This window comes from Verrucomicrobium sp. GAS474, from assembly GCF_900105685.1.
Lineage (GTDB): Bacteria > Verrucomicrobiota > Verrucomicrobiia > Methylacidiphilales > GAS474 > GAS474.
The window spans coordinates 2,973,737-3,089,079 of sequence record NZ_LT629781.1 but is presented as its reverse complement, the minus strand read 5'-3'; the positions used below and the strand labels follow the sequence as shown (position 1 = coordinate 3,089,079).

Genomic DNA, 115,343 nt, shown 5'->3' with positions numbered 1-115,343 from the left:
GCCGATCCCGAGGAGCTGAGCGCCGACCCGCTCCTCCTCGTCCGCGTCTTCCTCATCGCCCAGCAGCACGACGCCGAGATCGGGCCGCGCCTCGCCCTCCGCATCCGCCGCCGCCTCCGCCACATCGACCGCATCTTCCGCTACCGGAAGGAGGTCCGGGAGATCCTCCTCGCCATCTTCCGCAGCAAGGGGAAGGTCGGCCGGATCGTCCGCCGGATGCACGAGCTCGGCGTCCTCGGGCGGCTCTTCCCCGAATTCGCCCCGCTCACCTGCCTCGTCCAGCACGAGTTCTTCCACCGCTACACCGCCGACGAGCACACCCTCGTCTGCCTCGAGATGCTCGACCGCATCCTCGACGCGAAGGAGGCCCCGTTCAACCGCTACACGGCCCTCCTCCAGAAGATCGACAAGCCCCACGTCCTCTACCTCGCGATGCTCCTCCACGACACGGGGAAATCGGCCAACAGCCGCCATCACAGCGACGAGAGCGCCGTCAACGCGGTGAAGGTCGCCCGGCGGTTCAAGTTCTCCCCGCAGGACCTCGCCACCCTCGTCTTCCTCGTCGACCACCACCTCACGATGGCCGAGACGGCGCGGAAGAAGAATCCCGACGACGAGGAGACGATCATCTACTTCGCCCGGATCGTCGAGAGCCAGGAACGGCTCGACCTCCTCATGCTCCTCACCTTCGCCGACAGCGAGGGGACCGGCTCCTCGAAGCAGTGGTCGGACTGGAAGGAGCTCCTCCTCTGGCAGATGTACCGGAAGACGACCTCGGTCCTCGCCGGGGAAGGGGAGTTCCAGGCCGCCGCCCGGAAGACCCTCGACGAGCTGAAGGGGAAGGTCCTCGCCCTCGTCGGGAAGGACATCGATCCGGGCGAGGTCGACGCCCATTTCTCGAAGCTGCCGCCCCGCTACTTCCGCTCCATCCCGGACGAGATCATCGCCGATCACATCGGCTACATCCACGAGTTCCTCTGCCGCCAGATCTTCGGCGGGGAATCGGGCCTCGCCCCGTTCATCGAGTGGAGGGACTTCCCGCAGGAGGGCTACTCCGAGGTTGTCTTCATCTCGTGGGATCGGGAGCGGATCTTCTCGAAGATCACCGGGGCCGTCGCCGCCATCGGCTGCTCGATCCTCAGCGCCGACATCTACACCCGCGACGACAATATCGTCATCGACACCTTCCGCTTCTGCACGCCCCGCTACGAGGCGGTGACCGACGAGCGCGACAAGAAGAAGTTCTCCGAGATCCTCGAGCGCGCCCTCGGCGAGGACGATTTCGACTGCGAGAAATTCTTCGACCGCAAGGCGCGGCGCTCCTTCCAGGGCCTCGACGCGGAGAGCTTCCCCCACCGGCTCGCCTTCAACCTGAAGGAACATCCCGAGTACACCGTCCTCGATCTCCAGACGCCCGATCGTCCCGGACTGCTCTACGACGTCTCGGAATGCCTGAACGACTTCGGCGTCGACATCGCGTATGCCCGCATCACCACCGAAGGCGGCGCGGCGCTCGACACCTTCTATCTCACCGACGGCGTTGGAAAGAAATTGGAAGACAGTTCGATCCTCGAGGGAATCGCTGCTTGCATTCGCAAGAAAATAGCGTAACCATTGGTACCGAACCATCAGGGGGGGATTAATTTGGTTTAGTCGAAAAACTAGACGACAATGATCTCACATTTCACTTCTTCCACCAGCGGCTTAGTAACTCTTCGAGACATCGCCAAGCGGCTCAACGTTTCCCACGCCACGGTCTCCCTGGCCCTGAGAGACCATCCCCGGATCTCCGCGAAGCGACGGGAGGAAGTTCAGAAAATCGCCAAGGAGATGGGCTATCGCCCCGATCCGATGCTCGCGGCCCTGGCCGAATACCGGCACCAGAAGTCGCCCGTCCCCGTCGTTTCCGGCATGGCATGGATCACCCGCTGGAACCGCGCCGAGCGGACCAGCCTCCTCGCCCGTTCCGAGATCCGCGCCTACTGGAAGGGTGCGTTCGCCGAGGCCGAGGCCCAGGGCTACCGCCTCGAGGAAGTCGCCTGGGACGAGACCTGTTCCCCCGCCCGGATGGAGCAGATCCTCGCCACGCGGGGCATCCAGGCGATCCTCCTGCCGCCGCACGAGCGGGAGCATGATTGGGCGGGCTTCGACTGGAACCACTTCTCCGCCGTCTGCGTCGGCCAGGGCTTCGCCCTTCCGCTCCACAAGATCGACGCGAACTACATCCACGACGGCATCCTCGCCATGGAATCGATCCGGGCGCGGGGTTACAAGCGGGTCGGCTTCGTCGGCCAGTGGCGGACGCAGCAGACGGGGCACGATCGCCCGGCCACCGGCTACACCTCCCAGCTGGCCTACCTGAATTACTCCGGCACGATGCTGGCGCAGGGAGAGATGAGTCCCGAATCGGTCATGCCTCCCTTCTGGATTTCCGAGGGGGCCGCGCCCGCCGAGGTGCAGGAACGCTTCGTCGATTGGCTCCGGGCGAACCGGCCCGACGCGATCCTCTCCGCCGCTCCCGGCATCCGGGACATGCTTCGCCTCGTCGGCCTCGAAGCGCCCCGCGACATCGGCCTGGCGGCGATGAACGTCAACGACGGGACCTCCGACGCCGGGATTTGCCCCCAGATGGAGACGATCGGGCAGGTGGCGGTCCGGACGCTGATCTCCCTGGTCCGGCTGCGGAAGAAGGGCTTCCCCCCCTACGGCATCACCTCGGTGATCGAGGGCAAGTGGGTCGACGGGGAATCGCTCCCGCCGAAGAATTAGCCCGGCCCCAAAGCAAAAAACCCCGTCCTCAGGACGGGGTTTTTTGTGGGCGGGACCGGTTTACGATTCCGACGATTCGGCTCCGGCGTCCGATTTCTTCGGCGTCACCGCGCGGCGGACGAAGCCCGCCTTGCCCGCGCCGACCGGCTTCTTGCCCTTGGTCGCGCCGGGGGGCTTCGGGGCCTTCGGCCCGCGGGGCTCGAACTCGAAGCTGACCTTGCTCTCGTCGGGCTTGATGACGAGGTAGGCGGAGAAGGGGCGCTTCGTCCGCTGGGACATGAAGCCGGGAAGGAGGTCGGACTTCTTCTGGTTGAGGATCTTCTCCGCCTGCTCGCGGGTGATGTCCTTGCCGAGGATTTTCTTCCCGATCCGGAACTTGCAGGTCGGCGGGTCGATGAGGCCGTGCTCGCAGATGAAGGAGAGGGTTCCCTCGAAGACCCGGGCGCCGTCGACGGGGCAGGGGCCGACGGGGATGGCGGTCTCGACGTCGACGGCCTCGGTTCCGGCGGTAGCGGCGGAGTCCTCGAAGACGAATTCGACCTTGTTCTCGGCGTTGAACTTCAGCGCGGCGACGAAGGGACGGCCCATCTTCGAGCGGAAGCCCTGGAGCGGCCCGATGAATTTCTTCTCGATCAGCTCGGCGGCCTCGTGGGGCTCGAGCATCCGGCCGGCGATGTACTTGGAGAGCTTGAACGAGCCGTCGGGCGTCTGGTAGTAGCGCATCGTCTCGACCATCGCCTCGCCGTTCGGCCCCTTGCCCGCGTAGGGCTTCGCGTGGGTCTCGGTCTCCTCGAAGCCCTTCGCCTTGTCGACGATCTTCGTGGTGAGGTCGACGATCTCCTTCATGAAGTCGTCCCGCTTGATCGCGCCCTGCTCCATCTGCTGGAGCTTGAACTCCCACTCGCCGGTCATCTCGGGCGAGGTGAGGACGGGCATGCCGGTGGCGCGCAGCATTTCGATGAGAGCGAAGGCCTTCGGCATCGCCAGGAGGTCCCGCGCCTCGCGCTGGAGGTATTTCTCGGCGAGGAGCCCCTCGATGATCGAGGCGCGCGTGGCCGGGGTGCCGAGGCCCTTCTTGCCCATCGCCTCGCGGAGATGCTCGTCCTCGACGAGCTTGCCCGCGCCTTCCATCGCGGAGAGGAGGGTCGCTTCGGTGAAGTGGGCGGGAGGCTTGGTGTCGAAGGCGCGGACCTCGACGACCTCGGTCTTCACCGTTTCGCCGGCCTCGACGGGCGCGATCTGGCTGTCGTCGTCAGCGGTATTCGGCTGCCGCCCATAGATGGAGAGCCAGCCGGGGACGACGAGGACCTTGTTCTCGGTCTTGAAGGCTTCCCCTTCGACGCGGGTGATCCGGGTCAGGGTCTCGAACTGGGCGGGAGGGAAGAAGACGGCGATGAAGCGTTTGGCCACCAGTTCGTAGACCTTGAACTCGAAGTCGTCGAGCTTGTCGGGCGAGGTGCCGGTGGGGATGATCGCGAAGTGGTCGGAGATCTTCGTGTTGTCGAAGACCTTCTTCGTCGGCTTCACCCATCCTTCCTTCAGGGCCTGCCTGGCGAAGGGGGCGAGGGAGGGGGAATCCATCCCCTTGAGCGTCGCCTGGACGTTGGAGAGGTAATCCTCGGGCAGGTGCCGGGAATCGGTACGGGGGTAGGTGAGGACCTTGTGCTTCTCGTAGAGCGCCTGGGCGATCTGGAGGGTCCGCTTTGCCGAGAGGCCGAAGCGGCCGTTGGCCTCGCGCTGGAGGGTGGTGAGGTCGAAGAGGCCGGGCGAGGCCTGGGAACTCGGCTTCCGCTCCTCGGTGACGACGCCGGGCTTCCCCTCGCACTTGGCGTGGATCGCCTCGGCCTTCGCCTGGTCCCAGACGCGCTCGGGGCGGGCTCCCTCGTCCTCTTCCTTGTCCGATTTCTTGAAGTTCTCGTCGAACCAGCGGCCGTCGTAGGTCCCGGCCTTCGCGCCGAAGGCGGCATGGATTTCCCAGTAGGCGCGGGACTTGAAGTCGCGGATCTTCAGGTCGCGCTCGACGATGAGGGCGAGGGTCGGCGTCTGGACGCGCCCGACCGTCGTCAGGATGAAGCCGCCGTCCTTCGAGTTCAGGGCGGTGAGGGCGCGGGTGCCGTTGATGCCGATGAGCCAGTCGCTCTCCGAGCGGGAGACGGCGGCCTGGGCGAGGGGGTCGAGGTCCTTGCCGGGGCGGAGCTTCTCGAAGCCCTGCCGGATGGCGTCCTGGGTCATCGACTGGAGCCAGAGGCGCTGCGTCGGCTTCTTCGATTTGCAGTGCTGGATGATGTAGCGGAAGATCAGTTCGCCTTCCCGCCCGGCGTCGCAGGCGTTGACGAGGTGGTCGACGTCGGGGCGGGCGAGGAGCTTCTTCAGGACGACGAGGCGGCTCTTGCTCTTCTCGATCGGCTTGAGGTCGAAATGGTCGGGGAGGATCGGGAGGCTCTCGAACTTCCAGCTGCGGTGCTTCTTCTGGATGTCGACGGGGAGGCAGAGCTCGAGGAGATGGCCGACGGCGGAGGAGATCACCCACTCGTCGTTCTCGAGGTATTCGTCTTTTTTAGTGAACTTGCCGAGGGCTTTGGCGATGTCGTTGGCGACGCTCGGTTTCTCCGCGATGATCAGACCTTTGCCCATTTATTAATTATGTGAAGTAACTACTTAACCTGTGCGTACGAAGAGCTTGCCCGGGAGTTGCCGGACCAACCGCTTCATTTCAAGGCGGAGCAACGTAGAAGAGACTTTCCCCGATGGCAAACCGCTTTTTGCAATCAGGGTGTCGATGGGGACTTCCTCGGTCCCCAAGGTCTCGAAGAGGAGGGCCTCCTCCGGCGTCAGATCGGCCGGGGCGGGGCGGGAGGAGCCGAGGGCGGTCATCTCCTTCGGCGGGAAGAGGAATTCCATCTCCCCGAGGATGTCGTTCACGTCCTCGACGAGGCGGGCCCCCTCTTTCAAAAGCTGGTGGCACCCCTTCGAGTGGGGGGTATCGATCCGGCCCGGGACGGCGAAGACCTGGCGGCCCTGTTCGAGGGCCTGCTTGGCCGTGATCAAGGCCCCGCTGCCGAGCCCCGCCTCGACGACGAGGACCCCGAAACTGAGGCCGCTGACGATCCGGTTCCGCATCGGGAAATTTTGCTTCTCGGGCTTCGTGCCGAGGGGAAATTCGGAAATCAGGCATCCCGTTTCGGCGATTTTCTCGGCCAGGGAGGCATTTTCAGCCGGGTAAATATGGTCGACGCCGGTGCCGAGGACGGCCCAGGTCGGCCCCTTCGCCGCCAAGGCCCCCATGTGGGCGGCGGTGTCGATTCCCCGGGCGAGGCCGGAGATGACCGGGACCCCGGCATAGGCGATCTGGTAGCCGAGCTTCTTCGCCGTCTCCAAGCCGTAATGGCTGGTGACGCGGGACCCGACGAGGGCGACCCCCTGCTTCCACGTTTCGGGAAGCGTCCCCCGGACGTAGAGGATGAGGGGGGGATCGTAGATCTCCTTCAGGGCCTCGGGATAGCGGTCGTCGTCGGCATGGAGGAGGGTGACGCCGAGGGCCTCGGCCTTCTCGATCTCCGCGGCGGCGGCCCCGCCGTCGGCCCCGTTGCGGATGGAGCGGGCCGACTCCGGGCCGATCCCCTCGACCTGCTGGAGGTCCCGCTCGGTGGCGGTGAAGATGGCCGGGGCGTCGCCGAAGCGTTCCCGCAGGCGCCGTGCTCGAACCGGGCCGATGTGGGGAAGAAGGGAGAGAGTGAGGGTGGCTTCGAGGGGCGTCACGGCGGAAGGGGCGGGAGCTTAGAACTGGCCCGGCGGGGTGGCGATGAGGGAGAGGAGCGCCTCGACGTCGTCGAGGCTGACGTGGTCGGTCACGACAGTCTGGCCGATGGCGGGAAGGAGGATCCAGCGGTTGACGCCGCCCTCGGCCTTCTTGTCGAGTTTCATCGCGCTCAGGATCTTCGTCCGGGTAAGGGGGTCGGAAACCTGCGGGGCGTGGAGGGGGAGGCCCGAGGCGGCGAGGGTCGCCTCGATCTCCCGGACGTCGGCGAGGGGGAGGCCGAGTTTCTTGTGGGAGAGATGGGCGGCGGCCCGGATGCCGATCGAGATCGCCTCCCCGTGGAGGAAGACGCCGTAACCCGCCGCGTTCTCGATGGCATGGCCGAGGGTGTGGCCGAAGTTCAGGGTGGCGCGGAGGCCGGTGGTCTCGAACTCGTCCTTCGAGACGACCTCGGCCTTGATCTCGACCGAGCGGCGGATGATCGGGCCGAAATCCTCGGGCATGCCGTGCCGCAGGGAGCGGAAGAAGGGGGCGTCGGCGATGAGGCCGTACTTGATCACCTCGGCCATCCCGGCGGAGCGTTCCCGGGGGGTGAGGGTGGCGAGGGTCTCGGTGTCGATGACGACGAGGCGGGGCTGGTGGAAGGCACCGACGAGGTTCTTTCCCTCGGGAAGGTTGACCCCGGTCTTGCCGCCGACGCTGCTGTCGACCATCGCCAGGAGGGAGGTCGGGGCCTGGACGAAGGGGACGCCCCGCAGGTAGGAGGCGGCGAGGAACCCGGCCAGATCGCCGATGACGCCGCCGCCGAGGGCGAGGACGGTGTCCTTCCGCCCCAGGCCGCTCCGGGCGAGGAAGGAGAGGAGGGGGCCGAGGCGGGCGAGGTCCTTCGACGCCTCTCCCGGCGGGACGGTGATCGAGTAGGCCTCGCGTCCCGAGGAGCGGATCGAGGCGAGGACGGCCTCGCCGTAGAGGGAATGGACCGATTCGTCGGAGATCAGGGCGACCTTCGGCCCCGCCTTGATCTCGTTGAGCTGGCAGCCGATCATGGTGAGGCCCTTCGGGGCGATGCGGACGACGTAGGAACGGGGGCCGAGGGCGACGGGGATTTCGAGGGGGGCGGGCATGAGGGGAGGTTTTAGAATCCGCGCCGGGGGCCTTGGCGTCAAGTCAGGATGGAAAAAGGGCTTGCCGCTCTCCTTCGCAAAACCTAACCATAATGGTTTTCCAACCACCCCCTCTTTTATGGCCGAATCCCCCATCGACGTCTCTTACGTGGCCCACCTGGCCCGCCTCCAACTGAGCCCCGAGGAAACGGCCCTCTTCCAGAAGCAGCTGGGCGACATCCTTTCCCACGTCGCCGAGCTCCAGAAGGCCGATGTCTCCGGCGTCGTCCAGACCGCCGACGCGCCCGACTTCCGCAACAACCTCCGCGCCGACGTCGAGAAGCCGAGCTTCACCGCCGCCGAGGCCCTCTCCAACGCCCCCCAGAGCGCGAACGACCTCTTCGTCGTCCCCCGGATGGTCGACTAACCCCTTTTCCCCTTTTTCCCATGAGTCTTGTTTACGACGACATCGTTTCCCTCCGCAAAAAGCTCGCCTCGAAGGAGGTCTCCCCCGTCGAGGTGACGGAGGCCCTCCTCGAGCGAATCAGCCAGGTCGACCCGAAGCTGAACGCCTACAACTACCTCAACCCCGAGGCGGCCCTCGCCCAGGCGAAGGCGGCCGATATCACGAAGCCCCTCGGCGGCGTCCCGATCGCGATCAAGGACGTCATCAACGTGAAGGGCGATCCCAACACCTGCGCCTCGAAGATCCTCCAGGGCTACATCGCCCCCTACGACGCCACCGTCATCGCGAAGCTCCGCGAGGCCGGTGCGATCCTCCTCGGGCGGACGAACATGGACGAATTCGCCATGGGCTCTTCGACCGAGAACTCGGCCTGGGGCGTCACCCGCAATCCGTGGGACCTCGACCGCATTCCCGGCGGCAGTAGCGGCGGCTCCGCCGCGGTCGTCGGCGGCCACGAGGCTTTCGCCTCCCTCGGCTCCGACACCGGCGGCTCGATCCGGCAGCCCGCCGCCCTCTGCGGCTGTGTCGGCCTGAAGCCGACCTACGGGCGTGTCTCCCGCTTCGGCCTCACCGCCTTCGCCTCGAGCCTCGACCAGATCGGGCCGTTCACGAAGACCGTCGCCGACTCGGCCCTCCTCCTCAACGTCCTCTCCGGCCACGACGGCAACGACAACACCAGCGCCCGCTGCGAGGTCCCCGACTACACGAAGGCCCTGACCGGCGAGGTGAAGGGGCTCCGCATCGGCGTCCCGAAGGAATACTTCGTCCCCGGCACCGATCCCGAGATCGAGAAGTCGGTCCGCGCCGCCATCGCCCATCTCCAGGCCCAGGGGGCCGAGTTGGTCGAGGTCTCCCTTCCCCATACGGAATACGCCATCGCCGTCTATTACATCATCGCGACCGCCGAGGCCTCGGCGAACCTCGCCCGCTTCGACGGCGTCCGCTATGGCCGCCGCACGAAGGATGCCAAGGACGTCATCGAGCTTTACGGGAAGACCCGCGCCGAGGGCTTCGGCCCCGAGGTGAAGCGCCGGATCATCCTCGGCACCTACGTCCTTAGCTCCGGCTACTACGACGCCTACTACAACCGGGCGCAGAAGGTTCGGCAACTCCTCCGCCAGGACTTCGAGGCCGCCTTCACGAAGTGCGACGTGATCCTCACGCCGACCTCGCCGACCGCCGCCTTCAAGATCGGCGAGAAGGTCGCCGACCCGCTCCAGATGTACCTCGCCGACATCTTCACCATCGCCGTCAACCTCGCCGGGATCTCGGGCATTTCCCTCCCGTGCGGGTTCACCGCCTCGGGCCTTCCCATCGGCCTCCAGATGATCGGGCCGGCTTGGGGCGAGGAAACGCTCTTCCGCACCGCCGACGCCTACGAGCGTTCGACCGACTGGCACAGCCGCCGTCCCAATCTCTAATTCTCGAACCGGGAACTTTCCATGGAATACGAAGCCGTCATCGGACTTGAAGTCCACGTCCAGCTCAACACGCAGACCAAGATGTTCTGCGGGTGCAAGAATGAGTACGGGGCCGCGCAAAACACCCATCTCTGCCCCGTCTGCCTCGGCCTCCCCGGCGCGCTGCCGGTGCCGAACCAGACCGCCGTCGAGAAGACGATCCTCACCGGCCTCATGCTCGGGTGCAACATCGCCCCGCGCTGCAAGTTCGACCGGAAGAATTACTTCTACGCCGACATGCCGAAGAACTACCAGATCTCACAGTACGACGAGCCCCTCTGCCTCGGCGGCGGGGTGCGGCTGAACACGCTCGCCTTCCCGAAGGACGTGCAGAAGGAGCCCCAGGCCCTCGCCGGGAAGGTGATCAACCTCACCCGCATCCACCTGGAAGAGGACGTCGCGAAGTCGGCCCACTACGAGACGCAGAGCGGTGTCGACTTCAACCGCGCCGGGACCCCCCTCATGGAGATCGTGAGCGAGGCCGACCTCCGCACTCCCGAGGAGGCCTTCGCCTATCTCACCGCCCTGAAGCAGATCCTGATCTACGGCGGCGTCAGCGACGCCGACATGGAGAAGGGCCAGCTCCGCTGCGACGTCAACGTCTCGGTCCGCCCCGTCGGCCAGAAGGAATTCGGCACGAAGGTCGAGGTGAAGAACGTCAATTCGATCAGCGCCGTCCGCCGGGCCCTCATCTACGAGATCGAGCGCCAGATCGAGAACGCGAAGACCGGCGTCCCCCAGAAGCAGGAAACCCGCCGCTGGGACGACCCGAAGGGGCAGACCACGCCGATGCGCTCGAAGGAGCAGGCCCACGACTACCGCTACTTCCCCGATCCCGATATCCTCCCGCTCCGCACCGACATCGGCTCCCCGAGCCTCCTCGCCACGGCCCAGGCCGCGATGCCCGAGCTGCCCGAGGCGAAGAAGGCCCGCCTGGCCACGACCTACGGCCTCTCCGACTACCACGCCAGCGTCCTCGCCGCCGAGGTCACCCTCAGCCTCTTCTACGAGAAGGCCGCCGGGCTGGCGAAGAGTGAAAAGGGCAAGGGCGTCGTCGCCAACTACCTGATCAACGAGTACCTCGCCGTCGCGAACGCCGAGGACGAAATCCCCGTCCCCGCCGAGTACTTCGCCGAGCTGGCGAACCTCTTCGAGGACGGCAAGATCAACAACCGGCAGGCGAAGGAGGTCTTCGGCTTCATGCTCGCGGAGAAGAAGGCCCCCGCGGTCATCGTGACCGAGAAGGGCTTCGAGCAGGTGAGCGACACCGGCGCGCTCGAGAAATTCTGCGACGAGGCGATCGCCGGGAATCCCCGCGGCGTCGCCGACTACAAGAGCGGCAAGCTCACCGCCGTCAACGCCCTCAAGGGGTACGTAATGAAGGCGACAAAGGGACAGGCCAACCCGAAGGTGATTGACGAGATTCTCGTAAGGAAGCTGTCGGAGCTGCCGTAGCCATCGCGGGGGCCGGTTCCTCCCGCCGGCCCTCCCTCGCCGCCTGCGGGCCTCCCGCAGCGGGGGCGAGGTCGAGGAGCTTGCGGATCGTCGCCGCCATGAGGCGGGGAGGGACCGGCTTCTGGAGGAAGTTGAAGCCCTCCTTCAGCGCCATTTCCGGGGTCAGCAGGTCCATGTCGTAGCCGCTGGTGAAGATCGTCTTCAGGCCGGGGATGCGGGCGGTCATGAGTCCGGCCAGATCCTTCCCGTTGATCCCCCCGGGCATGATCATGTCGGTGAGGAGGAGGTCGATTCGGGGATGCATGCTGTCGTAGAGGGAGATCGCCTCCGCCCCCGATCCCGCCTCGACGATCTGGTAGCCGAGGTGGCTCAGGAAGGCCCGCAGCGGGGCACGGACGGCCACATCGTCCTCGACGAGGAAGATCGTCTCGCGTCCTCCCGCCTCGTGCTTCGCTCCTCCCTCCAGCCCGACGAGCGGACGGGCGGCCTCCCGGCAGAGGGGGAAATAGATGCGGAAGGTCGTCCCTTCGCCCACGATGCTGGAGACCTCGATCCAGCCGTGGTGCTGCTTCACGATCCCGTGGACCGTCGCCAGCCCGAGGCCGGTCCCCTTGCCCATTTCCTTCGTCGTGAAGAACGGCTCGAAGACCCGGGAGCAGACCTCCTCGGACATGCCGCAACCGGTGTCGACCGCTTCGAGGCAGATGTAGGAACCGGGAGTCCGGTCGGGCCCCTCGGAGGCGCTGTCGGGACCGAAGGTGACCTGCCGGGTGGAGAAGGTGATCTTTCCCCCGTCCGGCATGGCGTCCCGGGAGTTGATCGCCAGGTTCAGGAGGATCTGCTCGATCATCCCCGAATCGGCGTGGAGGAAGGCCGGTTCGGGGGAGAGGGCGAGGAGGAGGCGGACATCCTCGCCCAGGCTGCGGGCGAGCATCTTCCCCATGTCGGCGATCAGGACGTTGAGGTCGAGGTCCCGGCGCTGCATGACCTGCTTCCGGCTGAAGAGGAGGAGCTGTCGGGTGAGGCTGGCGGCCCGCTGGGTGGCGAGGGAGATCTCGTTGAGGGAGTCGGCATGTTCGTCGGAATCTCCCTTTTCGAGGATCCACAGATGGCCCTGGATGGTGGCCAGGATGTTGTTGAAGTCGTGGGCGACGCCTCCGGCGAGCTTGCCGATCGCCTCCATCTTCTGCATCTGCCGGAGCTGCATTTCCATCTCGAGCCGCTCCGTCTGGTCGGAGGAGGCCCCGACGATGCGGAGGGCCTTCCCCGAGGCGTCGCGCTCGATCAGGCCGTGGGAGAGGACCCAGCGGTGGTGGCCTTCCCGGTCCCGGAGGCGGTATTCGATGCGGATGCGGTTGCGGCTGGAGGCGAGGCACTCGTGGAGGTGGTCGAAAAAGCGGCTGCGATCCTCGGGATGGATCCGGGCCTCCCACTGGGCGCGGGTGCTGACCTCGTCGGGCAGGTAGCCGAAGATCTCCTTCCAGCGGGGGGAGACGTAGAGGGTGTCGTCGGCGATGTTCCATTCCCAGATGCCGTCCTGGGTGGCGGTGAGGGCCGAGTTGAGGCGGGCCTCGCTCTCGCGGATGCGGCGCTGTGCCTCGGCGAGGTCGCGCTGGCGGTCGAGGGTGACGAAGGTCCGGGCGACGACGCGGGGGAGGAGGTCGATCAGGGTCCCGTTCTTGATGAGGTAGTCCTGCGCGCCCTGGCGCATCATCTCGACGATCTTCTTCCCGTCCTCGCAGCCCGAGACGACGATGAAGGGGGTCTGCCGCGCCTCGGCGCGGAGGCGGCGGGTGACCTCGGCGCCGTCGATGTCGGGGAGGCCCATGTCGAGGAGGATGAGGTCGGCCTCGTTCTCCTTGAGCCAAGCGAGGGCCTCGTTGCCCGAGGCGGCGGTGAAGACCTTGTAGCCGCCCTCGCGCAGGGTGTCGGAGACGAGGAGGCGGAAGCCCGGCTCGTCGTCGACGGTGAGGATGACGCGGGCGCGGTCGATCCGGGTGGGGGACGGCGCGCCGGGGGCGATCGTCGAAAGGATGGAGGTCGTGGGGATCATGTCGGTCAGGGTTGGGGCGAGGGGATTTGGATCACTCCGATGAAGAGGCCGAGGCAGCGGATCGCGGCGATGAATTTCTCGTAGTTCAGCGGCTTGCGGAGGTAGGCGCTGCAGCCGAGGCCGTAGCACTTCTCCACCTCCCGGGAGTCGTCGGTCGTGGTCAGCATGATGACGGGGAGGCTGCGGAGCTCGGGATCGCCCTTCACCTGGCGCAACACCTCGATCCCGTCGATCTTCGGCATCCGGATGTCGAGGAGGAGGAGATAGCTCTTGTCGGGATCGCGGTTCGCCCGGGGATCGGCATGGCGGCGATAGAGGAAATCGAGGGCTTCCTGGCCGTTGCGCAGGTGGAGCATCGGATTGGCGAGGCCCGATTCCTCCAGGTTCTGCCGGATCAGGATGGCGTGGCCGTCGTCGTCCTCGACGATGAGGATGACGGGGAGGGGGGTGGAATGGGCGGGGCTCATGCGACGGAGGGTTCCGGTTTTTCGACGGGCACCGCGGGGAGCGAGATGTAGAAGGTCGTCCCCTGGGCGACGGCGCTTTCGACCCAGATCTTGCCGTCCTGCCGCTCGAGCATCCGCTGGGCGATGGTCAGGCCGAGGCCCTCGCCGCCGACGCTCTCGGGGTTGAGGCGGTGGAAGATCTCGAAGACCTTCGCCTGGTGCTCGGGCGCGATGCCGATGCCGTTGTCGGAGATCCAGTAGAGCACCCGGCCTTCCTCCTCCTCCCTCTTCCCCCCGACGACGATCCGCATGGGGCGGTCGGGGGAGCGGTATTTCAGGGCGTTGTCGATGAGGTTCGCGATCACCTGCCCGGTATGGGGCCGGTCCCCGAGGCAGGGGGGGAGGGTGATGAGGTCGATCCGGGCCCCCATCTCGTCGACCTGGAACTTCATCGCCGCGACGATCTCGGCGACCATCACGTTCATGTCGAGGGGCTCGACCTGGATCGTCGCCCGGCCCAGGCGGGAATAGCGGAGGATGCCGGAGAGGAGGATGTCGATCTTGTTGGCGCTGGCGTTGATGAAATGGAGGGCCTGGGGGATGACGCTCTCGGCGGAACGCTGGACGACCTCGGCCGGGATCTGCCCGTCCCGGGCGGCGTAGATGCTCTGCCGGATGGTATCGCACGACCGTTCCAGCTGCTTGCCGAAGCCCTGGATGTTGACAAGGGGGGAGCGGAGGTCGTGGGAGATCGTGTAGACGATCATCTCCAGCTCCTTGTTCCGGTCGGTCAGATCCTGGGCGACCTGGATCAGCTTTTTCTCGTTCGCCTTCCGCTCGGTGATGTCGGTGCGGATGGCGACGTACTGGGTCGGCTTCCCCGCCTCGTTCATGCGGGGGAAGACGGTGGTGTCGACCCAATAGAGGCTGCCGTCCTTGGCCCGGTTCAGCACTTCGCCGCGCCAGACCTTCCCCCGGGCGATGGTCTTCCAGAGGTCGGTGAAGAACGACTTCGGATGATGTCCCGAATTGATGATCCGGTGGTCCTGGCCGATGAGCTCCTCGCGGGAGTATTTGGAAAGGGCGCAGAACTGGTCGTTGACCTTCGTGATCTTCCCCGTGGCGTCGGTGACGGCGACGATCGAGTGCTCGTCGAGGGCCGCCTGGATGTCCCGGAGCTCCCCGAGGACCGAGATGAGCTGGCCTTCGTTCGCCTTCCGCTGGGTGATGTCGGTGCGGATGGCGACGTACTGGGTCGGCTTTCCCTCGGCGTTGAGGCGGGGGAAGATCGTGGTGTCGACCCAATAGAGGCTCCCGTCCTTGGCCCGGTTCAGGACCTCGCCGTGCCAGATATGGCCCCGGGCGATGGTCTTCCAGAGGTCGGTGAAGAACGACTTCGGATGATGCCCGGAATTGATGATCCGGTGGTCCTGGCCGATGAGTTCCTCGCGGGAGTATTTGGAAAGGGCGCAGAACCGGTCGTTAACCCTCGTGATCTTTCCGGTGGCGTCGGTGATGGCGACGATCGAGTGCTCGTCGAGGGCCGCCTGGATGTCCCGGAGTTCCCCGAGGACGGCGATCAACTGATCTTCGGGACGATCCTCGCGCAAGACCGTGCCGGTACCGACGGCGGACGAAGGGGGGAGCGAGGGGGAGGGCATGCGGCGGCGTCCGTTTTTTCGGTTCTGCCCAGCCTGCCATAATGGTGTGCTCTTTTCTGTCCTGTTTTGGGGTAAAGCACTGTCCTCGTTTATCCTACAAGAAAAGATCGATTTAGGTTGGAAGAGGGAAAAGGAGGCATGCTAAAAAAGAACTCCTTGGAACGGCTCCGTCACTTTTGGCCGACTTTTTAACGGTTTTAAGTAATCGCTTGGCATGATTGCTATTTTTAGGTAACTAAGTAGACTCGTTTTACGACTTTCACGACTTCTCCCATCGCTCAACCGCTGTGCTTCCCAAAGACGATTACATTCTCGAACTTCTGATCCGCGAGGGGGTGATTTCCTCCTTCGACGCCGATGAGGCGAAAGGCTCCTCCGGGGGCAAAGGCAAGGGAGCGGTCGATTACCTGATTCAATCGGGCAAAATCAACGAGGGGAGCGTCGTCCAGGCGATGGCCAACGACGCCGGCCTCGAATTCCAGGAAGAGATCAATTCGGTCTCCCCGAAGGCGATTTCCCTGTTGCCTCGCGCCGAAGCGGCTCGCTACGGCGTCGTCCCGATCTCCTTTGACGGCACCGTCCTCCGCCTCGGGACGAGCGATCCCTACGACTACGATTCGGTCGACGCCCTCCAGCAAAAGCTGGGGATCGAAATCACCAGCGTCGCCGTCCCGAAGTCCCAGATCGACGCGGCGATCCGCGAGTATTACGGCGACGCCCCCGTCGCCCGGCCCGGCGGCGAAGGCGGCGCGCCGGTCGAGGGTGCCGCCAGCGACGGCGACGCCCCGATCATCCGGATGGTGAACGACCTCATCATCGGTGCCTGCTCCCTCCGGGCGAGCGACATCCACCTCGAGCCCCTCGAAAAACGGTTCCGCGTCCGCTACCGGATCGACGGCGTCCTCCAGGAAATGCCCGATGCCCCGAAGAAGCTCCAGGGCTCGATCATCAGCCGCCTGAAGATCATGTCGAAGATGAGCATTGCCGAGAAGCGGCTCCCCCAGGACGGGCGCATCCAGATCATCCAGCAGAACGGCAAGCAGGTCGACCTCCGCGTCTCGACCGTCCCCACCGTCCACGGGGAGGGGGTCGTCATGCGTATTCTCGACAAGTCGAGCCTCAGCCTCGGCCTGCCCGAACTCGGCTTCCTCAGCGACGACCAGACCGTCATGGAGCGCCTCCTCGGCGTCTCCGACGGCATCGTCCTCGTCACCGGCCCGACCGGTTCCGGCAAGACGACGACGCTCTACGGCTGCCTCAACTTCCTGAACAAGCCCGACCGGAAGATCATCACCGTCGAGGACCCGGTCGAATACCAGCTCTCCGGCATCAACCAGGTCCCCGTCAACGAGGACGTCGGGATGACCTTCTCCGCCGCCCTCCGCGCGATGCTCCGCCAGGCCCCGAACATCGTCATGGTCGGTGAAATCCGCGACGCCGAGACCGCGGGCATCGCCATCAACGCGTCGCTCACCGGCCACCTCGTCTTCAGCACGCTCCACACGAACGACGCGCCGAGCGCCGTCAGCCGTCTGATCGACATCGGGATCAAGCCCTTCCTCGTCGCCTCCTCCCTGCGCGGCGTCCTCGCCCAGCGCCTCGTCCGGAAGATCTGCTCCAAGTGCAAGGTCCCCCATCCGCCGACCGAGGCCGAGGTCCGGGCGCTGAACCTCACCCCCAGCCAGATCGAATCGGCCTCCTTCTCCCGCGGCGCGGGCTGCGACAACTGCCGCGGCACCGGCTTCAAGGGCCGGTGCGGCATCTTCGAGATCTTCCAGATCGACGACGAGATCCGCAGCATGATCAACGACCGCCAGCCCCCCGGCATCCTCCGCGCCCGCGCGCGCGCCCTGGGCATGCGGACGATGCGCGAGGACGGCATCCGCAAGGTCCTCGTCGGCATGACGACCCCCGACGAGGTCATCACCACCACGATGGGGGACAAGTAAGATGGATCCGCTCAGCTACGTTTCCCTCCTGGAGCATCACGGCTACGTCGATGAGACCCAGAAGCAGATGGTCCTCGACGAGCAACAGACCCACGGGAAGGAAGTCCTCGATGTCGTCGAGGACCTCGGCATCCTCTCGAAGGCCGACCAGTACAACATCATCGCCTCCGACCTCGGCACCTCGGTCGTCGACCTCGCCGCGTGCCAGTTCACCCCCGACCTCCTGGAGCGGATCACCCCCCAGGCCGCCCGCCTCCACGGCGCGCTCCCCGTCTACTACGGGGAGGGCGTCCTCTACGTCGCCCTCGTCAACCCGATCGACTCCCAGATCGTCGAGAACCTCCGCTTCGCCGTCGGCGGGGAGATGCAGGTCCTCGTCGCCCCGATCGCCGAGGTCCAGGAAAAGATCGACCAATACTACGGCGCGCAGAACGCCGAGCTCGACGACCTCCTCTCGGAGCTCTCCGGCGTCGACCTCCCGGGCGAGGGGAACGGCGAGAAGCTCGCCCTCGAAGGAGCGGCCGCCGGGCCGATCATCAAGTTCGTCAACACCGTCCTGGCGCAGGCCATCAAGGCGCGGGCGAGCGACATCCATTTCGAGCCCTTCGAGTACGACTTCAAGATCCGCTACCGCGTCGACGGCGCCCTCTACGAGATGTCGCCGCCGCCGAAGAGCCTCGCCATCCCGATCACCTCCCGCATCAAGGTCATGGCGAACCTGAACATCGCCGAGCGCCGCGTCCCGCAGGACGGCCGCATCCAGTCGGTGATCGGCGGGAAGCCGGTCGACCTCCGCGTCTCCTGCCTCCCGACCCAGTTCGGCGAGAGCGTCGTGCTCCGCGTCCTCGACCGCTCCGCGGTGAACCTCGACCTCGAGGCGCTGAACCTGCCGCCCTACATCTACACCTACATCTGCGAGGCGATCGAGAAGCCGAACGGCATCTTCATCGTCACCGGCCCCACCGGCTCGGGCAAGACGACGACGCTCTATTCCTGCCTCCGCCGCATCAACAGCATCGAGACGAAGATCCTGACGGTCGAGGATCCCGTCGAATACGAGATGGAAGGGGTCATGCAGGTTCCGGCCAACGAGGGGATCGGCCTCAACTTCGCCCGCGTCCTCCGCGCCTTCCTCCGCCAGGACCCCGACAAGATCATGGTCGGTGAAACCCGCGACCTCGAGACGGCCCAGATCGCGATCCAGGCCTCCCTCACGGGTCACTTGGTGCTGACGACGCTCCACACGAACGACGCCCCGGGCGCCGTCACCCGTCTCATCGACATGGGCGTGGAGCCCTTCCTCATCGCCTCGGCCCTCGAAGGGGTGCTGGCGCAGCGGCTCGTCCGGAAGATCTGCAAGAATTGCCGGACGCCCTACGAGCCTTCCGAGACTGTCCTCGCGCAGTTCGGGCTCTCGGCGCACGAGGTCGGGGACAAGAATTTCTATTACGGGGCCGGGTGCGATCAATGCAATCAAACCGGGTATAAGGGACGCAAAGGTATTTACGAGCTCCTGGACATCAGCGAGCCGATTCGCGATCTCATCAATCAACGGGCCCCGTCCGTCGTCATCCGGCAGAAGGCGATCGAATTGGGCATGGTGACGCTCCGTTCCGACGGGTTGCGCAACATCTTTGATGGGGAAACCACAATCGAAGAGGTCCTGAAGTATACCTAGGAAGAACCCGTTCTTGTTTTACGGAACGGTTTTACCTAAATCTAAAATCCATCCCCCCTTAATATCATATGCCCACGTTCTCCTATATCGCCGTCGATGGCTCGGGACAGCAAATCACCGGGCAGGTCGACGCCAAGGACCAGGCCGCCGCCGCCGCGCAGATCAAGCAACAGGGTTACTTCCCCACCCGCATTTCCCAGGGCGGGGGAGGGGGGGCGGCCGCCGCGCCGGTCAAGCAGGCGAAGAAAAAGACCGGCGGCACCGTCAAGTCGAAGGTCCTCACTGTCTTCACCCGCCAGCTCGCGACCCTTATCAGCGCCGGCCTCCCGCTCCTTCGCGCCCTCCGGACGCTCGGGAAGCAGGAGCGCAATCCGGTCCTGAAGGCGACGATCGAGGCCCTCGCCGAATCGGTCGAATCGGGCGGCACTTTCTCCGAGGCCCTCGCGCTCCATCCGAACATCTTCACCAAGCTCTATGTGAACATGGTGAAAGCCGGTGAAATGGGCGGCGTCCTCGACGTCGTCCTCGCGCGGTTGTCCGAGTTCCAGGAAAAGTCCGAGCGGATCAAGGGCAAGATCACCTCGGCGATGGCCTACCCCGTCGTCGTCCTCTTCATCGCCTTCGGCATCCTGATCTTCCTGATGGCCTTCATCGTCCCGAAGTTCCAGGCGATCTTCAAGGACATGCTCAACGGCGCGGCCCTTCCCTGGCTCACCCAGATGGTCATCGACCTCAGCGACATGCTGGTGCAGCACTTCATCGTCATCTTCGGCTTCCTCGCGGTCGTCGTCGTCTCGATCAAGGTCTTCATGAGCACCGCCTACGGCATGCGGCTGACCGACAAGGTGAAGCTCCGGCTCCCCCTCCTCGGCGACCTCATCACGAAGACGGCGATCTCTCGCTTCACCCGGACCCTCGGCACCCTCGTGAGCAGCGGCGTCTCGATCCTCGCGGCGCTCAACATCACGAAGGAGACGGCGGGCAACCAGATCGTCTCGGACGCCATCGGCAAGATTCACGACAGCGTCAAGGAGGGCGAGACCGTCGTCGGCCCCCTCGAGGCCTCGGGCATCTTCCCCCCCATCGTCGTCAGCATGGTCCAGGTCGGCGAAGAAGTCGGCCGCCTCCCCGAGATGCTCGTCCGCGTCGCCGACGTCTATGACGAAGAGGTCGATGTCGCCGTCGGCGGCCTCACCAGCCTCCTTGAGCCGCTCATGATCGTCGGCCTCGCCTTCGTCGTCGGCACCATCGTCATCGCCCTCTTCCTCCCGCTCATCAGCATCATCCAGAACCTCGGCAACCAGACGGGTTGATTCGGGAACGCGTTTCCCTTAGCCTCCGGTCATGGCCGAAAAAGCGAACGCCAAAGCCAAGCCTGCCCCCAAAGGCGGCAAGGCATCGGGAGGCAAGGGAAAGAAAGGCGGGAAGAATCTCTTCTCGTGGTTCCTCCTCGCCGTCCTGGCGGGAGGATTGGCCTGGGTCGTCTGGCCCTTCTTCAGCCCCCTTCCCAACGCGGTCCCGGCACCGAAGCAGGCGGCGCAGCAGACCACCCAGCAGCTCCGCCAGATCGCGGGCCAGAACCCCGACGCCGAGGTCTTTAATCCCGAAGGGAAAGAACTCGGTGCCGACGCGGTAAAAAAAAAGTAGAGACCCCGGCGGCCTCGGCCCCTCCTCCTCCGCCTGCTCCTGTTCCGGCTCCTCCGATCCCGCCCGCCCCGCCGGTCGCACCGAAGCCTAAGGCCTCGGTGCCCGCCGTCGTTCCAGCCCAGGCTCCTGTTCCCCCTCCGGCTCCCGCCCCGATCAAGGCGGAACCCGCCGCCCCCGTTTCTCCGCCCACTCCGTCGGCGGCGACCACGATCGATGGGCCGTCACCCTCGACGGACAGCAGCGTTTCCGTTTCCGCTCCCTCTGCGGCACCGATTCCCGTGCCCGCGGTGGTCCCGCCGCTCCTCGATTTCCAGGTCGCCCTGGAACGGCACCGCTTTTCCTGCGGCTTCATCGACGGCACCGACGGGGATCGCTCCACCAAAGCCCTCCGCGCCTATCAGGAGAGCCGGGGCCTGCCGGTGACCGGCGTGGCCGATGCGGCGACGTGGCAGGCCCTGCAAGGGGAGGGGGCTTCCACGCCGCTCACCACCTACACCGTCACGCCCGAGGACGTCGCCGCCGTCGTCCCGGTGCCGCACGGGTGGAAGGAAAAGGCCGCCGCGCCGACAATGGGATACACCGCCATCTGGGACCTCCTGGGGGAGAAGTTCCACGCGAAACGCTCCTTCCTCATCGCGCTGAATCCCGGGCAGCCCTCCCCCCAGGCGGGGGCGGTCCTGCGCGTTCCGGCCCTCCGTCCCTTCGCCCCGACTCCTTCCGCCGCGAAGGTCCGCATCCGGCTCGCCGAGCGGAGCATCGATGTCCTCGACACCACGGGAAAAGTCGTCGCCCATTTCCCATGTTCCATCGCGAAGGACAAGGAGAAGCGGCCCTCGGGCTCCCTCGCCGTCAAAGTCATCGCCGTTCATCCGAACTACACCTTCGATCCGAAGCTCTTTGCCGATGCGGCCAAGGCCGAGGGGATCACGGGACGCCTCATCATCCCGCCCGGCCCGCGCAACCCCGTCGGGGCCGTCTGGATCGGCCTCAGCCTCCCCACCTACGGCATCCACGGCACGCCCGAGCCGGAGAACGTCTCCCGGACGCAATCGCACGGCTGCTTCCGCCTGGCGAACTGGAACGCCGAGGCCTTGGCGAAGATGGTCAGGATCGGTACGCCGATTGATGTGGAACCCTAAGGCCGCGTCGTCTCGGCCAGCACTCGGACGCCTGATTCCTCCCAAGCGGACAGGGGAACTAGCGGACCCTTTCTACCGAGACAACGGCCTGATGCGGTACGGCTAGAGCAGTTCACGTCTATCAGACGGGGAGGTTCAGGAGGGGCAAAATGCCGTCGCGGTAGCGACACTCGTTTTTCCGGGGAGACTAACTGGCATGGCCGGGAGGCAAGCCCCTCTTGCGTCTTAGAACACGTGCGGATCGCCTTCAGCTGTATAGGATCTCTGCCCGGTCCCGAAGGAGCATTCACTGCCCCCCGCCCTCCCTGCTACGCCCGATATTCCCGGTTCGGATCGGTGCCGAAGGCGTCGCGGATATGCCGTATCTCCGGCGGCTGCGCCGGGGAAAGAAGGACTTCGACGATGTCGAAGCGATACAGAATCACCGCGCTCCGGTTTTTCCCCCGGTGAAGCTCCCGAAGATAGAGCTGGGCGGCGCGGACGAGACGGGCCCGCTTCATCCGGTCGACCGCCTCGGAGGGCTGGCCGTGGAGGACGTCGCGGCGGGCCTTCACCTCGACGAAGGCGAGGGTATCGCCGTCGCGGCAGACGAGGTCGATCTCGTTCTTCTCGATCTTGAGGTTGCGGAGCAGGATCTTGAGACCGCTCCGTTTCAGCGAACGGGCGGCGACCCGTTCCCCGTAGATCCCGATGGCGCGGGAATCGCGTTCCTCAAAGAAGAAGGCCGGGGTCGGCTTCCGATCCGACGGGGGCAAAAGAGCGGCGATGAAGCGGCGTAGGGCCATGGCGTCTCAGGGCGGCGAGGTGCTGGGCGGTACCGTAGCCCTTGTGGATCTCGAAGCCATACTCGGGATGGGTCGCCGCCCAGGCGATCATCGTGGCGTCCCGGGCCTCTTTGGCAAGGATCGAGGCGGCGGAGATCGAGGGGACCTTGGAATCCCCCTTGATGATCGCCTTGCCCGGGATGTTGACGGGAGGGCAGTCCCGGCCATCGATGAGGAGGTAGTGGGGGAGGGGGGAAAGGGCCTCGACGGCGCGGCGCATGGCCAGCAGGGTGGCGCGGAGGATGTTGTGGGTGTCGATCTCCTCCGGTGTCGCCTCGGCGAGGGCGAAGCGGACGCCGGGATGGGCGCGGAGGGCGGCGGCGACCTCGGCCCGGTGGGGGGCGGAGAGCTTCTTCGAGTCGTCGAGGAGGGGATGGTCGAACCCCTCGTCGGGAAGGATCACGGCGGCGGCGACCACGGGGCCGGCGAGGGGGCCCCGTCCCGCCTCGTCGATCCCGGCGACGAGGGCATAGCCCCGGCGGCGGAGGGCGATCTCGAATTGAAAACGCAACGAAAAGCGGCACTCCCCAGGCGTTTCGGAAGGGAGATCCGAGGGATCTCCCAGCAAATCGGCCTGGCGGAGTGCCGCCTTGTCTTTCGCTTTGCCTTTGGAAACGGCTTTGGGTTTGAGGCCCATAACCCGGTTCCAGTCGGCGGAGCGAACTACGAACTAGAGCGCGAGGGCGTTCTTGCCCTTGCGGGTGCGGAGGAAGTGGAGCTTGGCGCGGCGCACGGTGGCGGAACGCTTCACTTCGACTTTCTCGACGCGGGGCGAGTGGAGGGGGAAGACGCGCTCGACGCCTTCGCCGTAGCTGATCTTGCGGACGGTGAACATGGCGTTGAGGCCACGGCCCTTGCGGGCGATGACGGTACCCTCGAAGATCTGGGTCCGCTCCTTTTCGCCTTCCTTGACGCGGGTATGGACCTTCACGTCGTCACCGATGGTGAACTCGCTGGGGGCCGCCTTGAACTGCTCGCTTTCGATTTTTTCGATTAACTTCGACATATCTTTTCTCTCTACGTTTTTGCCTGTTTCAGGTCAGGTCGAACCCGCGCGGTTTTGCGCACTGCACAATCTTGTCTCCACGCGGCTATCTTCGCGTGGTCGCCGGAGAGCAATATCTCCGGCACTTTCCAACCCCTGAACTCGGGAGGCCGAGTATACTGGGGTCCTTCCAAAAATCCATCAGAGAACGAATCGCTCCCGGCCGATTCTCCGTTGCCGAGGACTCCCGGCAGGAGGCGGACGACGGCGTCGATGACGACCATGGCGGCAACGGTCCCGTTGGTCAGGACGTAATCGCCGATGCTCACTTCCTCGTCGACCAGATGCTCGATGATCCTTTCGTCGAGCCCTTCGTAGTGGCCCGAGATCAGGATCAGCCGTTCCTGGTTGCTCCACTCCTGCGCGACGGCCTGCCTGAAGACCTTCCCGCCGGGGGACATCAGCACCACCTTGCCGGGCCGGGGATCCTTGGAGCGGACATCCTCGACGGCGGCAAAGAGGGGCTCGCACTTCAGGACCATGCCGGGACCGCCCCCGTAGGGACGGTCGTCGACGATCCGGTGCTTGTCGGTCGCATAGTCGCGGAGCTGGTGGAGATGAACCTCAACCAATCCGGCCTGCTGCGCCCGGCCCAAGATCGTCTCCTGCAAGGCTCCTTCGAGCATGCCGGGAAACAGGGTGATGACATCGATCCTCACCGTGCTTCGCTCTCTTTCTCTAAACTGACAAAGAACAAATTCTAAAATCGTTCCGAAGAGGGTTTGACCCGCTCTTTCGGACCTCGATCAGGCCGCGCTGTTCTCGAACAGCTGGACCGTGACCCGCGTATCGCTCCGGGAACCTGCCGCGTTCAGCACTCCCCGGATCGCGTTGATCGTCTTGCCGTTCCGTCCGATCACCCGTCCGATGTCCTCGGGGTGGACCGAAATCTGGAACGTCGTATGGCCCGTTTCCTCGATCTGGCGCAGGTCGACATCGTCGGGATGACGGATGAGACGCTGGAGAACCAATTCAAGGAAGTAACGCATTGTTCGGGCCTTTCTTCTCTGGACGATCCGCGGCGTTCGCTTGGAACGCTTGAAATAACTTAAGCAGCGGCGGCGGCGGCCTTCTTCGTCTTCTTCAGAAGGCTGGCGACGGTCTCGCTGGGCTGGGCGCCGTTCTTGATCCAGAACTCGACGCGGTCGACCTTGAGGGTCGAGACGTTGGTCTTCTTGGTGGGATCATAGGTGCCGACCTGTTCGATGAACTTGCCGTCACGGGGGCTCTGCTTGTCGGCGACGACGATCCGGTAATAGGGCCGGTTCGTGGTACCTTCACGACGCATCCGAATGGAAACTGCCATAATCTTTCTCTGTCCTTTTTCTTCTGACTGACTTTTTCTCTCTTCTAGCCCCGCTTTCCCATCATGCGGGAAAGCATTTTCTCCGGGCCGCCGCCTTTCCCTCGGGAAAAACGGCTCATCATTTTCTTCATCTCCTCGAAGCGATGGACGACGTCGTTCAACTCCGTCACGCTCGTCCCGCTTCCGCGGGCGATGCGTTGCCTGCGCTTCGCATTGAGTATGTCCGGTTTGCGACGCTCCTGGGGAGTCATGGAAAGCACCATTGCCTCCACGCGCCTCATTCGCTTTTCGTCAAAGCCGGAACTGGCCACCTTAGGCATCCCGGGGATCATGCCAAGCAAATTCTCCATGGGGCCCAGTTTTCGCATGAACCGCATCTGATCGATGAAGTCCTGGAGGTCGAAGGAGTTTTTACGTAATTTCTCCTCCATCTTGACCATCGAGTCGGCATCGAAGGCTTCCTGGGCCTTTTCGACGAGGCCGACGATGTCGCCCATGCCGAGGATGCGGCCGACGAGCCGTTCGGGGTCGAAAACCTCGAAGGCGTCCGGTTTTTCGCCGACGCCGAGGAATTTCACCGGGATTCCGGCGGTCCGCTGCATCGAGAGGGCGGCACCGCCCCGGGCATCGCCGTCGAACTTGCTGAGGACGATGCCGGTCAGGGGGACGTGCTCCTTGAAGGCCTGGGCGATCTTCACGGCGCTCTGGCCGGTGGCGGAGTCGGCGACGAGGAGGGTTTCCTGGGGCTCGATGATGGCGGAGACTTCCTTCAGCTCGGCCAGGAGGGCCTCGTCGAGGTCGAGGCGGCCCGCGGCGTCGAAGATGAGGACGGCGATCCGTTCCTTCTCGGCTTCGGCCCGGGCCCGGCGGGCGAGGTCGGCGGGGGTCTTCTCCTCCGGCCAGAACCAGACGGGGATGTCGATGCTCTTGCCGAGGGTCTGGAGCTGCTGGACGGCGGCGGGCCGGGTGATGTCCCCGGCGACGAGGGCGATGCGGTGTTCCTTCACCCGCTTGCGGAAATGAAGGGCGAGCTTCGCGGCCGTGGTGGTCTTGCCCGCGCCGTTGAGGCCGGTGAGGAGGATGCGGAGGGGGCGGGCGGAGGAGAGCTCCGGGTTCCCCTCGGAGAAGAGGCGGAGCATCTCATCGTGGAAGATTTTGACGAATTGCTGGCCGGGCTGGATGCTTTTCAGGACTTCCTCGCCCAGGCACTTCTTCTTGACCTCGTCGCAGAGGTCCTTCGCGATCTGGTAGTTGACGTCGGCGGCGAGGAGGGCGAGGCGGACCTCGCGGACGGCGTCGGCGACGTTGCTCTCGGAGAGCTTGCCGTAACCGCGCAGGTTCTTGACGACCGATTCGACCTTTTCCTGGAGAAATTCGAGCATGGGAAGGGAAAAGGATGGCACAACCGCTCCCTCGAGGGAAAGCGAAAGGAATGGACGGGGAAATGGAGCACGATCTATAACCTACCCGTGCTCCAGCGTGTGATTGAAAGACCCGATCACCAGAGAAACTTTTATCTCGACGCTCTCCGGGGCGTGGCGGTCCTGATCGTCGTCTTCTCCCACGCCAGCAACGAGCATCACGACATCGTCCCCGGGCTCCATCTCCAAGGGGTGGGCAAGATGGGGGTCTGGCTTTTCTTTGTCCTGAGCGCGTTCCTCCTGACGCGGCGGCTGGTGGAGGAATTCGACGCCGGGAAGGCCCCGGTGGGGACGATCCTGGTCCGTTACGGGATCCATCGGCTCTGCCGCATCTTCCCTCTCTATCTCCTGGTGGTCTTCGGACATGCGCTTTGGCTGGGACGGGGCGGGGAGGGGATGTGGTATTTCTTTTGGCGGAATGCCTTGCTGCTGGAGGGGCACCGGGAGTTCTGGGTCATCCCGGTCGAGGTGAAATATTACGCGGTGATGCCGCTGTTCTGCCTCCTCCACGTCTTCCTCTGGCGGCGGCGCTTCGTCCCGGCGTTGGCGGTGCTGGGAGGGATCGCCCTGGGCTGTTCGTGGCATTGGGCCCTCGACGCGGGGAACAAGAACACCCTCCTGCTCTGGCCTTATTTCGCGATCTTCGCCGTTGGATCGCTGCTGGCGGTCATGCCGCCGAAGCTCTTCCGTTTCTGGGGTTCGCGGGGGATGACGGCGGGGGCGCTGATCCTCCTCCTCGTTCCGCTCTTCTGCATCCTCGGCCATTCGACGACGGTGACGATGCCCCGGCTCTATGTGTGGAGCCCGCTCTTGGCGGTGCTGTGGTCGTCGGTGCTGGCCTTCGGCCTGACCCATGGGCGGAACCTGCCGATGCCGGTGCTGAGCGGGCTCGCGGCGGGAACCCTGCGGGGGGTGGGGCGGATCAGCTTCAGCATCTACCTGCTTCATTATCCGATCCTGAAGACCCTGCTGGCCCACCCCGTCCTCCCGGGCGGATTACAGGGGATTGCCTCCCTGGTTCTCGTCCTTTTTGCCGCCTATTTTAGCTGGAGATTCGTCGAGGAACCTTGTATCCTTTTTGGAAAGCAGTGGGGGGAAAGAGTAGGACACAAGGGTATATATGCTAGCTTCAATCGATCTGCCGCTGAATGAGCGCGGCCTGCGGGATCTCTGCGATCTCCGCACCATTCGCAACGAGGAGGAATGCGCCAAGGCCAAGGCCGTGCTGGCCCGCCTGGCTGCCGCCGACCGGCCCGATTCCCCGCTGAACTGCGCCCAATCCGACTACTACGAGGCCCTGGCCACGTTGGTCTGGATGTGGGAGCAGTCCGACGGGGCCTCGGTCCGCTGGCCCCGTCAATAGCCCTATCTAGTAGGTGTCGACGAGGGAGCCGACTTCGAGGGCCTTCGCGAGGACGGCTTCCGAAACCGGCTTCTCCGTCCGGACGATCACGGTGCGGGCATCGCCGGGGAAGAGGTCGAAGAAATTGTCCTCGGCCCGGTAGGCGACCTTGCGGAAGTGGAAGAGGACCGCGTGCTGGTAGACCGGCGAGGTCAGCTTCAATTCCCACCGCAACGGATCGAGCTGCTTCAGTTCCGTCCCGATCTTCCCCTGCGGCAGCGGCAGGTTGCGGGGCGCGGTCAGGAAGACCGTCTGCCGGGAGATCTCGCCCGAGGCCGCCTGGAGGACGACGCGGAGGTAGAGGAAACGCGCGCCGTATTGCGCCATTTCCTTCGTGAAATCGAGCTTCAGTTCCCGGACCGATTTGACGCAGGCGAGCTTCACCGCCTTGCTCCCCTTGCGCAGCGTTCCCTTTGCGAGGTGCTCCAGCGACCAGCTGAGCGTCCCCGTCGTCGGCTTCGCGCCGTCGTAGACGGAGTAGAGGTCGACCCGGCCGATGGTGCTCGTCACGGTGTTGCACTTGCCGATGATCTCGTCGCCCGGGACGTGGGCGCTCACGAGGAGGGGGGCGAAGAAGCGTTTCGCCTCGTAGTGGAGGGCCTTCCAGGTGCCGCCGAACTCGATGCTGCTCCAGGAGGCGACGGGCCAGTTGTCGTTCAGCTGCCAATAGAGCGCCCCCATGGTGCGGGGCATCGAGCGGCGGAAGTGCTCGACGCCGACCTTCATGCAGTAGGCCTGGTTCAGCTGGGAGAGGTAGGCGAGGGAGGCGTAGTCCTTCGGGAAGCGGTAGAGCCGGGAGACGTAGTCGAGGATGATCTGGTTCCCCGCGCCGTTCTTCTGGTGGTTCTCCATCTCGGGGCCGAAGGCGTTGAAATCCTTCGGATCGCAGAAGGTCGCCGCGACCTCGGGCGAGCAATAGGACTGCATGCCGAACTCGGAGCAGAAGCGGAAGTTTTTCTCCTCGTACCGCTTCACCGGCTTCCGCTCGTGCCAGACTTCCCAGAAGTGGCAATCGCCGGCGCGTTCGTTGTTGTGGCCCTTCTCGTAACCCTCGGGGTTGTGGGGGGAACAGGGCCAATAGGGGGTCGTGCCGTCGCGGCGTGCCACCGCGTCGGGAAGGATCCTGTAGAAGACATCCTCGTAGGCTTTCTTCCGCTTCGGCGTCTTCACGATCTCGTTCGGCATCTGCTCGATCTCGTTGTTGCCGCACCAGAGGGCGAGGGAGGCGTGATGGGAGAGGCGGCGCACCTGGTGGTCGGCCTCGAGGCGGACCTGTTCGAGGAAGGCCTTGTCCCCGGGATACTGGGCGCAGGCGAACATGAAGTCCTGCCAGACCAGGAGGCCCTTCTCGTCGCAGAGGTCGTAGAACTCGGTCTTCTCGTAGACGTTCCCGCCCCAGACGCGGATCATGTTCATGTTCGCCTCGACGGCCGAGGTGAGGAGGTCGTCATAGAGGTCGCGCCCGCACTCGGTGATGAAGGCGTGGGCGGGGACCCAGTTCGCCCCCTTGGCGAAGATCACCCGGCCGTTGACGACGAACTGGAAGCTCTCGCCGAACCGGTCCTTGTGGCGGTCGAGGACGATGGTGCGGAGGCCGATCCGTTTCGTCCACGTGTCGAGGACGGTTCCCTGCGCGTCGCGGAGTTCAAGGGCGACGGTGTAGAGGGGCTGGGCTCCGAGGCCGTTCGGCCACCAGAGGGCCGGTTTCGCGATCGTCGCCTTGTTTCCCTTCACCTCGGCGACGACCTTGCCGTCGAGCGAGACGGTTCCGGTGATCTTCGTTCCCTTCCCCTTTCCGGAGAGGACGGGATCGAAGGCGAGCTCGACCCGGTCCTGCTTTTTCGCGTGCTTCTGGACGACGCGGACCGATTCGATCCGCTTCTCGCTCCAGGCCTCGATCCGGATTGGCATCCAGATGCCCGAGGTGGCGAAACGGGGGCCCCAATCCCAACCGAAGGAACAGGCCTGCTTCCGGATGCGGGAACTGCCGCCGATCGGATCGTTCCACTCGACGAGGTCGGCGACCTTCTCCTTGTTCGCGGCCATCCGGGCGCGGATGTATTTCATCGGGCTGGTGAACCGGATCTCGAGGAGGTTCTCTCCCGGGCGGGCCGTCTTCGCGATGTCGAGGCGATGGGCGACGAACATGTTCTCCGAGGCGCCGATCTTTTTTCCGTTCAACTTTAACTCGGCGATGGTGTCGAGCCCCTCGGCGACCAGCTCGACGTGTTCCTCGCGGAGGAGGGCGGGGGCGATTTCGACGGTGCAGCGGTAGGTCCAATCCTGCTCCTCGATCCACTGGAGGTCCTGTTCATTCCGTCCCCAGAACGGCTCGGCGATCAGCTTATGGCGGAGGAGATCGGTGTGGACGCAACCGGGAACGACGGCTTCGATCCACTGCTTGGAAGCCGGTTCGAGCAATTGCCATTTGGACGTCAGGGCGAGGGAATAAGGCATGGTTGGCGAAGGTAAAAGCGTTGGAGGGTGGTTTATCGATTAAGAAAAAATCGTATTCCATTCATTAATCCCCTTTTAAATTAATCTTCAATCCTATCTAATATAGAAAAAGTGGGAATCGTTGCCAAAAAGTCGGAAGAGTGGAAGGAGGACGTTGCTTACCCCCGTTCTTTGGTCCGGGTCGGCCATTATCACCAACCCGCGGGGTGCGAGCCGCTCTTCGAGACGATCCGTTTCGGGCGGGAATTGATCGAGCTCGTCACCGGAGGGCGGGGTTGGGTTTCGGTCGAAGGGAAGTGGGTCGAGGTCACGGCGGGGGCGTTGATCTGGCAGGTCGAGGGGGACCAGACGATTGCCCGGAGCGACTGGGACAATCCCTACCGCTGCCTCGCCGTCGAGATTGCGACGCCCTACCTGCGGGGCCTCCGCCGCGCCCCCCGGGTCGCTTGGTGGCACGACGTCGAGGAGGTCAACCGCTTCACCGACGAGGTGGTCCGTTGGTCGGTCGACGACCGGGTCGACCGGACCGGGCTGCTGGCTTACATTTACGGGAGGCTCCTTTTCCAGTCCCGGCTCTCGGCGAGGACGCAGGTGCGGGAGGAGGACGCCCTGCCGGAGCCGCTGCGCCAGGCGCTCTCCCTCCTGGAGTCGGGAGAGGAGGGGAAGGCCCTCCGCCTCGGCGAGGTGGCCCGCCGCGTCGGCTGGTCGCTTCCCTACCTTCACGAGGTCTTCCGGACCCGCCTGAACACGACGCCCCACGAGATATCCCTCCGCAGCCGGATGCAGCGGGCGCGGGAGCGGCTGGCGGCGACCGACCAGCCGATCAAGCGGATCGCCGCCGATTGCGGCTTCGGCAGCGCCGCCGCCTTCTGCTACGCCTTCAAGGAGCGGGTCGGCGTCACCCCGCTCAGCTACCGCCGGACGGCGACCTCGACGCGGCGGGGCTGAGAGCGCGGGAGAAGCGGCTCCCTTTCCCCTCCTATTTATCCTTCGCGACGACGACGCTGATCACCTCGTAGATGATGACGGTCGTGAAGGTGACCATCAGCCAGATGAGGACGGCCTCGATGGGGAGGCCGTACCAGCCGTCGATGAAGAGGCCGACCATCTGCTGCCGCTGGTAGCCCCACCACTGGTAGGGGGCGGCGAGGCTCGCCTCCCACAGGAGGCTGACGAGGAGGATGAAGAGGAGGGTGAAGCTGAAGGCCTGCCAGTTGATCCGGGGCTTCGCGACGGGATAGAAGAGGCCGCTCGGGACGATGGCGGCGACGATGATGAAGGTGATGTAGCCGGGGAAGCTGTGGTAGCCGCTGTGGGTCTGGTAATAAAGGTCGGCGGCGACGATGGCGAGGAGGCCCCAGATGATCGAGACCCAGTGGAGATGGGTCGGCTTGAGGAGGTTCCTCGGCTGGAGCTGCACCTTGGCGGCGGCCTTGGAGAGGTGCTTGCTCCGGGCGGCGTAGGCGGAGAGCCACGATTCATTGGCCCAGACATAGATCAGGAGGACGGCGATGATGCCGACGAGGTAGAAGGCGAACTCCTCGATGGGGAGCGCCCCGGTCACCCACTTCCACGTATAGAGATCGAAGCCGGGGAGGTAGATCCCGAGGACGGCCTGGGTGTTGTTGAAGGTGAAGAAGATCTCCCCGAAGAGGAGATCGAGGAGGAAGCCGAGCGGGGTGATGATCCCGACGGTGATGTAGAAGGCCTTCCGGGGGAAGGAGCGCGCGGGGTTGGCGTGGAGCCAGATGAGGATGAAGAGCGTCGGGACGATGAAGAGGAGAAGGCTCCAGGTGTAGCCGAGGGGGGAGGGATCGAGGTTCGGCGGGACCATGGCATTCGCCACCCGGACGGTCTTCAGCGTGAAGTAGGAGGGGATGAGGAGGGCGGCGAGGACGGCGAAGACGACGGAGGCGCGCTTCGCTTTCTCGATGGCTTTGGCTTTCAGGTTCTGGAGGAGGGTGGGGGGCATCGAGGAGGAAATTCCCATGGGAGATACTTGGTGTCCAGAAGGAATACGTGCTCCATTTTCGGATCGATTCCCGGGCGGGAAAAAAGCGTCTCGCTCCCCGGTGGGAATTATGCGATGTGAAGGGACAACATCCTATGGAACGCAATGTGACAGTGGCGGTGCGCCTGATCGGTCTTTTCCTGGCCCTGGCCGGTTTCGCGCTGGGGGCGGGGAACCTCCTCCAGGCCCTCGGCGAAATCGACGCGATCTATATCGATCTCTTTTTCCGCGCCCGGCTGGTGCCGCCGACGGTTCTGTTCTTCACCGGCGCGGCGGTGATCTTCCTGAGCCGGAACCTTGCACGCTGGCTGCTTCATGGGCTTTCGCGGGAATAACGTTCCCGTTTTCCCGGTCCTTCTGGGCCGTGGTCTTGGGGCGCTGTTCCTCGCCTTGCTTTCTCTCCTTCCGGTCGAGGCGGAGCCCGCTTCCTCTCCCGGCACGCTGGCCGAGCTGGAGGCGGCGGAGCCCGGCCTGATCGCCACGGTGCTGGGAGAGGTCGATCTCTCCCGCCCCGGGCTGGAGGCGGTCAAGGAACATCGCCTCCACGGGGAGACCGTCGCCGCCGGGGAGGCGCTCCTCGCCTACTATGCCGGGGCGGGGGTGAAACGGTTTCCGTGGCTGGGCGCGGAACGTTTCCAGGCCGAAACGGAGGGTCAGCGGGAAGAAGCCGAGGCGGCGCTCCACGGGACCTTCACCCTTCAGGGGGTGACGGGGACGCAGCAGCGGACCGCCTCGGGCGGGATCGATTGGAATCATTACGGCCCGAGGAAGGACCCCGAGTGGGCCTGGATGTTGAACCGGCAGGCGTGGTTCCTCGATTACCTCGCCAGCTGGTCGATCACCCATGACGGGCGCTACGTCCGGGCCTTCGACGCGCAGGTGACCGACTGGATCGTCGCCCATCCCTCCGCCCCCTCGGGGAACAGCCATGATTCCCCCGCCTGGCGCTCGCTCGAGATCGGGCGGCGGCTCCTGGAAACGTGGCCCGCCGCCTTCTACGGTTTTGCCGGAAGCGCCGATTTCCGTCCCGCCACCCGGATGCGGATGTTGGCCAGCATCGCCCTGCAGGCCGATTCGTGCCTCCTTCATCCGACGCCGCGCGGGAATCATCTGAATACCGAGTGCCTCGGCCTGGCGGCGGCGGCGGCCTACTGGCCCGAGTTCCGGGACGCCCCGGCGTGGCTCGACGCCTCGGTCGCGCGGCTGCGGCGGGAGTATGCCAACCGGGTCTATCCCGACGGGGCGCAGATGGAACTTTCCGATCACTACCAGATCGACGTGGCGACGGCCTACCAGAAGGTCGCCACCTTCCTGACCCTGGCGGGCCACCCGGCGGCGACGGAGTTCGAGGACGATGCGGAGAAGCTTTGGTCCTATATCCGTCTCACGATGAAGCCGGACGGGAACGGCTCGCTGAACAACGACGGCGACGCCGAATCGAATTGGTCCCAGATCGGGACGTTGAAGGAATGGACGGCGGCCCGCGGCGTCGAGGTCGCGGGGGGGATCGGGAAAGTCGCGCGGGACCCGCAGGGCCTCGAGTCGGTCTACTTCCCGTGGTCCGGTCTGGCGATCGTGCGGGGAAGCGCCTCGCGGGGGAGGGAGGCCGATTGGTTTTTCTTCGACACCGGCCCCCTCGGCACGGCGCACGAGCACCAGGACACGCTCCATCTCTCCGTCTATTCGGGCGGGCGCGATCTCCTCGTCGACGCGGGGCGCTACACGTACAAGCCGGGGCGGTGGCGGCGTTACTTCACCGGGCAGCGCGGGCATAACGTCGTTCTCTTCGATGCCGACGCGGGCGGCAGCGCCGAGATCGAGGACCCGCCCCGCCGGGCGCGGCAGGCGGCGGCGACGACCTACCTCCATCGTCCGGATTACGACTTCGTCTCCGGCATGGCGACGCTCCGGCTCAATGCGGGCTCGGCGACCGGCTACGGCCTCCCCGACCGGGCGCGCCATCGCCGCTCCCTTCTCTACGTCCGGGACGCCTACGCGGTGGTCCTCGACGAGGTCTTCATGGACGGGGCCCACCGGATCACGGTGCCGTGGCATTTCGATCCCAAATGCACGAGGGTGTCAGTGAACGGGAACGAGATCGAAACGGCCAATGTGGCCGACCGCGATCGGGATCTCGGCGCGGGCAATCTCCGCATTGTCCCGATCCCCCTGCCGGGCGTGATCGCGTGGAGGCCTCCCCGCATCGTCATGGGAGAGAGCAAGCCTCTCGTCCAGGGCTGGTGGAGCCCGTCCTATAACGTGAAGCTCCCGGCGCCCGTCGCGCTCTACGAATCGGCCTCGCCCGATGTGGCAACCCCCGCCGCGCCGAAGTGCTTTGCCTGGCTCCTGGTGCCGGGGGAGGGGACGCCGCCCGATTATCGGGTGGTGAAGGCGGAGAAAAAAGAGGGGAAGTGGCTCCTGACCGTCCGTCGTCCCGACGGCGGGGAAGACAACCTCGCCTTGCGGCCCGGGGGAGGCACTCCCTCGGTTTCCCTTGCTCCCTAGCTTAGGAAAAGAAGAACTTCCATTTCGTCTCGGGAGGGACGAAGGGGGAGGGCTTCTGGTCCTGTCCCCGGTCGGTCGCCTTTGGGAAGGTGAGGAGGAGATCCTGCCGGGCACGGGTGACGGCGACGTAGAAGAGGCGGCGTTCCTCCTCGATGTCGCCACTGTCGAGGGAGCGGGGATGGGGGATCTGGCACGAGCCGCTCCCGATGAGGCAGACGCCGTCCCACTCCAGCCCCTTCGAGGAATGGATCGTCGAGAGGACGACGGCGTCGTCGGGATGGAAATCGTTCGTCGAGCGGCTCAGGGCGAAGCCGTCGAGGAAGTCGACGAGAGAGGTGTTTGCCAGCGCCTCGCCTTCGGTCGAGGTGACGAGGGCGTGGAGCGTGCCGAGCCGCTCTTCGCCGTCCTTCGGGTAGTTGTGGAGGATGAGGGGCTTGATCCGGTCCTCGAGAATGCGGGCCTTGGAGGGGAGCTCCTTCACCGATTGGATCTCCTCGATCCAGAGGGGGAGTTCCTTCGCCGGTTCGGGCCAGTAGTCGGCGCCGAAGAGGCTGCCCTGATGCTCCGAGATGACCTTCGCCGCCGTCCCCTCGCCGATGCCGGGGAACTGCATCAGGGCGCGGAGGAGGGCGATCTTGTCCTGGAGGTTGTGGGAGACGCGGAGGAAGGAGATGAAGTCCTTCACCTCGGCGGCGTCGGCGATGGTCTGGCCGCCGTATTTCTTGTAGCGGATCCGGTTCGCGTTCAGGGCGACCTCGAGCTCGCTGAGCGCCTTCGAGGAGCGGGCCAGGACGGCGTTCTCGCACGGCTTCGCCCCCGCCTTGATCCGGGCCTGCATCCATTGGATGACGCCGTTGGCCTCGGCCCCGGTGCCGCCGTAGCAGTGGTAGTCGATCGCGGCCTCGAGGGTCCGGGCGCTCTGGAGGACGAGGGCGGAGGGGGTTCCGGCGACGACGGCGTTGGCGAGGTCGAGAATCCCCTGGCCGCTCCGGTAATTGCTTTCGAGGCGGTAGGTGACGGTGTCGCTCCGCTTCGTGGCGAACTGGCGGATGAGGGAGACGTCGGAGCCCCGGAAGCTGTAGATCGACTGGTTGGCGTCGCCGACGACGAGGAGGGTCTTCGGGTTCAGCGCGTCGAGGAGGGCCTGGTTCAGCTGGTTGTTGTCCTGCATCTCGTCGACGAGGACGTAGTGCCACCGTTCCCGCAGCTTTGCGGCGTAGGCGGGATCCTTCCGCATCCGCTCGAGCCAGAGGACGAGGAGATCGTCGTAGTCGACGACGTTCGCGGCCCGCTTCAGCTCCTCGTAGGTGCGGACGACCTTCGCCATCTTCTTCGCGTGCTTGCCGAAGTTCTCGTCGAGCGTCTCCGACATCGGGCGTCCCGTGTTCCGGGAGAAGGAGAGCATCTGCTGGAGGCGGTTCGGGACGAAGAGGGCGTGCTTCCCTTCGATGCCGCACTGCTTCAGCGCCGACTTCCAGATCGATTGGCACTCCGACTCGTCGAGGGTGGAGAAGGTGTTGTTGGAAAGGCCGAAGGCCTCCCCCTCGCTCCGCAGCAGGATGCTGGCGACGGCGTGGTAGGTGCCGACGGTGATCTTGTCCCCGGAGCCGAATTTCGGGACGTGGGAGATGAGGCTCTCGATCCGCTTGGCCATCTCGTTGGCCGCCTTGCGGGTGAAGGTGATCATCAGGATCTGGCTCCGCCGGGAACCGCCCTTGATCAGGTCGGCGACCCAATGGACGCTCGTCGCCGTCTTCCCGGTCCCGGCCCCGGCCAGCACGAGGATCCGCTCGCCGCGGGCGGCGACGACGGCTTGCTGGGAGGGGTTCAGTTTCACGGGAAGGGAGGAAGGGGCCTGAATGAAATGCGGCAAGGCCCGCCGGGACGGGGGCCTTGCCGCAGGATCGGTCCGAAAGATGGGGGGAGGACTAGGCGACCGCCTCGGCTTCGGCGTTGGCGTCCTTGGGGGCTCCGGCCTTCATCGCCTTGACGAAGTTGCCTCCCATTTCCCAGATCGGGCCGGGGAATTTCTTCATCCCGTCGAGGACGTCGTCGAGGGCGGTGACGAACCGGGTGATCTCCTTCTCCCCGACGACGAGGGCGGGGAGGATCTTGATCATGTCGGTGTTGTTCGCGGCGACCTGGGAGAGGATCCGGTGTTTGCTCAGCAGCGGGGTGACGATGAGCTGCGGGAAGAGGCTGCTGTCGAGGGCGTGGATCGCCTTCCATCCGGCGCGGACGGCGAGGATCTTCGGCGAGAAGCCGGAGGGCTCGGCGAACTCGACGGCGCACATGAGGCCCTTGACGCGGACGTCCTTGATGACCTCGTGCTTCGCCTTGAGGGCATTGAGCTGGCGCTCGAGGGCGAAGCCCTGCTGGGCGGCATTCTCGACGAGGCCCTCGTCCTCGAGGACGGTGAGGGCGGCGAGGCCGCAGGCGCAGGCGAGGTTGTTCCGGCCGAAGGTCGTCGAGTGGACGATGCAGCGGTCGAGGCGGGAATAGGTCTTCTGGTAGATCGAGCGCCGGGTGATGATCGCCCCGGCGGGGACGTAGCCGCCGCTCAGCGCCTTGGCGAGGGTGACGATGTCGGGCTCGAGGCCCCAATGCTCGAAGGCGAACCACTTGCCCGTCCGGCCGAGGCCGGTCTGGACTTCGTCGCAGATGAAGAGGGTGCCGTACTTCCGGCAGAGTTCCTGGGCGCGGCGGTAGGTGTCGTCCTTGTAGTAGAAGACGCCCTTGCCCTGGACGAGCTCGACCATGAGGGCGGCGACGTCGCCCTTCTTCAGCTCGTATTCGAGGACGCCGAGGTCGTCGAGGGTGATCGAGGAGACGCCGCCGACGAGCGGGCCGAAGCCTTCGTGGAAGTAGGGGTTCCCGGTGGCGGAGAGGGAGCCGTGCGTCAGGCCGTGGAAGGAGTTCTTCAGCGAGAGGATGCGGGGGCGGCCGGTCCCGGCCTTGGCGAACTTCATCGCTCCCTCGACGGCCTCGGTGCCGCTGTTGCAGAGGAAGACCGAGTCGAGGTGGGGCGCCCCCTGCTTGGCGAGCCGCTTCACGAGGGCCTCGGCGAGGAGGCCGCTCAGGAGGGCCGAGTCCATCTGGACCATGTTCGGGAGGTCGAGGTCGAGGATGTCCCGGATCGCCTTGTTCACCACGGGATGATTCCGGCCGACGTTGAAGGTGCCGAAGCCGGAAAGGAAGTCGAGGTAGTCGTTCCCCTCCTTGTCATAGAGGTAGGCCCCCGAGGCGCGGGTGTAGACTTTGTCGTACCCGATCATGCGCTGGACCTTCACCAGCGTCTTGTTGAGGTATTTGTCGTGGAGATCGTAATTTTCGCCGAGGCGGGCCGCGACGATTTCCTTCAGGTCGATGGGCATATGAATTGGAAATGGGGAACCCTCATTCAAGCAGGTTCCGCCCCGCTGTCGAGTCCCGCCGGGGGAGGGCTTTTTGCCTCCTTGCCCCTACTTTTTCTCGAGCGTGGCCGAGGAACCGAGGGCCGTCTCGAAACCGCCCCTGTTGAGCCAGCCTTTGGCCGCGGCGTCGTCCTTCAGGTAGGCGTCCCAGAAGGCGGTGCTTCCCTGGCAGACGAGGTCCTGGAAGAGGACGTCGTGCTCGCGCGGATTCGCGAGGCGGCCGGAGAAGACCATATGGTCCCCTCCCTGGAAGATGACGAGGTAGGTGCCGGGCCCCCGGGATTGGTCGTAGGGAATCCGCCGGTCCTTCACGGGCGAATGCTGGATGGCGATCTCGTCGAAGGTGCCGGTGAAGTGGAGGGCGGGGAGGGTGATCGAATCGAACCGGGTTCCGGGGACGTTCGGGACGCTCATGGCGACGACGGCCTTCACGCGGGGATCGGAGAGTCCGGAGAGGCGGGGGACGGCGAAGGTCGCCCCGGCGATGGCCATCGTGGTGTAGGCCCCGAAGGAGTGACCGGCGACGCCGATGCGGGCGAGGTCGAGGCGGTTTCGCCACGGGCCGTCGGTCTGGTTCAGGGCGGTGAGCCGGTCGAGGGCGAAGGAAATGTCCTTGGGGCGGTTGACGAAGTTGTCGACGTTCGAGATCGATTCCTGGAGCGCGGCGGCCGAGTGGATGACGGCGCTATCGGAGCCGAGGTGCTGGACGTGGACCGAGACGTACCCGTGGGCGGCCCAATACTTGCCGAGGTAGGAATAACCCTCCCGCGAGCCGCCGAGGCCGTGGGAGAAGACGATCACGGGGAAGGGGGGCGTCCCCGAGGCGGGAGAGTAGATGCGGACAGGGACGTCGCGGTTCCGGGCGTCGTCGTGCCAGGTCAGGTCGGTGACCGGGGCGATGCCGGAGGCGGGGGACTCGGCGAAGACCGAGGCGATGGCCCAGATGCCGAGGAGGAAAAAGGCGAGGATCCAGAGCGGGCGGGAGAGGGGAGGAAAACGTCGCACGTTCCAGCCTGACGCGGGAACGGCGACCGAGGTCACGAAAAAGAGCGAGGGAGGGCCCGGCTTAGGCCGGGGAGACCAGGCCCGCCTTGATCGCATACCGGGTGAGGCCGACGGCGTCCCGGATGTTCAGCTTGTTCATGATGTTCGCCCGGTGGTTTTCGACCGTGCGGGCGCTGACGTTGAGCTGGGAGGCGATTTCCTTCGAGCTGAGGCCCTGGGCGACGAGCTGGATGATCTCCCGTTCCCGCGTCGTGAGGTGGGGACGGTCGTGGGTCGGGTTCAGCAGGTGCTCGCGGAGGACCTCGGTGATCCGGGGGCCGAAGAAGCTCTTCCCCTCGGCGACCTCGCGGAGGGCCTCGCTGAAGATGTCGAGCGGGGCGCTCTTCTCGACGAAGCCGTGGGCGCCGCAGGCGAGCATTTCCTTGAGGAGGGCGGGATCGTCGTGGGCCGAGATGGCGAGGACGCGGAGGGCGGGCATCTTCGGCAGGATCTGGCGGAGCACCTCGGCGCCGGGGATCTTCGGGAGGATGACGTCGAGGACCAGCATGTCGGGCTGGAGTTCGAGGCTCTTCTGGATCGCCTCCTCGCCGTTGCTCGCCTCGCCGATCACGGTGAAGTGGTCGAGCGGCTTGAGGACCGCGACGATCAGCTGGCGCAGCATGGTCTGGTCGTCGACGACCAGGACCCGCGTCTTTTTTGAGTCCTTCGCGTCTTTAACGTCTTTGGAATCCTTTAAATCCTTGCCGCTGCTTCCTTGCTTGGTGGACATGTGTGAGGGGGGAGAACTAGGGAACTGTATTGATCTGTCGTCGCGAACTTACGAAAACGTGTGGAAACTACCTAAGATACCTAGGAAGATTTAATAGATGTTTTTAATCGTGAATGAGTTAAAATGCAATGACGTTTCACTGAGTCTAAGAAAAGAAAAAGATCCGATTTCCTCCTTCTCCGGCTCTTTTCCTTTTTTCCTGTTTTAATGTAACCATGGCAAGCCCGATTCCCGTTTCCCCGGATACCACGCTGCTGCCGGAAAAGGCATTGGAAGGGTTTTCCCATCTCCGCATCGAAATCCGTGAGGAAATCAGCCGGGTCCGGGAATCGTTCCGCACCCGGGTTATCGGGTTAAGCAGCCGGGTGTCGGCCGGGCTGCCGATGGCGATGCCGGTCGATTTCGCCTGGGGCCGCTCGATCATGCGGGCTGTGCTGGAGGAGGTGCTGGAGCACGGGGAGGGGTGCGGGCTGGAGATCGGCCTCGACGCCCAGAAGGCCTTCCCGGGCGACGGCGATACCTTCGAGCTTTCCCTCTGCCTGTTCGGCGACGCCGCGCGGCGCTCGGAGATCGAGGGGGTGCTGGCCTCCCGCTTCCGGGGGAAAAAGGGGCAGGGCAACCCGAACGGAAATCAGACGCTCGAGTTTCTCCGCGAGGAGGGGATGTGCGGCTGGCGGATTTCGTTCCCCTCCTCCCTGCCGACCGAGTCGTTGCCCGCCGAGCCCTATCATGGCACGGGCGACGAGGAGTTCGCGAAGGAATACCCCCACGACGTCCTCGTCGTCGACGACAGCGCAGTAGGCCGCCGCCTGACCGTGCAGATCCTGAAGAACCTCGGCTACGACCCGGCCCAGGCCCACAACGGCAAGGACGCCCTCCGGCAGGCGCGGGAGCGGAAGTTCTCCGTGATCTTCATGGACCTCCGGATGCCCGACATGGACGGCGTCGAGACGATGCGGGAGATCTTCGCCACGCGGCCGAAAGACACCCGCCCCGCCGTCGTCGCGCTCACGGCCGAGATTTCCGATGTGGAGCGGAACCATTGCATCGACGCGGGGATGTCCGATTTCCTCACGAAGCCGTGCCGCCCCGTCGAGCTGGCCCAGTCGATCCGCACCCTCTCGCAGCGCCCGCTCCGGGCGGTGCCGGGGGCGGCGCAGAAGCCGATGACGCCGTGGCGGGAAGCCCCGGTGGCCGACGAGACGACGTTGCGGACCCTCTGGGAGATGCCGGGCGGCCGCCTCTCGACGCTGCTGGAGGATCTCTTCGAGGCGCTGCAGCGGGAGATGTCCGATTCCCTCGACAAGGTCCGCGAGGCCTCCCGGACGGCGAACGAGATGACCCTCCGGCACGAGATCCATCAGCTGACGGGGAACTTCGACGTCATGGGCGCCCGCCTCCTCGCCCTCCTCTGCCGGGCGATCGGCGATTGCACCAAGGCCGGGCAGCACGACGAGGCGAAGGAGCTGATCGCCGCGATCCCCGTCCATTTCGAGGACTTCCGCGTCGCCGTCGAGGCCTTTATCGCGCAGGTCCGGAAGGAATCGTAGCGGGCTGGGGAGGCCGGACTTCGTCCGAGGGCGCGCCGGGGACGTGCCTCTCCCACCGGGCGAAGAGGATGTAGGCGCAGGGGATGACGAGCAGGGAGAACGCCGTCGAGACCGCGACCCCCCCGATGACGACGATGGCGAGCGGGATCCGCACCTCGGCCCCCGGCCCGAGGCCGAGCGCGGCGGGGAAGGCGGCGGCGATCGTCGCCGCCGAGGTCATCAGGATCGGACGGAGCCGGATCGGCGCCCCCGTGAGGACGGCCTCGTGGAGGGCCAGCCCGTATTCCTGGCGCTGCTTGTTGAAGAACTCGACGAGGAGGATCGAGTTCTTCTTGGCGATCCCCATCAGGAGGAGGATGCCGATGCCGCTGTAGATGTTGAAGGAATTGTGGCTGAGATAGAGGGAGAGGAACGCCCCGGTGAAGGTGAAGGGGAGGGCGAGGAAGACGGTGATCGGGTGGACGAAGCTGTTGAACTGGACGGCCAGGATCATGTAGGCGACGAGGAGGCCGAGGCAGAGCATCCCGGGCAGGGCGCCGAGCGATTCCTTCTGCGTCTGGGAGGCCCCCGTCGGATAGGCGCTGTAGCCGTCGGGGAGGATTTCCCGGCAGATCTTCAGGGCGTCGTTGATCGCCTTGTCCTGGGCGGTGCTCGGCGTGTTGTTTGCGTAGAGGGTGATGGCCCGCTGGCGGTTGTTCCGGGTGATGGTGAGGCTCGTCTTTTCCTCCTTGGCCGTCGTGACCTCGCTGAGGGGGATCAGTTCCCCGTTGTCGGTCCGGATCTGGAGGTTCTTCAGGTCGGACGGGGCCTTGAGCTGTTCGGGGAGGAACTTCAGCCGGATGTCGTAGCGGCGGTCGCCGTTGGTGAAGTAGCCCTGCCGGATGCTGGCCGCGGCGGCGTTCACGGTCTGGGAGATCGCCTGGACGCTCACGCCCCGCCGGGCCGCCGCCTCGCGGTCGGGGTAGATGCGGTATTCGCGGGCTCCCTCGATGTAGTCGGTATCCATGTCGGAGAACTCCTTCGTCGCCTCCATCCGCTTGATGATCTCCTCCGATTTGTCCCGCATGACCGTGTATTCCGGCCCCTGGATGCTGATTTCGATGTTCGTCCCCCGGCGGCTGCTGAAGGCCCCCTGCGCGACGTCGATGATCTGGATCCGCATCCCCTTCATCGTCTTGAACTTGTCGCGCCACCGCTCGACGATCGCCTGCTGCTTGTCCCGCTTCTTCCGGTCGACGAGTGTGATGAAGATCTGGGTGGTCGAGACGTCGTTGGCCCCGCCGATGTTCGACGAGGTGTGGAGGACCTCCGGCTGGGCGTTGAGGAAGTCCTCGAGCTGGGCGACGGAGCGGGCGGTGTATTCGAGCGAGGCGTCGGGCCGGCCCCGGACGCGCATCAGGACGGTGCCGGAGTCCTGCGGCGGGGACATCTCCTTCTTCAGCTGCGGGAAGATGAAGAGGGAGAGGGCGAAGAGGCCGAGGGAGATGAGGACGACCTTCCACGGATGCCGGAGGCACCATTCGAGGGTCTTCCGGTAATGCCCGGCGAGGCGGGAGAAGAGCGCGTCGACGCGCCGCGTGAAGGCGTTCTCCGCCTCCTTCTTCCGCATGAAGCGGGAGCACCGCATCGGGGTGAGGGTGATCGACTCCAGGAGGGAGAGGAGGACCGCGCAGGAGATCGTGATGCCGAGCTGGAAGAAGAAGGTGCCGATCGGCCCGCTCACGAAGAGGGCGGGGAGGAAGATGGCGACGACGGAGAGGCTGGCGGCGACGGCGGCGAAGGTGATCTCCCGCGCCCCGTCGAGGGAGGCCTGGCGGCGGGTCTTCCCCATGTCGTAGTGGCGGGAGATGTTCTCCAGCACCATGATGGCGTCGTCGACGACGATGCCGACGGCGAGGGAGAGGCCGAGGAGGGTGAAGAAATTGAGGGTGAAATGGAAGGCGTAGAGGCAGAGGAAGGTGCCGATGATCGACGTGGGGATCGAGATGAGGACGTTGAGGGTCGACGTCCACGAGCCGAGGAAGGCCCAGCAGACGAGGCCGGTGACGATGGCGGAGAGGACGAGGGTCATCTCGGTCTCGTGGATCGAGTCCCGGGTGAACTTCGTGGTGTCGAAGTTCACGACGATGCTCATCCCGGGAGGCAGGGTCGGGTTGATCTTGTCGACGAGGGCCTTGACCTGGTCGGCGACCTCGACTTCGTTGTAGCCGCGGAGTTTCTGGACCCCGAGGCCGAGGCTGATCTTGCCGTTGGAGCGGGAGAAGTTGCGGAGGTCGGCCAGGCCGTCCTCGATGTAGGCGACGTCCCGGAGGTGGATCTGGGAGTCGGTGATCTGGGCCCCGGCGCGGTTGCCGAGGAGGAGGTCGCCGATCTCCTTGGCCGAGTCGGCCTCGCCCATCATGCGGAGGTTCGATTCCTTCTTCGGGTCCTCCAGGTAGCCGGCGGCGGTCTCCTGGTAGTCGTTCTGGAGGGCGTTGCGGACGTCGACGACGGTCAGCTCGTATTTGCGGAGCTTCTCGTTGTCGATCCAGACGCGCATCGTCCGGCTCGACCACCCGCCGAGGATGATGTTTCCGACGCCGGGGACGACGGAGAATTTGTCGGTGAGGTGGAGGTCGGCGTACTCGATGAGGTCGTGGAAGGTGCCGTTCGAGGTGAGGCCGAGCCAGATGATCGGATTGGCATCCTGGTTCATCTTGTAGATCGTCGGCGGATCGACGTCGGTCGGCAGGGTGACGGAGCGGATCTTCGCGTTCACCTCCTGGAGGGCGGCATCGATGTTGCGGTCGAGGTTGAACTCGATCTTGATGCGGCCGGAGCCCTGGTAGCAGGTCGATTCGAGGCTTTTCACCCCCTGGACTTCCATGATCGCCTGCTCGAGGGGGTCGATGGCCCCGGTCTCGATGACCTGCGGGGAGGCCCCGGCCCACGAGACGCTGACGGTGACGATGGGGGCGGTGATGTCGGGCAGGAGGCTGACGCCGAGGCGGGAGAACCCGATGCTCCCGAAGACGACGCACGCGGCGAAGATCATCCAGGCGAAGACCGGACGGCGGATGGAGAGATCGGAGAGGGTCATGGCCAGACTCGAACCGGAGCTATTGCGAGAGCGATCGGATGTCTACTCGACGTCCTTGTCCTTCCCCTCCAGCGACGCCATGAGGCTGTAGGCGCAGGGGACGACGAAGAGGGTGAGGGAAGTCGAGACGATGACGCCGCCGATGACGGTGACGGCGAGCGGGATCCGGCTCTCGGCGCCCGGCCCGATGGCGAGGGCGGGGGGGAGGGCGGCGGCGAGGGTAGCCAGGGAGGTCATGAGGATCGGGCGGAGACGGACCGGCCCCGCCTCGAGGATCGCCTCGCGCAGGGGAAGGCCCTCGACGAAGCGTTTCCGGTTCGAGAACTCGACGAGGAGGATCGAGTTCTTCTTCACGATGCCCATGAGGAGGACGAGGCCGATCATGCTGTACATGTTCAGGGACTGGCCGGTGACGTAGAGGGCGATGAAGGCCCCGCTGAGGCTGAAGGGAAGGGCGAGGAGGACGGCGAGGGGGTGGATGAAGCTGTTGAACTGGGCCGCGAGGATCATGTAGGCGACGATGATGCCGAGCCACAAGGCGAAGGTGAGGCTGGAGAAGGTTTCCTGGAAGGTCTCGGCCCCGCCGCCGAAGAAGAGGCGGTAGTTTTTCCCGTCTTTGGGAAGCTTCGCGATCTCCTCCCAGGCGACGCGCTGGGCCGTCTGCATGGCGCGGGACTGGGAGGTCTTGTCGGTGACGTTCGCGTAGATCGTGACGGAACGTTCCCGCATCTCGCGGGTGAGGGTCTGGTAAGTGCGGACATCTTCGAGGCGGACGACCCGGGTGATCGGGATCAGCTCGTTGCCGGAGGTGCGGACCTGGAGCTTCAGGAGGTCGTCGGAGTTCGCCCGCTGGGTCCCCTCCAGCCGGAGGCGGACGTCGTAGCGGCGGTCGCCGTTGGTGAACTGGCCCTGGGCCACCCCGCCGATGGCGGCGGAGACGGTGTTCACGATGGTGGCGACGGTGACGCCGCTCTTGGCCGCCTCCTGGCGGTCCGGATAAAGGCGGATCTCGTTCATCCCGTTGCGGAGGTCGGTGTTGAAGTCGGCCATCTCGCCCGAGGCCTGCAGGCGGGCGATGATCGAGTTCGAGAGCGATTCGAGGACGGCGTAGTCGTCGCCCCGGATGTTCATCTCGATGGGGAAGCCCCGGCCGGAGGTGAAGCTGCGGGAGGCGAGGTCCTGCGGCACCGCCTTGAGGTCGGTGATAGTGCCGAGTTCCTGGCGGAGCTTGTTCATGACCTCGAACTGGCCGAGGGATCGGCTTCCCTTCGGGACGAGGGTGACGTAGATCGTCGCCACGTTGATCTGGTTCTCCGAGAGGTCGCCCTCGTTCGCCCCGCCGGTGAGGCTGAAGCCGCCCACGACGGCGAAGTAGTGGGCGATCTCGGCATGGGATTCGAGGATCTTCTCGGCCTCGGTGAGCTTCTGCGAGGTGTATTCGATCGAGGAGCCGATCGGGGTCTCGACGTGGATGAGGAAGGCCGACTGGTCCTGCGGGGGGGTGAATTCCTTCCGCAGGAGATAGGCCGGGATCAGCGAGAGGAGGAGGACGCCGACCGAGGCCGCGATGACGAGCCAGCGGCGGTCGAGGGCGAGGCCGAGGTATTTCCGGTAGGTCACGGCGGAGCGGTGGAAGAGGTCGTCGACGTAGCGGACCATCCGGCTGGTGCTCTTCCCGACGGTGAGGAAGCGGGAGCACCGCATCGGGGTGATCGTGATCGCCTCGATGAGGGAGAGGAGGACGGCGGCGGAGATGGTGACGCCGAACTGGAAGAAGAACTTCCCGATGATCCCCGACATGAAGGCGACGGGAAGGAAGATGGCGCTGACGGCGGCCGTGGCGGCGACGGCGGCAAAGGTGATCTCCCGCGCCCCGTCCCGCGAGGCGGTGACGCGGTCCTTCCCCTGCTCGGCATGGCGGACGATGTTCTCCAGCACCATGATCGAGTCGTCGACGATGATGCCGATGGCGAGGGAGAGGCCGAGGAGGGTGAAGAAGTTCAGCGTGAAGCCGAGGAAGTAGATGACGACGAAGGTCCCCATCACCGAGGTCGGGATCGAGAGGAGGACGTTGAGCGTCGAGGTCCACGAGCCGAGGAAGAGGTAGCAGACGAGGCCGGTGACGAGGCCCGAGAGGACGAGGGTGAAGAGGGTCTCGTGGATGGCGTCCCGGATGAAGTGGGTGGTGTCGAAGACCGGCTCGATGTGGATGTCCGAGGGGAGGCCGGGGGCGATCTCGACGAGGCGGGCCTTCACGGCGTCGCCGACGGCGACGGCGTTCGCCCCGCGCTGCTTCTTGATGGCGATGGCGAGGCTCTCCTTGCCCTTGGCGAGGCCCAGGTGGCGGATGTCGTCGAGGCCGTCCTCGACCCGGGCGACGTCCCGGATGCGGAGGTCGGAGTTGTAGATCGTCTCGCCGCCCCGGGCGCGGATGCGGATCGCGCCGACCTCGTCGGCGGTCATCCCTTCGCCCATCATCCGGATGTTCATCTGCCGCCGGTTGTTCTCGAGGTAGCCGGCGGCGGTCTCCAGGTGCTCGTTCGTCAGCGCGGTCTGGACGTCGAGGATGGTGAGCTCGTAGGCCTTCAGCTTCTCGTTGTCGACCCAGAGGCGGAGGTTGCGGGCGTCGTAGCCGCCGAGGACGACCTGGCCGACGCCGGGAAGGGTCTTGAACTTGTCGGCCAGCGTCTCCTCGATGTAGGCGGTGAGGGCGTGGAGGCTCCGGTCGGGGCCGCCCGAGACGGCGAGGATCACGATCGGCTCGTCCTCGGGATTGGTCTTGTCGATCGTCGCCTGCTGCGCGCCGATGGGGAGGCGGACCGAGCTGATCTTCGACTGGACCTCGGTCAGCGCCGAGTCGATGTTCCGGCTCAGGTCGAATTCGAGGGTGATCGAGGCCTGCCCCAGCTGGATGTTCGACGACATGGTCCGGATCCCCTCGGTCGAGATGAGGGTCGACTCGAGCGGGTCGACGATGGCGGTCTCCATGACCGTCGGCGCGGCGCCGGTCCAGGCGACGTTGACGGTGAGGACGGGGAAGTCGACGTCAGGCTGTTCGCTGATGCCGAGGCGGCTGAGGCCGATGGCCCCGAACACGATGAGCCCCGCCATGAGCATCCAGGCAAAGACGGGGCGGCGGATGGAGAGATCGGATAAAGTCATTCAGGAGGACAATAGCTAAGAGAGGAAAGGAATTTGGCAGTCTGACGCCCAAATCCAATCGAAAGTTCCTGAAAAGTGATTTCGGGGCGATCCCCGGGAGGGTTACTCTGGGAGAATCCGGATTTCCTCGACCTCGACGAGCCGGGGAGTCTTCCCTCCCCGGGCGAATGCGGCCCGTCCGCGAACTTCGATCCGCTTTTTGGCGGCCTCCTCGCACCGGGTATCGAGGGCGGGAGGATAGGCGCAGCGGACGACTCGCTTTGCATCGGAAAAGCCTTCGACCTCTCGAAGCTCGAAGCGACGGAGCTCGTAATCGATCTGGAGGAGGCGGCCGGTGAAGAGGGTGGGGGAGGAGGGGACCTCGCCCTGGAGCGGACGGCTGAGGAGCTCCCCGGCCTTCTGCCATGCGGCGCGGTCGATGAGGACGGGCGCGGGCGACGAGGCCGACTCGAAGAGCCGCCCGCGCAGTTCGATCGCCTCGATTCCTTTGTCGCGATGGGGGAAGAGCTTCCGCAGGGCGCCGAGGGCCGCGTCGCGGACCAGGGGATCGGCGATCCCTTGAGCCAGGGTGAGATTGGCGTCGGCCTCCCCCTGGGCGGTGAGGCTGCGGGCGGCGAAGCCGAGATGGCCGAAGGTCTCGGTCCAGACCTCGCCCGCCTCGCCCTCCGGGGAGGTGAAGCCGACGCAGAGGCCGGGGAGACAGCAGCCGACCTGGAGATCGAGCTCATCCTGGCTCTCTTCGCTCTCGTCCTCGGTTGCGGCCCGGGACGGAAACTCGCCCGGATCGGCCTGGGCGACCGACCGGGCGAGGCCGCCGATCTGGGTGCGGAGAGTGCCAAAGAGGCGGGACATCTGTCCCAGCCCGGCCCGTTCCCGGACCGTCGCCAAGCCCCGGTAGCCGAGGAAGAAGTCGGCCCCCTCGGCGGCGAGGGCGTAGGGAAGTTGATTGAGATAGAGATCGTCGAGGAGGGCGTAATGGCCCCGGAAGAGCCCGACGGCCGCCTCGGGAGAGAGGGCCGCGCCGTTGTCCCCGCCCTGGGCGGCGTAATTCTGGAGCGCCCCGATCTCCGAGTGGATCGAGCGGGCCTTGCGAAGGAGGGTCTCCGACCAGCGGTCGGCATCGGGAATCCCGCTCACAGGAGGACCCTCAGGTACCCCTTGCGGGAGTGGGGCGGGAGGCTCCGCTCCTGCGCGAAGCCGTAGTCGGGGATCTGGAAGGCGTGGTGGAAGTTCTCTCCCAGGGGGCGATGGGGGGCGAAGAGGATCAGGTTCACGCCGTAGCGGGACTTGAAGTCGATGACGAGGAGGTCGGAGGGGTAGCGGCGCGACTCGGGGAGCTCGATCCCGACGTCGATCGTCTCGGGCCAGGTCTCGGCGCTGATGAAGCGGCCGTCGAGGTAGACGTGGCGGAACGACGTGGCGACCCGGAGGTATTCGGCAAAACGGACGAAACCGGACCAAAGCTCCTGCCGCACCGCGCCTTCGCAAAAAAGGCCCTCCACCTCCTCGACGTGACACTCGTGGCATCCTTCGGGAAGGAGTCCTTGGTCAAGCGAGGGGAGCGGCATAGGGAACAAACGTTAGCAAAGCGGATCGAAACAAAAGGAAGAAAATAAACAAAAAGGCCGACTTGGTCGGATGCCCAAGACGGCCTTCTTGAAATCGGGGAAAAATCGGAGCGAAAGTTACCCGTGTGATTTATTCTACCGATTGGCGGGTTTTTGGGTCCGTTCCTGACGGAGGCGGACTTCCTCGACGATGAGCGGGGTCATCGGCTCGCCGGAGTCGATCATTTCGAGAATGCCCTCAACACATTGACGAACAATCACATCAGCATCACGCTGAAGGTAGGAGGCGAGGGCGTCGACCCGCTTTTGAAGGTCGCGGGGGAGGTTCTTCTTTTCGTCGAGCGATTTGCGGAGCAGTCCGACAATCGCCTTGGAACGATCTTGATAGGAGCCCTGTTCGACCAGCGTGCGGATGCCGTCATCGACATCTCCGGGACACCAGAATCCTGCTTTTTCTTTCTTCATCAGTTAAGGAACTAAAGGTTCACGTGGGAGGTTTTAAAAGTCAAATAATATGAATCCACATGGATTGTATTGGATCGACTCTTTGTTTAACTAATAGTCTAGTTTCTCATAAAAGCAATTTTTTCCTCGAAAGAGGGAAGCATACCGATACAGTCGCCCTTCCCTCTCCTTTGCCGGCGTGGCGAAATGGCAGACGCGACAGACTCAAAATCTGTTTTACGCAAGTAAGTGTCGGTTCGAGTCCGACCGCCGGCACCATTTTCGGGGGATTTTTCCCTGTTCCCCCGAGCCTTCCTTCCCGTTTCCGGCCCTGCTTCCCCCCCTTTTTTAATCCGTCAGACGGCGATTCCGTTTCCGTTCCGTGCGGCTTCGGATCCCTTTTTCGGGAGCCGGAGGGTGAAGGTCGAGCCGCCTCCGGGGGTGCTCACGAAGGTGAGGGTGCCCCCCATTTTTTCGGTCATCCGCTTCGCGATGGAGAGGCCGAGCCCGGTCGACGATTCGCCGCTGGTCGGCCGGGCGGAGAGGCGGGTGTATTTCTGGAAGAGCCGCGCCTGGTCTTCCCGGCTGATGCCGGGGCCGGAATCGCAGACTTCGGTCAGGCACCACTCGTCTTCCTCCCGGACGCGGATGCGGATCGGCGACGCCTCCTTCGGGGAGTACTTCACGGCGTTGGAGATGAGGTTGTCGAGGATGTGATGGGCGGCCTGCGGGTCGGTGTGGACGCGGGCGGGCAGGAGGGGGATTTCCCGGATCAGTTCGAGGTTCTTTCTCCGTGCGCTCAGGGCGTGGCAATCGACGGCGCGGTTCGCGATCTCGCGGAGGTCGGCCTCCTCCAGGCGGAAGTCGGCATGGCCCGACTCGATCGAGTGGGTGTTCAGCAGGTTGGTGATGAGGTTCATCATCTGCTTCGAGGAAACGAGGATCTGGCCGCACCATTCCCGGGCGATCTCGGGGTGGGTCTCGATCTCTTCCAGGATGATCTCGGTGTAGCCGGTGATGGTGGTGAGGGGACTCTTCAGGTCGTGGGTGACGATGCTGAGGAATTCGTCCTTTTCCCTGTTGAGGCGGATGAGCTGGCTGTGGGCGGCATGGAGGGCGGCGAGAGCCTGCTGCATCTCGGCGACGGCCTTCCGGCGGCGCATCTCGAAGAGGATGCCGACGAGGGAGAAGAGAAGGATCCCGCTGAGGTAGAGGGAACCGCTGGCCCTTTCGATCCAGGCGAGCTGGAGGGGCGGGAGCTGGGGATGGAGGAGGGCGAAGAGGCCGAAGAGGAGGAGGCCGAGGCCGCAGCAGGCGCTCCAGAGATCGGCGACCCAGTCGGGGCAGAGGAGGAGGAGATAGAGGGGGATGCTGGCGAGGCAGGGGACGAGGGCGGTGCTGTGGGTGCCGCCGTTCAGCGAGACGGCAAAGAGGCAGGCGGCGGTAAGCTGCCCGGAGAGAAGCTGGGAGGGACGTTCCCTCGAACCCCCGAGGCGGAGCATGAAGGGGAGGGAGAGGGCGACGCTGAGGGAGACGGCGAGATGGAGGAGGCTGTTGGCGTTGAGGCTTTGGAGGGTGTGGGTCGGGGAGGGGAGATCGGAGGGATGCGGGAGGTCGAGCAGGGTGAGGCCGAGGATCAGGGTGAGGACGATGAGGGCCCAAAGGCGGGCCGCCCATTTTCCGAGGAGCAGGGAGGCGAAGGCCGGAGTGGTGACGAGCCAGGCGATCGAGGCGCTGTGGATGCCGCCCATGTGGAGGGCGGTGAGGACGGAGACGGCGACCTGGAGGCCGCACAGGAAGTGGACGGGGACGCGCAGGTTGCCGCTCCACCATTGGAGGCTCAGGGTGCCGATCGAGGCGAAGAGGACGAAGACGATGCTTTGGACGGCCTGGACGGGGTACCCGTAATGAAGGGAGAAGAAGACGAAGGGAAGGGCGAAGAGCGTGTTGCTGAAGCTGAAGACGACGAGGGTTCGGGCCTGGATGTACAGTTCGGGGTTCTGCCGCAGGCGGGGAGGGATGAGGCGGTCGAGAAAAGAGGTCACGGAACGAGTGGAAAACAGTTGACCTTATTGGTTATACGGAAAAGCACTTTTCGATCCACTTTAAGCGCGTTGGCGCACAATTTTTCGATTGGCTACACGCTTTTACCGATTGGAAAGGGGACGGCGGAAAAACGCCCTAGGGCAGGCGATGGACCTGCTCGCACGCCTGCTCGTAGACGAGGCCCGCGTGTTGGGAGGAGGTGGCGCAGAGGGAGAGGTCGTTGACCAAGCCGTTGCGGAGGCTGTAGACCCAGCCGTGGACGGAGAGGTCGGCCCGCCGCTCCCAGGCTTCCTGGACGATGGTGGTCTGGCAGACGTTGCGGACCTGCTCGATGACGTTGAGCTCGCAGAGGCGGTCCTGCTGCCAGTCGAGGTCGTCCCGTTTTTGGAGGAAGGAGGCGTGCTTTTCCTCGACGTCGTGGACGTGGCGCAGCCAGTTGTCGCTCAGGCCGAGGCGGGTCTTCTGGAGGGCGAAGCGGATGCCGCCGCAGCCGTAGTGGCCGACGACGATGATGTGCTTCACCTTCAGGATTTCGACGGCGAACTGGATGACGGAGAGGCAGTTCAGGTCGGTATGGACGACGATGTTCGCCACGTTGCGGTGGACGAAGATTTCCCCGGGCAGCAGGCCGACGATCTCGTTTGCCGGGACGCGGCTGTCGGCGCAGCCGATCCAGAGGTACTCGGGATTCTGTTGCTTGGAGAGCTTCGTGAAGAACTCGGGGTCTCCACTCCGGATGCGGTCGGACCAGTCGCGGTTATTCTGGAGGAGGTTGGAGAGGGGGCCCATGGGAATGGCCAGTTTTATATGCGCTTATTCCTGCTTGTCAACGGAGGGATGCGCTCCGGCCCCCTCGGTGGCGTGGAGCCAGAGGCCGACGGCGGTGAGGGCGGCGGCGGCGAGGAAGTGGGAGGTGACGGGGTCGTGAAGGAAGAGGAAGGCGCCGAGGGCGCCGAAGAAAGGGGCGACGCTGAACCAGGCGGCCATCCGGGCGGCCCCGAGGATCTGCATGGAAAGGATCATCTGGGCGAGGCAGAGGCCGAAGCTGATGTTCCCGAGGAGGAGGGCGAGCAGGGTGATCGGCAGGGGCGGGAGCCGATGCCCGAGCGGGAGGAGAACGGCCAGGAGGAGTCCCCCGGAGAGAAAGCCCTTCCAGGCGGCGAGGCGGACGGCCCCGCAATGGGCGATCTTCCGGGTGCAGTTGTTGTCGATCCCCCAGCCGAGGGTCGAGAGGGCGACGGCGAGGCATCCGAGCGAGAGGTGGAAGCCCGAGGTTCCGTGCCCTCCCTGGAAGGAAAGGGCGGCGGCCCCGGCGACGACGAAGACGATGCCGAGGAGGACCCGCCCGTTCCAGGCCTCGCGGAAGAAGATCCAGGCGAGGAGGGCGGTGAAGGCGCTTTCGAGGCTCAGGAGGAGGGAGCTTTCCGAGGCCGTGCTGTGGGCGAGGCCCCACATGAGGCAGGCCGGGGCGGCGATCCCGCCGCAGAGGCTGCCGAAGAAGAACCAGAGCCATTCCCGGCCCCGCAGGGAAGGAGAAGGGGGCGCGGCAGGGGTGGAGGGAGGGGAGCGGCGGAGAATAAGGAAAAGTCCGAGGCCGAGGCCCGCTCCGAGGTAGAGAAGGCCGGCGAGGACGAGGGGATCGCTGTCGGGCCGGTCGAGGAGGGGCTTCGAGAGGGGCGCGCCGCAGCCGAAGAGGAAGGCGGCGAAGAGGGCGTGAAAGACCCCGATGCGGTAGCGGGCAGGTGAGGACATGGGGAGAGGACGGAAAGGGATCAAACGAAAAGGCGGCCGGATCGAGATCCGGCCGCCTTGGAAGGAGTCGTCCCCCGAGCTTAGATCGTGGCGCAGGCGACGCGATAGGCGTTGCGCCAGGCCCGGATGCAGAGGCGGAGGTTCTTGGCGGCGGCTTCCTCCTCGCGGCGGAGGGTGGCAAGGAGGCCTTCGCTCTCGTGGGCGACGGCGGTCTTCGCGGCGGCCTTCAGGGCGTTGTTGCGGGCCTCGCGATGGGTTTCCCAGGCCTCGGCGGCGTGGGCGAGGTGCTGGCGGGCGGTCTCGAGGAGCTGGGCGGCGGCACCGGAGAGGGTGATCTCCTGCTTGCCGAGGCGGGCTTCGAGGGCGCGCTCCTTCTGGGCGATCTGGGCGAGGAGGATCTTTTCCTTCGGCACGCGGCGGAGGTCCCAGGTCAGGCCGACCTTGTTGAGGAGCCAGATCGACCACTTGGTCGGGTCCCACTGCCACTTGCGGATGCCGTTGCGGTAGTCGTGCTGGAACTCGTGGTGATAGTTATGGTAGCCCTCGCCGAAGGTGAGGATCGCCATGATCCAGCTGTCCCGGGCGCTGGTGCGGCTGGAATAGGGCTGCTTCCCGAGGACGTGGCAGAGGGAGTTGATGAAGAAGGTGACGTGGTGGACGCAGACGATGCGGAGGAAGCCGACGATGAAGAGGCAGCCGAGGAAGCCGTCCCACCGGCTGACGAACCAGCCGACGGTGCAGGGGATGACGAAGGTGACGACGGCGGCGATGAGCTGGACGTAGCGGTGCTGCCACATGACGAGCTTGTCCTTGCGGAGGTCGGCGACGTTGTCGAGGGGGCGCTCCGGGGTGTACCGGAGGAAGAGCCAGCCCATGTGGGCGAAGAAGAAGCCGCGGGAGATCGAGTAGGGGTCCTCGTCCTCGTGGTCGGTATGCTTGTGGTGGCGGCGGTGCTCGGAGGACCAGAGGAGGGCCGAGTTCTCGAAGGAGGCGGCCCCGAAGATGAGGACGAGGAGGCGGACGGGCCAGGAAGCCTTGAAGGCGGTGTGGGAGAAGAGACGGTGGTAGCCGAAGGTGATGCTCATGCAGCAGGCCGAGAACATGAACAGGAAGGCGAGGAAGAGGGGGGTGCTCCACCCGTAGGTGTAGAGGTAGTAGGGGGTGCCGATGGCGGCACTGAGGAAGGTGATGCTGAGGAAAAGGGTCGTGGTCCAGTTGACGACGTGGGGTTTTTTAAGTCCGAACATAGTAGGATGAAGGAAGAAGGCTAAGTTTGTCCGTTGGAAAGACAAGGTTTATGATGAGACGACACTTTAGCTCATTCAGGGTCTCTTGTCATCTGGGCTTATTTACTCATTTATCGTAACCACGATGAGGGCGATCGAGTTATGACACGCACCGAGGAGCGCCCTGAACGGGTGGGATTGTGGTACGATTTACCAGGGTAAATATAAGTGGGGGCCAACGGCCATCCCTTACCTGGGGGGGACACGAACTATTCTAGAAGGTCCCGAAGCGTCGCCAGCAGGGTTTCCGCGGTGTAAGGTTTGGAGAGGAAGTGTTCCACTCCCGCTCCGGCGGCCTTCGCCGTGTTGCCGTTGGCATTCAGGCCGCTAGCGGCGATGATCTTGACGGCGGGATTGATCTTCATCATCGCGTGGATGAGGGCAGGTCCGTCCATCACGGGCATCATCATGTCGGTGAGGACGACCGCGATTTGTTTGGAATGCTGGGCATAGAGCGCGATCGCGGCGGCTCCGTCCTCCGCCGTCAAAACATGGTATCCGAAGGCGGTCAGCGTCTCCGCCGTGATTTCGCGGATCGAGGCTTCGTCGTCGACGACGAGGATGGTCTCCCCCTCGCCGCGCGGCAACTCGACCTCGGCAATGGCGTTGGCTGCCTCGACGGAGACCGCTTCCGCGGGCAGGTAGACTTTGAACGTGGTTCCCTTTCCCGGCTCGCTGTAGACATTGAGGAATCCCCGATGGCCCTTGACGATGGCCATGACGGTCGAGAGGCCGAGGCCGGTTCCCTTCCCGATCTCCTTCGTGGTGAAGAAAGGGTCGAAGATCTTGTCGATGATCTCCTGCGGGATGCCGGTGCCCGTGTCACTCACGCCGATGACGACATAGGGTCCGGGCTTGGCCAGGGGGTGGAGCGCCAGGTATTGGGAGTCCAGATGGTGATTCTCCACCGCGATCGACAAAACCCCTCCGTTGGGCATCGCATCGCGGGCATTCACGGAGAAATTCAGCAGCACCTGGTGCAGCTGGGTGGGGTCGCCCACGATCAGCCAGACATCGGCGGGGACGAACAGCCGGAGCTTCACGTTCTTCGGGAAGGTGTCTTTGACGATGTACTCGATATCCCGCAGGATATGCCCGATCTGCACTTTGATCTGGCGGCCCTCGACGCCCCGGGCAAAGGAGAGGACCTGCCGCACCATCTCCGCACCCCGCCGCGCGCTGGCGCCGATCGTCTCGAGCATTTGCAGCGCCTTGGGGTTGTCGACCGTCATCTTCAGGACTCCGATCGACATCATGATCGGAGAGAGGACGTTGTTGAGGTCGTGCGCGATCCCGCCCGCCAAGGTGCCGATGCTTTCCATCCGCTGCGCGCGCATGAACTGATCTTCGATCTTCTTCCGCTCGGTGACATCGGTATTGATCGCCAACACCGACTTGGGATTCCCCTCCTTGTCCCGCAATAGGGACCAGCTCGCCTCGATCGTCAGGCATTTGCCTTCCTTCGTGTACTGCGTCATTTCACCGGACCACTCGCCCCGCCCGATAACAAGGGCCGTGGCGTCCTCGAACGCGGCGGAATCCCTGTAGAGCAGCTCGGTGATTTTTTTCCCCATCGCCTCCTGCCGGGACCATCCATACATCCGTTCCGCCCCGTGATTCCAGAAAAGAACCTCTCCCTCCAGACTGCGGACCAAAATGGCGTCCCGGGCCTTGTCGATCAGGGCGGCCTGGTCGGCGATCTGCTCCCCCGCCCGCTTGAGATCTTCGATTGCGCGGTTTTGCTCCGTTACGTCGCGCAGGATTTTGGAGGCTCCGATGACCTTTCCCTGGTCGCTTATGATCGGGGAGATCGTCGCCGAAACCTGAAAGCGTTCGCCGTTCTTCCGGAGGCGGAGGGTCTCGAAGTGGGGGATCCGCTCTCCTTTCGCCAGCCGGGCGATGATCTCCTTTTCCTCCTCGATGCATTCCAGCGGAAAGAGAATTCCCACATGGCGGCCGACGATCTCCGCTGCCTTGTAACCGAACATCCGTTCGGCGCCCGGGTTCCAATCGGTGATGATTCCATCGAGCGTCTTGCCGATGATCGCGTCGTCCGTTGATTCAATGATGGCCTTAAGCCGGCTTTGGCTCTCCAGCCACGCGTCCGAAGAGGATGAGGAAGGTGGGAGTTTCATTGTAACTTATGCGGCAGTGTGCCCCCATCCTCCCCCTGATGATGAGCGGACGCCCCCCCCTACTGATGACGAATGGTCACATTTTTTCTCCTTTTCTGTCCATGAATTCATCTACTCATGACTCATGACATAAAAAGGCCGCCTCCGTTTCCTCAGTAGTAAGTAGTTTCAGGCGGTGACACTGGGGTAAAAACTGGCTACATTTGAATCAGAGACTCTTTCCCCACCCGGCAAAGTCTCCATGCCTCCCGCCTATTCCGAAAAGCCGCGCCTCCTCTTCGTCGACGACGAGCCCATGCTCCTGCAGGGCATCCGCCGGATGCTTCATCCCATGAGGGAGAAGTGGTACATCGATTTTTGCGAGAGCGGCCCCCAGGCCCTCGAAAAAGTAACCGCGGAAAAGAGCGCGTACGATGTCGTCATCAGCGACATGCGGATGCCCATCATGAACGGGGCCGAGGTTCTCTCCCGCATCGCCGCCCTTCATCCCGGCACCATCCGCCTCATTCTTTCCGGCCACGCCGATCGCCAGATGATCATGCAGTCGGTCGGCATTGCCCATCGCTATCTCTCGAAGCCGTGCGACGGGCGGAAATTGACGGCCACCCTCGAACAGGCTCTCGGTCTCCGGGCCATGTTACGGGACGAGGAACTGCGCCGTTCCGTTTCGGGGACGATCTCACTCCCCAGCCGTCCCGATCTTTACGTGCGCCTCCTTTCTGTCATCCAGCAGGCCGAATCCTCGATCGACGACGTCGAGGAAATCGTCTCCCACGATCCGGCGATGGCGGGGAAGGTATTGAAGCTCGTCAATTCCGCCTTCTTCGGCAATCGCGGCACCGCACATAATCTGAACGAGGCGATTTCCTATGTCGGCCTCGATGTGCTCCGCTCGCTCGCCCTGACCCTCGGCCTGTTTGAAGAGCTCAAGGGGGGCTTTGGTGCGTTGACCCTCTCTTCCATGGAGGCGCTGTGGAGCCACTCCTTCGATGTTGCCGCCGCCGCCCGGAGCATTGCCGTGGCCGAGGGGGCCGAGAAGAGCATCGTCGAGGAGTCGTTCATCGGGGGGCTACTCCATGATGTCGGAAAGCTCTTCGTCGGCTCACCGACGTTGCCCCCGCTTTCCCTTCAGCCCGGAGAGACTCCCGTCGACGCCGAGAGGCGGATCTACGGGGGAACCCACGGCGAGGCCGGCGGCTATCTCTTCGCCCTCTGGGGGCTCCCCTCGGGCGTCGTCGAGGCCGTTGCCTTCCATCACGAGCCCGAACGGGGCCTTCCCGCTTCCGAGAAGGATCCCGGCTTCACCGCCCTAACCGCAGTTCATGCGGCCGACGCCCTCCTTCATCGGAAGCAACATGATGCGGTCGCCCCTTTTTTCCTTCATCCCAACGGGGCTTACCTGGCCCGGCTGGGACTTTCCGAGCGTCTCCCGGCCTGGGAAGCCGTGATTTGACGCCTTATCTCCCTTTATGAGCAACCGCCGCGTTCTATTCGTCGACGACGATCCTGGAATCCTCGACGCCCATCGTCGCAACTACCGGAAGAAATTCGAAATCGGCATCGCGCTCGGGCCGCAGGAAGCCCTCCCGATGCTGACCGGGGAGGAGCCCTATGCCGTGATTGTCTCGGACATGCGGATGCCCGGCATGTCGGGCGTCGAATTCCTCGAAAAGGCGAGGGAAACGGCGCCGGAAACCGTCCGCATGATGCTGACGGGAAACATCGACCAAAACACGGCGACCGACGCCATCAATCGCGGCAGCGTCTACCGATTCCTGACGAAGCCCTGTCTGCCTGAAACCCTCGAGCTTTCCATCGAGGACGCCCTCCGCCAATATGCGCTGATCACGGCCGAGAAGCAGCTCCTGGAGCGCACCCTGGCCGGAAGCATCAAGGTCCTCGTCGATATCCTCTCCCTCGTCGAGCCGCAATCCTTCGGTGTCGCCCAGCGCCTGCGCGACTATGTCCGCATCTTCCTCAAAACCCATCGTGTCGTCGATGGGTGGGCGCTCGAAATCGCCGCCCTCCTCAGCCACCTCGGCTGCGTGACCGTCCCGGCCTCCGTTTCCGAAAAGGCCCGCAAGGGCGGCGCGCTGAATCAGGCCGAGAAGGACATGCTTTCCCGTGTTCCCGGCATCGGCCACGATCTCCTGACCAATGTGCCCCGCCTTGAAGGGGTTGCTGAAATCGTCCGCTATCAACGCAAGAACTACGACGGCACCGGCATCCCCGCCGATTCCCTGGCGGGGGAAGCCATCCCCTACGGCTCGCGGCTGCTTCGCGTCCTCTCCGAGGTCGTCGCCAGCGAAGCGCGCGGGATCAGCCGCCTTGAGGCCTTCATGGCCTTGCGCAAGGAACCCGACAAATTCGACCCCCGCATCGTCCTCGCGGTCCAGGAGGCGCTGGGGGAGGGGTTCGGCGGCCCCCTCCCGGGCAGTGCTGCTCCGACCGGCGGCGTCACGCGGCGCGAGATGCGCCTCGCCCAGCTTCAGGTAGGCCAGAAGCTCGTCTCCAACATCATGACGCCCGACGGTCTGATCGTTGTGTCTGCCGGTAGCGAGGTCACCCCCGTTCTCCTGGAACGCATCGGGAATTTTTCCCGCATCCAACGCCTGATCGAGCCGGTGACCGTCGAAGAATAAGGCCGCACTCCACGCCTCCCCATGATCTCGCGTTGGCTCCAGATCGGTTCACTGAAGGTTCGCATTCTGCTTCTCATCGCGGTCGCCATCGTGACCCCTCTTTTCGCCCTGGGCACGTGGCTGTATTGGGACATCGACGCCTCCCAGGAAAAGGCCGTGAGCATCGTCCTCGAAACGGCGGCCAAAAGCATCGCTTCCCAGATCGAATCGTGGAACGAGGGACCCAACGTCGAGGTCGAGTCCTTTCAGCTCGGCCAGAGGGGCTTCCTTTGCGTTCTCGCTCCCGACGGGCATATCGTTTCGGCTCCCGAGGCTGTCCTCAAAAATGATGCCCAATTCAGCTGGTTGGCACGCACAACGCCCCAGGGCATCGGCCATGTCGTCGATCACAACGGGCAGGAATGGCTGACTTACGGAACCGTCCTGAAAAGCGGGCTCCGTATTCTGGCGCTGCAAGACGAGGAGGAGGAAGACGCCGCGGTCCATATTTTCCGCAAGAACACCATTCTCATGCTCTGCTTGGCCGCGGGGCTGACTTTGCCCTTCGCGTCGCTTTTCCTCAGTTCGGTCCTTCGCCCGATCAAACAGCTTCAGGAGGCCGCTGAAGCCCTGCGCAAAGGGGACTGGAGCATCCGGGTCCAAGCGGAAAAAGGAGCGGAGCTCGCCGCCCTCGCCCATTCCTTCAATCAAATGGCCGAACAACTCGGCAACCAATACGTCCGGATCGAGGAGGAGGTGGCCAAGAGGACGGAACAGCTCGTGCAGGAGAACGCCGAACGGCGCCTGGCCGAGCGATCGCTGCGGGCCAAGCAGGAGGAACTGCAGGCGATGAACGACGCCTCACCCCTCGGCATCTTCGTCACCGGGCGCGACGGGCTCTGTCTCTACTCCAATCAGGTCCTCCAGGATATCTACGGGACGCCCCAGCTCTTCGGCTCGGGCCTGTTCGAGCCGATCCACGAGGAAGACAAGGCGCGGGTCCTCGCCCTCTTTAAAAGCGGCCATGAAAACGGCCAGCCCCTCAAGAGCATCCACCGCCTCCGCCGCCGCAAGCGCATTCTCTGGCTGCGCATGCGGCTGGCTCCTTTGGGTGCGGGAGATCAATTCACCGGCTATGTCGGTACCGTCGAGGATATCTCCGAGCAAAAACTCCTGGAACACCGCCTTTTGGCCCGCAACCAGATGATGGACACCCTCGCCAGTTCCAGTCACCTGGAGGAAGCCGCGCCGGCCATCGCCCAGGCCCTCGCCGACGCCACCGAGTGGGACTTGGCCACGTTCTGGGTCGTTGACCTGGCGGAGAACAGGCTCAAGCAGGTTGGCGCGGCGCAACGCAAGACGCTCGACCTCGGCGGGTTGATCCAGGCCGGGGCGGAAAAGGGCCTCGAAAAGGGGCAGGGCCTTCCCGGGCGCGTCTGGAAAGAAGGTCAGCCCCTCTGGATCGGAGATGCCGACAAGGATCTTTCCGATCCGCGCCTCGCCTTTTCCCCGCCCTTGCGCACCGCCTTGGCCCTTCCCATCTTTTTCGACGAAGCCGTTGCCGGTGTCGTCGAGGTCCGTTTCCGCGATCCCATCCTTTCCGACAGCAGCCTGATCGAAGACCTTTGCGGATGGGCGGACACCCTCGGCCAGTTCCTGGCCCGCAGCCAGGCGGAAAAAGAGAAGGGCGACATGGAGATCCAGCTCCGTCACGCGCAAAAAATGGAATCGATCGGGCAGCTTGCCGCAGGCATCGCCCACGAAATCAACACGCCCACGCAATTCGTCGGCGACAATAACCGCTTCCTCCAGGGAGCCTTTTCCGACATCGCCGGACTCCTGCATCGTTACGACCTCCTCTTGACCGGCGTGAAGGCAGGGTGCGGCACGGAGGAGCTTTCCCGCCTCGTCCACGATGCCGAAGAGACGGCGGAAGCCGCCGACATCGCCTACCTCGAGGAGGAAGTCCCCAAGGCGATCCTCCAGTCACTCGACGGCTTGGAGCGGGTGACGAAAATCGTTCGGGCCATGAAAGACTTTTCCCATCCGGGTTCCGAAGACCGGGTCCCCGTCAATCTCAACCAGGCCATCGAAAGCACCGTCACCGTCGCGCGGAACGAATGGAAATACGTCGCCGATCTTGCGACCGAACTCGATCCCGATCTGCCTCCCGTTCCCTGCCGTATCGGGGAAATCAACCAAGTCGTCCTCAACCTTCTCGTCAACGCGGCCCACGCCATTGGGGACATCCTCGACGAACTCTCCGGCGGCAAGGGGATGATCACGGTCTCCACCAAAACATCGGCCGACAGGGAATGGGCCGAAGTCCGCATCTCCGACACCGGGGGCGGCATCCCCGAAGCGATCCGGGGGAAAATCTTCGACCCTTTCTTTACGACCAAACAGGTCGGAAAGGGAACGGGTCAGGGCCTTGCCATCGCCCACTCCGTTATCGTCGACAAGCATGGCGGCACCATCGCCTTCGAGAGCGAAATCGGGAAGGGGACCACGTTCTTGATTCGCCTCCCCTTGCACTGGGAGCGGTCCGAGTCGAGCCGCCCAAAATGACCGCGAGCCTTCCAGCCCGCGCTTAAGGCAAGCGGTTATGCCAGATATGGATTGTCCCGGCGCTCGTCACCGATCGTCGTCTCGGGGCCGTGGCCGGGATAGACGACGACCGCGTCGGGGAGGGGGAGGAGGTGGTTCTTGATGCCGTTCAGCAGATCGCTTTGAGAGCCTCCCGGGAAATCCCACCGGCCGACCGCTCCCGCGAAGAGGATGTCGCCGCCGAAGATCCGCGCCTCGGTCGGTTCGTAGAACGCAATGCTGCCGGGAGAGTGGCCGGGGATGTGGAAGAGGGTGAAATCCCGTCCGCCGACCTTCCACGGAACGGTCCCCTGCGGGGGGAGTTCCAGGTCGGTCAAGGTCTTCACGAGGGGAAAGCGCTCCCGGATGCCGAAGCGGGTGAGGTAATCGATGTTCTCGACCAGGGGTCGGTCGGCGGGGTGGAGGTAGACGGGGCAGCCGTGATCGGCCTCGATCCGGCCCGCGTCCCAGACGTGGTCGAAGTGGCCGTGGGTGAGGACGAGGGCTTCGATCTTCCATCCCTGCCGCTTCGCCTCGGCGGCGAGGCCCTCGGGGGCGTCGAAGGCGATCCAGGAACCCTTTTCCGCGCCCGGAATAAGGAAGGCGTTGGTCGAGAGGGCTCCCCCGGTGTAGGGGATCAGCGAAGGGGTCTGGCTCATGAAAGGGAGGTGGGCGGGATCTTGGCGAGGTTCGAGGGGAGGCGGCTGATGGCGATCATCTCCGCGTAGGTGCTGGCCGCGTTGTCGTCGTATTCGACCCCGGCGGGGGTCCGCTCCGCGTTGAAGAGGCCGAAACGGGGGGCGTAGGTCCCCCACTCGTAGTTGTCGACGAGGGACCAGTGGAGGTAGCCGATCAGGGGATGCCCCTCCCGGCGCAGCTGGTTCACCATGCCGACGTGGCGGCGGATGTAGTCGCTCCGCAGGAGGTTGTCCCGGCGGCCGACCTTCGGCTGGGGATGGCCTTCGATAGGCGGGGCCTGGCGGGTCGCCATCCCGTTCTCGGCGATCATGATGGGGAGGTTGAAGGGGCGGAGGGTCTTCACGTAGAAGGCGAGGCCCTCGGGGAGGAGGTGCCAGTCCCACCACTTGCTGGTGATGCTGTTGAGGAGGTGCTCGTGGGGGCGGCGGTGCTGGAGGGAGACGTCGTCGGCCCAATGGGGGGTGCGGAGGAAGTGGGCGATGAAGGGATCGTAGTAGTCGATGGCGAGGTAATCGATCGGCGGGTCGCCGGGGAAGGCGGCGGCATCGTCGTAGAGGGTCTCGATGAGGGGTTCCCAGACGCTGTGGATCGAGCCGGCCCAGGCGAGGAAGTGGTGGAATTTCTTGAGACCCTGGCCGATGAAGTTCCGCAGCGGGGGCTGGATCGGAAGGCGGGCTTCGGAGAAGGAGCGGTCGAAGGCCCGGGCTTCCTTCCAGAGGTGGGGGAAGATCTCGTTCTTCGGGACCCCGCGGGAGGGGGCGAACATGAGGTGGACCCACGCCTGGTCGGTCCAGAAGAGATCGGTGCAGTAGTTGTTGAAGGTGACGAGCGGGGCGGCGGCCCGGGGGGCGAGCTCGGCATAGAGCCGCTTGATCAGCCGTCGGGCCTTGATGTGGGCCTCCAGCATGTGGGCCAGGGCGCTGTAGGCGGGATGGAGGCCCCAGCTCGGGCCGCTGGGGAAGAGGCCGAAGAGGTAGTGGCAGACCGAGAGCATGTTCGGCTCGTTGATCGTGATGAGGTAGCGGGGCGGGGCGACCTGGTGCCGATCGATCAGGACGGGGAGGAGGTGCCGGACGACGGTCTCGACGTAGGCGAGGTAGAAGTCGACGGTGCGGCGGTTGAGCCAGGCGTCTTCGCCGAGCCAGGCCGGATGGGTGAAGTGGTGGAGGGTGACGACGGGCTCCAGGCCGTTCTTCCGGGCCGAGGCGAGGATCTCGGCGTAGCGGTCGAGGGCGGCGGTGTCGAACGGCGGGGGGGTGACCTTCCCGAGCTTGCGGAAGGGGACGGGCGTCTCGGGAAGCTCCTTCAGGGGCTGGATGCGGGGCCACGAAAGGCTGAGTCGGAAGGCGTTCAGCCCCAGATCCTTGCAGAGGGCGAAATCTCCCTCGGCTTTTTCCCAGAAGCGGGCGGCGGGGCCGATGGTCTCGACTTTCCCGTCCCGCTCGGCCCAGGCCCAGTTGTTCTGGGGCTCGCTTTCCCCGTTGATGCCCCCCTCGTGCTGGTCGGAGGAAGTGGCGACTCCCCAGAGAAAGGGAGAGGAGGGGAGGGGAGCGCTCATGATCGTTATGACGGTAATGCGTAATTATTCCGTAATTGAGGTTTGTCAATCGCCGTCGTCGGGATTAAGAAGGACACCCTATGAAGATTTTCATCGATACCGGCGACACCACCGAAATCAAGGAGGCCAATGACTGGGGCCTCATTGATGGTGTGACCACCAATCCGTCCCTCGCCGCGAAGGCCGGGAAGAACTTCAAACAGCTCATCACCGAGATCACCCAGATCGTCGACGGCCCGATCAGCGCCGAAGTCGTCAGCCTCACCGCCGACGAGATGTACAAGGAAGGCAAGGAACTCGCCTCCTGGCACAAGAACATCGTCGTCAAGGTCCCCCTCATCCCCGAGGGCCTCAAGGCCGTGAAACGCTTCACCGCCGAGGGCATCAAGACGAACGTCACCCTCTGCTTCAACGCGAACCAGGCCCTCCTCGCCGCCAAGGCCGGGGCGAGCTACATCAGCCCCTTCGTCGGCCGCCTCGACGACATCAGCCAGGACGGCCTCCAGCTGATCCGCGACATCCGCCTCATCTATGACAACTACGGCTTCGACACCGAGATCCTGACGGCCTCGGCCCGCGGGCCGTATCACTTCATGGAAGCGGCCAAGATCGGCAGCGATGTCATCACGGCGCCCTTCTCCGTCATCAAGCAGGTGATCAAGCACCCGCTCACCGACAGCGGCCTGAAGCAGTTCCTCGAAGATTGGAAGAAGGTCGCGAACCTCTAAGGGTTCGGCTTCTCCGCCTCGAAATGAACAGGGGGAATCCTCCATCGTCCGCCGCTCCCTCGGGACGGCGGCGTCGGGGGGTTCCCCCTTCTGCTGCCGGGGAGGGGAAGCCCCCGGAGCGTCGGCGCGGGCCTCATCCCGGCGGCAAGGGAAAGGGCGGACGCCGCCATCGCGGGCCGCTGCGGGTCGCCGCCGGCATCATCCGGGACCGGGACCGGATCCTCATCACCCAGCGCAAGGCCGAGGACAGCCTCGGCGGCTTCTGGGAGTTCCCCGGCGGGAAGCTGGAGCAGGGCGAGGGCTATCCCGCCGCGCTGAAGCGGGAACTGATGGAGGAGATCGGCGTCGAGGTCGTCGTCGGCGGCCTCTTTGCGACGATCCGGCACAAGTATCCCGGCGGCGAAGTGAAGCTCTGTTTCCTCGAGGCCCGGATCGTCCGGGGCGAGGTCCAGGCCATCGACGTCGCGGCCTGGAAATGGGTCCTCCCCTCCGAACTGGGGAACTTTCGCTTTCCTCCCGCCGACGAGCCGCTAATAAAGAAACTCCAGTCGGCGCCTCCGAAGTCGCAGCAGACTGGTCCCATTTGAAGTAAGATAGAGAAGAGAGATTGAGATGAAGCAATACAAGGTCGGTGTGGTCGGTGCCACGGGTGCCGTCGGTCATGAAGTGGTCAAGCTGTTGGAGAGCCGGAAGTTTCCCGTCGGGGAACTCCGCCTCTTCGCCTCGGCGCGTTCGGTCGGCAAGACGATGACGTTCCAGGGGAAGGAAGTGCCGCTGCTGGCCCTTTCCCAGGAAGCCTTCGCCGGGCTCGATTACGTCATCTTCAGCGCCGGGGCCTCCCGGTCGAAGGAATTCGCCCCCGCCGCGGTGAAGGCCGGGGCCATCGTGATCGACAACTCGTCGGCCTACCGCATGGCCGCCGACGTCCCCCTCGTCGTCCCGGAGATCAATCCCGGCGACCTCAAGGTCCACCAGGGCATCATCGCCAACCCGAACTGCACGGCCGCCATCCTCGGCACGGCGCTCTGGCCCCTTCACCGGAAGGCCGGGATCAAGCGGATCATCGTCTCCACCTACCAGTCGGCGAGCGGAGCCGGGGCGCAGGCGATGGCCGAGCTCGAAGCCCAGGTGAAGCAGTACGTGGCCAGGGAACCGATCACGAAGAGCGTCTTCCCCCACCAGATCGCCTTCAACGTTTTCTCGCACAACACGGCCATCGGCGCCGACGGCTCGAACGAGGAGGAGACCAAGGTCCGCGAGGAGCTGCGGAAGATGTTTCATCTCCCTGCGCTTCCCCTCGTCATCACCTGCGTCCGCGTCCCCGTCCTCCGGGCCCACTCGGAAGCCGTCGTGATCGAGACGGAGAAGCCGCTCTCGCCCGAGGAGGCGCGGGAGATCCTTTCCCAGGCTCCCGGCGTCACCGTCGTCGACGACCGCGAGGCGAATTACTTCCCGATGCCCCTCGAGGCGAGCGGCAAGCTCGACATCCTTGTCGGCCGCATCCGCGAAGACCAGTCGAACCCCGGCGGCCACGGCCTCGCCCTCTTCGTGAGCGGCGACCAGCTGCTGAAGGGCGCGGCGTGGAATGCGGTGCAGATTGCGGAGTGTTTGATCGGGTAGGGGCGTTGTCCTGCGGGGGGGCCCTTCGGGGCTGGCGGGGTCGACCCTGTACAGCTGGATGCGATCCGCTTTATAGCCCAAGAGGGGCTTTGCCCCTCCTCGCACCTCCCCTTCTGAGGGCCTGAACTAGGCGGACGCGCTTGGACGGCGCCTCGTCTCCTCACTGGATTAAGATCGGATGGTTCCGGTGCGCCCGAGGGTATGGGTTGCGGGGCGAGACGGGACCAAGACGCTCAGGCTCCTACTGGGAGAGGGATTCTTTATTGGGCTACAATGTCGAACGTGAGGAAATATCAGTTGCATGAAAGGCATTGTTTTTCTTCCGTTTTTCCTCAAGTCTTTTCCCTATCTATGGCCCCTGATTCGATCCTCGGCTATCTGCGCTCGCTCCACGCCAAATATGCGCCGCTGTTCGAGGGGGAAGTCGCCACCTATATTCCCGAGTTGGGCAAGGCCAATCCGGAGTGGTTCGGTATCTGCCTGGTGACGGCGACGGGCGCGGTCTACGAGGTCGGGGACACGGGGCAGGCGTTCACGATCCAATCGATCGTGAAACCGTTCCTCTACGGGAAGGCGCTGGAGGAATGCGGCATCGAGGGGGTCCTCGCGAAGGTCGGCGTCGAGGCGACGGGCGATGCCTTCAACTCGATCAGCCTCGAGCCGACGACGGGCCGCCCGCGCAATCCGATGATCAACGCCGGGGCGATCGCCACGTGCGGGCTCATTCCCGGCGAGGCGAAACTCGAACGCCTTCTCGCCACCTTCTCCCATTATGCCGGACGGCCCCTCCTCTACAACGAGGCGGTCTATCGTTCCGAGAGCATGACCGGCCATCGCAACCGGGCCATCGCCCACATGTTGCGCGGCTTCGACCGCCTCGGCGATGACCTCGAATCGGTCCTCGAACTCTATTTCCAGATCTGCTCCACCTCGGTGACCTGCCGCGACCTCGGCGTGATGGCGGCGACGCTCGCGAACAACGGCGTCAATCCGCTGACCGGGGAGCGGGCCTTGGCGGCGGAATACGTGCCGAACGTCCTCAGCGTGATGGCCTCGTGCGGGATGTACAACTCGGCGGGCGAGTGGATCTACCGCGTCGGCCTCCCGGCGAAGAGCGGCGTCGGCGGCGGCATCATCGCGGTACTGCCGGGGCAGCTCGGCGTCGGCGTCTTTTCCCCCCGCCTCGATCCCCACGGGAACAGCGTCCGGGGCGTCCGCCTCTGCGAGGAGCTTTCCCGGGAGCTGCAGCTCCACCTCTTTTCCCCGCCGATCAACGACGCCTCGGTCGTCCGCTCGATCCTCAGCGGGGCCGACTTCCACTCGACCCGGATCGGCCTGGCGCAGGAGGTCCGCCTCCTCGACAAGGAAGGGGGCCGGATCAAGCTCTTCCAGCTCCAGGGCAACCTCACCTTCACCTCGGCCGAGGTCGTCGCGCGGACGCTGCACACCCATCTCGACAAGGGGGAGAAGCGCTTCTTCATCCTCGACTGCCGCCGGGTGACGGGGGTCAACCGGAGCGCCTGCGGCATCCTGCGGGAGACGATCAAGGCCTCCCTCGCGGCGGGCGTCGGCGTCGTCCTCTCCCATGCGAAGTCGGTGCCGTTGCTGATCGAGTCGTTCGTCGATCATCCCGACGGCTCCCCGGGGGAATGCTTCGACATCGTCGCCGATACCGATGCCGCGCTGGAGTGGTGCGAGAATCATCTCCTGCGGGACTTCCGCCAGAAGGAGGCCTCCCGCGCCTCGGACCCCTCGGCCCCGCGCCGGTACTATTCCCTCTTCCTCGGCCTGACCGAGGAGGAGCTGGGGACGATGGAGAGCCTCCTCGAACAGCGGACGGCTTCGGCGGGCGAGGTCCTGATCCGGGCGGGCGATCTTTCGCGGGAGATCTATTTCCTCTCCCGGGGAAGCCTCAGCATTCTCCTCCCCCTCTCGGGAACGCCCGACGCGACGCCCCGCCGGATCGCGACGGTCAGCCCGGGCTCGGCCTTCGGCGAAATGGCGATGACGGGGAGCGCCGTCCGTTCGGCCACGGTCGTCGCCGACACCGAATGTGTCTTCGACATCCTCTCGCTGCGGAAGCTCGACGAGCTCACCCGGACCTCCCCCTCGATCCGCATCAAGCTCCTCCACAACCTCTCCCTTCAGCTCGCCGCCAAGGTCCGCCACACGAACCGGCAGCTGGAGGCGCTCGAGGAATTGTCGGCTTGATCCACTCCCGCGCCGGACTCGTCTCCTTGGCGAATTAGTGCTGCCCTCGCGGCACCGATCCTGCTACCACGATGGCATGACGGCTCCTGCTTCCGCTTCCCTTTCCACCCCCTATCGGATCGGCATCTTGACGAGCGGAGGGGATTGCCCCGGATTGAACGCCGTGATCCGCGGCACCGTCTGCGCGGCGGAGACGCGGGGCTGGGAAGTCCTCGGCTTCAGCGACGGGTACGAAGGGCTCCTTTCCCCGGTCCGTTACCGTCCCCTGACGGTCGACAACACGCACGGCATCACCGCGCTCGGCGGGACGATCCTGGGGACGACGAACAAGGGCCGCTTCGTCGCGAAGGTCGGCCTCGGGGACAAGGCGTTGATCCCGAAGGAGATCATCAGCGAGGCGCGGGAGACGATCGAGGGCCTCGGCATCAGCGCCCTCGTCTGCCTCGGCGGCGACGGCTCCCTGACGACGGCGGAACAGCTTTTCGAGAACGGCATCCCGACGATCGGCGTGCCGAAGACGATCGACAACGACATCTCGGCGACGGCGATGACTTTCGGCTTCGACTCGGCGGTCGAGTGCGTCACCGAGGCCCTCGACCGGCTCCACACCACGGCCCGCAGCCACAAGCGGGTGATGATCCTCGAGGTGATGGGGCGGCACGCCGGGTGGATCGCCCTCCACGGCGGCATCGCGGGCGGGGCCGACATGATCCTCATCCCGGAGATTCCCTTCTCCTACGAGAAGATCTGCCGGGAGATCGTCCACCGGGTCGGCAACGGCCATGAGACGACGATGATCGTCGTCGCCGAAGGGGCGATGCCGAAGGAGGGGACGGTCTCCGCGAAGGGCGGCCACAAGGGCGAGGTCCGGCTCGGCGGCATCGGCCAGCAGGTCTGCGACGAGATCGAGCGGCGGACCGGTCGCGAGACGCGGACGATGGTCCTCGGCCACCTCCAGCGCGGCGGCGCCCCGACGACCCTCGACCGGATCCTCGGCACCCGCTTCGGCGTCGGCGCTGTGAAGCTGATCGAGGAGAAGAAATTCGGACACATGGTCAGCTACATCAACGACCAGATCGGCTCGGTCTCGATTCCCGAGGCCGTCGGCCAGCTGAAGACGGTCCCCCCCGGCGGCCAGATGGTCGACGCGGCCCGCTCGATCGGGATCACCTTCGGGGACTAGGTCATTAACACGATCTAAGGCCTTTTTTCAGTCGGTTTCGCCAAGCGGCGCGTAGGTATTTCAACCCACGCGCCGCTTTTTTCTTTCGGTCGCCGGAGAACGGGCTTTAGGCTTTCGATGTCTGCTTGGGGGGTAATGATAATAACATGAACATTTTGTTCTCTTTCTCTCCATGAGCTCACACAAGAAGCCCCTCACTCTGTCGCGCCGCTTTTTGATTTTGGCCGTCATCAGCATCCTCGGTTACGTATTGATGGCCGGGCTGGCCCTTTCCTTCCTGCGCAAGACGCTGCTCGAGGAACGGGTGATGAAGGAAAAGAACCTCGTCGAGATGGCGATGGGGATCGTGAAGGAGCAAGGGGATCGCGCGGCACGCGGGGAGTGCGACGTGGCGACGGCCCAGAAGACAACGATCGCGACGCTGCGGACGCTCCGTTATAATACGAACGATTATTTCTTCGTTTTTAGCACCGAGGGTGTCTCCCTCCTGAATGCGATGAACCCCAAGCTGGAAGGGACGAACCGGGTCGATGTCAAGGATCCCGACGGCGTCTACATCTTCCGGGAACTGCTCGCGAACGCGAAGACGGGCGGGACCAGCTTCTATCGCAATCCCCGGGGCGATGGCCAAGCGCCGGTTCGGAAGATCAGCCTCACGGCGCTCTATGAGCCATGGAACTGGGTCGTTGGCACCGGGGTCTACATCGACGACATCGACGTGCAGTTCCGCGCGACGATGCTTTGGTTTGCCGCCTGGATGGCCCCCGTCTTCCTCATCCTGATCTGGGGGACGTCCTACTTCATCCGCACGACGGGCCACCACCTGGGGACGATCGTGCGGGGGCTGACGCGGAGTTCCGACCAGGTTTCGGCGATTTCCCAGGAGATCTCGTCGGCGAGCCAATCGGTCGCCGAGAGCGCGAGCGGCGCCGCCGCCTCGCTGGAGGAGACGAGCGCCTCGGTCGAGGAACTCAACAGCATGACGAAGCGCAACACCGAGAGCGCCGTCCAGGCGAAGGCCCTTTCGAGCGAGGCCTGCGGGGCGGCCGAGGGAGGGGTCCGGCGGACCCAGACGATGAGCGTCGAGATGGCCTCCATGCGCGAGGCGAGCCAGGAGATGCGCCGGGCGATGGAAGGGGTGAAGAGCTCCAGCGGCGACGTCAGCAAGATCATCAAGACGATCGACGAGATCGCCTTCCAGACCAATATCCTGGCGCTGAACGCCGCCGTCGAGGCGGCCCGGGCCGGCGAGGCGGGGGCGGGGTTCTCCATCGTCGCCGACGAGGTGCGGAACCTCGCGCAGCGGGCGACGCAGGCGGCCCGGGAAACCTCGGCGATGATCGACGCCTCGGTGGAGCAGAGCCTTCAGGCCGTCGCGATCAACGAGCGGGTCACCGCCCAGATCGAGACCTTGGCGACCCAGTCCGACGGTGTCCGTTCGAGCCTCGATGCCATTGCGGGGAAGACCCGGGAGGTCGACGTCCTGGTCAGCGCCATCGCCGTCGCCTCGAAGGAGCAGAGCGAGGGATTGGAGCAGATCACCCGCGCCGTTTCCCAACTCGACCAGATCACGCAGGGGAACGCCGCCGGGGCCGAGGAGACGGCCGCCGCGACGCAGGAGCTTTACCGCGAGGCCGACGGCCTGCGCCAGGAGATCGGCTCCATCGTCCTCCTGACGGGCGGCGAGATGGCGAAGAAGGTTGACGGGGGGGCGGGGGAGGGCCGAGATTGGCCCTCATGCCCGACATCGTCTCCCTCCTCCAACAAGGCCAAAGCCACGCGGCAATCTTCGCCCTCACGGCGATTGCCCTCGGGTTCCTTCACGGGCTAGAGCCGGGCCACTCGAAGACGATGATGGCGGCGTTCATCGTCGCCGTCCGGGGAACCGTGGGCCAGGCCGTCCTGCTGGGTGTCTCGACGGCTTTCTCCCATTCCCTCGTCGTCTGGATCGTGGCGATGGCGGGGCTGTCGTTCGGGAGCCGCTGGAGCGCGGAGGGGACCGAACCGTGGTTTCAAATGTTCTCGGGACTGACCGTCCTCGCCCTCGCCTTCTGGATGTTCCGCTCCCTGCGCCGGGCCCGGCCTTCGGCGGACGATCACGACCATCATGACCACCACGGGCACAGCCATAGCCACAGCCACGGTCATTCCCCCGCCGAGGAAGCGGGCCTCGACGACCATGCCCGGGCCCATGCCGAGGAGATCAAGAGAAAATTCGGCAGCGGGAGTGCCACGACGGGGCAGATCATCCTCTTCGGCCTGACCGGCGGGTTGGTTCCCTGCCCGGCCTCGATCACGGTGCTGATGGTCTGCCTGCAGCTGAAGAAGGTGGCCCTCGGCGTCTGGCTGGTGCTCTGTTTCAGCGCGGGATTGGCGCTGACGATGGTTCTCTCCGGCGTGGTCGCGGCATTGAGCCTCCGCCACCTCTCGACGCGGTGGAGCGGCTTCGGCGTGTGGGCCGAGAGAGCGCCGTGGGTCTCGTTTATCCTGGTCTCGTGCCTCGGCCTGTTCTTCTTCTGGCAGGGGTTACGGCACTTGATCTAGGCGAAGGAGCTCTGCGCTCTTTGGAAGCGTCGCTCCTCCCAAGCGGATAGGGGAACTAGCGGACGAACCCTTCCCGCCTTTACTTCTTGTCGAACGCCGCGTCAAACGCGCGATCCGAGACGGGGAAATCGAGGCGGCGGACGTTGGCGGCCGATTCGGTCGCGCCGTGTTCGCGGTCCATGCCGCTGTCTTCCCACTCGACGGAGAGGGGGCCGCGATAGCCGGCGCGGTTGAGCGCCCGGATGACGGCCTCGAAGTCGACCCGGCCCCGGCCGACGGAGCGGAAGTCCCAGAAGCGGCGGCGGTCGCCGAAGCTTGTGTGGCCGCCGAAGACGCCCGCTTCGGTCAGCTTTTCCGACCACCAGACGTCCTTCATGTGGACGTGGAAGATCCGGTCGGCGAATTTCTCGATGAAGGCGACGTAGTCGACGCCCTGATAGGCGAGGTGGCTGGGGTCGAAGTTGAAGCCGAAGGCGGGATGGTGGTTGATGGCGGCGAGGGCGCGCTCGGTCGAGGCGATGTCGAAGGCGATCTCGGTGGGGTGGACTTCGAGGGCGAAGCGGATGCCGAGCTTCTGGTAGGCGTCGAGGATCGGCGTCCAGCGGCGGGCGAAGTCGGCGAAGCCGTTCTCGATCCAGGCGTCGGGGACGGGGGGGAAGGAGTAGAGGAGGTGCCAGATGGCGCTGCCGGTGAAGCCGTTGACGACGGTGACGCCGAGCTTGGCGGCGGCCTTGGCCGTCTCGATCATCTCGTGGGCGGCCCGCTGGCGGACGCCCTCGGGATCGCCGTCGCCCCAGACGTGGGCGGGAAGGATCGACTGGTGGCGGGCGTCGATCTGGTCGCAGACGGCCTGGCCGACGAGGTGGTTGGAGATCGCGTAGACGTGGAGGCCGTGCTTCTCGAGCTGGGCCTTCTTTTTCGCGCCGTAATCGGGATCGGTGACGGCGCGGGAGACGTCGAAGTGGTCGCCCCAGCAGGCGAGTTCGAGGCCGTCGTAGCCGAAGTGCTTCGCCTTTTCGGCGAGGGTGTCGAGGGGGAGGTCGGCCCATTGGCCGGTGAAGAGGGTGACGGGGCGGGGCATAAGTAAGGGAAGGTCGATGTTAGCGGGGGAGGGAGACCCATTTGTCGGCGCTGCGGGAGCTGGCGACGACGGTTTCGATGAAGGCCATGCCTCGGACGGCGTCGGCGATGCCGGGGACGTCGAGGGCGTGCTCGGAGGGGGTGGTCCCTTCCTTGCGGGCGCGGACGAGGGCGGCGAAATTCCGGTAGAGGTTGGCGAAGGCCTCGAGGAAGGCCTCGGGATGGCCCATGGGGAGGCGGGTGGCGGCCTTGGCGGCGGCCCCGAGGCAGCCGTCCCCCGCGCGGACGAGTGCGCGGGGTTGGTCGGGCCGGCGGAGGACGAGGGTGTTCGGCTCCTCCTGGCGCCAGGCAAGGCTCCCCTTCGTGCCGTAGACGCGGATGTTGAGGCCGTTTTCCTCGCCGATCGAGATCTGGCTGCAATGGAGGAGGCCCTTCGCCCGGACGCCGTTCTTCTCCTCGAAGCGGAGGAGGACGTTGGCGTCGTCGTCGAGGGCGCGGCCTTCGACGAAGGTCGAGAGGTCGGCGCAGAGCGATTCGATCCGGAGGCCGGTGACGTATTCGGCGAGGTTCTCCGCATGGGTGCCGATGTCGCCGACGCAGCAGCTGATCCCGGCGCGCTTCGGGTCGGTCCGCCAGTCGGCCTGCTTCTGGCCCGAGTCCTCGAGCCGCTGGGCGAGCCAGCCCTGGGGGTATTCGACGACGACCTTGCGGATCGCGCCGAGCTTCCCGGAGCGGACGAGGTCCCGCGCTTCCTTCACCAGCGGGTAGCCGGTGTAGTTGTGGGTGAGGCCGTAGAGGAGGCCGGTCTTCTCGACGATCCTGGCCAGTTCCTTCGCCTCGGCGAGGTCGAGGGTGGCGGGCTTGTCGGAGAGGACGTGGAAGCCGCTTTCGAGGGCGGCCTTCGCGATGGGGAAATGGAGGAAGTTCGGCGTGACGATGGCGACGAACTCGATCCGCTTCTCGGCGGGAAGCTTCGCCTCGGCGGCGAACATCTCCGCGTAGGAGCCGTAGCAGCGGTCCTCGGGGAGGAAGAGTTCCTTCCCGCTCGCCTTCGAGCGGGCGCTGTCGGAGCTGAAGGCCCCGGCCACCAGCTCGATCTGGCCGTCGAGGTTCGCCGCCATGCGGTGGACCGCGCCGATGAAGGCACCCTGTCCGCCGCCCACCATACCCATCCGGATCTTCATGCCTGGAAAATTAAGCGTCGAGTTCGCCGAGGGCAAGACCGACGGGGAGGGCCTTCGGCTTCGGGACGGTGGTCTGGAAGGTGTAATGCTTCCCCTGTTCCGAGGCGATCGGGACGGCGAGCATCGCCTCGAGGACGTGGAGGGCGAGTTCCCCGCTGGCGCGGTGGGGGCGATTGTTCCGGATCGCCGTCGCCATGTCGGCGAGGCCGATGCTGCGGCAGACCTGGTCGCTGTGGGTGAGGGGGATCTGGGTCCACTCCTTCTCGCCCTCGAGCTTCACCTCGACGATGCCGCCGAAGGTGTTGGGATCGGGGATGCGGACGGTCCCCTTGGTGCCGTAGACCTCGATGATCGGGTTCTGGTGGCCCCAGACGTCGAAGGAGATGTTCAGGTTGGCGATGGGACCGGAGACGAAGTCGAAGGCCCCGGCGTAGTGGGTCGGGACCTCGACCTTGATCTTCTGCCCGGCCTTGGCGCCGCTCCCGATGGTCCGTTCCGCGAAGGAGCTGCGGGAGGAGCCGGTGGCGCGCCTGATGGGGCCGAGAAGGTTGACGAGGGCGGTGAGGTAATAGGGACCCATGTCGAGCATGGGGCCGCCGCCGTACTGGTAGAAGAACTCGGGATCGGGATGCCACGACTCGGGGCCGTGCCCGAGCATGTTCGCGACGGCGGCGACGGGCTCGCCGATGGTGCCGTCGTCGATGATCTTCCGGGCGGTCTGGACGCCGCCGCCGAGGAAGGTGTCGGGGGCGCAGCCGACGCGGAGGCCTTTCTTTTTGGCGAGTTCGATGACTTCGATCCCCTCGGCGAGGTCGAGGGCGAAGGGCTTCTCGGTGTAGGCGTGCTTGCCAGCCTCGAGGATCGCCTTGTTGACCGAGGCGTGGACCTTCGGGACGGTGAGGTTGACGACGAGCTCGATGGAGGGATCGGCGAGGAGGCTCTCGACGGTGTGGGCGGTGACGCCGAATTCGTCGGCCTTCGCCTTGGCGCGGGCGGGGTCGAGGTCGGCGACGCCGACGACCTGGAGGATTGGGAAGACCTGGGCGCCCTTGAGATAGGCGTTGCTGATGTTGCCGCAGCCGATGATGCCGACTTTGAAGGGGGTGCTCATGTTGCTTGGGGTGATTGGAGGGAAGGATGGATTAGACGGCCTTGGCCCGCATCGAGGCGACGCAGCGGGTGAGGGCGGGGACGGGGTTCTCGACGTCGGCCTCGTATTCGACGACGGCCATGCCGTCGAAGCCGCTTTCCTTCAGGGCGGCGGTGAAGGCGGGGAGGTCGAGGGTGCCTTCGCCGACGACGACGTCCCTCCACTGGCCGTTCTTCTCGAAGACGAAGTCCTTGAAGTGGATACCGTAGATGCGGCCGGAGAATTTCTTCACCCATTCAACGGGCTGGCCGAGCCACGGCCCGATCTGCATGGCCCAGGCGGTGTCGATGCAGAGGCCGATCTCGGGGCCGCCGATGGAGAGGAGGTATTCGAGGACGTCGGGCGAGCCGCCGAACATGTATCCGCCGTGGCAGTGGATGCCGACGCGGATGCCGAACTCGCGGGACCAGGCGCGGACCTTCGGGATCGCCTTCAGGTAGGAATCGATCTTGAAGTGGGCGGAGATGTGCTTCGCGCCGAGCTTCGCGGCCGACTCGAACCAGGCGCGCTCGATGTCGTTCCCCTCGAAGGTCTGGACGCCGATGGAGAGGATCGAGATGCCGGCGGCGCGGTAGGGCTGGAGGGCCTCGTCCATGGTCTCGGGCTTGGCGAAGTCGGCATAGACGCCGCAGAGCTCGATGCTGTCGACGCCGATCTCGCGGACTTTCTGCGCCACCTCGGCATTGGTCTTGAAGTGACGGAAGCACCAGCTTTGGACGCCGAAGGGAATCGATTGGCTCATGGGAGGGGGGAGAGGAAAGGTTGGGAAGTTGTTTTAAACTTGGATCGAATGAAGTCTTAAGCAGATGAATTCGATTTCCAATTCAATAGAATTGTCTAAAACTATGATCTGTTGTGAAAACGTCGGACCCCCGCCCCATTCAGTTCGACCGGCTGAAACTGCTCGGCCTTTCCCATTACCATCAATCGCCGGGCGTCCATCCGGTGCCGAAGATGATCCCGCCCGGACATGAATTGATCGAGTTGATGACCGGGGGCAAGGGGTGGGTGCGGGAGGGGGAGGAGTGGCGCGAGGTCGTGCCGGGCGATCTGATCTGGCACAAGCCGGGGGACGACAGCATCGGCCGGAGCGAGTGGGAGAATCCCTACCGCTGCCTCGCGATCGCGCTGCAGAGTGACCGGCCCGAGGGGCTCGGGATTCCCCGGTTCTCCCGCTGGCCCGAGGTGGAGGAGCGGAATGCCTTTGTCTCCGAGACGGTGAAGGCGTTCTACAATCCGGCGTTCGACCGCCACTTGCTCCTCCATTATGCGGTGAGCCGCCTTTTGTTCTCGGTCTACCGCTTCAGCCGCCAGCAGGAGCAGGCGAAGCTGCCGGAGCCGATCCGGGAGGCGTTGAAATGGATCGACCGGAATTATGCCGAGCCGTGTTCGGTCGAGGCGCTGGCGAAGCGGGTCGGCTGGTCGGCGGCCCATCTCCATCATGCCTTCCGCCTCCACCTGGGGCAGAGCCCGCACAAGGCCCTGATGGCGCGGCGGATCCGGGCGGCGCAGGAGCAGCTGGCCTCGACGCGGCATCCGATCAAGCGGGTGGCAGTGGAATGCGGCTTCGCCGACGCCTCGGCGCTGATCCACGCGTTCCGGGGGAGCCAGGGGATGACGCCGACGGCGTACCGGCGGCAGCAGATCGGGCCGCTCTCTCGCTAGAGCAACCCTGCTTCGGCGGAATCAAACGGCGATCTCGATGCCGAGGGCGGTGCTGTAGATGGAGCAGGTGCCGACGGGGAGGCCGAGGTCGGCGAGGGTGAGGCGGTAGGCCTGGAGCTGGTCGGCATAGCGTTGGCGGAAGTGGTCGGGACCGCGAACGCCCTTTTCATGGCTTTCGTTCCCGGGGAGGGCGGGACCGGCTTGGTCGGTCTTCCAATCGAGAATGTGCCAGAGCCCAGCCTCGTCCCGCCAGGCGAGGTCGAGGATGCCGTCCTCGACCGTGGCCACGCTTCCTCCTTCGCCCGGGACGAGGCGGGAGTAGGGTGTCTCCTGGAGGAGCCCGCCGGCGGCGGCGACGGCGGCGAGGCGGGCGGGGAGGGGGGAGGCGCGGAAGAGGGCCAATTCCCGCTCGCCCCGCTCGCGGAGGGGCGAGGTGGACGGGAGCTCGGGTAGTTCGGCCAGGATGGCCTGACAATAGGCGTCGATTTTCCGGGTATCGGCGTTAGCGATCCACGGCCAGCGGTGGACGATGTCGTGCCACCAGAGGCCGTAACGGATGGCCTCGCTTCCCTCCTCGTCCTGCCCCGCCCAGGGGCGGCGGGGGAGGAGGGACGACTTCATCGTGGGGATCGGGAGGGGGAGGTCGGGTGTTTCCCCGTCGGGATCGGGAGGGAGGGGGACCTCGTCGTGCTGGCTTGGCGTTTTCTTGCCGCGCAGGGCGGGGAGGCGGAGCGGCGCGGCAGGGGCGGCGGGCCACGGATCGATCCGCGGCGCGGGGAGGGCGGCTTCGGCTTCGGTCGGGAAGGGGGAGGTGAACGTTTCGGCCAGGGCCTCGGCGCTGAGATCGAGGGGATTGGCCTCGGGATCGGGATAGCTCCGGCCCCGGATGGCCTCGTAGCCGGAGCGGGGCTGCTTCCTTGTCTTCCCTTCCTTCCAGAGGGCCTCGTCATCGATCCAGAGGAGGGTGTAGCGGGCGCGGGTGGCGGCGACGTAAAGGAGGCGCTCCCGTTCGAGGGTCTCCTCGGCGTCGTCCCGGGCGTCGAGCTCCCGGGCGCGAGTCATCTTCATCGTCGGGGAGTAGGCGATCCCCATGTCGTCGGGCGATTCGACGCCGGGGGGGCAGAGGAGCTTCGGATAATCGGTCTGGCCGCCCTCGACGGTGCCGCGGCCCATGAAGGGGATGATGACGGCGTTCCACTGGAGGCCCTTGGCCTTCTTCATCGTCATGAGCTCGATGCGCGGTTCGGAGGCGGCGGCCCCTTCCCAGACGGGGGCGTTCCGGTCGAGGCCGCGGAGGAGTTCCCGGTGGAAGTCGCGGAGGTCGCGTTCTTCGCCCTGCGCGGCGTGGGCGGCGAGGAGGAGGGAATCGAGGCCCCGGAGGCGGTTCGCCTTTTCTTCCTCGCCGCCGGGGAGGCGGAGGAGGCGCTGGCGGAGCTCGGTCCGCTCGACCCACAGGGCGACGGCCTCGGCGAGGGGAAGGTCGACGGCGGCCTCGCGGCAGCGGGAGAGGGAATCGAGGAGGGGGCCGATGGGATCGATGGAGTCGAAGAGGGAAGGGGTCCCGTTTTCCCGGCCTCGGAGGGTGAAGGGATTTTTCTTTTTCTCCTTCTCGCCGGGAGTGTCGTGGCGGTAGGCGAAGAGGAGGTCGTCGTCGATGCCGTAGAGCTCCCGGAGGACGCCGACGATCTCGAAGGCGTTGGTCGGTTCCAGGTGGATCGTGAGGAGGGCGGTGAGCCAGAGGTATTCGGGCCGCTCGGCGCGGGGGCGGTCGGTGTGGAGGCGGACGGGGAGCCCTTCTTCGAGGAGGGCCTGGCGGCATTGGGCGAGCCATTTCCGGGCGGGACAGAGGAGGGCGACCTCGCCCCAGTGGGGCGCGCCGAGGGCCCGGGGGCCGCATTCCTTCAGGCGGCGGGCGAGCCAGCGGGCTTCCCATTCGGTTTTCTCGTCGGCATTGCCGAGCGGGATGGAGGAGTCGGAATCAGGCAGGGGGACGCGCCAGCGGAGGGTGGCGCCGGGAAGATCGTTCCGGGCCGGGACGAGGGGGACGAAGTGGGTCTGGCCGTCCCGCCCGTCGAGGACGTGGGGGAAGCGGTCGTTGACGAAGGCGGTGACGCCGGGACGGCAGCGGTAGGTTTCGGCGAAGGTCAGTTCCGCGCCGCCGGGGGAGGCGACGAGGGCCTCGTGGTAACGGAGGTAGAGGGCGTGGGTGGCGCGATCGCGGTAGATGGCCTGCTGGGCGTCGCCGACCATGATGAAGCGGCCCGGGATCGGCGCGGCGGCGGCATCGCGATCGCTATGGCTATCGGGTTTGCCCGGCCACGCGAAGGGGGCGCTGCCGGGGGGGCGGCTGAGTTCGACGAGGATCTCGAACTGGAGGGGGTCGGTGTCCTGGGCCTCGTCGAGGAGGAGGTGGTAGCCCTCGCCGAGGAGGAGGGTGCGGAGGGAAGGTTCCTCGAAGAGGCGGCGGGCGAGGACGATCTGGTCGCTGAAGAAGAGGCGGCCCGTGCGGAGGCGGAATTCCTGGAAGGCGGCGGCCTCGCGGACGGCGGCGAGGAGGGCGCCGTCGAGGAGGGCGTCGAGCCAGGGGGCGAGAGCCTCGGGCCACCGGTCCTTGAGCTCGGTGCCGCCCTTGTTGTCGTACTTCGGGACGGCGACGAAGCCGTTTCCCTTCTCCCACGACGCGGCGAGGGCCCGCCAGTGGCGCTGCCACCGCTCGATGTTCGCCTGGGTGTCGGCCCGCTTGTGGGTGAGGTCGTCGAGGGCGGCGGGATCGAGGCGGAGGCGGGCGAGGCGGGCGGCGGTGGCGGCTTCCCGTTCGAGGAATGCCGGGGCGGCGATGAAGCGCCCCCAGTCGACGCTCTTTTCCCCGAGGTGTTTCGCGAGGGCGGTGACCTGCCGGGCGGGGACGAGGCGGTGGACGGTCTCGCGCCAAGCGGGAGCGGTCTCCCCGTCCTGGCCCTGGCGGCTCTTCTCGAAATCCCGGAGGAGCCGGGGATCGTCGTGGGCCTCGGCGGTGATCTCGGCACCGTAGCCGATCCAGAGGCCGTATTCGCGGACGAGCTTCAGGCAGAAGGCGTGGATGGTGCCGATGAAGAGCTGGGAGAGGCCGTGGCGGACGAGGGGGGAATGGGCGGCGGCCCCGCCCTGCTTCAGGAGATCGCCCCGGAGGCGGACGCGCATCTCGTCGGCGGCGCGGTGGGTGTAGGTGACGACGACGAGCTTCGCCAGCCGCTCCGGGTGCCGCTCGGCGATGCGGGCGATCCGGGCGACGAGGGAGGTGGTCTTGCCGGTCCCCGCGGCGGCGCGGACGGAGAAGTTCGCGTCGAGTTCTTCCAGGAACCGGTCCCGGTCGTTCATGAAGGGGGAGAGGCTTCCGATCTCCCTAGGAGGGGATCAGGAGCATCTTGTGGAGCTCGGTGAGCTTCGGCGAGATCTCGTCGATGAAGGCCTCGATGTCCCGGCGGTAGTCGTTGTCGGGCTCGGTGGCGATGAGGTCCTTCTGGCTCGCCATGTAGGCCTCCCATTTCTCCAGGTGTTCCCGGAGGACGAGGCGGCGGTCCCCGACGGGGCGCTCGTCGCGGACTTCTTTCTCGAAGTCGGAGAACATCGTCTGGTAGGTCTTGTGGGTTTCGAGGAGCTGGTCCCACTCGGCGAGGCAGGCCTCGATCTTGCCGTAGTCGAGGTCCTCGAAGCGTTCCTTGTAGTTCGTCATCGCCTCGTTGAAGGTGACGCGGACCGACTCGAACTGCTTGGTCTCGATGAGGTGGATCGCCTCGTTGATCCGTTCCCGGTGGAAGGCGTAGGCCTTCTTCAGGTGGGAATGCTCGCGCCGGGCTTCCTCGATGTGGAAGAGGAGGGGCTCGTAGAGGGGGCCCATGCGGTGGGCGAGGTGGAGGAAGTTCTGGGCGGTCTCCAGGGGGAAGACGAGGCGCTCCGGGAGGCACTCCAGCACCTCGACGAGGATCGGGTCGAGGACGCCGTTGTAGTCGATGCCGAGGGCGACGAGCTTCTCGCGGATGCCGAAGACGACGGCGTTGAGCTCGGTCTCCCGCTCGCGGATCTTCGCCATGTAGCGATCGAGGCGGCCGGGGGTGCCGTCGGCCTGGGCGGGGATCTCGTCCCAGGCGATGGTGGTGTCGAGGGGCTTCAGCTTCTCGATGGTGGGGAGGAGCTCGGCGAGGCGGTGGATCTTCCGGATCGCCTCGACCCAGGAGAGGGCCATCCGCAGGGGGGTGAGGGTCCGCTCCCAGGCGGGGCCGTGCTTCGAGGCCATCTTCACCAGCTCGGTGGCGTTGATGCGGCTGAGGAGGCCCTCGTTGTCCCAGAGGCTGACGAGGAGGAGGGCGAACTGGCGGGGCTTGGTCTCGCCGTCCCAGTCGGCCTCGGGGAAGAGGGGCTGGAGCTCGGTCATCTGCCTGCCGAAGATCTCCTCCATGGCGCGGAGCTTGTCGATCTGCTCGGCGACGAAGGCGTCCTCGTAGCAGCGGGCGTCGAGCTTCCCGGGCGAGGTGGGGCTGGCGAACTCGAGCTTCGGGTAGATCCGCTTTTCCTCGATGAGGAAGAGGGCGTTCTCGGCCGTCACGGTCATGAAGGCCTCGCGGAGGGCGCCGATGGAGAAGAGGGCGGCGTTGAGGTCGCAGACGAATTTCCGGGCGACGACGATCGGGTCGTACGTGTCCTTCTTCTTCGCCGACATCTTCCCGAGGACCCGGTCGTAGGTCGAGTGGATCTCGTGGGCGACGTTGATGACGAAGGCGTCGTTGAGCTGGTCCCAACGCTGCTCGAGGATCATCAGGCTGAGGCCGAGGATGATGGTGCAGCGTTCGTCGGGATCGTTCGTCGCGTCGACGGCCTGGAGGGGGGCGACGAGGTCGTGGACGAGGGCGGCGAGGCGGGCCGAGGGGTTGTCCCCGGCGGGAGCGTTCGAGGAGACGAGGCCGTCGACGGGGGCGGTGCCGTCGGAGGGGAGCTCGGCGAAGCGGGTGGCGACGGGGACGATGTCGGGATCGACGGTGGCGATCCACTTCCGGTAGAGGTCGAGGGGTCTCCGGCCCGGGGTGGTGAAGAAGCCGTGGAGGGGCGTTCCCTCGGTGCTCTTGGCCAGGTCGGCCCAGGTCTTCTCCAGGGTCTCCGCCATCAGGGGCGAATCGGTGACCGGGATGACCGACTGGGATTGGGAGGCCTCTAGGAAAATCCTGGCGTTCTTACGGATGAGGGGATCGATGCGGAACGCCATGGCTGGTATCGGAAAGGCTCTTAGGAAATCGCTCCGAACTCAATTCTATTTTAGTCCCAAGTTCTACTTACGCCGCCCTGAGTCTTACCTCGTGGCGGCCTTCGGGGAGAGCGATTGGGCGTGGGCCGAGCGGGCGGGGATCTCCTCGGCCCCGGAGAGGATGCCCTCGGCGCGGCGGCGGGCGGCGCGGAGCTTCGGGTAGCGGACCTCGCGGTAGCCGGTCGCCTGCTCCGGGAGGCGGAGGACGGCGAGCCAGCGGCGGTAGGAGACCTCGTCGGAGGCGTCGAACCGGGTGACGAGGTCGAGGAACCAGGCGCGGAAGGCCTTTTCCTCCGAATGCCACGAGGGGAGGAGGCGGCGGAGGAACTTGCCCCGGCGCATGAGCTGGAGCATCCACTGGCGGGACTTCAGGTGGAAGCGGATCTTCTTCCCGAAGACGAGGAACTCGGGCCGGTTCAGGTGGCCGTAGACGACGTGGTCCCCGAGCTCCGGATGGACGTTGTAACGCTCGAGGTCCCGCTGCTTCTTCTCCTCGCCGGAGAGGAGCTGGGCGACGAAGACCTCGTCCTTGATGACCATGGCCCGGTGAAGGTTCCAGAGGGCGGCGTGGGTCGCGGCGTAGCCGTAGCCGGGGCCGCCCTTGTCCTTGCGGTGGAGGGCGAGGAGGCGGTCGAGGTAGTCGGAGGCGAAGTCGGCGTCCTCGAAGAGGATGAGGTCGGCGAGGCGGGTGGCCAGGCGGGACTGGTTCGGCGTGTCGAGCGCGATGGCGTCGAAGCCCCGGCGGACGAGCTGCCGGTAGGCGTCGGCCTGCTTCTTCCCCTCGGCCCGGAGGATGATCCCGGCTTTCGCCTCGACGGTCTGGACCGGGGTGAGGGTGGCGGCGGTGGCGGTCGCCCCGCCCGATTTCTCCGCGTCGAGGACGAGCTTCCGGCCGACCTTGAAGGCGAGGTAGTTGTCGGCGGCGGCGGAGCCGACGGTCTCCCGGATGCCCCACTCGACGCTGGCGAGGGAGAGGGGGAGGAGGCCGCGCTGGAAGGCGACGCCGAGCATCATGATGTTCGCGTAGATCTTCGTGCCGAAGATCCGCTGGGAATGGTCGGAGATGTCGCAGCTGAAGTAGTCGTCCCCGCGCGTGTGGCGGCGTATCGAGGTCTCCAGGGTCTCGACGCAGTAGTCGTCCTTGCCGAGGAGGCCGGTGATGGTCGGCGTCTTCGCGGTGTTGATGACGGCGGCGGTGTGGGAGACGCTGCCGATCCGCTGGTTCCCCTTCGGGTCGAGGCTCCGGGCGGCCTCGAGGGGGTCGATGCCGAGGATGAGGTCGGCCTTGCCGTAGGGGATGACGGAGGAGGTGTGGTTCGTCCCCGGGCGGAGGAAGGTGACCTGGGAGTAGACGCCGCCGTTGCGGATGGCGAGGCCGTTCTTGTCGCAGAAAAGGGTCTGGTAGCCTTCCCGGTGGGCGGCGCGGACGAGGGTGGCGGTGGCGCTGGCGATGCCCATGCCGCCGACGCCGGCGAGGTAGACGTGCCACTGGCTGTCGAAGGCGGGGACGAGGGGCTCGGGGAGGTCCTCGTCGCGGATCTGGGGGAGGCGGGAGGGGGGCTTCTGGCTGCGGTAGATCGTGATCTCCTCGAAGGAGGGGCAGGCGTGGATCTTCGTGCAGGCCATGTCGCCGACGCACCAGGAGAGGTCGGTCTGGATCTTGCGGCCGAAGTCGGTCTCGGTGAAGCCGAGGCCGGGGCAGCCCGTCGCCATCGTGCACTCGAGGCATGACTCGCAGACGTCGGCGCTGACGTTGATGAAGGTCTTCTCCTTCACGTAGCCGCGCTTCTTAGCCTCGGCCCGTTCCTCGCGGTTCTTCCGGCGGTGGAAGGTGATGCCGCATTCCTTGTCGGCGATGAGGACCTTCACGCCGTCCTTGAGGATCGTCTCCTCCAGGAGGGCGCGGTACTGGTTCCGGTAGGCGGGGTTGACGCGGAGGACGTCGACCTTCGGGGAGTCGGTGATCGCGTTGACGATCTTGTCGATGTTCTGGGTGAACGTCTCGTTCCCCATGATGTCGTTGTCCATCCCCGGGGTCGGCTGGTGGCCGGTCATCGCCGTCGTCCGGTTGTCGAGGATGATGTAGGTGATGTCCTGGTTGTTCTTGATCGAGTTCGAGATCGCGAGCTGGCCGCTGTGGAAGAACGTCGAGTCCCCCATGAAGACGACCTGCTTGTTCTTGATGAACGGGTCGATCCCCATGCCGGTGGCGCCGCCGAGGCCCATGCCGCTGTAGTTGTGCATGAGGTCCTTCGTCGGCTCGAACATCAGCATCGTGTAGCAGCCGGTGTCCCCGTGGAAGAGGAGGTCGACCGATTCCCGCCGGTGCTGCTTCTGCATGTAGGCGGGGTCGCGGAAATCTTTCTTCACCTCCATCAGGACGGTGGCCGAATCGCGGTGGGGGCAGCCGGCGCAGAAGGTGGGCGTCCGGGGGACGAGGTCGATCTGGTAGCTGGCGGTGAGGTTGATGAGGGCGACCTCGGCGGCGATCCGCTCCTCGTCGACGGGGAGGCCGCCGATCTTCAGCAGCAGGGGGGCGAGCGTCTCGATGACGATCGAGGGGTTGAGGCCGCGCGCCTCGGGGAAGCCGGGAAGGCCCTGGGGGAACTTTTTCCCGTAGAGGGGGAGGGCGGGGACCCCCTTCGTGATGGAAGCCTGGGAAAGGATGAGGGCGATCTGCTCCTCGATGAAGCCCCGCCGTTCCTCGACGACGACGAGGCGCTCGACCTTCTCGGCGAAGCCGGTGATGAGGGCGGGATCGAGGGGGTAGGTGACGCCGAGCTTCAGGACCGGGACGGCGTCGGTGAGGCCGAGCTCGCGCAGGGCGTGGTCGAGGTAGTTCGCGGCCATCGCCGAGGTGACGAAGCCGAGGGGGAATTTGCCCGATTCCTTCGCGCGGGGCGGGAGGAAGGTCCGGTTCACCCGGTGGCGGGCGGCGCTTTCCCAGAGGCGGGCGTAGCGGTCGGGGAAGTTCTGCTCCCGGCGCCAGGTGCGGGGGGGGAGGAGGACCATCTTCTCGAGGTCGATCGCGGCGGTGTCGAGCTCGACCTGGTTCTGCGTGTTGACCTTCGGAAAGTGATTCCGCCGTACGGTGACGGAGCCGCCGCCGTCGGCCTGGTTCGTGGTGACGATGTAGGCGATGTAGAGCTCGGACTCGCGGGAGAGCTTGAAGGCGAGGTCGATCCAGTCCTTGAGCTCCTGGGTCGTAGCCGGTTCGAGGACCGGCATGTGCATGTGCTTCGCGAGGTAGCGGGAGTCGGCGGGGACCTGGGTCGAGTCGCTCCAGGGGTCCTCCCCGCAGATGACGACGGCGCCGCCCTCGGGATGGGCCCCGGCGAGGTTGCCGAGGGCGAGGGCGTCCGAGGCGACGTGGACGCCGACGCTCTTCATGGCGATGATGCCCCGGAGGCCGAGCATCTGGGAGCCGTTGAGCATGGCGGCGGAAAGGGCCTCGTTGTTGGCGATCATCGCCGCGATGCCGTATTTCCGGGGGATTTCCTGGATCGACTCGATGCAGTCGAAGAATCCGGCGACGGGGGAGCCGGGGTAGCCGGTCCAGAGATGGGTGCCGCCATCGGTCTCCAGGCACCCTTTCACGAGCAATTCGTTGCCGGTGTAGACTTCGGTGCCTTCTTCTTTGAGAAAACGGGGATCAACCTTCATGAGATAGCGATAAGAACAGGGGTGGAAGGGACTAGGAGAGCCTAGCCTAGGAGCGGGGGGGGTCAAGTCCCGCCTCGGAGGCAGGGGAAAGAGCCGAAGGGGCTAGGCTACCCGGAGATGGAATTCGCCGAGGAAGGCCGATCCATTCCCTTCTTCACTCTCAACCGTTAACGTTCCGCCCATCAGTGCCGTTAATTTCTGGCAGATGCTGAGGCCGAGGCCGACGCCGCCGTAGCGGCGGGGGGTCGAGGCCTCGGCCTGGGTGTAGGGCTTGAAGATCCGTTCCTGCTGCTCCGGGGTGAGGCCGAGGCCGGTGTCCTTCACGGCGAAGCGGACGGTGAGGGCGCCGTCCTCGGCGGGCGGGGCGGCGGAGAGGACGATTTCGATGCCGCCCTGGTCGGTGAACTTAACGGCGTTCGAGATGAGGTTGAGGAAGATCTGCCGGATCCGGGTCGGATCGCCGAGGAGGGGGGAAGGGAGAGTGCCTTCGATGCGGATGGTCCCGGTCAACCCCTTGCTGGCGATCTGCTTCCGGTGGAGGTCGAGGCTCTCCTGGGCGAGGGTGGCGAGGTCGATGGGGATCGCCTCCAGGACGATGCCGTTCGCCTCGATCCGGGCGAAGTCGAGAAGCTCGTTCGCCAGGGAGAGGAGCTGGTTCGAGGAGAGCTGGATGAGGCCGACGTATTCCTGGACGCCGGGCTCGAAGGCGGTCTTCGAGAGGAGGTTGCTGAAGCCGATGATGGCGTTGAGGGGGGTGCGGATCTCGTGGCTCATCACGGCGAGGAACTGGCTCTTGAACCGGGCCGACTCGAGGGCCGCGTCCCGGGCCTCGCTGAGCTGGGCCTGGAGGGCGCGGATCCGCTGCTGGCCGACGATGGTGGAGGTGACGTCGCGGATGAGAATGGAAAGGCAGCCGCTCTGGTTCTCGAGCGGCATGATCAGGGTCTCCTGCTGCATGTAGGGGAAGCCGCTGACGTGGACGGAGGGGAGGGGGATCGGGAGGAAGTAGTGGTGGAAGACCTGGGAGAGGACCTGGGGCTGGTGGGTCGACCGGGCCTTTTCGAGCGCCTCGCCGATCTGGGGGCGGTCGGGATAGACCTCGGTCAGGGTGCGGCCGAGGACCGAGGAGGAGGAGTGGCCGGTCGAGGTCTCGAGCCAGGCGTTCCAATACTGGATCCGGTTTTCCTCGTCGACGTGGAGGAAGCCCCACGGGAAGACCGACGGAAAGGGGATCGAGGCGAGGTTCACGCCGCTCCCCGGAGGATGACTTCGAGCTGGCCGGAGAGGGCGTTCACGCAGTTGTCTTCCAGGAGGAGGAGGAAGTAGCTCTGGATGTTGGAATCGTTGATCGAGAGGGTGGAGCGGAGGACGAGGAGCTCCGTGCAGGTCGGGGAGACGAGGTCGGTGATGAGCTCGCCGACGGCGTTGCCGCCGCAGAGGTCGAGCTTCGGGATGTCGTAGGAGATCGTCGCCTTGAAGTGGTTCGCCAGGGTGCCGACGATGCTTCCGATCATGATGTTGCCGAGCTCGATGATGGCGGCCTGGTCGGTCTCGTCGAAGGCGTCGCCGCTCTCGTCGGTCTTCTCCAGGAGGAGCTGGGCGATCCGGCCCGCCCCGGCCTTGCTCAGGACGACGACGGCCTGGCCGTGGAGGCCCCCCTTGATCGCCTGGCTGACGCGGAGGGTGGTCCCGGTCTCGAGGGCGAGGCGGACCTCGCGGTTCTGGACCGAGAAGACCTCCATCGAGGGGGCCGAGATCTTCACCTCCCGGCTGGCCAGGGCTGACATCGCGGCGGCGGCCCGGCCGAGGCCCATGGTGGCGAGCTCGATGAAGAGGTCGTTGAGGTCGGCGTTGAGGTTCAATTCGGCCATGGGGGATGGGGCGGGGTTGGACCCTCGGGAGAGGGCTAGGCTTTCAGCGCCTGGGCGAGCGGGGCCGACTTGTCCTTGGTGAAGGGCTTTTCGATGAAGGAGGCGTTGAGGGCGGCGCACCGCTCCCGGGTCGAGGACTGGACGTCGGAGGTGATGGCGATGATCTTCGTCGTGGCGCTCATGGCCCGGACCCGCTCGATGACCTCGAGGCCCTGGATCTTCGGCATGACGATGTCGACGGTCATGGCGTCGGGCTGCTCCTCGGGGAACCGGGCGAGGGCTTCCTCGCCGTCGCCGAAGGGGAGGAGGAGGGCGTCGGGAACGATTTCCTTCAGGACGCTCATGATCGCCTTCCGGGAAAAGGAGGAATCGTCGATGACAAAGATTTTCATGGGAAAGGAGAGTAAAAGGAAGGAGCCGAGACCAGGGCTGACCGGCCCGCCGACCGGGAAAAAGAAACCAACGATTGCCCTGATGGTCAAGGCTCTTTGCAGGAAACAAAGGTTTGCCTGGTGTGCCGCATCGGCTTGAGAAAGAGGGGGAGGAGGATAAAAAGGAGATGGAAGGGGGTGGAAACGACCCCTTGTATAATTGCCGGAGTCGCTCTTACATAGAACCCCTCATGTCCACCCGTACCGACGGCCGCGCTCCCGGGGAGCTCCGGCCCTACAGCTTCACTCCCGACTTCGCCCGGAACGCCACCGGCTCCGTCCTCGCCACCTGCGGGCGGACGCAGGTCATCTGCGCCGCGACGATCCAGGAGGAGGTCCCCCGCTGGATGAAGGTCCAGGGGGTCACCGGCGGATGGATCACGGCGGAATACTCGATGCTCCCCTATTCGACCCTCGACCGGAAGGCCCGCGACATCTCGAAGGGCCGCCTCGACGGGCGGAGCGTCGAGATCCAGCGCCTGATCGGCCGCTCCATGCGGGCGATCATCGACCTCGACCAGCTCGGCGCCCGGACGCTGACGATCGATTGCGACGTCCTCCGCGCCGACGGCGGCACCCGGACGACGGCGATCACCGGGGCCTACGTCGCCGTCGCGCGGGCGATCCGCCGCCTCCAGGCCGAGGGGACGCTCCCGGCGAAGGCGACGCCGATCAAGACCCAGGTCGCCGCCGTCAGCGCGGGCGTCGTCTTCGACAAGATCCTCGTCGACCTCGATTATGAGGAGGATCGGACCGCCGCCGTCGACGCCAACATCGTGATGACCTCCGAGGGGAAGTTCGTCGAGGTCCAGGCCGCCGGGGAGGAGAACGTCTTCTCCCAGGACGAATTGCAGGGGCTGCTCGGCGGGGCCAAGGAGGCCCTGGCGAAGCTCTTTGAACTCCAGCGGGAAGCCGTTCTTTACTAAACTCGCATGCCTTTTTCCGTTTCCAACATCGATGGGGAGAGCCGCATCGCCGCCACGGGGCCGGCGCTGCTCCTCGTCCACAGCTGGTCCGAGATCGATCCGAAGAGCTTCCCCGTCGTCGGCGGGCGGGTCGTCCGGGTCTGGCCCGGCCTCGGCACGCCCACGCTCGAGGAGGCGCAGGAGTTGCTCCAGGCGGGCCATCTCCTCGCGATCCGCGCCGACAGCCGCGCCGAGTTCGGCCCCGGTCTCGGCGCGCTGAACCCCCTCGTCGTCGCCCTCGTGGCGGGGCGGAAGGGGAAGGCGTTCCCGATCTTCCCCGCCGTCGCCGATCCCGAGACGCGGAGCCTCCACCTGGGGCCGGTCTTCGATTCGTGGGGCCTCGATCCCGATCTCCTCCGCCTCGCGCTCTACGACCTCGGCGTCGAGGTCTTCCGCCGCCGTCCCTCGCTCGCCCACCACATGGGGTATGCCACGCTCCTCGGCCTGAAGAAGCAGTGGTTCAAGCCGGTCTTCATCGACGGCTTCCAGGACGGACGCGTCCTGAACGGCGGCACCCTCTTCGCCGTCGCCTGGGAGTTCTCCCGGTGGATCCGGAAGCATGTCCCTGAAAAGCGGGTCGGCGTCGTCCTCCCTCCCGGCCTCGGCTCGGCCGTCACCAACGTTGCCTGCCTGATCGCCGACAAGACGCCGGTGAACCTCAATTTCACGGCCGGACGGGCGGCCAACGAGGCGGCCCTCTCCAAGGCGGGGATCGGGACGATCCTCAGCGTCGACGTCATGCGCTCCAAGGCGAAGGACTTCCCCTGGCCCGAGGCCCCGCGCCAGGGCGGGGATGGCGGAACGATCGACATCCGCGACCTCCTCGGCGGCCTGCCGAAATGGCGGATCGGCCTGCGGCAGCTCATCGGCACGATCGTGCCCGCGCCGCTCCTCCGCCTCATCGCCGGGATCCCGGGCGAGGGCGGCGACGCCGAGGCGGCCCTCCTCTTCACCAGCGGCTCCTCCGGGGAGCCGAAGGGCGTCATCCTGACCCACCGGAACATCCTCGGGAACACGGCGCAGACCGACGCCGTCCTCGACCGCGTTCCGATCCGGAATCTCCTGGCGTGTCTCCCGATCTTCCACAGCTTCGGCTGCACCGTCACCTTCTGGTGGCCGATCCTCGGCGGCCCGCAGGGCGTCACGAACGTCAGCCCGACGGAGACGGCGAAGCTCGTCGAGCTGATCGAGAAGTACGAGATCGGCCTCCTCCTGAACACGCCGACCTTCCTCCGCGCCTTCCTCCGCAAGGCGACGCCCCAGGCCCTCGCCTCGCTGAAGATGGTCGTCACCGGGGCCGAGAAGCTCCCGCCCGAGCTCCGCGCCGAGTTCGAGGCGAAGTTCGGCGTCCCGGTCTGCGAAGGCTACGGCATGACCGAGGCGACCCCCGTCGTCGCCGTGAACCTCGTCGATTTCCGCAAGCAGCCGACCGACGACGGCTACGAGGAGCCGCGCCGCCACGGCAGCGTCGGCCGCCTCATCCCCGGGATGAGCATCCGCATCCGCCATCCCGAGACCGGCGTCGACCAGCCCCTCGGCGAGACCGGGATGATCTGGCTGCGCGGCGTGAACATCTTCCCCGGCTACCTCAACGATCCCCACCGGACCGCCCAGGTCCTGCGCCGGGGCTGGTACCAGACGGGCGACCTCGGCCGCCTCGACGCCGACGGCTTCCTCTTCATCGAGGGGCGGCTCTCCCGCTTCTCGAAGCTCGGCGGGGAGATGGTCCCCCACGGGACCATCGAGGAGAAGATCGTCGTCCTCTTCCCCGAACTCTTCTCCGAAGAGGCGGTCGAAGCCGGGAAAGTCCCCGTCATCCTCGGTGTCGAGGACAAGGAACACCGCGAGGAGCTGGTCCTCCTCACGCCGCTCCCCATCGAGCGGAGCCTCCTCCAATCCCGCCTCAGCGGCGCCGGGCTGCCGAATTTGTGGATTCCGCGCCGGATCGTGACGGTGGCCGAGATTCCCCGCCTCGGTACCGGCAAGGTCGATCTGAAGGGGTGCCTCGAGTTCACCCAAGCCGCGTCGTGACGCGGGTCTGCTGACGGGGTTTATTCCTCGCCCGTGAAAGGGATCGCCGTCTTGGTGGCGCGCGTCGCCTGGATTGTTCCGGGCGGGCGGCCGTTCAGATGGCGTTTTGCCGCCGGGGCGTCGGGCGGAAGCGGGCGGCTGTGGATGGTGCGGGAGGTGGCCGCCGGGGCGGAAGCGTTCCGGGCGTCGGTTCCCTCCACCAATTGATTCAGCCGGACGACGATCTGCCGCATCTCTCCCGATTGGCCGCTGAGTTCCTCCGCCGCACTCGCCGATTCCTCGGCGGCGGCGGCGTTTTCCTGCGTCACCTTGTCCATCTGCCCGACGGCCTGATTGATCTGCCCGATCCCGTTGTTCTGCTCCCGCGAGGCCATGGTGATTTCGGCAACGAGGGAATCGACCCGCGCGGTTTTTTCGACGATGGCCGAGAGGGTTTCCCGGACGGCGTCCGATTTCCGTCCGATCTCCTCGATCTGATTCTCGACCTTCCGGCTTGCCTCGACGCCCCGATTGCTTTGGGTGGTGGAGGTCTCGATGAGCCGGGCGGTCTCTTTGGCGGCCTTGGCGCTCCGCTGGGCGAGGGAGCGGACTTCCTCGGCGACGACGGCGAAGCCGGCGCCCGAGGCTCCGGCCCGGGCGGCCTCGACGGCTGCGTTCAAGGCGAGGATGTTCGTCTGGAAGGCGATCTCGTCAATCGTCTTCAGGATCTTGGCGACATCGTTGCTCGAATCCTTGATCCCGGCGATGGCGTCGCTCATCTCCTGGACGGCCTGGGAGATCGATGCGGTGGCGGCGGCCATCTCGTCGGTCCTTCCGGCACCGGTCTCGGCGGCGGCGCGGGCATCGGAAGAGACGCGTTTTGCCTGTTCGGCGTTCTCGGTGTTCTTCCGCGTCATGCTCCCGATTTCCTCCAGGCTGGAGCTGGTTTCCTCGAGGCTCGCCGCCTGCTCGCTCGCCCCCATCGCGAGGGTCTGCCCCGCCGAGGCGACCTGGCCGGATGCGGAGGCGATCTGGGCTGATCCGGCCTCGAGATCTTCGGTGACGCGGCGGATGGGGACGGTGATCGAACGGGTGATGAGAATCCCGAGAGCGAGGCAGAGGCCGGTGCCGCCGAGGCTCATTGCCAGGGCCAGAGCGGTGACGAGGCGGCTGTCCCGTCCGGCGTCCTCCTTTTCCTGCGAAGCCACATCCATCTGGATCTGGCAGAGCTTTTCGAGGTTATCGATCACGGGCGCTGTACTGAGGTACATCTTGCCGACGGTGTACTTCTGCATCGCGTCATAGTGTTCCGGAGTCGGCTCCTTCCAATACAGGTGCTGAAGGGTGTTCAACTCGCTCTCGTTCTGAAGGAAAGCGGCCCACTGGGGTACGAAGATGTTCCACAATTTTTCTTCGTCCGCAGTTTGGGGTAACGGTTCGTAGATGTCTTTCCCCTGCTGGCCGCGAACTCTCGCCTTTTCGATGGTGGCGAACATCTTGTCGACCTTGTCGGCCTCCATATGGGAGTCGAGCATGGCCCGATTGCCGAAGCGGACGTCGAGCAGTCCCTCGTACATCATGTCGAGTCCCTGAAGGCTGGGCAATCGCACGACGCCTACTTCGGTTAGATGGCTGTTGATCCGGAAGATTCCGAAAAGGCCCAGCCCGCCGACGCTGAGGGTGATGAGCGAGGCAACGGCAAAGGCAGAGATAAGCTTTGTGGCGAGGGGCCAGGTTTTTGTCGGCGAAGTTCGCGTGATCATGTATTAATTGTAATCACGATTATTGATGCGTGGTTGATGAAATGAAGGCTGGCAGATCGATGAATTAAATTCATTAAAAGTCAATCACCTATGAATAGGTAGAAATACTGAAAGGCAGCCAAAGGAGATCCAAAGACGCCAAAATAGCGTTGAAATTTCAGGAAACGCCGAGGGCCAAGAGCACCTTCGCCCGGCTGGCCGGGACGCGGTGGCCGTGCAACTCCACCGCCCGTCGCAATGCGCTGGGAATGTCAGCCTCCGAAGGGAGCCCGCTCAGCTCCAGCAGCTTCGCCTCGTAGCGGGTCACCAACCTCGCCGAGGGGAGATGGGTTTCGAGATACCGGAGGGCCTGCTCGAAGATGTCGAAGAGGGGGGCGATCTCGGTTCCCGGCTCGGAAAGGGCGGCCAGCAGGTCGGCGAAGTAGGTGGCGCAGAGGAGGACGTTCCAATCGCGCCGCAATGCCAGGAAGGGATGGAGGAGCCGGGCCTCCCGCAGCGCGCCGATCTCCCCCTTTTCCGAGGGGCGGTAGCGGATCTCGCAGAGGTAGAAGAGATCGGGCAGGAGGCCGCCCGAGGGTTTCGGCCCGGAGACGCCCTTCGCCATCGTCTTGATGACCCCCATCTCGACGGTCGCCCAGGTCACCAGGAGGCTGGTGTTGGAAAACGGCATCTTCCCGACGACGATGCCGTGGACCGTCCTCTCCGGTTTCATCGGGCTTTCTTTTCCCGCTTCACCGTCGCGGCGAAGACCCGCTCCTGCTCGGCGTGCATGAGGGTCCGCTTTTTCGGCGTGAGGTCGCTCCAGCCCTGGATGTGGAGGAGGCCGTGGATGCCGTAGAGGAGGAGTTCCTCCTCCATCGTCCGGCCGTGGTCTTTTCCCTGCGCCTCGGCGACGAGGGGGCAGATGAGGATCTCGCCGTGGTCGAAGGTGATGACGTCGGTCGGCGTCGGGTCGTCGAGGAATTCCCCGTGGATGCGGCCGATCTCGGCGGCGGAGACGAGGCTGATCTCGATGCGCGGGGGGAGGGGCGTCAGCTTCGGGCCGGAGGGGAGGAACTCAATGGAGGTTTGAATCCGACGTGCGAGGGCCTTCGTTCCCCCCGCCACCGTGCGCTCTTTTTGAAGATTGAAGAGTTCCACCTTGGGACTGCGGCGGGTGCTGTTGCTGGAGCGGCTCATGTTTGGGATAGCTGATGCGGCTGTGCATCATGGTTTTCAAGGTGAAGACGAACGATTCCGAGGCCTGCCGGATTTCCTTCAGGCTGAGGCCCGAGTCGTCGAGCTGCCCCTCGGCGACGCGGCGGGCGACGAGGTCCTGGACCATGTCCTCGATCCGCTGGGGGGTCGGCTTCTCGAGCGAGCGGGAGGCTCCCTCGATGACGTCGGCCATCATGAGGATGCCGGTCTCCTTGCTCTGCGGGATCGGGCCGGGATAGAGGAAGTTCTCCTCGGGGACGTCGGGGACGTCCTCCTCGCGGAGGTTCATGATCTCGCTCCCGGTCTTGGCGTCCTGGGCCATCTGGAGGGCGCGGCGGTAGAAGTAATAGATCTGCGAGGTGCCGTGGTGCTCCTGGATGGCGTGGATGATCGGCTTCTTCAGCCGGTTCTTCACGGCGAGGTCGACCCCCTCCTTCACGTGGGAGATGATGATGAGGGAACTCATCGTCGGGGAGAGGTTGTCGTGGGGGTTCTCCCCGGCCCCGGCGTTCTCGACGAAGTATTCGGGTTTCTTCAGCTTTCCGATGTCGTGGAAGTAGGCCATGACGCGGCAGAGGGTGCCGTTGGCCCCGATCGATTGGGCGGCGGCCTCGGCGAGGTTCGCGACCATGAGGCTGTGATGGTAGGTCCCGGGGGCCTCCATCGTGAGCTGCCGCAGGAGGGGGTGGTTCAGGTCGGCGAGCTCGATGAGGGAGATGCTGGTGTTGATCTCGAAGACGGTCTCGAGGATCGGGAGGATCGAGCTGACGAAGAGCGCCGTCCCGACGCCGATGCAGATGCCGGCGATCGCCTCCATCAGGAAGAGGCCGGGGACGCTCCGGCTCAGGAGGCCGAAGGCGATGGCGCAGACGAGCCCCGCGACGCCGACGGCGATGCCCGCGCGGATGAGGTCGTTCCGCCGCCGGACGTTCCGGGAGAAGAAGACGGCGGTGAAGCCGATGATGAGGCTGATGATGAGGTGGGGGAACGCCGCGACCGGGGAGCTGGCCATGACGAGGAGGGACTCCATGACGCCGGAGATGATGACGGTGTAGAGCCCCGCGTTCGAGCCGAGGAGGACGGTGATGAGGAGGGGGGCGAAGGCCGTCGGCACCCAGAAGACGAGGTCGGGGAGGGCGACCTGCTCCAGCTGGAGGGAGGTGAAGAGGAAGAGGCGGTTCAGCACCAGGTTCGCCCCGATCGAGCCGAAGAGGAGGATCAGCTTCGAGTTGCTCCGCCACACCTCGTAGAGGCTGAGGTAGAGGAGCATGATCGAGCTGACGAAGAAGATCCCGACGAGGAGGTAGATCGGCGGGGGGAGGGGATCGGCCCGGTAGGTCCCGCACAGGAAGGTGAACCCGGCGTAGCCGATGCAGATGGCGACGCGGACGAAGGGATTCGCCTCGAGGAAGGTGCGCCATTCGCCGCCGTGGGTCTTGCGTTGGCGGTCGATCGCCATGCCCTTGCTCACCAGTCGCTTTCGTTGGAACCAGCCGATCATATGTTTCGTCCGTTGTCTGACGGCCTTACAGGCCCATGCTCGTCATCTGGTGCCCGCGGTGGTGGCGGTAGGCGGTGATGATCCGCTGGACGAGGTCGTGCCGCACGACGTCGCTCTCGTCGAACTCGCAGAAGTCGACGCCGGGGGTGTTCCGCAGCGCCTGCCGCGCCTCGATGAGGCCCGACTTGCGGGTCTTCGGAAGATCGATCTGGGTCGGATCGCCGGTGACGATGCACTTCGAGCCAGGCCCGAGGCGGGTGAGGAACATGAACATCTGCTCGGTGCTCGTGTTCTGGGATTCGTCGAGGATGATGAAGCTCTGGCTCAGCGTCCGCCCGCGCATGTAGGCGAGGGGGGCGATCTCGATGCTTCCCTTCTCCGTGTAACGCTGGATCTCGACCGGCTCCAGCATCTCGTTCAGCGCGTCGTAGAGGGGACGGAGGAAGGGGAGGATCTTCTCGTTGAGGTCGCCCGGGAGGAAGCCGAGGGCTTCCCCGGCCTCGACGGCGGGGCGGGTGAGGACGATCCGCTTCACCTCCTCGCGACGGAGGGCGGCGACGGCGCAGGCGATGGCGAGGTAGGTCTTCCCGGTCCCGGCGGGACCGATGCCGAAGACGAGGTCCTTCGTCCGGATGGCGTCGAGGTAGGCCTTCTGGGAAGGGGTCTTCGGGATGACGGCGGGCTTCTTCGGGGAGACCTCGACGCGGGCTGCGTGGAGATCGGCGAGGGCGACGGAACGTTTCTCCTCGGTCGCCTCGAGGGCGAAGAGGAACTCCTTCTTGCGGATCACGAGGCCTCCTTCCTGGGCCTTCTGCAATTGGGCGAGGACCTTCTTCGCCCGGGCGACCCCTTCCTTCGGCCCCTCCAGGCGGATCCAGCCGTCGCGGGTCGTCGCCTTCAGGTGGTAGCGTTCGGCGAGGAGGTCGAGGTGGCTTTCGCTTCCCCCGATCAGGGAAAGGACGGCGCGGGCATTGTCAAACTCAAGGGTTTCCGAAACGGGGGCATTGCTGCCGCGAGGGGTGGCCATTGCAAAAGAGGTTAAATGAGTAAAAAAATCTCGCAACAGGGAAAAGGAAAACCTATCAGCTTCAGGAGACTTGTTGATTTGTTAAATTGCTAAATGAGCCGGTCTCCCGCCGGGGGCCCCGGTCGCTTTTTTCATGAACATCCTTTTTGCCGCCAGCGAGCTCTCCCCCTTTGCGAAAAGCGGCGGCCTCGGCGACGTCCTCGGCGCGTTGCCCCCGGTCCTGAAGGGGGAGGGGCATTCGGTCTCCGCGGTCCTCCCCCTCTACCGGGGCCTGCGGGAGAGAATCCCCGGCATCCGCGCCACCGATCTCTTTCTCCAGATCCCGATGGGGACCACGGTGAAGGAAGGTCGCGTCTGGGAGGCCGAGGCCCCGGGCGGCGTCCGCCTCTTCCTCATCGAGCAGGAGGAATACTTCAACCGCGCCCAATATTACGGGGAGAACAACGCCGACTACGTCGACAACGCCGCCCGCTTCTTCTTCTTCAGCAAGGCCGTCGTCGAGATGGCCCGCTACCTCGATCCCGCGCCCGAGATCATCCACGTCCACGACTGGCAGACCGGCCTCGTCCCCGCCGTCGTGAAGGCGCGGGGGCTCCCCTTCAAGACCGTCTTCACCATCCACAACCTCGCCTACCAGGGGAGCTTCTGGGGGATCGACTTCCCGCTCACGAATCTTCCCGATTCCTTCTTCACCGCCGAGGGGGTCGAGTTCTACGGCTATGTGAATTGCATGAAGGCGGGCATCGTCCTCGCCGACCAGGTCACCACCGTCAGTCCCCGCTACGCGCTCGAGATCCAGACCGAGATCTACGGGTGCTGGCTCGACCGCGTCCTCCAGGAGCAGAAGCACAAGCTCACCGGCATCCTCAACGGCGTCGACTACGCCACGTGGAATCCGAAGACCGATCCGCTCCTCCCCGCGAACTACGGCCCCGCCGCGCTCGGCGGCAAGGGGGCCTGCCGCAAGGCCCTCCTGGAAAGCTTCCACCTGAAGGACGACGGCGCCCCGATCTTCGCCGCCATCACCCGGCTGGCCCACCAGAAAGGGATCCACCTCATCCAGGAGATCATCGAGGGACTCCTCTGGCAGGACATCCGCCTCGTCCTCCTCGGCTCCGGCGATCCGGCGGCCGAAAGCTATTTCTCCAGCCTCGCCGCCCGCTATCCGGGGAAAGTCGGCGTCTGGATCGGCTTCAACGAGGAGCTCTCCCACCGCGTCACCGCCGGGGCCGACTTCTTCCTCATGCCCTCGCTTTACGAGCCGTGCGGCCTCACCCAGATGTACAGCCTCCGCTACGGCACCCTCCCGATCGTCCACGAGACGGGCGGCCTCGCCGACTCGGTGAAGGATTACCGGCCCGACCTCAGCGCGGCGACGAAGGACGGCACCGGCTTCCGCTTCTCCCCGTGCAGCGGCCAGCCCTTCTGGGATGCCTGCCAACGGGCCATGGCGCTCTACCGGAACAAGGTCGAGCTGAACCGCGTCCGCAAGCTCGGCATGAAGGAAGACTTCAGCTGGACGCAGAGCGCGAAGGGCTACGAGACGGTCTACCGCCGCGCTTTGGCGAGTTAGGGATGGGACGGAATCGGGGCGCGTTTTTTACGCGCATTTCCCCATTTTCCCTATTGCACAGAAACTCGAAATCAGCATAATTTCCCTCCCTCCTCCCGAAGGAGGGCTATGACCCCATAGTGTAACGGTTAGCACTCCACCCTTTCACGGTGGCGGCACGGGTTCGAAACCCGTTGGGGTCACTTTTTTCGGCTTTCCTCGGCTTTCTTCGGCGCCCCGTTTTCAAGAGGCCGAGTGTTTCTCTCTTTCCCTGGCGATGCCCCCCCTTTCGCATTTCGGGCGAAAGGAGTAGAATATTCCATGGCCGCCAAATTCAAAGAATTGGTCTTCACCGACTCCGTTCACCGGAAGCAACGGGAGTATTACGGGGTGGAACAAAACGCCCTCGGAGCCCTCGAACGGGACGAGCTGACCGACGACGAAAAAAGCTTCATCGAATCGCGGGACAGTTTCTACATGGCGACGGTGGGCGAAACGGGGTGGCCCTACATCCAGCACCGGGGCGGGAAGGTCGGCTTCCTCCAGGTCGTGGGGCCGAATCTCCTGGTCTTCGCCGACTTCCGGGGCAATCGACAGATGGTTTCGACGGGCAATCTGGCGACCGGGGACAGGGTGGCACTCTTTCTCATCGATTACCCGCGCCGGACTCGCTTGAAGATCCTGGGCCATGCCAAGGTGGAGAAGATCGAGGCGTTTCCCGAGCTCGCCTCGCGGCTGGCCGAAGGGGAGACGGCGGGGACGGTGGAACGCCTCTTCATCATCGAGGTTGTCGCCTTCGATTGGAATTGCCCCCAGCATATCACCCCCCGCTTCACGGCGGAGGAGGTAAAAGAGGCTCTTCTTCCGCTTCAACGGCGGATTGCCGAACTGGAGCGCGAATTGGAAAAAGCTCGGGCAAATCCGAGTTGAAGGGAGGAAAACCCGGCCTCCGCTTCCGTCATTTCGGTTTTGAGGCAGTGCCGCCCGTGAGGGCCGTTTTTTTGGGCCTTTATGGAGGCTTGGGGAAGGAATCTCGTTGAAACCGAGGTCGTTTCGCGGTTCACTAACCCCTCAGTTTTTAATCATGAAGTCTCTCAAGATCGGTTTGGCCGGGGTCGGAACAGTCGGGCAGGGGGTCTGGCGCCATCTGCGCGGGCAGGCCGATCTCCTGGCGAGCCGCTGTGGGCGGCCGCTGGAGATTGTCCGCGTTTCCTCGCGCAACGCGGCGAAGGCCGAAAGCGTCGGCATTCCCGCCTCCCTCGTCACCTCGCGCTGGGAAGACCTGATCGCCGCCCCCGAGATCGACGTGATCGTCGAGCTGATCGGCGGGACCGACGATGCCTTCCGCCTCGTGAAGGGCGCGTTGGAGGCGGGGAAGCACGTCGTCACGGCGAACAAGGCCCTCCTCGCCGCGCGGGGCGGGGAGCTTTTCCGCCTCGCGCAGGAAAAGAAACGTTGCCTCCTCTACGAGGCGAGCGTCGCCGGCGGGATCCCCCTTCTCCAGGCCCTCCGGGAAGGGCTCGCCGCGAACCGCATCCTTTCGCTCCACGGCATTGTGAACGGCACCTGCAATTACATCCTCACCCGGATGGAAGCGGAGGGGAAGGAGTACGCGGAGATCCTCGCCGAGGCGAAGAAGCTCGGCTACGCCGAGGCCGACGAGAGCCTCGACGTCGAAGGCTGGGACGCGGCCCACAAGACCCTCGTCCTCGCCGCGATCGCCTACGGCTTCTGGCCGAAGATGGCCTCCCTCACGGTGCGGGGCATCGCGGGCCTCGACCGGCAGGACATCGCCTTCGCCCGGACCCTCGGCTACGGGATCAAACTCCTCGCCATCGTGAAGACCGTCCCCTCGGGCCGGATCGAGATCTCGGTCCAGCCGACGATGGTCCCTTCCTCCCACGTCCTCGCCTCGGTGAAGGGGGTCTTCAACGCGGTCCTCGTCCGCGGCGACGTGGTCGGCGACACCCTCTACTACGGACGCGGCGCGGGCGGCGACCCGACGGCCAGCGCCGTCCTCAGCGACCTCGCTGCCCTGGCCCGCGAGGGCGGGAACGCGGCGGACAACCTCGCCTTCGGCTCGTGCGGCCTCTGGAACGAAGCGACCCCTCCCGGCATCGCCACGGCGGAGGAAATCACCGCCCGCTATTACCTCCGCCTGGCCGTGAAGGACAGCCCCGGCGTCCTCGCCCGGATCGCCACCGTCCTCGGGAAGCGGAACATCGGCATCTCCTCCGTCATCCAGCCCGAGTCGTCCTCCGACCAGGGCGCCAGCGGCCATGTCCCCCTCATCCTGATGATCCACGACGCGAACGTCGGGAACTTCGAGGCGGCCCGCGCCGAGCTGGAGGGCCTCGACATCGTCCAGGCTCCCGCGGTCAGTTTCCGCGTCGAAGATTTCACCTAATCCCCTTTTTGTCATGAGCAGCCATTCCGCCAAACATCCCCGCTGGCCGGGCATCATCGAAGCCTACCGCAGCCGCCTTCCCGTCACGCCCGAAACCCGCGTCGTGACCCTCCTGGAGGGGAATACCCCCCTCATCAAGGCGGAACGGATCCCCGGCGAGATCGGGGCCGACATCGAGCTCTACATCAAGTACGAGGCGATGAATCCGACCTCCTCCTTCAAGGACCGGGGGATGACGATGGCGATGACCGAGGCGGCGAACCGGGGCGGCGTCGAGGCCGTCATCTGCGCCAGCACGGGGAACACCTCGGCGGCGGCGGCGGCCTACGCCTCGCGGGCGAAGCTGAAGTCGGTCGTCATCCTGCCGAACGGGAAGATCGCCCTCGGGAAGCTGGCCCAGGCGATGATGTACGGGGCCACCGTCGTGGCCATCGAGGGGAACTTCGACGACGCCCTGCGGATCGTCCGGGAACTCGGCGCGCGCCCGGAGTTCGCCGTCGTCAACTCGATCAACCCCGTCCGCATCGAGGGGCAGAAGACCGCCGCCTTCGAGGTCTGCGACATCCTCGGCGAGGCCCCCGATTTCCACTTCCTCCCCGTCGGCAACGCCGGGAACATCACCGCCTATTGGAAGGGCTACCGGGAATACCACCGGGACGGCCTCTCGAAGAAGCTTCCCCGGATGTTCGGCTGGCAGGCCGCCGGATCGGCCCCGATCGTCGAGGACCGGATCATCGAGAACCCGAACACCGTCGCCACCGCGATCCGCATCGGCAATCCCGCCAGCTGGATCGGGGCGAAGGAGGCCGTGGCCCAGTCGAACGGCCGGATCGACATCGTCACCGACGAGGAGATCCTCGACGCCTACCGGATGCTCGCCCGCCTGGAGGGCCTCTTCGTCGAGCCCGCCAGCGCCGCGCCGATCGCCGGGTTGATCAAGGCCCACAAGGCCGGTCTGATCCCTGCCGGCAGCCGGATCGTGGCGACGACGACCGGCCACGGCTTGAAGGACCCCGATACCGCCGTCAACTCGGGCATCGCCCGTCCGGTCGTCGTCCCGTCGTCGACCGAGGCCGTTCTCCGGCTGTTGGGGCTTTAAGGGTTCGGAGTCGCTCTCTGAATCGGAACCCCTGTTTCCTTGTTTAGCCCTCTTTTTAGGCCTGTTGCACGATAGATAGTAAAGATTACTTAAATCTTTATCTTTGAATTGCAATTGGTCTAAATACTGCTTTCTAGTACAACTAACATGGATCGGGCAGCCAAGGCACTTCAGGCGGTACTTGCAGCCGTGCAACGCCGGGAGGAGACCCAGAGGGTGATCGAAATTACTCTGGAACAGGCGTGCCAGCTCGTCGGGGCGGTCCACGGCTCCTTCATCCAGGTCGACCATCGCAACGGCTTCCTCGACATCACCTCGACCTACGGCGAAGACTGGACCGAGGACAAGAAGAACTGCCACCTCGGAATCGGCTACGGCATCACCGGGACCGTCGCCGCGACGGGGAAACCCTACTTCTGCGCCGACACGACGCAGGACCCGACCTACGTCTCCCTTTTTTCCTATGTGAAGTCGGAGATGGCCGTCCCCGTGAAGGTGCGGGGGGAAGTCTGGGGCGTGATCAACATGGACGGCTTCGAGCCGAACGCCTTCAGCGAGTCCGACCTCACCACCGTCTCCCTTTTCGCCGACCTAGTCGCCTTCGCCTTCTCGCTGGAGGAGGAGTACGACGAGCGGAAGCGCCTCCTCGAGGAAGCGATGGAAGGGCAGAAGCTCGAGGCCGTCGTGAAGGTGATCGCGGGCATCGCCCATGAGATCAACAACCCGCTGACGACCGTCCTCGGCCAGGCCTCGATCCTCGAGATGACGCCCGACCAGCCCCCGGCTGCCTCCTCCCTCCGGGCGATCTCGTCGGAAACCCGCCGCGCCGCCCGCATCCTCCGCTCCCTCCTCCACTTCGCCCGCCGCGAGGTCTCGGCGAAGCAGGTGGTCAACGTCGCCTCGATCGTCCGGGAGCTCTTCAGCCTCCGGGAATACCAGCTTCGCGTCCACAATATCGAGCTGACCTTCCGGGACGCCCAGCCGCCCGCCGCCGTCGAGGCCAATCCCGACCAGGTCCTCCAGGTGTTGATGAACCTCGTCAACAACGCCGAGCGGGCGATCCCGCCCGAACGGAAGGACGGCAAGATCGCGATCCTCGCGGAGCGTGCCGGACGGTTCCTCCTCATCCGCGTCGCCGACAACGGGGAGGGGATTCCCGAGGAGAACTCCGAGAAGGTCTTCCGTCCCTTCTTCACGACGAAGGAAAAGGCGGGGAGCGTCGGCCTCGGCCTGCCCGTCGCCCAGACCCTCATGGAAGCCCATGGCGGGAAGCTCTATCTCAGCACGTCGAGCGCCGCCGGATCGTGCTTCGTCCTCGAATTCCCCGCCGCCCTCCCGGCGATCCCCGAGGGCGATGTCGACGGCGACGGCGAGATCGGCGCGGGCAGCGCCGCCTCGATCCCCGCGCCGACTCCCTCGAAAACGGCCCGCAATCTGAAGCCCGGCTCGGTCGGGCGCGTCCTCGTCGTCGACGACGAGCCCGCGATCCTCGAATTCCTCGAGCGGTTCCTCACGATGCAGAAGGTCGAGGTCGTGACCGGGGGGAACGGGATTGAAGGACTGGAACGGCTGGCGGCCGACGGCGACTTCGACGTCGTCCTCTCCGACATCAAGATGCCCCGTTGCAACGGGATCGATTTCTACAGCCAGGCCTGCGTCGATTTCCCTTCCTACAAGGGACGGTTCCTGTTCATGAGCGGCGACTTCATCTCCGCCACGATCCACGAATTCCACCAGAAGACCGGCTGCCACATCCTCGAGAAGCCGTTCAAGATCGGGAAGCTGAAGGAGTTGATCTTCTCCTTCTTCAATAACGCGGCCCCGCCGCCGCCGCCCTCGCCGACGGCGTAGGGGAGCGCCCCTAGGGCGGCCCTACTCCGGCAACGTAATCGCCCGCTGGCGCAGCCAGTGATCGGCCAGCACCAGCCGCGTCATCGCCTCGACGATCGGCACGGCGCGGGGGAGGACGCACGGGTCATGCCGTCCCCGGGCCTTCAGCGTTGCGGCTTCGCCGGTCGTCGAGACCGTTTCCTGGGCGCGGCTGAGCGTCGCGGTCGGCTTGAAGGCGATCCGCATGACGATTTCCTCGCCGTTGCTGATCCCGCCCTGGATGCCGCCGCTGTGGTTGGTCCGCGTGCGGACGCGGCCCGCCTCGGTGTAGAAGGGGTCGTTGTGCTCGGAGCCCTTCATCAGGGCCGCGCCGAAGCCGGAGCCGATCTCGAAGCCTTTCGTTGCCGGGAGGCTCATCATCGCCCGGGCCAGCTCGGCCTCCAGGCGGTCGAAGACCGGCTCGCCGAGGCCGGGAGGAAGACCACGGACGACGCAGGTGACGATGCCGCCGAGGGAGTCGCCGTCCTTGCGCGCCTCCTCGATCTTGGAGATGGCCCGTTCCGCCCCTTCGGCCGTCGGCCAGCGGACGATATTGCCCTCGACGTCGTCGTACCGGACGGCGAGGGGATCGACCCCGGCGTCGAGGTCGTGGATGCGGGAGACGTAGGCGACGATCCCGATGCCGGGGGCGACCCGCTTCAGGAGCTGGTTCGCCACGACGCCGCCCGCGACGCGGCCGATCGTCTCCCGCGCCGAGGTCCGCCCGCCGCCGCGCCAGTCCCGGATGCCGTACTTCGCCTGGTAGGTGTAGTCGGCGTGGGAGGGGCGGTAGAGGGTCTCCATTTCCCGGTAGGCATCGGGACGCTGGTCCTCGTTGGGGACGAGGATCGAGATCGGCGTGCCGGTCGTCTTGCCCTCGAAGACGCCGGAGAGGATGCGGCAGGTGTCGGCCTCCTTGCGGGGGGTGACGATCTTGCTCTGGCCGGGACGGCGGCGGTCGAGGTCGACCTGGATCGCCGCCTCATCGAGCGGGAGGAGGGGAGGGCAGCCGTCGACGACGACGCCGACGCCCCCGCCGTGGGACTCGCCCCAGGTTGTGATTCGAAAAAGGTGGCCGAAGGTGTTTGGCATGATCCGCGTCTTTCCGTAAGAGATAGGGGACAAAACTAACAGCAACCCGTCCCAGTGAACAAGCACCTTGTCCTCGTCGGCATGATGGGCTCCGGCAAATCGACCGTGGCCGAATGGCTCCACCGCGCCGGGGGGCTGCCGTTCTACGACACCGACGCCCTCATCGAGCGCCGCGCCGGGAAGACGATCCCGGCGATCTTCGAGGAATCGGGCGAGGCCGGTTTCCGGGAGCTGGAGCGGGCGATCCTCGCGGAGACGGTGGCCCGGGTCCCCGGCGTCCTCTCGACGGGGGGAGGCCTCTTCGTCGACGCGGAGAACCGCCGCCTCCTCCTCGACCGGGGCATTGTCTTCTATCTCCACGCCTCCGCGGAGATGCTCGCCCTCCGCACCGCGACGGCGACGAACCGGCCCCTGCTGGGGGCGGCTTCCAACGTCACGGCCGCCGCCGAGGACCGCATCGCGACCCTCCGCTGCCTCCTGGCGAAACGGGAGGAAGATTACCGCAAGGCCCATCACGTCATCGACGCCGAGCAGCGGAAGCCCGACGCGATCGGGGCCGAGATCCTCGCCCTTTACCAAAGCACCTTCCATGAATCCTGAATCGTCCGAATCCCCTGCCGACGTGAACGACCTGAATCCATTCGATCCCTTCGACGGCTTCGATCCGCGCGATGAACGCAAGACCGTCGGCTTCCTCGGCGCCGGAAAGATGGCCCGGGCGATGGCGATCGGCATCGCCAAGGCGAACCCCTCCTTCCTCCGCACCCTCACCGCGACGGCCCGGACCGCGAACACGCTCACCCAGTTCTTCGACGCGCTCGGCTCGGCCGGTCCCGTCTCGGTCACGCCGAGCGAGACGAACCTCGAGTTGGTCTCCCAGTCCGACGTCGTCATCCTCGGCATCAAGCCGGCGCAGGCCGCCGAGATCCTGCCGACGCTGCGGGAGACGTTGGCGGGACGCGAGGAGAAGCCCCTCTTCCTCTCCCTCATGGCGGGAATCACGACCGACCGGATCGAAGTCCTGCTGGGGGAGGGGACGCGGATCGTCCGGGCGATGCCGAACACCCCGGCCCTGATCGGCGAGGGGATCACCGGTTATGCTCCCGGACGGCACGCGACGGAAGGCGACCTTGCCGTCGCCCAGGCCCTGCTCGCCGCCGTCGGCACCGCCGTCCGGGTCGAGGAGCCGCTCCTCGACGCCGTCACCGCCGTCAGCGGGAGCGGTCCCGCCTACGTCTACCACTTCCTCAACGCCCTGATCGCGGGCGGGATCGCCGAGGGGCTGAGCCCCGCCGTGGCGAAGCAGCTCGCCGTCCAGACCGCCATCGGCGCGGCGAAGATGGTGGGAGCCTCCGACCTCTCCCCCATCGCCCTCGCCGACCAGGTGAAGAGCCCGGGCGGGACGACGGTCGCCGGATGCAATGTCCTCGCCGAAGCCGGCTGGGAAGACTCCCTTCAGAAAGCCGTCGCGGCGGCTCGGCGACGAGCTACGGAGATGCGTGGAAGTGAGGAAAGTATAAAGTCAGTGGCTTCCACTCTCTTAATACAGCAACGTGCAGAGCCTAGTGTTCATATTCGGCGTCATCTTTTGGCTATCCGAGTGACTACAAAGGAAAAGCATCTAATGAGAAGTTTTTCTGATGCTGCTGCTAAGTCATTTTCAGATTGGGCACGTCCAGTCTTAATTGAAGCATTTAAAGAGGAAAGCCAGTTAATCAAGCTGCGTCTTCAAGGTTTAAGTGGATATGAGGAGCATTTAACGTCATCGATATCGGCCTTCAGAAAATACGAGGTTTCAACATCTAACGAGCATGTTCGCAAGCATCTTATTGCCATAAGGGTAACCACCGTAGAAAAAGAGATGCTGCAAGATTTTGCTTATTCAAAAGGCAAAGCGTTCTCGGATTGGGCAAGACCAATCTTATTAGCTCAAAGTACTGCATTAAAAATAGAGTAATAATTGTCTAGGGTTAGATACATTTGGTAGTTGGATTTAAGATGCGAATGGGAGTAAGGTTGCTGTATGAGCTCCGGCATCAATACCTCCCTCACCGGTCTTCAGGCCAATCAGACCCGGGCCGACATCGCGGCGAACAACATCGCCAACATCTCGACCCCCGGCTTCGAGGCCTCGCGGACCGTCGACACCGAGGCGACGCCCGCCGGGACCGGCGTGACGGTCTCGATCAGCCGGGCGGGCTCGCCGCTCAATCCCGAGGCGGCTTCCGAGTTCTCCAACGTCGACGCGGCGACCGAGCTCGTCGGTACGCTCGTCGCCCAGCGGGGTTTCGAGGCGAACGTGAAGGCGCTCCAGGTCTCCGACCGGATGCAGCAGCGGGCGATCCAGCTCCTTTCCTAGCCCCCGGCTTATCGCAAACGCCGGGATCATGAGGCTTCCCTTCCACGAGGACGACCTCGTCGAGTCGTTCTGCCGTTCCTCGGGGCCCGGCGGGCAGAACGTGAACAAGGTCAATACCGCCGTCATCCTGAAGCACAAGCCCACGGGGATCACCGTCCGCGTCGAGGACACGCGTCACCGGGAGCAGAACCGCGAGCTGGCCCGCCAGCGCCTCGCCGAGCGGCTCGACAAGATCGCCGCCGAGCGCCGCGCCCTCATCAAGAGCGAGGCCTCCCTGCGCCGCCGCCGCCGGTCGCCCCGTCCCCGGGGGTTGAAGGAAAAGATCCTGAAGACGAAGAAGCTCCGCTCCGTGGTGAAGCAGGACCGCCGCCGCCCGGTCGAGTAGCGTCCTCTTAAATCCTTGGGCGACACGGATTTGGTTGAACGAAATCTTAAGTGGAAATTGTACGGGTACCGCTGAATTTAGTGGGCTTCCCCGGGAAATCTTGTAGGTTCAGCGGTAGGGGGAAAGAGATGTTTACGCTATTTCCATGCACCAGACCGCTCCAAAAAGGGTTTCCAAAGGTTCCTCGTCCTTAAAAAAACAGCGTCCCTCATCGGATTTCGATCTCCTCGCGGAGGCACTTCAATTCACCCCCGTCCCCACCCTCATCCTCTCGCGGGATCTGCAGGTTCTGGGCGGCACCCTCTCGTTCTTCGAGGAGTTCGGCTACAGCACCGCCGAATTGACCGGCCGCTTCCTCATCGATTTCATCCATCCCTCCGACCGGAAGACCATCGGCGTCCTCCTGCGGAAAAAGCCCCTCCAGGCCCGGAAACGGAAGGGGATCGATCCAACCGCGGAGGGGCGCTTCCTTCATCATAGCCAGATCTGGCGGCACGTCCGGCTCTCGGTCCGGACGATGGCCCATCCGATCGACGCCGACAGCGATATCCGCATCCTGGCCCTGGAGGACATCACGGAGCGGAAGCAGGCGGAGCAGACCTGGCGGATGATGAGCGCGGTCTTCGAGAACGCCCTCCAGGGGATGGCCCGCTACGATTGCCAGGGGAACCACATCCACGTGAACGACGCCTACGCCCGCCTCTTCGGCTACACCCCGGCGGAGATGATCGGGATCAACTGGGAATCGGTCGTCCATCCCGACGACCGGGACCGCCTCATCGACGCCTACATCCAGATGATGAGCGAGGGACGGGCGGTGATCGAGAGCCGCGCGATCCGCAAGGACGGCTCCGTCTTCCACCGGGAGAACGTGATGATCGTCGCCCGCGACGCCGACGAGAAGTTCGCCGGCCACCACAGCTTCAGCCGGGACATCACCGAACGGATCGAGGGGGAGAAGCTGGTCCGCCATTCCCGCCAGCAGCTCCGCGACCTTTCGATCCGCCTCCAGCGGGTGCGGGAGGAGGAACAGACCCGGATCGCGCGGGAGATCCACGACAACCTCGGCCAGAACCTGACCGGGCTGAAGATGGACCTCGCCTCCTTCGCGACCTCCTTCATCGCCCTGACTCCGGCGAAGGAGCGAAAACGGTTGCAGCAGCGGGGGCAGGACATCGGGAAGCTGATCGACGAGATCATCGACACCGTCCGGCAGATCGCGGCCGAACTCCGTCCCGGCGTCCTCGACCATCTCGGCATCGGCCCCGCCATCGAGTGGCAGGCGGAGGAATTCGCCCGCCGCAGCGGGCTGGTCGTCGCGGTGAAGAACCGGGTGGAAGGCGTCGTCGGGATGCGGGAAGGGACGGTGGTCTTCCGCATCTTCCAGGAACTCATGACGAACATCGTCCGGCATGCGAAGGCGACCCGGGTCGAGATCGAGATCGCCAACCCGAACGGGAAGGTCGTCCTGATCGTCCGCGACGACGGGCGGGGCATCACGAAGGAGGAGATCAACGCCTCCCACGCCCTCGGCATCCTCGGGATGCAGGAGCGGGTGGTCGATTGCAACGGCTCCCTCCACCTGAAGGGGACGCCCGGCGCCGGCACGATGGCGATCCTCACCATTCCCTTCGAGATCGTCGAGCCGATAACGGTGACGGCTCCCGACGACTTCCTCGACAACTCCGAACAACCCCTCCCCTCCGCCTCATGAAGATTCTCATCGCCGACGATCACGCCGTGGTCCGCAAAGGACTCCGCGGCCTCCTTTCCGAAGAGTTTCCGGGAGCCCAGTTCGGGGAGGCCTCCGACGGGAACCAGGCCTATACCCAGGTGGTGCAGAAGAAATGGGACGTGGCGATCCTCGACGTCAGCATGGGCGGGCGCGGCGGCCTCGACGTCATCAAGGATATCCGGCGCATCGCCCCGACGCTCCCGATCCTCATCATGAGCATGCACCCGGAGGACCAGTTCGCCGTCCGCGCCCTGAAAAGCGGCGCCGCCGGGTACCTCACGAAGGAGACCGCCCCCGACGAAATCGGCAAGGCGCTGCGGAAGATCCTCTCGGGCCGGAAGTACGTCAGCTCGACCCTCGCGGAGAAGCTCGCCCTCGGCCTCGACACGGAGGAGGGGACGCTGCCGCACGAGGCGCTTTCCGACCGGGAGTTCGAGGTCATGCGGCTCATCGCCTCGGGGAAGCGGGTGAAGGAGATCGGCTCCCACCTCTCCCTCAGCGTGAAGACGATCAGCACCTACCGGACCCGCATCCTCGAAAAAATGGGAATGGAGAGCAACGCCCAGCTGACCCACTACACGATCAAGCACGGCTTGATCGAATAACCGGATCGGCCGTGCATGGGGCTCATTGGGCTCGCTTCGGCGCGAGTGTCGGACAAAGACGGACAATCGTTTCTCCGCGCGGCTGATACCGACCGGGCCCGCTTTCCTATAGATTCAATCGCAAGACAAGAACACCCCGGGAGAAGACCCCGCGCTCTTTTTCCCCGAAAATAAAAAGGAACCTCCCGTGCCTTATTTTTCCAAGCTCGACTCCGTTTCCCGGCCCGACCCCCAGCGGAAGGGCATCCTGCTGATCGACGCCAAGGGGCGGATCGCGGGGGCCGATTCGGGATTCTCCTCCCTCCTCCGTTACGACGAGGGGGAGATCGTCGGGAAGCGGTACACCCGCCTCTTCACCCCGATGCAGATCGAGAGCCGCGCGCCGGAAATCGCCTTTTTCCTCGCGAACAAGGAAGGGTGCCATGTCGGCCCCGTCTGGCGGCAGCAGAAGGGGGAAAACCTCGTCCCGCTCCATTCCCGCATGGAGGCCCTGCGCGACGGAGAGGGGACGGTCGGCTCCTACCTGGAATGCCTCCAGCCCCAGCCGGAGACGGGCTCGGAACCGGCGGCCATCGCGTGCGCCGGGGAGGCCCTCCTCCTGCTCGAGCGGAAGCCGAAGGAGCGTTTCCCCCGGATCACCCTGGCCGGGTGCGATGTCCCCTGGATCACCGGCTGGCCCGTCTCCGAGCTGATCGGCAAGGAATGGGATTTTCTCTTCACTGACGCCGACGGCTCGAATGATCCCGCCGCCGCCGACCTCGGGCGGAACGGCCTGGAAGGGGAAACGAGGGCGATCCTCGTCGGGGCGGTGTTGGGAGGCCTCAGCGGGGAGGGGAAGGGCCGCATCCGGCGGAAGGACGGCGGCCAGGTCTCGGTCTTCTGCCGCATCGTCCCCCTCGATGCCGGAACGAAGCCGACGACGCGGATGGTGATGCAGCTTTCCCTCCTTCCCTCCCGGCCGGAGGAGGGGGGGAAATCGACTCCGTTATCCGAAGTTGCCGAGGTGGCCGACAGCATCGCGAACGAATTCAACAACCTCCTTTTCATGATGGGCGAGAGCGCCGAGGCGACGATGGCGTCGGCGGGGGTGAAGCCCTCGCGCTTCAAGCACATCGAATCGTCGATCCATCGCGCGGCGGCCCTTGCCCGCCATCTGATGATGATCGGCAAGGAGGGCGCGGTTTCGTGCCTCGACTCGGAAACCGCGCCCGAAGCCGATCCGGAATCCCAGGGCCCTTCCGAATCGTCCTCCCGCGATGCCGGGACTCCCGGCGGGCGGGTTCCCTTTTTCCCCGAGTGGAGCGCCCCGGCCCCGGGCAGCGGCGGCAAGGGGAGTGCCGGAACGCCCCAATCCCAGGAAGGGGGAGCGTGGCCGAAGGGAACGGAGACGATCCTGATCGTCGACGACAACGCGCCGATGCGCCGCCTCCTGGCCGCCTCGCTCCGCACCCTCGGCTATCGGGTCATCGAGGTCGGCGATCGGGATGCCGCCGTCTCGGTGATCCGGGGCAGCAGCCCGATCGATCTCCTCGTCGCCGACATGGTCCTCCCCTCGGGGAGCGGCAGGGACGTCGCCGCCCAATATCGGAAAACCCACGAGCACGGGGCCGTCCTCTATATCTCGGGCTATTCCCAAATCCCGAAGGTCGAGGAGGGAGAGCGGGAGGAGGCCTTCCTCTCGAAGCCCTTCACCCCGCTCTGCCTTGCCCGGAAGATCCGGGAGATCCTCGGCCCCGGCTCGCTCCCGCCGCAGAAATAAGGGATGGAGGCCGCGGGCGCTTCTTTTCCGCGATTGCCCCTTGGGGCCCGGGAAGGTAAGGTCCGGGCTCACGATGTCTTTGCGTTCCTTCAGCCTGGCCCTTCTCCCGCTCCTGGGCTTCGTCCTTCCCCTCTCGTCCCTGGCCGCGACGGCACCGGCGGCTCCGGCGGCGGCGGACGCGAAGGGCGGCGGATTGCCCGAGGTCGGTTACGTGGCCCTCAGCCTCAATCAGGAGAAGTACCTCGGCAAGGAGGTCCGCGTCCACGGGAAGTTCTATTACATGGAGTCGAAGCGGCCGATCTTCGAGATGCGGATGGGGCCGAGCCAGTCGGTCAACGTCCTCATCACCCTGGTTTCCCCCGAGGGGAAGCGGATCGTCCAGGGGCTCCGCAATTTCTCCGAGGTCGCCCTCGCCGTCACCGGGACGGTGAAGGAAGGGGATCGGCACGATAACCCGATCCTCATCGTCGCCTCGAAGATCGATATCGAGGGGGCCGCCACCCGCTACCGGATCGATCCCGTCGAGGTCGGCATCGCCTCCTACGCCCAGATCGGCCATTTTTCCCAACGCTACCTGAACAGCATCGTGACGATGGAGGGCCGCTTCGACTTCCGCGAGCCGAACCGGGAGCAATTCACCCTCTGGCGGGGCCTCGACTCGATCCTGGTCAACTTCAGCCACCTCTCCGACGACCTTCGCAAGCGTTTCCTCAACGAGCCCCAGTTCTCCGGCCAGTCGATGAAGGTCACCGGGATTGTCCGCACCGACCCGGCGAAGCCGAACCGCTTCATGCTCGACGCCCAATCGGTCTCCTTCCCCGAACCCCCGAAGACCGCCGAGGAGACCCCGCAGGACGGCGAGGCGAAAAAGCCCAAGCCGCTTCCCTACGACAAGGTCCTGGCTGAGCCCGACAAGTACGTCGGCAAGACCGTCCTCCTCAGCGGCTCCTTCGAGCGCTTCACCGCCGCCCCGTTCCGCTTCGAGATGCGGAGCGGATGGGATTCCCTCGAGGTGGTGGCGGAGAAGCTTCCCCGGTCGATCCAGGAGGAACTCGGCGAGCTGGGCGATTTCTCCCAGGTCCTCTTCACCGTCAGCGGGACCCTCGTCGCCTACCCCAACGACCCGAAAAAGCTCTACCTCGTCGCCGATCAGCTCGATTTCCTTCCCGGAATGTAGGCGGGAAGGGGAGTCATTTTGACTCAATCGCTGGGTAGGAATGGCCCGCTTGGGCTGCCGGGTTTTCCCTATAAACTCCATAACCCGTTTATGCGGAGTTGGATCAAATTGATCCTGCCATGGAACGATAGTTGCAGGATATAAAGCATGGCACACATTTTAGGCATCGACCTTGGTACCACCAACTCCTGCATGGCAATCATGGAAGGGGGACAGCCCGTGGTTCTCGAAAACTCCGAAGGGGCACGCACCACGCCCTCGATCGTGGCATTCACGAAGTCGGGCGAACGTCTCGTCGGCCAGGCCGCGAAGCGCCAGGGCGTCACGAACGCGAAGAACACCATCTTCTCCGCGAAGCGGTTCATGGGGCGCAAGTTCGCCGAAGTGAAGGAAGAGCTGAAGCGCGTTCCCTACAAGGTCGTCGAGGCGAAGAACGGCGATTGCGCCATCGAGATCGAGGTCGCCGGCGAAAAGAAGACCTACTCTCCCCAGGAAATTTCCGCCTTCATCCTCATGAAGCTGAAGGCCGACGCCGAAGCCAAGCTCGGCGAGACGATCACCCAGGCCGTCATCACGGTCCCCGCCTACTTCAACGACAGCCAGCGCCAGGCGACCAAGGACGCGGGCAAGATCGCGGGCCTCGAAGTCCAGCGCATCATCAACGAGCCGACGGCCGCCTCCCTCGCCTACGGCCTCGACAAGAAGAAGGACGAGAAGATCGCCGTCTATGACCTCGGCGGCGGCACGTTCGACATCTCGGTCCTCGAGATCGGCGACGGCGTCTTCGAGGTGAAGGCGACCAACGGCGACACCCACCTCGGCGGCGATGACTGGGACAACGCGGTCATGGACTGGCTCCTCGCCGAGTTCAAGACCGAGTCCGGCATCGACCTCAAGGGCCAGCCCGACGCCGTCCAGCGCCTGAAGGAAGAGTCGGAAAAGGCGAAGATCGCCCTCTCCTCCGCCCAGGACTACGAGATCAATCTCCCCTTCATCACGGCCGACGCCTCCGGCCCGAAGCACATCCAGAAGAAGATCACCCGCGCGAAGCTCGAGCAGCTCACCGACGCCCTCGCGGAGCGGACGCTGAAGCCGGTCACGGCCTGCCTCAACGACTCGAAGCTCAACGCCGACCAGATCGACGAGCTCGTCCTCGTCGGCGGCATGACCCGCATGCCGAAGGTCGTCGAGACGGCCCGCAAGCTCATCAAGAAGGAACCCCACAAGGGCGTGAACCCCGACGAAGTCGTCGCCATCGGCGCGGCGATCCAGGGCGGCGTCCTCAAGGGCGACGTGAAGGACGTCCTCCTCCTCGACGTCACCCCGCTCTCCCTCGCCATCGAGACGGCGGGCGGCATCGCCACCGCGATGATTCCCCGGAACACCACCGTCCCGACCCGGAAGTCCCAGATCTTCAGCACCTACTCGGACAACCAGCCGGGCGTCGAGGTGAAGGTCCTCCAGGGCGAGCGCCAGATGGCCAAGGACAACAAGCAGCTCGGCGTCTTCCACCTCGACGGCATCCCGCCGGCGCCCCGCGGCGTCCCCCAGATCGAAGTGACCTTCGACATCGACGCGAACGGCATCCTCCACGTCTCGGCCAAGGACCTCGGCACGAGCAAGGAGCAGAAGATCTCCATCACCGGTTCGAGCGGCCTCTCCAAGGAAGAGGTCGAGAAGATGACGAAGGAAGCCGAGCAGTTCGCCGAGGCCGATAAAAAGGCCAAGGAGGCGATCGAGCTCCGCAACACCGCCGACAACGCCGCCTACCAGGCCGAGAAGCTCCTCAAGGATCAGGCCGACAAGATCGACGAGGCGAAGAAGACCGAAGTCGAGGCCGCCGTCGCCAAGGTCCGCGAGGAACTGAAGGGGACGAACGACGAGACCCTGAAGGCCGCCGTCGACGACCTCAACGAGAAGGTCCAGGCCATCTCGATCGAGATGTACAAGGCTGCCGCGGCGAAGGCCGATTCGGGCTCGCCCGAAGGCGAAGTCCACGGCCACGACAC

General features: G+C 65.2%; 89 protein-coding genes, 2 tRNA genes and 1 pseudogene (2 of these 92 running past the window's edge). 45 read left to right on the top strand and 47 right to left on the bottom strand.

What is annotated here, in order from left to right:
- Both glnD and BLU04_RS12960 read left to right on the top strand, forming a co-directional pair.
- Positions 1-1,611 carry the 3' portion of a [protein-PII] uridylyltransferase gene (gene glnD / locus BLU04_RS12965; protein ID WP_093286842.1) on the top strand. Its footprint begins 1,158 nt before the window's first position, so only the last 1,611 of its 2,769 coding nucleotides appear in the window; the start codon falls outside the window, past its left edge; it ends in the stop codon at positions 1,609-1,611.
- A 60-nt stretch (positions 1,612-1,671) separates the two neighbouring features.
- Positions 1,672-2,769, top strand: coding sequence for a LacI family DNA-binding transcriptional regulator (locus tag BLU04_RS12960; protein ID WP_093286839.1), 1,098 nt, complete (start codon positions 1,672-1,674; stop codon positions 2,767-2,769).
- A 60-nt stretch (positions 2,770-2,829) separates the two neighbouring features.
- Here BLU04_RS12960 and BLU04_RS12955 read toward each other — a convergent pair whose 3' ends face one another.
- From BLU04_RS12955 to aroB, 3 genes are read right to left on the bottom strand one after another with little or no spacing between them, the layout of a single operon-like run.
- Positions 2,830-5,403, bottom strand: a complete 2,574-nt coding sequence (locus tag BLU04_RS12955; RefSeq protein WP_093286837.1) for a DNA topoisomerase III — start codon at positions 5,401-5,403, stop codon at positions 2,830-2,832.
- Between the two features lie 24 nt (positions 5,404-5,427).
- Positions 5,428-6,528 (bottom strand): DNA-processing protein DprA, encoded by a 1,101-nt coding sequence (dprA, locus tag BLU04_RS12950; RefSeq protein ID WP_093286834.1) that lies wholly within the window; start codon positions 6,526-6,528, stop codon positions 5,428-5,430.
- 18 nt (positions 6,529-6,546) lie between these two features.
- Entirely contained in the window at positions 6,547-7,650 is a 1,104-nt protein-coding gene (aroB, locus tag BLU04_RS12945; protein WP_093286832.1) for a 3-dehydroquinate synthase, read from the bottom strand.
- Between the two features lie 118 nt (positions 7,651-7,768).
- Between aroB and gatC the strand changes: the two genes are divergently transcribed.
- The 3 genes from gatC to gatB are packed head-to-tail and all read left to right on the top strand — an operon-like array spanning position 7,769 to position 11,010.
- Positions 7,769-8,056, top strand: a complete 288-nt coding sequence (gene gatC, locus BLU04_RS12940) for an Asp-tRNA(Asn)/Glu-tRNA(Gln) amidotransferase subunit GatC (protein WP_093286830.1) — start codon at positions 7,769-7,771, stop codon at positions 8,054-8,056.
- A 20-nt stretch (positions 8,057-8,076) separates the two neighbouring features.
- Positions 8,077-9,516, top strand: a complete 1,440-nt coding sequence (gene gatA / locus BLU04_RS12935) for an Asp-tRNA(Asn)/Glu-tRNA(Gln) amidotransferase subunit GatA (protein ID WP_093286827.1) — start codon at positions 8,077-8,079, stop codon at positions 9,514-9,516.
- A 21-nt stretch (positions 9,517-9,537) separates the two neighbouring features.
- Positions 9,538-11,010, top strand: a complete 1,473-nt coding sequence (gatB, locus tag BLU04_RS12930) for an Asp-tRNA(Asn)/Glu-tRNA(Gln) amidotransferase subunit GatB (protein WP_093286825.1) — start codon at positions 9,538-9,540, stop codon at positions 11,008-11,010.
- Here the strand turns inward: gatB and BLU04_RS12925 are convergent.
- The 3 genes from BLU04_RS12925 to BLU04_RS12915 are packed head-to-tail and all read right to left on the bottom strand — an operon-like array spanning position 10,919 to position 15,170.
- On the bottom strand, positions 10,919-13,063 hold the full coding sequence (locus BLU04_RS12925; RefSeq protein WP_093286822.1) for a response regulator: 2,145 nt from the start codon (positions 13,061-13,063) through the stop codon (positions 10,919-10,921). The genes gatB and BLU04_RS12925 overlap by 92 nt on opposite strands.
- Positions 13,064-13,068: 5 nt before the next feature.
- Positions 13,069-13,530, bottom strand: a complete 462-nt coding sequence (locus BLU04_RS12920; RefSeq protein WP_093286820.1) for a response regulator — start codon at positions 13,528-13,530, stop codon at positions 13,069-13,071.
- Complete coding sequence (locus BLU04_RS12915; protein WP_093286817.1) at positions 13,527-15,170, bottom strand: PAS domain-containing sensor histidine kinase; 1,644 nt, start codon at positions 15,168-15,170, stop codon at positions 13,527-13,529. The genes BLU04_RS12920 and BLU04_RS12915 overlap by 4 nt, the downstream gene beginning before the upstream one ends.
- A 287-nt stretch (positions 15,171-15,457) precedes the next feature.
- On the opposite strand from BLU04_RS12915, the gene BLU04_RS12910 reads away from it, so the two are divergent.
- The 5 genes from BLU04_RS12910 (at position 15,458) to BLU04_RS12890 (ending at position 21,583) form a co-directional block, all read left to right on the top strand.
- The gene (locus BLU04_RS12910) at positions 15,458-17,119 is read left to right on the top strand and encodes an ATPase, T2SS/T4P/T4SS family (protein WP_093286814.1); all 1,662 of its coding nucleotides are present in this window, start codon (positions 15,458-15,460) and stop codon (positions 17,117-17,119) included.
- Between the two features lies 1 nt (position 17,120).
- The gene (locus BLU04_RS12905; RefSeq protein ID WP_093286811.1) at positions 17,121-18,797 is read left to right on the top strand and encodes a GspE/PulE family protein; all 1,677 of its coding nucleotides are present in this window, start codon (positions 17,121-17,123) and stop codon (positions 18,795-18,797) included.
- A gap of 68 nt (positions 18,798-18,865) precedes the next feature.
- On the top strand, positions 18,866-20,110 hold the full coding sequence (locus BLU04_RS12900) for a type II secretion system F family protein (RefSeq protein WP_093286809.1): 1,245 nt from the start codon (positions 18,866-18,868) through the stop codon (positions 20,108-20,110).
- A 31-nt stretch (positions 20,111-20,141) separates the two neighbouring features.
- Entirely contained in the window at positions 20,142-20,444 is a 303-nt protein-coding gene (locus BLU04_RS12895) for a hypothetical protein (RefSeq protein ID WP_093286806.1), read from the top strand.
- Between the two features lie 98 nt (positions 20,445-20,542).
- Positions 20,543-21,583, top strand: a complete 1,041-nt coding sequence (locus BLU04_RS12890; protein WP_093286804.1) for a L,D-transpeptidase — start codon at positions 20,543-20,545, stop codon at positions 21,581-21,583.
- 308 nt (positions 21,584-21,891) lie between these two features.
- Here the strand turns inward: BLU04_RS12890 and BLU04_RS12885 are convergent, their stop codons facing one another.
- The 7 genes from BLU04_RS12885 to ffh all read right to left on the bottom strand — a co-directional run bounded on the left by BLU04_RS12885 (position 21,892) and on the right by ffh (position 26,140).
- On the bottom strand, positions 21,892-22,368 hold the full coding sequence (locus BLU04_RS12885) for a YraN family protein (protein ID WP_093286801.1): 477 nt from the start codon (positions 22,366-22,368) through the stop codon (positions 21,892-21,894).
- Positions 22,295-22,918 (bottom strand): ribonuclease HII, encoded by a 624-nt coding sequence (locus tag BLU04_RS12880; protein WP_231964866.1) that lies wholly within the window; start codon positions 22,916-22,918, stop codon positions 22,295-22,297. Before BLU04_RS12880 ends, BLU04_RS12885 begins: the two co-directional genes overlap by 74 nt.
- Positions 22,919-23,077: 159 nt before the next feature.
- Positions 23,078-23,413 (bottom strand): 50S ribosomal protein L19, encoded by a 336-nt coding sequence (gene rplS, locus BLU04_RS12875; protein ID WP_093286796.1) that lies wholly within the window; start codon positions 23,411-23,413, stop codon positions 23,078-23,080.
- Between the two features lie 11 nt (positions 23,414-23,424).
- Positions 23,425-24,111, bottom strand: a complete 687-nt coding sequence (gene trmD, locus BLU04_RS12870) for a tRNA (guanosine(37)-N1)-methyltransferase TrmD (RefSeq protein WP_093286794.1) — start codon at positions 24,109-24,111, stop codon at positions 23,425-23,427.
- A gap of 87 nt (positions 24,112-24,198) precedes the next feature.
- Positions 24,199-24,441 (bottom strand): KH domain-containing protein, encoded by a 243-nt coding sequence (locus BLU04_RS12865; RefSeq protein ID WP_093286791.1) that lies wholly within the window; start codon positions 24,439-24,441, stop codon positions 24,199-24,201.
- 59 nt (positions 24,442-24,500) lie between these two features.
- Positions 24,501-24,758 (bottom strand): 30S ribosomal protein S16, encoded by a 258-nt coding sequence (gene rpsP / locus BLU04_RS12860; protein ID WP_093286788.1) that lies wholly within the window; start codon positions 24,756-24,758, stop codon positions 24,501-24,503.
- Between the two features lie 44 nt (positions 24,759-24,802).
- The gene (gene ffh / locus BLU04_RS12855; RefSeq protein WP_093286785.1) at positions 24,803-26,140 is read right to left on the bottom strand and encodes a signal recognition particle protein; all 1,338 of its coding nucleotides are present in this window, start codon (positions 26,138-26,140) and stop codon (positions 24,803-24,805) included.
- A gap of 87 nt (positions 26,141-26,227) precedes the next feature.
- Here ffh and BLU04_RS12850 point away from each other — a divergent pair, with 87 nt between their 5' ends.
- Positions 26,228-27,331: an acyltransferase gene (locus BLU04_RS12850; protein WP_255360051.1), complete on the top strand. Its 1,104-nt coding sequence runs from the start codon at positions 26,228-26,230 to the stop codon at positions 27,329-27,331.
- Complete coding sequence (locus BLU04_RS12845) at positions 27,300-27,542, top strand: hypothetical protein (protein ID WP_093286782.1); 243 nt, start codon at positions 27,300-27,302, stop codon at positions 27,540-27,542. The genes BLU04_RS12850 and BLU04_RS12845 overlap by 32 nt, the downstream gene beginning before the upstream one ends.
- Before the next feature lie 6 nt (positions 27,543-27,548).
- On the opposite strand, the gene BLU04_RS12840 is transcribed toward BLU04_RS12845, so the two are convergent.
- Positions 27,549-30,038 (bottom strand): glycoside hydrolase family 2 protein, encoded by a 2,490-nt coding sequence (locus BLU04_RS12840; RefSeq protein ID WP_093286780.1) that lies wholly within the window; start codon positions 30,036-30,038, stop codon positions 27,549-27,551.
- 111 nt (positions 30,039-30,149) lie between these two features.
- On the opposite strand from BLU04_RS12840, the gene BLU04_RS12835 reads away from it, so the two are divergent.
- Positions 30,150-30,986, top strand: coding sequence for a helix-turn-helix transcriptional regulator (locus tag BLU04_RS12835; RefSeq protein ID WP_157895345.1), 837 nt, complete (start codon positions 30,150-30,152; stop codon positions 30,984-30,986).
- A gap of 31 nt (positions 30,987-31,017) precedes the next feature.
- On the opposite strand, the gene BLU04_RS12830 is transcribed toward BLU04_RS12835, so the two are convergent.
- Positions 31,018-32,028: a hypothetical protein gene (locus BLU04_RS12830; RefSeq protein ID WP_197672960.1), complete on the bottom strand. Its 1,011-nt coding sequence runs from the start codon at positions 32,026-32,028 to the stop codon at positions 31,018-31,020.
- A gap of 116 nt (positions 32,029-32,144) precedes the next feature.
- On the opposite strand from BLU04_RS12830, the gene BLU04_RS12825 reads away from it, so the two are divergent.
- The gene (locus BLU04_RS12825; protein WP_157895344.1) at positions 32,145-32,384 is read left to right on the top strand and encodes a hypothetical protein; all 240 of its coding nucleotides are present in this window, start codon (positions 32,145-32,147) and stop codon (positions 32,382-32,384) included.
- Between the two features lie 55 nt (positions 32,385-32,439).
- On the top strand, positions 32,440-34,554 hold the full coding sequence (locus tag BLU04_RS12820; protein WP_162274684.1) for an alginate lyase family protein: 2,115 nt from the start codon (positions 32,440-32,442) through the stop codon (positions 34,552-34,554).
- A 1-nt stretch (position 34,555) separates the two neighbouring features.
- Here the strand turns inward: BLU04_RS12820 and BLU04_RS12815 are convergent, their stop codons facing one another.
- The 4 genes from BLU04_RS12815 to BLU04_RS12800 form a co-directional block, all read right to left on the bottom strand.
- Entirely contained in the window at positions 34,556-36,391 is a 1,836-nt protein-coding gene (locus BLU04_RS12815; RefSeq protein ID WP_157895343.1) for an ATP-dependent helicase, read from the bottom strand.
- A gap of 91 nt (positions 36,392-36,482) precedes the next feature.
- Complete coding sequence (locus BLU04_RS12810) at positions 36,483-37,928, bottom strand: aspartate aminotransferase family protein (RefSeq protein WP_093286766.1); 1,446 nt, start codon at positions 37,926-37,928, stop codon at positions 36,483-36,485.
- An 87-nt stretch (positions 37,929-38,015) separates the two neighbouring features.
- Entirely contained in the window at positions 38,016-39,008 is a 993-nt protein-coding gene (locus BLU04_RS12805) for an acetylhydrolase (protein WP_157895342.1), read from the bottom strand.
- Between the two features lie 25 nt (positions 39,009-39,033).
- On the bottom strand, positions 39,034-39,741 hold the full coding sequence (locus tag BLU04_RS12800) for a response regulator transcription factor (protein WP_093286761.1): 708 nt from the start codon (positions 39,739-39,741) through the stop codon (positions 39,034-39,036).
- 215 nt (positions 39,742-39,956) lie between these two features.
- Here BLU04_RS12800 and BLU04_RS12795 point away from each other — a divergent pair, with 215 nt between their 5' ends.
- Complete coding sequence (locus tag BLU04_RS12795) at positions 39,957-41,291, top strand: response regulator (protein ID WP_093286758.1); 1,335 nt, start codon at positions 39,957-39,959, stop codon at positions 41,289-41,291.
- Here BLU04_RS12795 and BLU04_RS12790 read toward each other — a convergent pair.
- From BLU04_RS12790 to BLU04_RS16610, 5 genes are all read right to left on the bottom strand, one after another.
- Positions 41,263-44,370: an efflux RND transporter permease subunit gene (locus BLU04_RS12790; RefSeq protein ID WP_093286756.1), complete on the bottom strand. Its 3,108-nt coding sequence runs from the start codon at positions 44,368-44,370 to the stop codon at positions 41,263-41,265. The genes BLU04_RS12795 and BLU04_RS12790 overlap by 29 nt on opposite strands.
- A gap of 42 nt (positions 44,371-44,412) precedes the next feature.
- Entirely contained in the window at positions 44,413-47,532 is a 3,120-nt protein-coding gene (locus tag BLU04_RS12785) for an efflux RND transporter permease subunit (protein ID WP_093286753.1), read from the bottom strand.
- Positions 47,533-47,634: 102 nt separating this feature from the next.
- Complete coding sequence (locus BLU04_RS12780; RefSeq protein ID WP_093286751.1) at positions 47,635-48,669, bottom strand: hypothetical protein; 1,035 nt, start codon at positions 48,667-48,669, stop codon at positions 47,635-47,637.
- Positions 48,666-49,100: a hypothetical protein gene (locus BLU04_RS12775; protein ID WP_157895341.1), complete on the bottom strand. Its 435-nt coding sequence runs from the start codon at positions 49,098-49,100 to the stop codon at positions 48,666-48,668. The genes BLU04_RS12780 and BLU04_RS12775 overlap by 4 nt, the downstream gene beginning before the upstream one ends.
- 135 nt (positions 49,101-49,235) lie before the next feature.
- Entirely contained in the window at positions 49,236-49,565 is a 330-nt protein-coding gene (locus BLU04_RS16610) for a hypothetical protein (RefSeq protein WP_157895340.1), read from the bottom strand.
- A 172-nt stretch (positions 49,566-49,737) separates the two neighbouring features.
- On the opposite strand from BLU04_RS16610, the gene BLU04_RS12765 reads away from it, so the two are divergent.
- Positions 49,738-49,823, top strand: a tRNA-Leu gene (locus BLU04_RS12765).
- Positions 49,824-49,900: 77 nt separating this feature from the next.
- Here the strand turns inward: BLU04_RS12765 and BLU04_RS12760 are convergent.
- The 5 genes from BLU04_RS12760 to BLU04_RS12740 form a co-directional block, all read right to left on the bottom strand.
- On the bottom strand, positions 49,901-51,589 hold the full coding sequence (locus BLU04_RS12760; protein WP_093286743.1) for a HAMP domain-containing sensor histidine kinase: 1,689 nt from the start codon (positions 51,587-51,589) through the stop codon (positions 49,901-49,903).
- 136 nt (positions 51,590-51,725) lie between these two features.
- Positions 51,726-52,379 (bottom strand): carbonate dehydratase, encoded by a 654-nt coding sequence (gene can / locus BLU04_RS12755; RefSeq protein ID WP_093286741.1) that lies wholly within the window; start codon positions 52,377-52,379, stop codon positions 51,726-51,728.
- Between the two features lie 24 nt (positions 52,380-52,403).
- Positions 52,404-53,342 (bottom strand): DMT family transporter, encoded by a 939-nt coding sequence (locus BLU04_RS12750; protein ID WP_093286738.1) that lies wholly within the window; start codon positions 53,340-53,342, stop codon positions 52,404-52,406.
- Between the two features lie 80 nt (positions 53,343-53,422).
- Positions 53,423-54,589, bottom strand: coding sequence for a fatty acid desaturase (locus tag BLU04_RS12745; RefSeq protein WP_093286736.1), 1,167 nt, complete (start codon positions 54,587-54,589; stop codon positions 53,423-53,425).
- A 248-nt stretch (positions 54,590-54,837) separates the two neighbouring features.
- The gene (locus BLU04_RS12740) at positions 54,838-56,763 is read right to left on the bottom strand and encodes a PAS domain-containing sensor histidine kinase (RefSeq protein ID WP_093286733.1); all 1,926 of its coding nucleotides are present in this window, start codon (positions 56,761-56,763) and stop codon (positions 54,838-54,840) included.
- 241 nt (positions 56,764-57,004) lie between these two features.
- Between BLU04_RS12740 and BLU04_RS12735 the strand changes: the two genes are divergently transcribed.
- From BLU04_RS12735 to BLU04_RS17180, 3 genes are read left to right on the top strand one after another with little or no spacing between them, the layout of a single operon-like run.
- Positions 57,005-58,216, top strand: coding sequence for a response regulator (locus BLU04_RS12735; protein ID WP_093286731.1), 1,212 nt, complete (start codon positions 57,005-57,007; stop codon positions 58,214-58,216).
- A gap of 16 nt (positions 58,217-58,232) precedes the next feature.
- Positions 58,233-59,405, top strand: coding sequence for an HD domain-containing phosphohydrolase (locus BLU04_RS12730; RefSeq protein ID WP_093286728.1), 1,173 nt, complete (start codon positions 58,233-58,235; stop codon positions 59,403-59,405).
- A gap of 21 nt (positions 59,406-59,426) precedes the next feature.
- Positions 59,427-61,952, top strand: a complete 2,526-nt coding sequence (locus tag BLU04_RS17180; protein ID WP_093286725.1) for an ATP-binding protein — start codon at positions 59,427-59,429, stop codon at positions 61,950-61,952.
- Between the two features lie 35 nt (positions 61,953-61,987).
- On the opposite strand, the gene BLU04_RS12720 is transcribed toward BLU04_RS17180, so the two are convergent.
- Both BLU04_RS12720 and BLU04_RS12715 read right to left on the bottom strand, forming a co-directional pair.
- Positions 61,988-62,629, bottom strand: coding sequence for an MBL fold metallo-hydrolase (locus BLU04_RS12720; protein ID WP_093286723.1), 642 nt, complete (start codon positions 62,627-62,629; stop codon positions 61,988-61,990).
- Entirely contained in the window at positions 62,626-64,227 is a 1,602-nt protein-coding gene (locus tag BLU04_RS12715) for a family 1 glycosylhydrolase (protein WP_093286720.1), read from the bottom strand. The genes BLU04_RS12720 and BLU04_RS12715 overlap by 4 nt, the downstream gene beginning before the upstream one ends.
- Before the next feature lie 80 nt (positions 64,228-64,307).
- On the opposite strand from BLU04_RS12715, the gene fsa reads away from it, so the two are divergent.
- From fsa to BLU04_RS12680, 7 genes are all read left to right on the top strand, one after another.
- Positions 64,308-64,955 carry a fructose-6-phosphate aldolase gene (fsa, locus tag BLU04_RS12710; protein WP_093286718.1) on the top strand — a complete coding sequence of 216 codons (648 nt, stop codon included), beginning with the start codon at positions 64,308-64,310 and terminating at the stop codon, positions 64,953-64,955.
- Positions 64,956-64,978: 23 nt separating this feature from the next.
- On the top strand, positions 64,979-65,542 hold the full coding sequence (gene mutT / locus BLU04_RS12705) for an 8-oxo-dGTP diphosphatase MutT (protein WP_093286715.1): 564 nt from the start codon (positions 64,979-64,981) through the stop codon (positions 65,540-65,542).
- A gap of 25 nt (positions 65,543-65,567) precedes the next feature.
- Positions 65,568-66,575: an aspartate-semialdehyde dehydrogenase gene (locus BLU04_RS12700; RefSeq protein WP_093286713.1), complete on the top strand. Its 1,008-nt coding sequence runs from the start codon at positions 65,568-65,570 to the stop codon at positions 66,573-66,575.
- A 351-nt stretch (positions 66,576-66,926) separates the two neighbouring features.
- Positions 66,927-68,786: a glutaminase A gene (gene glsA / locus BLU04_RS12695; RefSeq protein WP_093286710.1), complete on the top strand. Its 1,860-nt coding sequence runs from the start codon at positions 66,927-66,929 to the stop codon at positions 68,784-68,786.
- A 76-nt stretch (positions 68,787-68,862) separates the two neighbouring features.
- Positions 68,863-69,969: an ATP-dependent 6-phosphofructokinase gene (locus BLU04_RS12690; RefSeq protein WP_093286707.1), complete on the top strand. Its 1,107-nt coding sequence runs from the start codon at positions 68,863-68,865 to the stop codon at positions 69,967-69,969.
- A 172-nt stretch (positions 69,970-70,141) separates the two neighbouring features.
- Positions 70,142-71,800, top strand: coding sequence for a methyl-accepting chemotaxis protein (locus tag BLU04_RS12685; RefSeq protein ID WP_093286705.1), 1,659 nt, complete (start codon positions 70,142-70,144; stop codon positions 71,798-71,800).
- Entirely contained in the window at positions 71,707-72,513 is an 807-nt protein-coding gene (locus tag BLU04_RS12680; RefSeq protein ID WP_093288664.1) for a nickel/cobalt efflux transporter, read from the top strand. The genes BLU04_RS12685 and BLU04_RS12680 overlap by 94 nt, the downstream gene beginning before the upstream one ends.
- Positions 72,514-72,592: 79 nt before the next feature.
- Here BLU04_RS12680 and BLU04_RS12675 read toward each other — a convergent pair whose 3' ends face one another.
- Genes BLU04_RS12675 through BLU04_RS12660 form a run of 4 tightly spaced genes read right to left on the bottom strand, consistent with a single transcriptional unit; the run spans position 72,593 to position 76,669 of the window.
- Positions 72,593-73,594, bottom strand: a complete 1,002-nt coding sequence (locus BLU04_RS12675; protein ID WP_093286702.1) for a sugar phosphate isomerase/epimerase family protein — start codon at positions 73,592-73,594, stop codon at positions 72,593-72,595.
- A gap of 19 nt (positions 73,595-73,613) precedes the next feature.
- The gene (locus tag BLU04_RS12670) at positions 73,614-74,777 is read right to left on the bottom strand and encodes a Gfo/Idh/MocA family oxidoreductase (protein WP_197672959.1); all 1,164 of its coding nucleotides are present in this window, start codon (positions 74,775-74,777) and stop codon (positions 73,614-73,616) included.
- A 10-nt stretch (positions 74,778-74,787) separates the two neighbouring features.
- Positions 74,788-75,888 carry a Gfo/Idh/MocA family oxidoreductase gene (locus BLU04_RS12665; RefSeq protein WP_093286700.1) on the bottom strand — a complete coding sequence of 367 codons (1,101 nt, stop codon included), beginning with the start codon at positions 75,886-75,888 and terminating at the stop codon, positions 74,788-74,790.
- A gap of 31 nt (positions 75,889-75,919) precedes the next feature.
- Entirely contained in the window at positions 75,920-76,669 is a 750-nt protein-coding gene (locus BLU04_RS12660) for a sugar phosphate isomerase/epimerase (protein ID WP_093286697.1), read from the bottom strand.
- A gap of 113 nt (positions 76,670-76,782) precedes the next feature.
- Between BLU04_RS12660 and BLU04_RS12655 the strand changes: the two genes are divergently transcribed.
- A complete protein-coding gene (locus BLU04_RS12655; RefSeq protein WP_093286695.1) occupies positions 76,783-77,592 on the top strand; it encodes an AraC family transcriptional regulator in 810 nt (269 codons plus the stop codon).
- 21 nt (positions 77,593-77,613) lie between these two features.
- On the opposite strand, the gene BLU04_RS12650 is transcribed toward BLU04_RS12655, so the two are convergent.
- The 6 genes from BLU04_RS12650 to BLU04_RS12625 all read right to left on the bottom strand — a co-directional run bounded on the left by BLU04_RS12650 (position 77,614) and on the right by BLU04_RS12625 (position 88,793).
- Positions 77,614-80,949, bottom strand: a complete 3,336-nt coding sequence (locus tag BLU04_RS12650) for a UvrD-helicase domain-containing protein (protein ID WP_093286692.1) — start codon at positions 80,947-80,949, stop codon at positions 77,614-77,616.
- A gap of 25 nt (positions 80,950-80,974) precedes the next feature.
- Entirely contained in the window at positions 80,975-82,828 is a 1,854-nt protein-coding gene (locus BLU04_RS12645) for a hypothetical protein (protein WP_093286690.1), read from the bottom strand.
- A gap of 84 nt (positions 82,829-82,912) precedes the next feature.
- Positions 82,913-86,530 carry a DUF6537 domain-containing protein gene (locus BLU04_RS12640; protein ID WP_093286687.1) on the bottom strand — a complete coding sequence of 1,206 codons (3,618 nt, stop codon included), beginning with the start codon at positions 86,528-86,530 and terminating at the stop codon, positions 82,913-82,915.
- Between the two features lie 102 nt (positions 86,531-86,632).
- Positions 86,633-87,778, bottom strand: coding sequence for an ATP-binding protein (locus tag BLU04_RS12635; protein ID WP_093286685.1), 1,146 nt, complete (start codon positions 87,776-87,778; stop codon positions 86,633-86,635).
- The gene (locus tag BLU04_RS12630) at positions 87,775-88,401 is read right to left on the bottom strand and encodes a hypothetical protein (protein ID WP_093286682.1); all 627 of its coding nucleotides are present in this window, start codon (positions 88,399-88,401) and stop codon (positions 87,775-87,777) included. The genes BLU04_RS12635 and BLU04_RS12630 overlap by 4 nt, the downstream gene beginning before the upstream one ends.
- Positions 88,402-88,436: 35 nt before the next feature.
- Positions 88,437-88,793 (bottom strand): response regulator, encoded by a 357-nt coding sequence (locus BLU04_RS12625; protein WP_157895339.1) that lies wholly within the window; start codon positions 88,791-88,793, stop codon positions 88,437-88,439.
- A gap of 230 nt (positions 88,794-89,023) precedes the next feature.
- On the opposite strand from BLU04_RS12625, the gene rph reads away from it, so the two are divergent.
- The gene (gene rph / locus BLU04_RS12620) at positions 89,024-89,758 is read left to right on the top strand and encodes a ribonuclease PH (RefSeq protein ID WP_093286677.1); all 735 of its coding nucleotides are present in this window, start codon (positions 89,024-89,026) and stop codon (positions 89,756-89,758) included.
- A 6-nt stretch (positions 89,759-89,764) separates the two neighbouring features.
- A complete protein-coding gene (locus BLU04_RS12615; protein WP_093286675.1) occupies positions 89,765-91,828 on the top strand; it encodes an AMP-binding protein in 2,064 nt (687 codons plus the stop codon).
- A 20-nt stretch (positions 91,829-91,848) separates the two neighbouring features.
- Here BLU04_RS12615 and BLU04_RS12610 read toward each other — a convergent pair whose 3' ends face one another.
- The 5 genes from BLU04_RS12610 to BLU04_RS12590 all read right to left on the bottom strand — a co-directional run bounded on the left by BLU04_RS12610 (position 91,849) and on the right by BLU04_RS12590 (position 97,295).
- Complete coding sequence (locus tag BLU04_RS12610; RefSeq protein ID WP_093286672.1) at positions 91,849-93,570, bottom strand: methyl-accepting chemotaxis protein; 1,722 nt, start codon at positions 93,568-93,570, stop codon at positions 91,849-91,851.
- A gap of 157 nt (positions 93,571-93,727) precedes the next feature.
- Positions 93,728-94,282 carry a DNA repair protein RecO gene (gene recO / locus BLU04_RS12605; RefSeq protein ID WP_093286670.1) on the bottom strand — a complete coding sequence of 185 codons (555 nt, stop codon included), beginning with the start codon at positions 94,280-94,282 and terminating at the stop codon, positions 93,728-93,730.
- Complete coding sequence (gene ybeY, locus BLU04_RS12600) at positions 94,279-94,677, bottom strand: rRNA maturation RNase YbeY (RefSeq protein ID WP_157895338.1); 399 nt, start codon at positions 94,675-94,677, stop codon at positions 94,279-94,281. Before ybeY ends, recO begins: the two co-directional genes overlap by 4 nt.
- Positions 94,628-96,268 carry an HDIG domain-containing metalloprotein gene (locus BLU04_RS12595; protein ID WP_093286664.1) on the bottom strand — a complete coding sequence of 547 codons (1,641 nt, stop codon included), beginning with the start codon at positions 96,266-96,268 and terminating at the stop codon, positions 94,628-94,630. Before BLU04_RS12595 ends, ybeY begins: the two co-directional genes overlap by 50 nt.
- 25 nt (positions 96,269-96,293) lie before the next feature.
- Positions 96,294-97,295: a PhoH family protein gene (locus tag BLU04_RS12590; protein WP_093286662.1), complete on the bottom strand. Its 1,002-nt coding sequence runs from the start codon at positions 97,293-97,295 to the stop codon at positions 96,294-96,296.
- A gap of 133 nt (positions 97,296-97,428) precedes the next feature.
- Between BLU04_RS12590 and glgA the strand changes: the two genes are divergently transcribed.
- The 6 genes from glgA (at position 97,429) to BLU04_RS12560 (ending at position 104,204) form a co-directional block, all read left to right on the top strand.
- Complete coding sequence (glgA, locus tag BLU04_RS12585; RefSeq protein WP_093286660.1) at positions 97,429-98,868, top strand: glycogen synthase GlgA; 1,440 nt, start codon at positions 97,429-97,431, stop codon at positions 98,866-98,868.
- Positions 98,869-98,978: 110 nt separating this feature from the next.
- Positions 98,979-99,050: transfer RNA gene (locus tag BLU04_RS12580), tRNA-Glu, on the top strand.
- A gap of 118 nt (positions 99,051-99,168) precedes the next feature.
- Complete coding sequence (locus BLU04_RS12575; protein WP_093286657.1) at positions 99,169-99,777, top strand: pyridoxamine 5'-phosphate oxidase family protein; 609 nt, start codon at positions 99,169-99,171, stop codon at positions 99,775-99,777.
- Positions 99,778-99,931: 154 nt separating this feature from the next.
- On the top strand, positions 99,932-101,254 hold the full coding sequence (locus tag BLU04_RS12570) for a homoserine dehydrogenase (protein WP_093286653.1): 1,323 nt from the start codon (positions 99,932-99,934) through the stop codon (positions 101,252-101,254).
- Positions 101,255-101,267: 13 nt separating this feature from the next.
- Positions 101,268-102,353 (top strand): threonine synthase, encoded by a 1,086-nt coding sequence (gene thrC, locus BLU04_RS12565; RefSeq protein ID WP_093286651.1) that lies wholly within the window; start codon positions 101,268-101,270, stop codon positions 102,351-102,353.
- 216 nt (positions 102,354-102,569) lie between these two features.
- Complete coding sequence (locus BLU04_RS12560) at positions 102,570-104,204, top strand: ATP-binding protein (protein WP_162274683.1); 1,635 nt, start codon at positions 102,570-102,572, stop codon at positions 104,202-104,204.
- A gap of 21 nt (positions 104,205-104,225) precedes the next feature.
- On the opposite strand, the gene aroC is transcribed toward BLU04_RS12560, so the two are convergent.
- Entirely contained in the window at positions 104,226-105,314 is a 1,089-nt protein-coding gene (gene aroC, locus BLU04_RS12555; RefSeq protein WP_093286645.1) for a chorismate synthase, read from the bottom strand.
- A 54-nt stretch (positions 105,315-105,368) separates the two neighbouring features.
- Between aroC and BLU04_RS12550 the strand changes: the two genes are divergently transcribed.
- The 9 genes and pseudogenes from BLU04_RS12550 to dnaK all read left to right on the top strand — a co-directional run.
- Positions 105,369-105,914 carry a shikimate kinase gene (locus BLU04_RS12550; RefSeq protein ID WP_093286643.1) on the top strand — a complete coding sequence of 182 codons (546 nt, stop codon included), beginning with the start codon at positions 105,369-105,371 and terminating at the stop codon, positions 105,912-105,914.
- Positions 105,904-107,271, top strand: a complete 1,368-nt coding sequence (gene proC / locus BLU04_RS12545) for a pyrroline-5-carboxylate reductase (protein WP_093286640.1) — start codon at positions 105,904-105,906, stop codon at positions 107,269-107,271. The genes BLU04_RS12550 and proC overlap by 11 nt, the downstream gene beginning before the upstream one ends.
- Positions 107,272-107,337: 66 nt before the next feature.
- Positions 107,338-107,673, top strand: a complete 336-nt coding sequence (locus BLU04_RS12540; RefSeq protein ID WP_093286638.1) for a flagellar basal body rod C-terminal domain-containing protein — start codon at positions 107,338-107,340, stop codon at positions 107,671-107,673.
- Between the two features lie 46 nt (positions 107,674-107,719).
- Positions 107,720-108,058 (top strand): annotated as a pseudogene (locus tag BLU04_RS12535) (peptide chain release factor-like protein); the annotation flags it as partial.
- A gap of 145 nt (positions 108,059-108,203) precedes the next feature.
- The gene (locus BLU04_RS12530; protein WP_093286633.1) at positions 108,204-109,772 is read left to right on the top strand and encodes a PAS domain S-box protein; all 1,569 of its coding nucleotides are present in this window, start codon (positions 108,204-108,206) and stop codon (positions 109,770-109,772) included.
- The gene (locus tag BLU04_RS12525; RefSeq protein WP_093286629.1) at positions 109,769-110,398 is read left to right on the top strand and encodes a response regulator transcription factor; all 630 of its coding nucleotides are present in this window, start codon (positions 109,769-109,771) and stop codon (positions 110,396-110,398) included. Before BLU04_RS12530 ends, BLU04_RS12525 begins: the two co-directional genes overlap by 4 nt.
- Before the next feature lie 187 nt (positions 110,399-110,585).
- Positions 110,586-112,157, top strand: coding sequence for a response regulator (locus BLU04_RS12520; protein WP_093286626.1), 1,572 nt, complete (start codon positions 110,586-110,588; stop codon positions 112,155-112,157).
- A 73-nt stretch (positions 112,158-112,230) separates the two neighbouring features.
- Positions 112,231-113,334, top strand: a complete 1,104-nt coding sequence (locus tag BLU04_RS12515; protein WP_157895337.1) for a hypothetical protein — start codon at positions 112,231-112,233, stop codon at positions 113,332-113,334.
- Between the two features lie 147 nt (positions 113,335-113,481).
- Positions 113,482-115,343, top strand: partial view of a molecular chaperone DnaK gene (gene dnaK, locus BLU04_RS12510; protein ID WP_093286621.1) — the 5' portion only. The gene runs 85 nt beyond the window's last position; the window shows 1,862 of its 1,947 coding nt (coding positions 1-1,862); it begins with the start codon at positions 113,482-113,484; its stop codon lies off the right edge, out of view.

What these genes read in the sequence shown, in the direction of transcription:
- BLU04_RS12590 (WP_093286662.1), bottom strand. Translation starts at nt 97,295, where the DNA reads ATGGCCACCCCTCGCGGCAGCAATGCCCCCGTTTCGGAAACCCTTGAG.
- BLU04_RS12595 (WP_093286664.1), bottom strand. Translation starts at nt 96,268, where the DNA reads ATGATCGGCTGGTTCCAACGAAAGCGACTGGTGAGCAAGGGCATGGCG.
- BLU04_RS12745 (WP_093286736.1), bottom strand. Translation starts at nt 54,589, where the DNA reads ATGTTCGGACTTAAAAAACCCCACGTCGTCAACTGGACCACGACCCTT.
- BLU04_RS12670 (WP_197672959.1), bottom strand. Translation starts at nt 74,777, where the DNA reads ATGAAGATCCGGATGGGTATGGTGGGCGGCGGACAGGGTGCCTTCATC.
- ffh (WP_093286785.1), bottom strand. Translation starts at nt 26,140, where the DNA reads ATGCTCGAATTTCTCCAGGAAAAGGTCGAATCGGTCGTCAAGAACCTG.
- BLU04_RS12645 (WP_093286690.1), bottom strand. Translation starts at nt 82,828, where the DNA reads ATGGCGTTCCGCATCGATCCCCTCATCCGTAAGAACGCCAGGATTTTC.
- gatA (WP_093286827.1), top strand. Translation starts at nt 8,077, where the DNA reads ATGAGTCTTGTTTACGACGACATCGTTTCCCTCCGCAAAAAGCTCGCC.
- BLU04_RS12790 (WP_093286756.1), bottom strand. Translation starts at nt 44,370, where the DNA reads ATGACCCTCTCCGATCTCTCCATCCGCCGTCCGGTCTTCGCCTGGATG.
- rplS (WP_093286796.1), bottom strand. Translation starts at nt 23,413, where the DNA reads ATGTCGAAGTTAATCGAAAAAATCGAAAGCGAGCAGTTCAAGGCGGCC.
- BLU04_RS12515 (WP_157895337.1), top strand. Translation starts at nt 112,231, where the DNA reads ATGTCTTTGCGTTCCTTCAGCCTGGCCCTTCTCCCGCTCCTGGGCTTC.
- BLU04_RS12615 (WP_093286675.1), top strand. Translation starts at nt 89,765, where the DNA reads ATGCCTTTTTCCGTTTCCAACATCGATGGGGAGAGCCGCATCGCCGCC.
- glsA (WP_093286710.1), top strand. Translation starts at nt 66,927, where the DNA reads ATGGCCCCTGATTCGATCCTCGGCTATCTGCGCTCGCTCCACGCCAAA.
- BLU04_RS12825 (WP_157895344.1), top strand. Translation starts at nt 32,145, where the DNA reads ATGGAACGCAATGTGACAGTGGCGGTGCGCCTGATCGGTCTTTTCCTG.
- BLU04_RS12795 (WP_093286758.1), top strand. Translation starts at nt 39,957, where the DNA reads ATGGCAAGCCCGATTCCCGTTTCCCCGGATACCACGCTGCTGCCGGAA.
- BLU04_RS12625 (WP_157895339.1), bottom strand. Translation starts at nt 88,793, where the DNA reads ATGAAAATCTTTGTCATCGACGATTCCTCCTTTTCCCGGAAGGCGATC.
- BLU04_RS12960 (WP_093286839.1), top strand. Translation starts at nt 1,672, where the DNA reads ATGATCTCACATTTCACTTCTTCCACCAGCGGCTTAGTAACTCTTCGA.
- BLU04_RS12865 (WP_093286791.1), bottom strand. Translation starts at nt 24,441, where the DNA reads ATGCGTTACTTCCTTGAATTGGTTCTCCAGCGTCTCATCCGTCATCCC.
- BLU04_RS12720 (WP_093286723.1), bottom strand. Translation starts at nt 62,629, where the DNA reads ATGAGCCAGACCCCTTCGCTGATCCCCTACACCGGGGGAGCCCTCTCG.
- BLU04_RS12905 (WP_093286811.1), top strand. Translation starts at nt 17,121, where the DNA reads ATGGATCCGCTCAGCTACGTTTCCCTCCTGGAGCATCACGGCTACGTC.
- BLU04_RS12800 (WP_093286761.1), bottom strand. Translation starts at nt 39,741, where the DNA reads ATGTCCACCAAGCAAGGAAGCAGCGGCAAGGATTTAAAGGATTCCAAA.
- glgA (WP_093286660.1), top strand. Translation starts at nt 97,429, where the DNA reads ATGAACATCCTTTTTGCCGCCAGCGAGCTCTCCCCCTTTGCGAAAAGC.
- aroB (WP_093286832.1), bottom strand. Translation starts at nt 7,650, where the DNA reads ATGCCCGCCCCCCTCGAAATCCCCGTCGCCCTCGGCCCCCGTTCCTAC.
- aroC (WP_093286645.1), bottom strand. Translation starts at nt 105,314, where the DNA reads ATGCCAAACACCTTCGGCCACCTTTTTCGAATCACAACCTGGGGCGAG.
- BLU04_RS12810 (WP_093286766.1), bottom strand. Translation starts at nt 37,928, where the DNA reads ATGCCCATCGACCTGAAGGAAATCGTCGCGGCCCGCCTCGGCGAAAAT.
- BLU04_RS12740 (WP_093286733.1), bottom strand. Translation starts at nt 56,763, where the DNA reads ATGAAACTCCCACCTTCCTCATCCTCTTCGGACGCGTGGCTGGAGAGC.
- BLU04_RS12730 (WP_093286728.1), top strand. Translation starts at nt 58,233, where the DNA reads ATGAGCAACCGCCGCGTTCTATTCGTCGACGACGATCCTGGAATCCTC.
- BLU04_RS12630 (WP_093286682.1), bottom strand. Translation starts at nt 88,401, where the DNA reads ATGGCCGAATTGAACCTCAACGCCGACCTCAACGACCTCTTCATCGAG.
- fsa (WP_093286718.1), top strand. Translation starts at nt 64,308, where the DNA reads ATGAAGATTTTCATCGATACCGGCGACACCACCGAAATCAAGGAGGCC.
- BLU04_RS12540 (WP_093286638.1), top strand. Translation starts at nt 107,338, where the DNA reads ATGAGCTCCGGCATCAATACCTCCCTCACCGGTCTTCAGGCCAATCAG.
- BLU04_RS12750 (WP_093286738.1), bottom strand. Translation starts at nt 53,342, where the DNA reads ATGTCCTCACCTGCCCGCTACCGCATCGGGGTCTTTCACGCCCTCTTC.
- BLU04_RS12530 (WP_093286633.1), top strand. Translation starts at nt 108,204, where the DNA reads ATGCACCAGACCGCTCCAAAAAGGGTTTCCAAAGGTTCCTCGTCCTTA.
- BLU04_RS12900 (WP_093286809.1), top strand. Translation starts at nt 18,866, where the DNA reads ATGCCCACGTTCTCCTATATCGCCGTCGATGGCTCGGGACAGCAAATC.
- gatC (WP_093286830.1), top strand. Translation starts at nt 7,769, where the DNA reads ATGGCCGAATCCCCCATCGACGTCTCTTACGTGGCCCACCTGGCCCGC.
- BLU04_RS12610 (WP_093286672.1), bottom strand. Translation starts at nt 93,570, where the DNA reads ATGATCACGCGAACTTCGCCGACAAAAACCTGGCCCCTCGCCACAAAG.
- BLU04_RS12785 (WP_093286753.1), bottom strand. Translation starts at nt 47,532, where the DNA reads ATGACTTTATCCGATCTCTCCATCCGCCGCCCCGTCTTTGCCTGGATG.
- BLU04_RS12925 (WP_093286822.1), bottom strand. Translation starts at nt 13,063, where the DNA reads ATGATCCCCACGACCTCCATCCTTTCGACGATCGCCCCCGGCGCGCCG.
- BLU04_RS12735 (WP_093286731.1), top strand. Translation starts at nt 57,005, where the DNA reads ATGCCTCCCGCCTATTCCGAAAAGCCGCGCCTCCTCTTCGTCGACGAC.
- BLU04_RS12955 (WP_093286837.1), bottom strand. Translation starts at nt 5,403, where the DNA reads ATGGGCAAAGGTCTGATCATCGCGGAGAAACCGAGCGTCGCCAACGAC.
- BLU04_RS12715 (WP_093286720.1), bottom strand. Translation starts at nt 64,227, where the DNA reads ATGAGCGCTCCCCTCCCCTCCTCTCCCTTTCTCTGGGGAGTCGCCACT.
- BLU04_RS12700 (WP_093286713.1), top strand. Translation starts at nt 65,568, where the DNA reads ATGAAGCAATACAAGGTCGGTGTGGTCGGTGCCACGGGTGCCGTCGGT.
- BLU04_RS12685 (WP_093286705.1), top strand. Translation starts at nt 70,142, where the DNA reads ATGAGCTCACACAAGAAGCCCCTCACTCTGTCGCGCCGCTTTTTGATT.
- BLU04_RS12845 (WP_093286782.1), top strand. Translation starts at nt 27,300, where the DNA reads ATGCTAGCTTCAATCGATCTGCCGCTGAATGAGCGCGGCCTGCGGGAT.
- proC (WP_093286640.1), top strand. Translation starts at nt 105,904, where the DNA reads ATGAATCCTGAATCGTCCGAATCCCCTGCCGACGTGAACGACCTGAAT.
- BLU04_RS12885 (WP_093286801.1), bottom strand. Translation starts at nt 22,368, where the DNA reads ATGGCCCTACGCCGCTTCATCGCCGCTCTTTTGCCCCCGTCGGATCGG.
- BLU04_RS12775 (WP_157895341.1), bottom strand. Translation starts at nt 49,100, where the DNA reads ATGCCGCTCCCCTCGCTTGACCAAGGACTCCTTCCCGAAGGATGCCAC.
- BLU04_RS12525 (WP_093286629.1), top strand. Translation starts at nt 109,769, where the DNA reads ATGAAGATTCTCATCGCCGACGATCACGCCGTGGTCCGCAAAGGACTC.
- BLU04_RS12665 (WP_093286700.1), bottom strand. Translation starts at nt 75,888, where the DNA reads ATGAGCACCCCCTTCAAAGTCGGCATCATCGGCTGCGGCAACATCAGC.
- rph (WP_093286677.1), top strand. Translation starts at nt 89,024, where the DNA reads ATGTCCACCCGTACCGACGGCCGCGCTCCCGGGGAGCTCCGGCCCTAC.
- mutT (WP_093286715.1), top strand. Translation starts at nt 64,979, where the DNA reads ATGAACAGGGGGAATCCTCCATCGTCCGCCGCTCCCTCGGGACGGCGG.
- can (WP_093286741.1), bottom strand. Translation starts at nt 52,379, where the DNA reads ATGGGCCCCCTCTCCAACCTCCTCCAGAATAACCGCGACTGGTCCGAC.
- BLU04_RS12920 (WP_093286820.1), bottom strand. Translation starts at nt 13,530, where the DNA reads ATGAGCCCCGCCCATTCCACCCCCCTCCCCGTCATCCTCATCGTCGAG.
- BLU04_RS12660 (WP_093286697.1), bottom strand. Translation starts at nt 76,669, where the DNA reads ATGAGCCAATCGATTCCCTTCGGCGTCCAAAGCTGGTGCTTCCGTCAC.
- BLU04_RS12840 (WP_093286780.1), bottom strand. Translation starts at nt 30,038, where the DNA reads ATGCCTTATTCCCTCGCCCTGACGTCCAAATGGCAATTGCTCGAACCG.
- BLU04_RS12575 (WP_093286657.1), top strand. Translation starts at nt 99,169, where the DNA reads ATGGCCGCCAAATTCAAAGAATTGGTCTTCACCGACTCCGTTCACCGG.
- BLU04_RS12680 (WP_093288664.1), top strand. Translation starts at nt 71,707, where the DNA reads ATGCCCGACATCGTCTCCCTCCTCCAACAAGGCCAAAGCCACGCGGCA.
- BLU04_RS12675 (WP_093286702.1), bottom strand. Translation starts at nt 73,594, where the DNA reads ATGCCCCGCCCCGTCACCCTCTTCACCGGCCAATGGGCCGACCTCCCC.
- BLU04_RS12690 (WP_093286707.1), top strand. Translation starts at nt 68,863, where the DNA reads ATGACGGCTCCTGCTTCCGCTTCCCTTTCCACCCCCTATCGGATCGGC.
- BLU04_RS12650 (WP_093286692.1), bottom strand. Translation starts at nt 80,949, where the DNA reads ATGAACGACCGGGACCGGTTCCTGGAAGAACTCGACGCGAACTTCTCC.
- BLU04_RS12640 (WP_093286687.1), bottom strand. Translation starts at nt 86,530, where the DNA reads ATGAAGGTTGATCCCCGTTTTCTCAAAGAAGAAGGCACCGAAGTCTAC.
- gatB (WP_093286825.1), top strand. Translation starts at nt 9,538, where the DNA reads ATGGAATACGAAGCCGTCATCGGACTTGAAGTCCACGTCCAGCTCAAC.
- recO (WP_093286670.1), bottom strand. Translation starts at nt 94,282, where the DNA reads ATGAAACCGGAGAGGACGGTCCACGGCATCGTCGTCGGGAAGATGCCG.
- thrC (WP_093286651.1), top strand. Translation starts at nt 101,268, where the DNA reads ATGAGCAGCCATTCCGCCAAACATCCCCGCTGGCCGGGCATCATCGAA.
- BLU04_RS12570 (WP_093286653.1), top strand. Translation starts at nt 99,932, where the DNA reads ATGAAGTCTCTCAAGATCGGTTTGGCCGGGGTCGGAACAGTCGGGCAG.
- rpsP (WP_093286788.1), bottom strand. Translation starts at nt 24,758, where the DNA reads ATGGCAGTTTCCATTCGGATGCGTCGTGAAGGTACCACGAACCGGCCC.
- BLU04_RS12915 (WP_093286817.1), bottom strand. Translation starts at nt 15,170, where the DNA reads ATGCCCTCCCCCTCGCTCCCCCCTTCGTCCGCCGTCGGTACCGGCACG.
- BLU04_RS12895 (WP_093286806.1), top strand. Translation starts at nt 20,142, where the DNA reads ATGGCCGAAAAAGCGAACGCCAAAGCCAAGCCTGCCCCCAAAGGCGGC.
- BLU04_RS12830 (WP_197672960.1), bottom strand. Translation starts at nt 32,028, where the DNA reads ATGGGAATTTCCTCCTCGATGCCCCCCACCCTCCTCCAGAACCTGAAA.
- BLU04_RS17180 (WP_093286725.1), top strand. Translation starts at nt 59,427, where the DNA reads ATGATCTCGCGTTGGCTCCAGATCGGTTCACTGAAGGTTCGCATTCTG.
- BLU04_RS16610 (WP_157895340.1), bottom strand. Translation starts at nt 49,565, where the DNA reads ATGAAGAAAGAAAAAGCAGGATTCTGGTGTCCCGGAGATGTCGATGAC.